Source organism: Caballeronia glathei, assembly GCF_000698595.1.
GTDB lineage: Bacteria > Pseudomonadota > Gammaproteobacteria > Burkholderiales > Burkholderiaceae > Caballeronia > Caballeronia glathei.
In genome coordinates this window covers 224,006-337,322 of the sequence record NZ_JFHC01000001.1, presented here as the reverse complement: position 1 = coordinate 337,322, position 113,317 = coordinate 224,006, and the positions used below count along the sequence as shown (strand labels likewise).

The window sequence follows — 113,317 nt, the reverse complement described above, 5'->3', positions numbered from 1 at the left end:
GCCCGGCTCCACGCGCTGCACGAAGGCGCGAAGATCGCCGCGCTGGGCCTCAAGATCCGCAACGGCTGCAGCTACCACGGCGTAAGTCTCAACGTGAAGATGGACCTGCAACCGTTTCTCGCGATCAATCCATGCGGCTACGCGGGACTCGAAACAGTCGACATGGCGACGCTCGGCGTCGCGGCCGGCTGGAACGAAGTGGCCGGGCGCCTTGCAGAACGTCTTACCCTCCACATCGACGGCATTTCCGCAGCCGCCGCTCAACCGCAGGACGGCCTGACCGTCTGAATGGATCGACCGAATGACTGACGCAACCGGAAATCTGGCTGGCGACCTCGCTGCCCCCGCTTCGGCGCCCAACGCCGCCGCCTACGACGCCACCGCCAAGCAGAAAGCGCAGGCCAAGACGGCGCGCATTCCGATCAAGATCGTCCCGATCGAGAAGCTGAAGAAACCCGACTGGATTCGCGTGAAAGCCGCAACCGGCAGCTCGCGCTTCTACGAGATCAAGCAGATTCTGCGCGAGCACAACCTGCATACGGTGTGTGAGGAAGCGAGCTGCCCGAACATCGGCGAATGTTTCGGCAAGGGCACCGCGACGTTCATGATCATGGGCGACAAGTGCACCCGCCGCTGCCCGTTCTGCGACGTGGGCCACGGCCGTCCCGATCCGCTGGACGCCGACGAGCCGCTGAATCTCGCGCGCACCATCGGCGCGCTCAAGCTGAAGTACGTGGTGATCACGAGCGTCGACCGCGACGACCTGCGCGACGGCGGCGCGGCGCACTTCGTCGAATGCATCCGGCAGGTGCGCGAGCATTCGCCGCAAACGCGCATCGAAATCCTGACGCCGGATTTCCGCGGGCGCCTCGATCGCGCGATCGGCATTCTCACCGCCGCGCCGCCCGACGTGATGAATCACAATCTCGAAACGGTGCCGCGTCTGTACAAGGAAGCGCGCCCCGGGTCGGATTATCACCACTCGCTCAAGCTGCTGAAGGACTTCAAGGCGCTGCATCCCGAAGTCGCGACGAAATCGGGCCTGATGGTCGGTCTCGGCGAGACCGAAGAGGAAATCCTTCAGGTGATGCGCGATCTGCGCGCGCACGACGTCGACATGCTGACGATCGGGCAGTATCTCCAGCCGTCGGAGCACCATCTGCCGGTGCGCGCCTACGTGCATCCCGATACGTTCAGGATGTACGAGGAAGAAGCGTACAAGATGGGTTTCACGCACGCGGCCGTCGGCGCGATGGTGCGCTCGAGCTACCACGCCGATCAGCAGGCGCACGACGCGGGCGTCGTCTGAGCGAATTCGTGATCATGCAATAAAAAAAACCACGGCGACGTGGGTTTTTTTTTGTTGCCCCTGCCGCCTGGCCGTTCAGCGGACGGCGGCCTGCAACTCGTCGAAGGCTCGCAGCACCCGCGACACCGGTAAAAAGCGCTGCCACAGCAGGTCCTTCGCGATTTTGCCGGGCAGGATCGGCAAGGGCAGCACGGCGCGGCTCGAAGTCCAGCCCGGCCGCCAGCGCCGGGCGATCTTGTTGCGCACCATCAGCGAGATCGCCGGCACGCCGACGTTCGACGCCAGGTGCGCGAGCCCCGAGTCGTTTCCGATGAACCACGCGGATTCGTGGATCCACGCCGCCACCTCGTTCAGCGAGCCGAACGTGCGCACCGGCAGGCCGTGCTGCTGCAGATGCGCCCAGTCCGCGCGCTCGGGCGGCGCGACGATCACCTCCGGCTCGAAGCCGCTCGCGCGCAGCTGCAGCGCCAGCGTGAGGAACCGCTCGGGCAGCCACATTTTCCGCTGCAGGCTCGCGGTCGGATGGATCACGACCCGCTTCGAGTGCGAGCGGTGCCGCAGATGAGCAGGCGCGGTCAGGCCGTTGTCGGGCACGACGTCAGTCAGGCCCAGATCCACGCGGCAGACCTCCACGTGAATGTCCACCATCGTCTTGACCTGCCGGAACGTCGGCCACTCGTCCATGACGAGTACATTGCGATGCCAGTCGCGCACGCCGTCGACGACATTGCGCGGATACGCGTGCAGAAGCACGTCGAAGCCGCCGAACAGGTCGCGGGCCTGTTCCGGCTTGACCGTCGGATGCACTTCGAACGCCGGAAACCAGTCCTTCAGCGCGTGGATGTAGTCGCCGAACACCACTACGCGGTGGCCGTTTCGAGCGAGATTGTTGACGACGATCATCGCGAGCAGCGAGTCGCCGAGACACTGCGACATCTGGAAAGCGACGGTCTGGCCAGGGATAAGGCGCATAGATGCTCCATAGGGAGGACGGTTTCGTCCGTTTGGTGAAGGCTCCCTATTTGTCCTTCGGCCCTCGATGAGGGCGGGCTCGATTATGTCAGTTGCGGGTCGCTCGTTCCACCGCCGCGATGCGGCGGGTCGTTGCAGGAACTCATGCGCACAACCGTTCGTTTTCCCGCAAAACCACGTCAGCAAAGGCTCTCAGGGAAAACCCGAGGCTCGTCCGGAACCTCGGACGGCACTTTTCGGGAATTCCGGAATCCCGGATCGCGGCCGGTCGAAGGGTCCCAAAAGGCCTTGTAAATCAAGGCTTCGGGCGTTTGTCGAGCTGGCATCGACCTTGCAATAAGAAAGCGTGGCCGAAAGGCCCTCATAAAAGTCAAGGAGACAAGCGATGCACACCATTCCCTCGCGGTGCTTTTGAATCCGTCGTCGTAGCGGCCTGGCTGCTGCTCGCGGCGCGTTCCTTCGTGCACCCGCACCGACGTCCTACGCGCCCCTCGCGCTTCTAGCGGCTCGCCACTGGCTTACCTTTCGCCAACAGCCTGAAATTTGCCTGGAACCATCGTGAAGAAACCATTCTATAAAGTCCTCTACGTGCAGGTGCTGATCGCCATTGCTGTCGGTATCGCGCTCGGACACTTCTATCCCGCCCTCGCCACCGACATGAAGCCCCTCGGCGACGGCTTCATCAAGCTCATCAAGATGGTGATCGGGCCGATCATCTTCTGTACTGTCGTGACCGGCATCGCCGGCATGGAAGACATGAAGAAGGTCGGGCGCGTCGGCGGCAAGGCGCTCCTCTATTTCGAGATCGTCTCGACGTTCGCGCTCGTGCTCGGCCTGGCGGCGACGCACATCCTGAAGCCGGGTGTCGGCTTCAACGTCGATCCCGCGACGCTCGACGGCAAGGCGGTCGCCTCCTACGCGGCGAAGGCGCACGGCCAGACGACGGTCGATTTCCTGATGCACATCATCCCGGACACGCTCGTGTCGGCGTTCGCGCAGGGTGAAATCCTGCAGATCCTGCTGATCGCGCTCCTGTTCGGCTCCGTGCTGGCGCACCTCGGCGACAAGGCACGCGTGGTGACGACGTTCATCGACGGCCTCTCGCACATCCTGTTCGGCATCGTGCGCATCATCACGAAGCTGGCGCCGATCGGCGCGTTCGGCGCGATGGCGTTCACCATCGGCAAGTACGGCATCGGCTCGCTCGTGCCGATGCTCAAGCTGATCGGCACGTTCTACCTCACGTCGATCGTGTTCGTGGTGGTGGTGCTCGGCCTGATCGCGCGCGCGGTCGGCTTCAACATCCTGCGCTTCATCGCTTACATCAAGGAAGAGATGCTGATCGTGCTCGGCACGAGCTCGTCGGAAGCGGCGCTCCCGCAACTGATGCAGAAGCTGGAAAAGCTCGGCTGCTCGCGCTCGGTGGTGGGTCTCGTGGTGCCGACCGGCTATTCGTTCAACCTCGACGGCACCAACATCTACATGACGATGGCGGTGCTCTTCATCGCGCAGGCGACCAACACCGACCTCACGTGGACGCAGCAGCTGACGCTGCTCGCGGTGACGATGCTGACCTCGAAGGGCGCAAGCGGCGTGACCGGCGCGGGCTTCATCACGCTCGCCGCGACGCTCGCCGTCGTGCCGACCATTCCGCTCTCGGGGATGGTGCTGATTCTCGGCATCGACCGCTTCATGAGCGAATGCCGCGCGCTGACGAACATCGTCGGTAACGGCGTGGCGACGGTGGTCGTGTCGGCGTGGGAGGGCGAACTCGATCGCGACAAGCTGCGCGAGGGGCTGCGTCACGGCGCGGTCGATACGGAAGCCGAGACGGTCAGCTAACCCGCTCACCGGACGATACGGCCATGAACGCGGCGAAGCATCGGGCAACGGATGCTTCGCCGCGGCCGTTCATGCGCGGCGCCTATGACACAATTGCGGATCCCAGCTCCCCGGAATCCGCCCACGTGACGCGACGCCTCCTCGTGATCCTTGCGCTCGCCGCCGCGCTTGCGGCCGCCTGCGCGCTCACGTGGAACATCGCGTGGCAGCGGGGTATCGACGACCTGCGGCGCAACGCCGCCGCGCGCGTCGACCGCACGACGAACACGCTGAAAAGCACGCTCGACCGCTACGAATACCTGCCGTACCTGCTTTCGCGCCATCCCTTCGTGCAGGAGGTGCTGGCCGATCCGAACAAGCGCAACGCCGACCGGGCGAACCGCTATCTGGACGACCTGAACCGCCACGCCCGCGCGACGGTCAGCTACATCATCCGCGCGAACGGCGTGTGCGTCGCCGCGAGCAACTGGCGCGCGACGGACAGCTTCGTCGGTTCGGAATACCGGTTCAGGCCATATTTCATCGATGCCGTGAAAGGCGGCACCGGACGTTTCTTCGGCCTCGGCACGGTCTCGCGCGAGCCGGGGTACTACATCTCGCAGCCGGTCTATCGCGAGGGCACGCGCGAGGTGATCGGCGTGGCGGTGGTGAAGCTCAACCTCGAATGGCTGCAGGCCGCGGACGCGGCCGAGCCGCTCATCGTCGCCGACGACCACGGCGTGATCTTCCTGTCGTCGGTGCCCGCCTGGAAATATCACACGGTGCGGCCGCTGCCACAGAACATCGAGGCGTCCGTTTTCGCGACGCGCCAGTACGCGCAGCAAACCATCACGCCGCTGCCGATGACCGTCGTCAAGACGCTCGAAGGCGACGCGCAGATCGTGCGCATCGGCGGCGGGCGCGATGCGCCGAGCTATCTGGCGACGCGCCGCTCGATCGGCGAGCCCGACTGGCAACTGATCACGATGGCGCCGCTCGATCCCGTGGAAAGCGCCGCGCGCACGGCGACAATCGTCACGGCGCTCGTGTTCGTGCTGCTGTGTCTCTTTGCGTTCTACTGGCGCATGCGCCGCTCGCGCGTGCGCGAGATGATCCGCGGCCGCGAGATGCTGCAAACCGCCTACGCCGAGCTGAACCAGCGGGTCGCCGAGCGCACGTCCGACCTGTCAGAGGCCAACGCGCAACTGACGAAGGAAGTCAGCGAGCGCACGCGCGCCGAGCAGGACCTGCGCGCCGCCCACGACGAACTCGTCCAGGCGAGCAAGCTCGCCGCGCTCGGCCAGATGGCGGCGGGCATCACACACGAGCTGAACCAGCCGCTCGCCGCGCTGCGCAGCTTCTCCGACAACACGCGCGTGCTGATCGAACGCGGCGATCAGACGGCCGCGCGGGAAAATCTCGAAGCGATCGCGTCGCTCACCGAGCGCATGGGCAAGATCACCAACCAGCTGAAACTGTTCGTCGCGAAGGCGCGCCCGCGCAACGCGCGCACCGACGTGTCGCGCGCGCTGCGCAACGTGCTCGCCATGCTGCGGCCGCGCATGCAGGACGTCGCGCTCGACGTGGCGCCCGAGCTCGCAAGCGAGACCTCGCCCGTGTACGTGCGCTGCGAGGACCTGCGGCTCGAACAGGTGCTGATCAACCTGATCGGCAATGCGCTCGACGCGGTTGTCGCGTGCGACGCGCCGCGCATCTCGATTCTGTTCGCCCCACGCGACGACCGCGTCGAGCTCGTCGTGCGCGACAACGGCCCGGGCATTCCCGCGGACGTCCTGCCGCGCCTCTTCGAGCCGTTTTTCACGACGAAGGAAATGGGGCACGGCCTGGGGCTCGGACTCGCGATCTCGTCGGCGATCGCGCGCGACTACGGCGGCACGCTCGTCGCGCGCAATCTGGCGGCGGCGCTCGAAGTCGACGGTCCCGAAGGCGGCACGCAGGCCGACGCGGATCGCTCGCACGGTGCAGAATTCGTGTTGACGCTGCCGCGCGCGTGAACGATTTGTGAGGAAGCACCGGAATGACTAATGGCCTGCAGGTCATCTTTATCGAAGACGACGAGCTCGTGCGGCGCGCGAGCGTCCAGAGCCTGCAACTCGCGGGTTTCGAGGTGGCCGGGCACGGCAGCGTCGAAACGGCGGCTCGCGCGATCGACGCGGGCTTTCCCGGCGTGATCGTGAGCGACATCCGGCTGCCGGGCGCGAGCGGCCTCGACCTGCTCGCCCAGTGCCGCGAACGGGCGCCCGAGGTGCCGGTCATCCTCGTCACCGGTCACGGCGACATTTCGATGGCCGTGCAGGCGATGCGCGACGGCGCCTACGATTTCATCGAAAAGCCGTTCGCCTCCGAGCGGCTGATCGAGGCGGTGCGCCGGGCGCTCGAGCGCCGCAAGCTCGTGCTCGAAAACCAGGCGCTGCGGCGCGAACTCGCGGGGCAGAGCAGCGTCGCGCCGCGCATCATCGGGCGCAGTCCGGCGATCGAGCAGGTGCGCCGGCTGATCGCGAACGTGGCGCCGACCGACGCGTCCGTGCTCATCAACGGCGACACCGGCGCCGGCAAGGAACTGATCGCGCGCAGTCTGCACGACCTGTCGCCGCGGCGGGACAAGCCGTTCATCGCGGTGAACTGCGGCGCGCTGCCGGAGCAGATGTTCGAATCCGAAATGTTCGGCTACGAGGCCGGCGCGTTCACCGGCGCGCAGAAGCGGCGGGTGGGCAAGCTCGAACACGCGTCGGGCGGAACGCTCTTTCTCGATGAAATCGAGAGCATGCCGCTTTCGCTGCAGGTGAAACTGCTGCGCGTGCTTCAGGACGGCGTTCTGGAGCGGCTCGGCTCGAACCAGCCGATTCGCGCGAATTGCCGCGTCGTCGCGGCGGCGAAGGGCGACATGGCGGAACACGTCGCGGACGGCACATTCCGGCGCGACCTGCTCTACCGGCTGAACGTCGTGACGATCACGCTGCCGCCTCTCGCCGAGCGCCGCGAGGACATCGTGCCCCTTTTCGAGCATTTCCTGCTCGATGCCGCCGTGCGCTACGAGCGCCCCGCGCCGATGCTGACCGACCGCCAGCGGGCCGAGCTCATGCAGCGTGACTGGCCCGGCAACGTGCGCGAATTGCGCAACGCGGCCGACCGGATGGTGCTCGGCGTGATCGACGACGCGGCCGTCCCGCTCGACGCCGCGACACTGTCGCTGAAGGAGCGCACCGAGCAGTTCGAGCGCGCGGTGATCGCGGAGGCGCTGGAGCAGTCGGGCGGCGTGGTGGCGGCGGCGGCCGACCGGCTGCAGCTCGGCAAGGCGACGCTCTACGAGAAGATCAAGCGGTACGGGATCGCCGTAAAAGGCGAGGGGGACAAATGAGGGCGGCTTGCCATGCGCCAAATGAAAAACCCGCCGGACGTCGTCGCGGCGGGTTTTTTTATCGGTACGCGGTGCGCTTTCAGGCCGCGTTCAGCGCCTTCTCGAGCAGCGCATCGAGTTCCGAGAAGCTCGGCTCGCCGACATAGCGCTTGAGAATCTTCCCGTTCCTGTCGATGACGAACGTGGTCGGCGTCAGCTGGACGTTGCCGAACTGCTTGGCGGCGCTGCCGTCGTCCATCGCGACCTTGAACGGCAGATTGCGCGTCTGCGCGTAGTTGGTGACGTACATCGGTGCGTCGTAGCTCATCGCCACCGCGACGAACTCGAGGCCGCGGCCCTTGAAGCGGTTGTACGTGTTGATCATCTCCGGCATTTCCTTCATGCAGGTTTCGCAGTTCGTCGCCCAGAAATTGACGAGGTACACCTTGCCTTTCAGGTCGCCGGACGTGGAAATCTTCTGCCCGGAGAGCAGCGTGAACGTGGCGTCGGGCGCGCGTTGCTGGCCGCCGAACGCAAAGTAGCCGGTGCAGGCGATCACGGCCGCAATGACCGCCATCACGATGTAACGCAACGGGCTCTTGCCTCGCGACGGCGAGTCTTGAGTGGCTTGGGACATGAGAAACCTCTTGGAACCGGGAGCGTGCGCGCGTGCCTGCACGGATGGCAACAGAATAGACTCGTATTCTAGCGCCAATCGGAAAACGCAGTCGTGCTGCGGGTTAAGCTCAGTATGCCCTGCGATAATGACGGTTTCAGCCGTCATTTCCGTCATGAATCGCGCTTTTTCCCGCTTCACCATCCGCACTCGGCGCACCGCCCGTCACACGAAACCCTTTCGAACGATGCTTTGCGCCCTCGCCGCGGGCGCGTCGCTTCTCGCGTGCACGCCGGCCTACGACTGGCGCACGATCATGAACAATGACGACGGCTACGAGGTCACGCTGCCCGCCAAGCCGCGCTCGGACGAACGCGAAATCCAGATCGCCGGCCAGCCGATGAAGATGAAAATGCAGATCGCCGAAGCCGGCGACGCCGTTTTCGCGGTGGGGACCGTCGTTTTGCCGAGCGCCGATCCGGCCCTGCAACGCGCCGCGCTCGACTTTCTGGAAGAGGGGCTCGCGCGGAACGTGAATGCGCCGCTTGCCCCGCGCGCGACCCAGATCGACCTCGCCGCCGGCGGGCGCGTGCCGGGCAGCGAAATCAACGTGAACGGCGCGAGCGGCGAAAAACACGAGACGCGCAGCATTCATGCGCGCTTCGTCGCGCAAGGCGTCCACGTCTATCAACTCGCGATCGTCGCGAGCAAGGCGCCCCCGCAAGAACAGGCCGACCAGTTCTTTACGTCCTTCAAACTTTATTAGAGCAACCCGTCGAATTTCTGAGGAACTTCGGCGGGAATGCGCTCAGACCGCCGCTCCAAACTGAAAGTTCCGCCGCAGCTTTCGGTGCTAATCCTCGGATTTAACGGGCTTTTTTTGTCTGTCCACAGAGCCTGTGGATAACTTTGTGGAAAAGAGTGTGCGCTACCGCGCAAATGACCGGCTGGTGCGGCCCCTCTTACTTTGCACGTAATCTCGGCAATTTAAATATTTCAATAAAATCAATGGCGTGGAGAAACGTGTGAAATTTGGTCTTTGATCGTACGAAAACGCGGCCAAAAGCGCCTGAATGTGCATAAGTCAAGTCTTGACAAGCGTATTTTGCACTTGTCTTACCATCAGGTGACCGCCAGGGCACGCCGGTACTGCACGGCCTCGGCAACGTGCGCGGCGCCCGGAATCTCGGCGCCGTCGAGGTCGGCGACCGTGCGCGTCACCTTGAGCACGCGATAGTACGCACGCGCGGACCAGCCGAACCGCTCGCCGGCCTCGCGCAGCAGTGTTTCGCCGGCGGCGTCCGGGCGGCAGACGGCGTCGGCTTCCCTGCCGTCCAGTTCGCGGTTGGTCTTGCCCTGTCGCTGCAACTGCCGCTCGCGTGCGTCGGCCACACGGCGCGCCACCGGCGCGCTCGCCTCGCCCCGCGTCGCGCTTCGCGCCGACAGTTCCGCAGGCGAGAGCGCGGGCAACTCGATCTGAATGTCGATGCGATCGACGAGCGGCCCGGAAAGCTTGCGCAGATAGCGCGCCGCGATCTCCGGCGTGCAGCGGCAGCGGCCGCCCGGATCGCCGCGCCATCCGCAGGGGCAGGGGTTCATCGCGGCGACCAGCTGGCACGCCGCAGGAAAATCCGCCTGCTGGGCGGCGCGCGAAATCGTGATGCGGCCCGCTTCGAGCGGCTCGCGCAGCGTTTCCAGCACCTTGCGGTCGAACTCAGGCAGTTCGTCCAGAAAGAGCACGCCCAGGTGGGCGAGCGTAATTTCGCCGGGCTGCGGCGGATTGCGTCCGCCCACGAGCGCAACCGAACTCGACGAATGATGCGGCGCCCGAAACGGCCGCTGGCGCCACTGTCCGGGCGAGAAACCGAGCGAACTCGCCGACAGGATCGCGGCCGACGTGAGCGCTTCGTCGTCGGTCATGGGCGGGAGGAGCCCCGGCAGGCGCGCGGCGAGCATCGACTTGCCCGCGCCCGGCGGCCCGACCATCAGGAGGTGATGCCCGCCCGCCGCCGCGACTTCGAGCGCGCGGCGCGCGCCCGGATGGCCGATAACATCGGCCAGGTCGGGAAGCGGCGCGAGCGCGGCGGCGTCCGGCAGCGCCGGCGCCCGCACCGGCGCGAGGTGGCCGTCAGCGGAGCCGGCGAGGTGAGCGCAGAGCGCTGGCAGATCGGCGGCGCCGAACACGTCGACGCCCGGGACCAGCGCCGCCTCGGCCGCGCTCGCGAGCGGAAGGTAGATCTCGGGCGGGCGGCGCCCGTGCGCCGGCGCCGACGCGAACTGCCGCGCGGCGCCGCATACCATCGCGAACGCGCCGCGCATCGGCCGCAGCGCGCCCGTGAGCGACAACTCGCCCGCGAATTCGCGGTCATTCAGCGAGTCGGCGGGAATCTGGCCGCTTGCCGCGAGGATGCCGAGTGCAATGGGCAGGTCGAAGCGGCCGGACTCCTTCGGGAGATCGGCGGGTGCGAGATTGACGGTAATTCTGCGAACGGGAAAGTCGAAACCGCAGTTCTGAAGCGCGGCGCGTACGCGCTCGCGGCTTTCGCGGACTTCGAGGTCGGGCAGGCCGACGATGGAAAAGGAGGGCAATCCATTGGCGAGGTGGACTTCCGCCACCACCTCGGGCGCGCGCCCAGGCGCGGGCGCGCGGCTGCGTACCACGGCAAGCGACATGATTTCCCCTCATTGCCGCGCCTTTCTGATCCGGCGCGGGCTTGTTCGACTAAGACTTCACGGCTCGCCTGGCCGAGGTTCGCTCCGGGCTCTACTCAATTCATGGCAATCAGTCCTGCGACGCTCCTCCAGCCGTGAGCCGCGCTTCGAGCTGCGCGACGCGCTGCTCGAGCTCTTCCAGGCGTGCGCGGGTGCGCACGAGAACCTGGGTCTGCGTGTCGAATTCCTCGCGCGTGACGAGATCGAGCTTGGAAAAACCCTGCGACAGCATCGCCTTCATGTTGCGCTCGACGTCTTTCGCCGGCGAGTTCTTGAGCAGTTCGCTCATCTTGTGCTGCAAATCGTTGAATACATCGTTCGGCTGTTTCATGATTTCTTCCTTGATGCACAAAAAAAGTGCATTCGTTGTTAGGTCAGTGCCCCGGTTCGATGAATGACCGAACTTGGTGCATGGACGAACCGCCTCGAATCAGCCGATCGCGACCGCGCGCCGCGCTCCCTCCGAGCCCCCTTTCGCCAGACCTTGCGAGCACTCTAGCAACGAACCACGCAGCGCGCCAGCACGTCACGGCCGCGTTGGCCATCCGGCCGATCCCTTTGCCCGCCGTTACCCGAAATCTCGCTTTGCCCTGTAAACACTCGCATGGCATACGAGTTGCATAAGTGGCGCGGGCCTTTCCTGCGCGCTTCTTTGGGCGGCTTGGCAGGGCGGGGCGACGCGGCGCGCGGACATCCAGAAAGACGCCGCCCGCGAAGGCATCGAGGGATCAGGGCACACCACAGCGAGGCACACATGAAGCTCATTACCGCAATCATCAAGCCGTTCAAGCTAGACGAGGCGCGCGAAGCGCTGTCGGCGATCGGCGTCTCGGGCATCACCGTGACCGAGGTGAAAGGTTTCGGCCGTCAGAAAGGACACACCGAGCTGTACCGCGGCGCGGAATACGTGGTCGATTTTCTGCCGAAGGTAAAGATCGAGGCGGCCGTCTCCGACGATATCGTCGACCAGGCGATCGAAGCGGTCGAACGCGCGGCCCGCACGGGCAAGATCGGTGACGGCAAGATTTTCGTCACTCCCATTGAACAGGTCGTCCGTATCCGCACCGGCGAGACCGGCGCAGACGCTCTCTAAGAAGAAACAGGCGATAAGAGGAAACACAAGAATGCGCAAATTATTCATGTCCTTGTTGATGGCGGGGTCGCTGATGGGCGTCAGTGTCGGCGCCGCTCTGGCCCAGGACGCGTCCGCACCGGCCGCTGCTTCGGCCCCCGCGTCCGATGCCACGGCAGCCGCAAGCGCACCCGACACCGCGTCTCCCGTCAGCGCGACCACGGCGGCCGACGCTGCGTCGGCCGCTCCGGCCGCGTCCGGCGCCGACGCCGCCTCCGATGCCGCGCCCGCCGCACCCACCGCGCCGTTCTCGATCGACTCGTCGAAGATCAGCTCCGGCGACACCGCCTGGATGCTCACCTCCACCGCACTCGTGCTGTTCATGACGATCCCGGGCCTCGCGCTCTTCTACGCGGGCATGGTGCGCAAGAAGAACGTGCTCGCCACCGCGATGCAGAGCTTCGCGATCTGCTGCCTCGTCACGATCATCTGGACGGTCGTCGGCTACAGCATCTCGTTCACGCCCGGCGGTTCGTTCATCGGCGGCTTCTCGCGCGTGTTCCTGCACGGCATGGACTACGTCAAGGGCGACAAGGCCACGACGCTGACCGTCAGCCACCTCGCGCAGACGATTCCGGAATCGGTCTACTTCGTCTACCAGATGACGTTCGCGATCATCACCCCGGCGCTCATTACCGGTGCATTCGCCGACCGGATGAAGTTTTCGGCGATGCTCGTGTTCATGACGCTGTGGTCGCTGATCGTCTACTCGCCGATCGCGCACATGGTCTGGGAACCGACCGGCTGGCTGGCGTCGGCAGGCGTGCTCGACTTCGCGGGCGGCACGGTGGTGCACATCAACGCCGGTATCGCGGGTCTCGTGTGCTGTCTGGTGCTCGGCAAGCGCGTCGGCTACGGCCGTGAAGTGATGGCGCCGCACAACCTCGTGCTCTCGCTGATCGGTGCCGCGATGCTGTGGGTGGGCTGGTTCGGCTTCAACGCGGGTTCCGCGCTGGCCGCCGACGGCCGTGCCGGCTTCGCGATGATGACTACGCAGATCGCCACCGCATTCGCCGCGTTCGGCTGGATGTTCGCGGAGTGGATTGCGAAGGGCAAGCCTTCGGTGCTCGGCATCATTTCGGGCGCGGTCGCGGGTCTCGTGGCGATCACGCCGGCGGCGGGCTTCGTCGGCGTGACGGGCGCGATCGTGATCGGCATCGTGGCGGGCGTGGTCTGCTTCTGGTCGGCGACCTGGCTCAAGCACAAGTTCAACTACGACGACTCGCTCGACGCGTTCGGCGTGCACGGCATCGGCGGGATCGTCGGTGCGCTCCTGACCGGCGTGTTCGCGGTGAAGGACATCGGCGGCTTCGACGGCAGCGTTCTGCTGCAGGCGAAGGGCGTGCTCGTCACGCTGGTCTACAGCGGCGTCGTGAGCTTCATCCTGCTCAAGGTCATCGACATGGTCATGGGTCTGCGTGTCTCTGAAGAAGACGAACGCGAAGGGCTCGACGTCACGCTGCATGGCGAACACGTCGAATAAGGTCTTGCCGGGAACCGGGGCGGCGCGGGAGGCCGTCCCTTTTCCGGGAAAGCGCAAGCAACCGGTAAGCATGGAAAGCAGCAGCGGCTCGACATGAGCGCAGCGACTTTGCCCGCCTGAGACCCAGGCGGGCATTTTTTTCACCTTTTTTCGATTTGACGAAGACCGGACTATCGCGGCCATAGCAAAATTTGAGGGCGCGAACCTGCGGCGACGGCCCGGGAAACCTTGGGAAACGGCGGTTGATCCCCAAGTAGGCAAAGCATTTGCTCTACAATCTTTCCTCTCAAGTCCGCGAGAAATCAATGGTTCCGCATTTAGTCACGGCGTTAAACGGCCCGCTGCTCGACCTGGAGCGGAAGATCCTCGACGCCACGCCGGCCATCGAACGCTGGTTCCGCCTGGAATGGCAGGAACACACGCCGCCCTTCTATTGCTCGGTGGATCTGCGCAATGCGGGGTTCAAACTCGCGCCCGTCGATACGAACCTGTTTCCCGGCGGCTTCAACAATCTGCCGCAGGAAGTGCTGCCGCTCGCCGTGCAGGCTGCGATGGCGTCGATCGAAAAGATCTGCCCGGACGCGAAAAACCTGCTCGTGATCCCGGAGCGCCACACCCGCAATGCGTTCTACCTCGAAAACGTCGCGCGGCTCGCCACGATCATGCGTCAGGCGGGCCTGCACGTGCGTTTCGGCACGCTCGACGAGAACATCCACGGCCCGGTGACGATTGCGCTCGCGGACGGCCAGAAAATCGTGCTGGAGCCGCTCGAGCGCACGCCGCGCCGTCTCGGACTGAAGAATTTCGATCCCTGCTCGATCCTGCTGAACAACGATCTGTCGGCGGGCATCCCGCCCGTGCTGGAGAACCTGCACGAGCAGTACGTGCTGCCGCCGCTGCACGCCGGCTGGGCCGTGCGCCGCAAGTCGACGCACTTTTCCTGCTACGACGACGTCGCGAAGAAGTTCTCGAAGCTCGTCGAAATCGATCCGTGGATGATCAATCCGTACTTCGCGCACGTGGAGGGCGTCGATTACGAGGCGCGCACCGGCGAGGAGGCGCTCACCGAGGCGATCGACGGCGTGCTGAAGAAAATTGCGAAGAAGTATCGCGAGTACGGCATCAGCGAGCGGCCGTACGTGGTCATCAAGGCCGACGCCGGCACCTACGGCAAGGGCGTGATGACGCTGCACGACGCGTCGGAACTCGCCACGCTCACGAAGCGCGAGCGCGCGAAGATGAACGACGCCAAGGACGGCCTGCAGGTTCACGACGTGATCGTGCAGGAAGGCGTGCATACGTTCGAGCGCATCGAAAACAGCGTGGCCGAGCCGGTCGTGTACATGATCGACCGGTATGTGGTCGGCGGCTTCTATCGCGTGCACGATTCGCGCGAGCGGGACCAGAACCTCAACGCGCCCGGCATGCATTTCGTGCCGCTCGGTTTCGAGCACACGGCGCTGCCCGATACCCACGCGAAGCCCGGGGCGGCGCCGCCGAACCGCTTCTATATGTACGGCGTGGTGGCGCGGCTCGGATTGCTCGCGGCGTCGGTGGAACTCGAACGGACCGATCCCGAAGCGATCCAGGTGTGAATTTGCGCGCCCGCGAGCGCCCCGCCCGTGCGGGTGCGCGCCGCCCCGGCACCGACCAACCAAGGCCGCACGGCCACTGTGAAACCCTATGGATATCCTTTTTATCGCCGATCCGCTCGATCGCTTCAAGATCTACAAGGACACGACCTACGCGATGATGGCCGAAGCCGCGCGCCGCGGCCACGTGCTCTACGCCTGCGAGCCGCAGCATCTCGCGTGGGCCGGCAGCGCGGTCGAGGCGAGCGTGCGGCGCATTACGATCGTCGGCGACGAGTCGAACAGCGACCGCTCGCCGTGGTACGCGGCCGAGCAGCCGGAACACCTGCCGCTCACGTTCTTCGGCGCCGTGCTGATGCGCAAGGACCCGCCGTTCGACCTGGAATACGTGAATTCGACGTGGCTTCTGGAAATGGCCGAGCGCGCGGGCGCGCGCGTCTTCAACAAGCCGCAGGCCATCCGCGATCACTCGGAGAAGCTGGCGATCGCCGAATGGCCGCAATACGTCGCGTCGACGCTCGTCACGCGGGACGCGGCGCGTCTGCGCGCGTTCCACGCGGAGCACGGCGACGTGATCCTGAAGCCGCTCGACGGCATGGGCGGCATGGGCGTGTTCCGCGTGAAGGCAGACGGCATGAACCTCGGTTCGATCGTCGAAATGCTGAGCGAGAACGGCGCGCGCTCGGTGATGGCGCAGAAGTTCATCCCGCAGATCACCGACGGCGACAAGCGCATTCTGCTGATCGGCGGCCAGCCGGTGCCGTATTCGCTCGCGCGGATTCCGCAGGGCAACGAAGTGCGCGGCAACCTGGCGGCGGGCGGTCTCGGCCGCGCGCAGCCGCTGTCGGCGCGCGATCGCGAGATCGCGGAAACGCTCGGGCCCGAACTGTTCTCGCGCGGGCTGCTGCTGGTCGGGCTGGACGCCATCGGCGACTATCTCACCGAGGTCAACGTGACGAGCCCGACGTGCTTCCGCGAGATCATGGATCAGACCGGTTTCGATGTCGCCGGCATGTTCATCGACGCGCTGGAGCGCGCGGCGTCGTGAGTGGCGCGCGCGCGACGGCCGCGCCGGACCGGACTGTTACAATCTGCCCGTCAACGGGATTACGTTTTGGGGCTCGATCACCGGCATCCCACCGGGAGCTTAAAGCCACGATTAAGGATCGTGGCGCAACCTGCCGTTAAGGACGCCGTAAGCGGCTTTCACGGAAGGCGACTAAGCTTGAGGGTATGCACCCGTGCGCCACCGAATCGATGTCCCGGTCGCCGTTTTTCAGGCGTATTTCGATGTTCTCCGACGGTTTTCGTCGTTTTGGGGCAGCAACTCTGACATGGCTGGCATTCTGATCATTGCGCACGCACCGTTCGCTTCGGCTCTACGCGAGTGCGTCGCTCACATTTACGGCGGCTTGCCCGCCAGGATCGGCGTCATCGACGTGATGCCGGATTGCGATCCCGTCGAAGTCCGCGCGTTCGCGCGCTCGGAAATCGACCGTCTGAAGGAAGACAACGGCGCGATCGTGCTCACCGACGTGTTCGGCGCCACGCCGGCGAACATCGCGGCAAGTCTCGCGGACGACCACGTGCGCGTGCTCGCGGGCGTCAACCTGCCGATGCTCGTGCGCGCCGTCTGCTACCGCGCGACGCCGCTCACCACGCTCACCGAAAAGATCCTGCAGGGCGGATCGAAAGGCATTCAGGAACTCGATTCGTCCACGCCGATGAACCCGTGCGCGCTGTCCACGTCCGCGCCGGGCACGGCGGACCCGGCCTCGGCCGCGAGTGCGGATCTCGTTTCGGCGAAGGCGGCGAGCCACTGACGGCGACCCATTTCATTCACATTGCGCTCGCGGAGCATCATGCTGCAACAGGAAACAACAATCGTGAACAAGCTGGGGCTGCATGCGCGCGCTTCGGCCAAGCTCACACAACTGGCGGGAAACTATCAGTGCGAGATCTGGATGAGCCGCAACGGCCGCCGGATCAACGCGAAAAGCATCATGGGGGTGATGATGCTCGCGGCGGGCATCGGCAGCACGGTGACGATCGAAACCGAAGGCTCCGACGAAGCCGAAGCCATGCAGGCCATTCTCGCGATGATTGCGGACAAATTTGGCGAAGGACAATGAGGGGATCGTCGTCCGAGCAGAAGCAATGAAAGCCGCGCACGACGCGGCTTTTTGTTTGCCTTGCGCCCGGCCTTGATATGGCCGTCACGGGGACGTGGTCTGATCGGGGGCAAGCGGGATCGTGCTTGCTGCGCCGCACCGGGCTTCGGCAGACAATCGAATTTATAATGATCGGCGCGGTACGAGCGCCGGCCGCGGGCTTGAGAGACCGCGGGACCATCACAACTAGAGGAGGTGCGCGTGTCCTTCACGCTGCATGGAATTCCCGTCTCACGCGGTATCGCCATCGGGCGTGCTTACCTGATCGCGCCCGCTGCACTCGACGTAGACCACTACCTGATCGAACCTGACCGGATCGACGCGGAAATCGATCGCTTTCACGCGGCGCAGGAGGCCGTGCACGCCGAGCTCGACGCCCTGCGCGACGACCTCGCCGCCGACGCCCCGAGCGAAATGGGCGCGTTCATCAACGTCCATTCCATGATCCTGAACGACGCGATGCTCGTGCAGGAGACCATCGACCTCGTCCGCACGCGCCGCTACAACGTGGAGTGGGCGCTCACGGAGCAGCTCGAAATCCTGAGCCGCCATTTCGACGACATCGAGGACGAATATCTGCGCGAGCGCAAGGCGGACATCGAGCAGGTCGTCGAGCGGGTGCTGAAGGCGCTGGCGGGGGCGCCGTCGACGGCGACGCTCGTCGTGCACAGCGCGGCCACCAACGGCCACAACGAGATGATCGTCGTCGCGCACGACATCGCGCCCGCCGACATGCTCCAGTTCAAGACGCAGGCGTTCAAGGGCTTCGTGACGGACCTCGGCGGGCGCACGTCGCATACGGCGATCGTCGCGCGCAGCCTCGGCATTCCGGCGTCGGTGGGCGTGCAGCAGGCGAGCGCGCTGATCCGGCAGAACGATCTGATCATTGTCGACGGCGATCACGGCATCGTGATCGTCGATCCGGCGCCGATCGTGCTGGAGGAATATTCGTACCGGCAGAGCGAAAAGGTCCTGGAGCAGCGCAAGCTCCAGCGCCTCAAGTTCTCTCCCACGCAGACGCTCGACGGCACGAAGATCGAGTTGTGCGCAAACATCGAGCTGCCGGATGACGCGCAGGTTGCGGTCGAGGCGGGCGCGATGGGCGTCGGGCTCTTTCGCACCGAATTTCTCTTCATGAACCACAAGCATCAGCTGCCCGAGGAGGAGGAGCAGTTCGAGGCCTACCGGCGCGCGATCGAGCTGATGAACGGCAAGCCGGTGACGATCCGCACGATCGACGTCGGCGCGGACAAGCCGCTCGAATCGATGAGCGGCGGCGACGGCTACGAGACCGCGCCGAATCCCGCGCTCGGCCTGCGCGCGATCCGCTGGAGCCTGTCCGAGCCGCAGATGTTCATGACGCAGCTGCGCGCGATTCTGCGGGCGTCGGCGTTCGGCCCGACCAAGATCCTGATTCCGATGCTCGCGCACGCGCAGGAGATCGACCAGACGCTCGACCTGATCCAGGAAGCGAAGCGCCAGCTCGACGACGCGGGCATCGCCTACGATCCGAACGTGCAGATCGGCGCGATGATCGAGATTCCGGCGGCGGCGATCGCCGTGCGCCTGTTCCTCAAGCGGCTCGACTTCCTGTCGATCGGAACGAACGACCTGATCCAGTACACGCTCGCCATCGATCGCGCGGATAACGCCGTCGCGCATCTGTACGATCCGCTGCATCCGGCGGTGCTGAACCTGATCGCCTTCACGCTGCGCGAGGCGAAGCGGGCGGGCGTGCCGGTGTCGGTGTGCGGGGAAATGGCCGGCGACCCGACCGTCACGCGGCTGCTGCTCGGGCTCGGCCTCACCGAGTTCTCGATGCACCCGAGCCAGTTGCTCGTCGTGAAGCAGGAAATTCTGCGCTCGAATCTGAAGGCGTTCGAGCGGCCCGTCGCGGACGTGCTTGCTGCCTACGAGCCCGCGGAGTTGTCGGCGGCGCTCGCGCTGCTGCAGAAGGCGTAGGGAGCCAGGCGGTTTCGGCGAGCCCAGCGCTCGTCGATCAGCCGGTGCACGTTCGCGATCACGTGCTCCGGCGAAATCGCCCACGTGCACTGGAAGCGCTGCGGCTGGTCGTGGCGGCGCGGGCACCACAGGAAATCGCGGGCGTCGAATTGCGTCGTGGTGTCGTTGAAACAGCTGTTGCACGCGTGAAAATTGATCACCCGGTAGGGCGTCCTGAATTCCGTCTGCGGATGCGAAAAGCCGCTGATCATCACGACCGGCGTTCCGACCGCCCAGGCGAGCCACGACAGGCCGCTCCCGAGACCGATGAAGAAATCCGCGTGCAGGAGCAGGCTCGCGCGCGCCTGAAGCGGATGGTCGCCGGTGAAGTCCTCGCAGCCTGGCGGCATCGTGTTGATGTGATCGCCCAGGCCGTATTCGCGGTGACGGTCGATGCAGAGCACGCGATAGCCCAGTTCCTTCAGATGCGCGATCAGCGTCGGCCAGCCGCGCGGATTGTTCCAGTATTTGCATTGCGCGGTCGCCTGCGTCGCGATGCAGACGTAGCGCTCGCGGATGCGGCGCTCCGTATCCGCGACGACGAGTTTCGGGCGCCGCTCCGCGCACGGCACGCCGAGCATGTACGACACGCTGTCCTGCATGCTGCTCACGCGCGGGTCGGTCGGCTGATGGTCGCGGTCGGTGTAGGGCGAAAACAGGCCGAGGTAGTAGGTGGCGTAGAACGGTTCTTCGAGTGGCTCGGCCGTTTCCTGCGTCACGAAGCGGATATGCGGGTAGCCGGCCGCGAAAAGCGGCTGCAGATGCTCCGCGAGGTACAGATACAGCTCGCAGCCGTGCTGCGCCCTGAACGCATCGACGACCGGCACCCACGCGAGCGAATCCCCGAGAGCCATCGTGGACGGGCGCACGAGGATGGGCTTGTTGCGGGCGTTGTAGGCGTGGGAGAACACGAGCCGGTCGCCGTCCAGGACATCCAGCTGGAAGCGAACGAAATACTTGCGGCGGCTCGTGACGACGACGCCCGCTTCCACCGGCTCGTCGAAGAGCAGGCTGTGCGTATCGAGATCGACCATCCGCACCCGCCAGCCGTCGACGGGAACGCGCACGCGGCAGCCGTAGTTGAAGTCGTAAAGAATGCCTTCGGGGCCGGTGAACACCGGCAGGCCCGGCCGCGCGAACGCGCTTTCGGTCAGGCCGCGCTGCGCTCTGGTGGGAGTGATGCCGCTCATTTGAATTCCGGTTCGATGGCGCCCGCGCTGAAACTGCAGGCCGCCGAGGTGGGGCGCAAACTGAAGCGCCCACCTTAATGCGACGCCCGGCTCATCGAAATGAGAGAACTCTTAAATTTGAGATGACTTCTTCGTGTTCAGGCAGCGTGCCGTGAACCGCATACCGGACACGCCGGCTGGCGCGCGATGCGCATCGTGTTCCACTCCATGCGCAGCGAATCGAGCATCATCAGCCGGCCTTCGAGCGTCTGCCCGAAGCCGCCGATCACGCGCAGCGCCTCGGCGGCCTGCATTGCGCCGATGATGCCGACGGTCGGCGCGAAAACGCCCATCGTCGAGCACGCGACTTCCTCGAACGGCTGATCCGGCGGGAACACGCACGCGTAGCAGGGCGATTGCGGCGAGCGGAAATCGAACGTGCTGATCTGCCCGTCGAAGCGCAGTGCGGCGCCGGACACGAGCGGCACGCCGTGCGCGACGCAGGCCGTGTTGATCATGTGGCGCGTGGCGAAATTGTCGGTGCAGTCGAGCACGACGGTCATGCGCGGCACGTTTTCGTCGAGCCATGCGCCGTCGACGCGCTGTTCCACCGCGTGGACCCTGACGCCCGGATTGAGGGCGCCGAGCGCATCACGTCCCGATTCGACCTTCGGCCTGCCGACCGACGCAGTCACGTGGAGGAGCTGGCGCTGAAGATTGGTGAGATCGACGGTATCGGCGTCGACCAGCGTGATTTCCCCGACGCCCGACGCCGCCAGATACATCGCCGCCGGCGAGCCGAGCCCGCCCGCGCCGACGACGAGCACATGCGCGTCGAGAAAGCGCTGCTGCGCCTCGATGCCGATTTCGTCGACGAGAATGTGGCGGGAATAGCGGAGGAGTTGTTCGTCGTTCATCGAGCGGTGCTTCAACGTGGCTTCGACGGGAACGCCGGCGTGCGGCGCGATTGAAAGGGTTATTTTAATCGCGCGCCGCTCGAGGGGGCGCAAAGAAGCGCACAGGGGCGCAAGGCGGGCTTCGCGGCGCGTGGCCGCGAAGCCGTTTCGGCGGAAGTTACTTCGTTTGCGCCGTCGGCGACGAAGCGGGCGCCGCACCGGAGGCCGGCGTGGAGCCCGGCAGCGCCGGCTTGACCGCGACCGGCGCCGACGCCGAACGCGGCGGCTTGTTCAGCGCCAGCTTGCGCTCGCTGATCGACTTCGATTCCACGACCGGCTTGCCTTCCAGCTGGTTCAGTGCCTGCTGGAGCATGAAGTCGTCGGAGCTGCCGAACTCCACCGGCTTGCGTTCGCGGTCCTTGCGGCGCTGCTCCGGCGTCTTCTTGTCGTTCTGCTCTTCGAGCAGGCGCAACTGTTCGAGACGGTCGGACTCACGCTGCTCCTGTTCCTTCTTCTCGTTCGGATCCTGCGTGTTCGCGAGGTGGTTCGAGTAGTCGACTTCACGCGTGACGAGCGCGTCGTCCGGATCGCCGTCCGCGTACTGGTCGACCGGCACGTCGGGGCGCACGCCCTGATTCTGGATCGACTTGCCGCTGGGCGTGTAGTAATAGGCCGTCGTCAGGCGCAGCGCGGTATCGGCCGTCATCGGACGGACGGTCTGCACCGAGCCCTTGCCGAACGTCGTCTTGCCGACGATCAGCGCGCGGTGATGATCCTGCAGCGCACCCGCCACGATCTCCGACGCCGACGCCGAGTAGGCGTTCGTCAGCACGACGATCGGCACCTTCTTGAAGATTTCCGGGACGTTCTTCAGCGGATCCTGGTCGAAGGACGGCAGGCGGTAGTTGTCGTAGGTGTCGCGGAAAGTCTGCTTCGCGTCCGCGATTTGCCCGTTCGTCGACACGACCACCGAATTTTCCGGCAGGAACGCGCCCGCGACGCCGACCGCGCTTTGCAGCAGGCCGCCGCCGTTATTGCGCAGATCGAGCACGAGGCCCTTCAGGTCGGGCTGCTGGCGCGCCAGATCCTGCAGTTTCGCGGCGAGATCGGGAACGGTGCGTTCCTGGAAGCTCGTAATGCGGACGTAGCCGTAGCCGGGCTCAGGCACCTTCATCTTCACCGACTGCACGCGGATCAGCGCGCGCGTGACGGTGATCGGGAACGTGCGGTCGTCGGTCTTGCGGAAAATGGTGAGCGTCACCTTCGTGCCCGGCTCGCCGCGCATTTGCTTGACGGCCTTGTCGAGCGTCATGCCGCGCACCGGCTTGTCGTTGATGCGCGTAATCAGGTCGCCCGGACGGATGCCGGCGCGAAACGCGGGCGTGTCCTCGATCGGGGAAATCACTTTGATCAGCCCGTCTTCCGACGAAATTTCGATACCCAGGCCCGCAAAACGGCCTTTGGTCTGCTCCTGGAGCTCGTCGTAATCGGTCTTGTCGAGGTAGGACGAGTGCGGGTCGAGGCTCGAAACCATGCCCTTGATGGCGGCGGTAAGGAGTTTCTTGTCGTCGACTGGTTCAACGTATTCGTGTTTGATTTGCCCGAAGACTTCTGCGAATAACCGCAATTGATCGAGCGGCAGAGGCGCGGTGGCGGCTTGCTGGGCGGACGCGGAGAGCTGCAGGGTTGCAAGTGCGCCGGTAGCAAGGCCCGCGGCGATCAGGCCGATGTTTTTCAGGTTCTTTCGCATAGAGTGTTGCGGTCGGAAGCCGATTAGGCTGGATCGTGGTTGACAAACCAGTATACCTGCTCGATCCCGGCCGCGACTTAAACACGACTTAAAGGGGTGAGGGATCGCGCACACGGGCGCGTTTTTCAGGCGGGGCGATTCGTGCGCGCCGCCGCGTCGCCGTGGATCACCGGGTGCGGATTCGCGCGGGTTCCCGCGGGGAAGCGGCTGATCGGGCCGGTCGGGGGCTGTCCGCGGTCAGTCGGGGCGGCGAGCGCGGGTCGTGCGCGTGCGGAACGCCTTAGCAGCGGGCTTGTGCGCGGTGCCGGACCCGCGTCGGGCGGGGCCTGTCGCCAGGCGCGTCAGCCGCAAGCGCGGGCCTTCGACGAGCGTTCCAGGCGGCCGGAAACACCGTGCGGAAATTCTTTCCGGCCGCCTGGCGCGGGCTTCAGCCCGCCTTGCCCTGGCTCGCCACGGCGGCCTGCGCAGCCGCGATCGCTTCCTGGTCGCCGAGGTAGTAGTGCTTGATCGGCTTCAGGTCCTGGTCGAGTTCATAGACGAGCGGCACGCCGTTCGGAATGTTCAGGCCGACGATGTCGCTGTCCGAAATATTGTCCAGATACTTGACGAGCGCGCGCATCGAGTTGCCGTGCGCCGAGATCAGCACGCGCTTGCCCGACTTGATGGCGGGCGCAATCGATTCGTTCCAGATCGGCATGACGCGCGCGACGGTGTCCTTCAGGCACTCGGTGAGCGGCAACTGCTCGCGCGGCACCCTCGCGTAGCGCGGATCGTCGAACGACGTGCGCTCGTCGTCCGGATCGAGGGCGGGCGGCGGCACGTCGTAGCTGCGGCGCCAGACGAGCACCTGCTCGTCGCCGTATTTCCTGGCCGTTTCGGCCTTGTTCAGCCCGGCGAGCGCGCCGTAGTGACGCTCGTTCAGCCGCCACGAATGCACGACGGGCAGATACATCTCGTCCATTTCGTCCTGCACGTGCCACAGCGTGCGGATTGCGCGCTTGAGCACGGACGTGTAGGCGATGTCGAAGGCGAAACCGGCTTCCTTCAGCAGCACGCCGGCCTGGCGCGCTTCGCGGTTGCCCTGTTCGGTCAGATCGACATCGACCCAGCCCGTGAACCGGTTTTCCTTGTTCCACGTCGATTCGCCGTGGCGGATGAGCACTAGCTTGTACATGATTGATAGGTCGGTTAGTTGGGAAGCGGGGAAAGCGGGAAAGCTCGATTCTGCTCGAAATGGGGTGGCGCGCGCCATCGTCCGAACAGCCGGGGCCATCGCGGCAAATGGTTATTTTATAATGGCCGGATTGTCCTGATTTTTCTTTCTTCCTTTCTCCACTTTCGGCGGCCCTCGACGTGAAGTTTTTCACCGATTACACGAACCTTGTACTCATCGCGACCGCCCTCATCTCCGGTGGGTTGCTCCTCTGGCCGGCGATCACCCGCCGTGGACGCGGCGGCGTGTCGGCCGCCGAGGCCACCACGCTGATCAACCGGCGCAACGCCGTGGTCATCGACCTGCGTCCCGCTGCGGACTATGCGAAAGGTCATCTTCCGTCGGCGCGAAATCTCGAAATGGCCGACCTTCAAGCAAAGATTGGCCAGATCGCGAAGAATAAGGGCAATCCGGTCATTCTCGTGTGCCAGACCGGACAGCAATCGCAGAAGGCGAGCCGCGCCGTGTCCGACGCCGGCTACACCGAAGTCCATGTTCTGCAAGGCGGCTTGGACGCCTGGCAGAAGGCCGGCATGCCGGTCGTGAAACAAGGAGCAGTCAAGTGAACAAGGTAGTCATGTACAGCACGCAAGTGTGCCCGTATTGCCAGATGGCCGAACGTCTTTTAAAGTCGCGCGGGGTCGAGCACATCGAAAAAGTGCTGATCGATCGCGATCCGGCGCGGCGTGAAGAAATGATGACACGCACCGGGCGCCGCACCGTGCCGCAGGTCTATATCGGCGACACGCACGTGGGTGGCTACGACGATCTTTCCGCGCTCGATCGCAAGGGCGGCCTCACGCCGCTCCTCGAAGCGGCGGCCTGAGCAAGTGCGTCCGGCAGCCGTGCCGGACGGGCGGCGCCACAGCCCAACCAACAAGATTGCGGCGCCGTATACCGAAAAATCCAAGGGAATCAACCATGTCTGACGACAACAACCAGCCGTTCTTCAACATCCAGCGCATTTACCTGAAGGACATGTCGCTCGAGCAGCCCAACTCGCCGGCGATCTTTCTCGAACAGGAAATGCCGTCGGTGGAAGTCGAAGTCGACGTGAAGGCCGAGCGCCTCGCGGAAACCGTCTTCGAAGTGCTGGTCACGGGCACGGTCACCGCGAAGGTCGCCGACAAGGTCGCGTTCCTGATCGAAGCCAAGCAGGCAGGCATCTTCGACATCCGCAACATTCCGGCCGAACAGATCGATCCGCTCGTCGGCATCGCCTGCCCGACGATCCTGTTCCCGTACCTGCGCTCGAACATCGCCGACGCGATCACCCGCGCCGGCTTCCCGCCGATCCATCTCGCGGAAATCAACTTCCAGGCGCTCTACGAGCAGCGCCTTTCGCAGCTCGCCGGCGCGCAGGAAGGCGCGGCGAACGGCGCGACGCACTGATTGCGTCGCGCAAAACCAGCCGGAGCCGAGCATGAACGTAGCCATCCTCGGCGCCGGTGCATGGGGCACCGCACTCGCCGGCCATCTGGCCGTGCGGCACGATGCGGTGCTCTGGGCGCGCGACGGCGCGCTCGTCGAATCCCTTTCCAGATCGCTTGAAAACGACCGCTATCTGCCCGGCGTGAAGTTGCCCGCGCAGCTTCGCTTCGACGCGGATCTCGCCGCGGCCTTGCGGCACGCGGCGGCGGACGACGCGCTCTGTGTCGTCGCGACGCCGGTCGCGGGCCTGCGTGCGCTGTGCCGGACCATGCGCGACATCGGTATCGTTCCCGCGAACGTCGTCTGGCTGTGCAAGGGCTTCGAAGCCGACACGCAATGCCTGCCGAACGAGGTGGTCGCGGCCGAACTGCCGCTGCACGCGAGCAACGGAACGCTGTCGGGCCCGAGCTTCGCGCGCGAGGTCGCGCTCGGCTTGCCGGTTGCGCTGACGGTGGCGAGCGGCTCGGCCGTGCTCCTCGAGCGCACGGTCGCGGCCTTTCACCACGGCGCGATGCGCATCTATACCGGCGACGACGTGATCGGCGTCGAAGTGGGCGGCGCGGTGAAGAACGTGCTCGCGATCGCCACCGGCATCTCCGATGGCCTCGGGCTCGGGCTGAACGCGCGTGCCGCGCTGATCACGCGCGGACTCGCGGAAATGTCGCGGCTCGGCGTGGCTTTGGGCGGCCGTGCCGAAACATTTACCGGGCTGACCGGCCTGGGCGACCTGATTCTGACCGCGACGGGCGACCTGTCGCGCAATCGCACGGTCGGCATGCAACTCGCGACTGGCCGTACGCTCAACGACATTCTTTCGGCGCTCGGCCACGTGGCCGAGGGCGTGCGGTGCGCGCGTGCCGTGCTGGCGCTCGCGCAGTCACGCAACATCGACATGCCCATCACGCACGCGGTCTGCCGGGTGCTGTTCGAAGACGTCACGCCGCGCGACGCGGTCCAGGCGCTCCTCAGCCGCGACGCCAAGGCGGAATAGCACGGAGCGCCGTTGCCCGATCAACGCCGGGCCGGGAGGTTTCGCCATGTTCGCCATCGGTCATTGCACGCTCGACGCACAGGTCGCCGATATCACGACGCTCGCCGTCGATGCCATCGTCAACGCGGCGAATACGTCGCTTTTGGGCGGCGGCGGCGTGGATGGCGCGATCCACCGGGCGGCGGGGCGCGGCCTGTTGCGCGAATGCGAGACGCTGCACGGCTGCGCGACCGGCGACGCGAAAATCACCGGCGGCCACGATCTCGCGGCGAGGCATGTGATCCACGCAGTCGGGCCGCGGTGGAGTGGCGGAACGCGCAACGAATCCGCGCTGCTCGCAAGCTGCTACCGGCGCTCGCTCGAACTGGCGCGGGAGGCGGGCTGCAAGTCGATTGCGTTCCCGGCGATCAGTTGCGGCGTCTATCGCTTTCCGCCCGAGGATGCGGTGCGGATCGCGGTCGGCACCGTCATCGGAACGCTTCCCTCGGTGCCCGCGCTCGAACGCGTGATCTTCGCGTGCTTCCAGCAGGACATGCTCGCGCTCTATCTGAAGGAGCTTGCCGCTCAGGTGCCGCCTTCGAAACCCGCCTGACGCCACGCCTCGAACGTCACCACCGCCACCGTATTCGACAGATTCAGGCTCCGGTTGCCCGGCCGCATCGGCAGGCGCACGCGCTGCTCGGCGGGAACGCGGGCGAGTACGTCATCCGGCAGGCCGCGCGTCTCGGCGCCGAAGACGAACCAGTCGCCGGGCCTGAACGCGTGCCCGAAGAACGGCGACGCGCCGCGGGTCGTGAACGCGAACATGCGCGTCGCGTCGGGCGCTTCCTTTGCGACGAACGCGTCCCAGCTGGCGTGCACGTGCATCTGCGCGTACTCGTGATAATCGAGCCCGGCGCGGCGCATTTTGGCGTCGTCGAGCGGGAAGCCGAGCGGCTCGATCAGATGCAGCCGTGCGCCGGTGTTGGCGCAGAGGCGGATCACGTTGCCGGTGTTCGGCGGAATTTCGGGCTCGACTAGAACGACGTTGAACATGGGCTTGAAGCGGAAAAGAGTGGGTTAGTCTTTCGGCGTGCGCAACGCGACGAAATTCGTCACGCGACGCGCGCCCGCGGCCTTGAGGGTGCGGGCGAGGGCGTCGAGCGTCGCGCCGGAGGTCATCACGTCGTCGACGATCGCCACGTGCCGGCCGCGCACGTCGCGTGTCACGGCGAACGCATTGGCGACATTGCGGCGGCGCGTGTCGAGGTCGAGCTTCGACTGCGGCAGCGTGTTCGTGGTGCGCACGGCGAGCATCGCGTCGGCTTCGACGCCGAGCCGCCGTGCGAGCGGCCTCGCGACCGCCCACGCCTGGTTGTAGCCGCGCCCGGTCAGGCGCTTCTTCGACAACGGCACCGGTGCCACGACATCGGGCAGCGGCAGATCGCTGTTCTCGAAGGCGGCGTGCAGAAGGCGGGCGAACGCGTGGGCCGTTGCGAGGCTCGCGCGGAACTTGAGGTCGAGCGCGAGCGTGTCGAGCGGCGCGCGATAGTCGGCAAGCGCGAGCGTCGCATCGAAATGCGGCGGATCGGCGATGCACGATGCGCATTGCCGATCCAACTCGCGTCTTCCCGCGCTTCGTGCGTTTCGAGGGGCGGCGCACGCAAGCCGAAGCGCTGGCAACGGCAGCGCACATCGCAGGCACCGCGCGCGCGGCTCGTTCCAGTAGGTTTCGTCGCATCCCCGACACAGTGTTCTCTGCGACAAATTGCCACATAACGCGCACTGATTCGGCAAGGCGAGCTCGAGAAGCCGCTCGAACATCTGCCGTGCGCGCCGACAAAACGGCGCACGGGCCAGGTTTCCGAACGGCAGGACGAGATTGCCGGCATTCATGCGCGCGACTCCGGGAAAAGCAGACAAATCCACGCGCTGCGTGGCGTGAGGGCGGCCTTTCGCAGGCCGATTCCGGGACGACCGAGTATACTTCGCACTCTTCGCGAGCAGACCGCCATGTCCCCAACTCCCGCCAAATCTGGCCGACCGGCCTATGATCCGCGCCGTCTGCGCGAGATTTTCGACCTTCGCGCCGCCGCCTTCGACGAGGTCGCGTTCCTTCCGCGCGAAATTGCGCAGCGCATGCGCGAGCGCCTTGAATACATCAAGGTCGCGCCGACGCGCGTGCTCGACGCCGCATGCGGCACGGGCGCCGATCTGCCGGGCCTGCGCGAGCGGTTCGCGGATGCGTCGGTGCTCGGCGTCGATATCTCGTCGGCGATGCTCGCGCGCGCAACGCTCGCCGAAACGGCCGACTCGGAAGCGGGCGCCGGCTGGCGGCGCTTCCTCCCCGCGACGCTCAGCAAGGCGTTCGGCGCGCGCGGCCCGCAACTCGCACAGGCCGACTTCGCGGCGCTGCCGTTCGCCGCAGGGGCGTTCGAGCTGCTCTGGTCCAATCTCGCGCTGCACTGGCACGCGCGCCCCGACCTCGTGTTTCCCGAGTGGCAGCGCGTGCTCAAGGTCAATGGCCTCCTGATGTTCAGCACATTCGGCCCCGACACGTTGCGCGAGCTGAGCGGCGCGTATCGCGACGCGGAAGCTTCGTTGGGCATCGCGCCGCGGCCTCACACAATCGACTTCGTCGACATGCATGATCTCGGTGACATGCTGGTCGAAAGCGGCTTCGAGATTCCGGTGATGGACCAGGAGGTCCTGACCATTACGTATCGATCGCCCGAGTCGCTGCTGAACGACGTGCGGCGCTGGGGCGCCTATCCGTTCGAGCGTGCCGGAGGAGCGGACATCGACGGCCGGGCCTTGCGCGACGCGCTTCACAAGGCGCTCGACGGGCGCCGGCGCGAGGACGGCACGATCCCGCTCACGTTCGAGGTGATCTATGGTCACGCGTGGAAGGCGGTACCCCGGATGACACCGGAAGGACATGGAATCGTGAGGCTCGAGGATATCGGGCGAGGGTCGAGGAAGGATCGGTGATGCGGTAAAGAGGGCATCCGTTATGTCTGAAATTTGCGTGCCCGGCAATGCGTAAAAACCTGCGTCAATTGGGCGCAGAGGCTTGTCGCGCTTGGCTTTGCGGTGTTCCGCCCCTTGCTTGTGGATGCACGGTAACGCGCCTATAATGCGTCAGTTTGTCGCCCGGCTGGCACGTTTCTGGGCGAAATCCGATTGGCACGAGCGGATTGACGGGAGGCGGCGATGGACCAGAGCGCATTGCTGACGGACACCGAGCCGGTTGTGAAGGACTGGCTGATGAAGCGCAACTGCTCCGTGTCGCCGCGCCAGTTCGTGGGCTTTTACGTGTCGCTCGCGCTGGTTTCGCTGGGTATCGCGATGATGCTTGTTCTGAACGGCGCCTGGCTGGTGTTGCCGTTCACCGGAATCGAGTTGCTGGCGGTGGGCATCGCGTTCGCAGTCTACGCGCGCCATGCCGTCGACTACGAGCGGATCCGGCTGTTTCAGAACCGGTTGTTGATCGAGCAGATGAACGCCGAAGAATTGACGCAGTTCGAGTTCAACCCGCGCTGGGTACGGGTCGAAGCGGGCGCGGCGCCGAGGGAGCCGCTCACGATCGTATCGCGCGGGCAGTCGGTGAAAATCGGGCTACACCTTGCACAGCATCGTCGCAAACAGTTTGCCGCCGAGTTGCAGACCTGGCTCAGGCGCTGCGCCTGACCGGGAACGGGCACTGTCGACGGGGGCGAGACGCGGTGCACACGGGGTCGAGGGTTTGAATGGAAATTTTGGGTAAGGAAGCTATGAAAACAATCAAGCGAGCCCTCTCGGGCGTGCTGGCGGCAGGCGGACTGCTCGCTGCCGGCGCAGCCCTGGCGGTCGACGACGCTCCTGGCGGTCCTCGTGTCAACGAGCTCAACTTCCAGCAGCCTGTGACGAAGATCGCCGAGGAGCTCTTCAGCCTCCACACGTTCATGCTGATCATCTGCTTCGTGATCTTCCTCGGCGTGTTCGGCGTGATGTTCTATTCGCTCTTCGCGCACCGCAAGTCGAGAGGCCACAAGGCGGCCAACTTCCACGAAAGCACCACCGTCGAAATCATCTGGACGATCGTGCCGTTCATCATCGTCGTGCTGATGGCGCTGCCGGCCACGAAGGCCGTCGTCGCGATGAAGGACACGAGCAACGCTGACCTCACCGTCAAGGTCACCGGCTATCAGTGGAAGTGGGGCTACGACTACGTGAAGGGTCCGGGCGAGGGCATCAGCTTCCTGTCCACGCTGAGCACGCCGCGCAGCGAAGTGAACGGCCAGAAGCCGATCTCCAATCTCTATCTGCAGGAAGTCGACAACCCGCTCGTGGTTCCGGTCGACAAGAAGATCCGCATCATCACCACCGCCAACGACGTCGTGCACTCGTGGTACGTCCCCGCGTTCGGCGTGAAGCAGGACGCGATTCCGGGCTTCGTGCGCGACACGTGGTTCAAGGCCGATAAGGTCGGCACGTTCCGCGGCTTCTGTACCGAGCTGTGCGGCAAGGAGCACGCGTACATGCCGGTGGTGGTCGAAGTGCTGTCCGCCGACGACTACGCGAAGTGGGTCGACAACCAGAAAAAGAAGCTCGCGGCCGCCGCGGACGATCCGAACAAGACGTATACGATGGACGAACTGAAGGCGCGCGGCGAGAAGGTCTATGCGTCGAACTGCGCGGTCTGCCACCAGCCGAACGGCAAGGGCGCGGGCGTGTTCCCGGCGCTCGACGGCAGCAAGATCGCGAACGGACCGATCGCCGAGCACGTGAACATCGTGCTGCACGGCAAGGGCGCGATGCCGCCGTGGAACACGGCGCTGAACGACGTCGAAATCGCGTCGGTCGTCACGTTCGAGCGCAATTCGTGGGGCAATCACACGGCCGACATCCTCCAGCCGATGCAGGTCGCGGATGCGCGCAACGGCAAGATGCCGGAAGGCGGCGATCATCTCGCGGCGGCAGGCGGCGATGCGGCATCGGCTCCGGCCGCAGCCGCTTCCGAGGCGGCGAGCGCCGCGCCGGCGGCCGCATCCGACGCGTCGGCCCCGCAGGCTGCCGGACTGCCGGCAAGCATCTACTTCGAAACCGGCAAGAGCACGCTGCCCTCCGATGCCGCCGCCGCCGTGCAGGCCGCGGCCGCTTATGCGAAGGCGCATCCGGACGCGAAGCTCGTGCTGTCTGGCTTCACCGACGCAACCGGTTCCGCCGAGAAGAACGCCGAACTCGCCAAGACGCGTGCTCAGGCCGTGCGCGACGCGCTGAAGGCCGCGGGCGTCGCCGAGGATCGCATCGTCTTGAAGAAGCCGGAATCCATCACGGGCGGCGCGGATGCGAAGGAAGCCCGTCGCGTAGAGATCAGTCCGGCTGCTTGACGTGTCGCGCGCGACTTCCTGCCGGAAAGCACGCGTGAAAAGCCAAGTGCCGCAGTATTCGCTTTAGGAGATTGTCATGTCTAGCATCGGACACGATGTTGCCGCGGGTCACGACCATGCGCACGAATTGCCGCATGGCTGGCGCCGGTGGCTCTTTGCCACCAACCACAAGGACATCGGTACGCTGTACCTGTTGTTCTCGTTCATCATGTTCCTCTCCGGGGGCGTGATGGCGCTGATGATCCGCGCCGAGCTCTTCGAGCCCGGCCTGCAGATCATGCGGCCCGAGTTCTTCAATCAGCTGACCACCATGCACGGCCTCATCATGGTGTTCGGCGCGATCATGCCGGCGTTCGTCGGCTTCGCGAACTGGATGATTCCGCTGCAGATCGGCGCATCGGACATGGCCTTCGCGCGGATGAACAACTTCAGCTTCTGGCTGCTGCCGGTCGCGGCCGTGCTGCTCGTGGGCTCGTTCTTTGCACCGGGCGGCGCCACCGCCGCCGGCTGGACGCTTTACGCTCCGCTGTCCACCCAGATGGGCCCGGGCATGGACTTCGCCATTTTCGCGGTCCACCTGATGGGTGCGTCGTCGATCATGGGCGGCATCAACATCGTCGTGACGATCCTGAACATGCGCGCGCCCGGCATGACGCTCATGAAGATGCCGATGTTCGCGTGGACCTGGCTCATCACCGCCTACCTGCTGATCGCGGTCATGCCGGTTCTGGCCGGCGCGATCACGATGGTGCTGTTCGACCGCCACTTCGGCACGTCGTTCTTCAACGCGGCAGGCGGCGGCGACCCGGTGATGTACCAGCACATCTTCTGGTTCTTCGGGCACCCCGAGGTGTACATCATGATCTTGCCGGCGTTCGGAATCGTGTCGCAGGTGATTCCGGCGTTCTCGCGCAAGCCGCTCTTCGGCTATAGCTCGATGGTGTATGCCACGGCGTCGATCGCGATTCTCTCGTTCATGGTCTGGGCGCACCACATGTTCGCCACCGGAATGCCGGTGACGGGCCAGCTGTTCTTCATGTACGCGACGATGCTGATCGCCGTGCCGACGGGCGTGAAGGTGTTCAACTGGGTCGCGACGATGTGGCGCGGTTCGCTCACGTTCGAAACGCCGATGATCTTTGCAATCGGCTTCCTGTTCGTGTTCACGATGGGCGGCTTCACCGGACTGATCCTGTCGATGGCGCCGCTCGACATCCAGATGCACGGTACCTACTACGTGGTGGCCCACTTCCACTACGTGCTGGTGGCGGGATCGCTCTTCGCGCTCTTTTCCGGCTGGTACTACTGGGCGCCGAAGTGGACGGGCTGGATGTACAACGAAACGCGCGGGAAGATCCACTTCTGGGCGTCGATGATCTTCTTCAACATCACGTTCTTCCCGATGCACTTCCTCGGCCTCGCGGGCATGCCGCGCCGCTATGCCGACTACCCGGCGCAGTTCACGGACTTCAACCAGGTCGCGACCATCGGCGCGTTCGGTTTCGGTCTCGCGCAGGTGTACTTCCTGTTCGCTGTCGCGCTGCCGGCCTACCGCGGCGGCGGCGAACTGGAAAAGGCGAGCGACAAGCCGTGGGACGGCGCGGAAGGCCTCGAATGGACCGTGCCGAGCCCGGCGCCGTTCCATACGTTCGAAAACCCGCCGACGGTCGAGTAAGACACGCACTGTCGACATGCTGCAAGGTTCCGTCCCGGAGCCTTGCAGCGAATAACGGAACAAGAAGTGCAACGCATGACCCGGAATCCACAAGAAAGGCGAACGCCCGAGCAAATCCGCGCGGGCAACAAGCGGATCGGTCTGGTATTGCTTGTCATCGCCGCCGCTTTTTTTGTGGCTGTCGTCGTCAATCAGTATCTGCTGTCCCGAGGGTGAGCAAGATCGTGTCCAGTCAGCAAGAGGCGCAAGCCGATCGCTCGTTTAACCGCTCGATGCTGGTGAAGCTGGTCGTCGTGGCGTTGCTGATGTTCGGATTCGGCTTCGCACTGGTGCCGATGTACCGGGCGATCTGCGCGATTACCGGCATCAACAATCTCGTGCAGCGCGACGTCGGCGCGCGCGAGGCGAAAAATACGCAGGTCGATGCGAGCCGCACGATTTCGATCGAATTCGATGCCAACGCGCGCGGCCCGCTGCAGTTCAAGCCAGAGCAGAGCAGTCTTGACGTGCATCCCGGCGAAGTAATGACGGTGATGTATCAGGTGACCAACGAGCAGGGGCGCACGGTTCAGGCGCAAGCCATTCCGAGCTATGCGCCGAAGCAGGCCACCGAGTATTTCAAGAAGATCGAATGCTTTTGCTTTACCCAGCAGACGCTCGCCGCCAACGAGACGAAGCGCATGCCGGTGGTGTTTGTGGTGGATCCGAAGCTGCCGAAGGACGTGAAGACGATCACGCTGTCCTACACGTTCTTCGAGCTGAGCGCCCCGAAGTCGGTGGCCAAGGGCGGTAACGGGGCGTAAGCCGCGAACCCAGGCAGGGGACGAACGATGGTCGAAGTGGAGAAACCGGGAAAGCCCGCGCAGAAGATGAGCTTCCTGCGCTTGCTCAAAGCGGTTTTCTGGTCGTTTTTCGGTGTTCGCCGCCGGGCCGACCTGGAAAGCGACGCGGCTCAGCTGAACCCGCTGCATGTGGTTGCGGCGGCTGTGCTCGGAGCGGTGCTGTTCATCATCGTGCTGCTCGTGGTCGTGCGGGCGGTGGTGGGCTGAAGAATCGAGTGGCCGGGCCGGCAGAGCGCGAGTGGATGAACGCGCGCGGCCGTGGCGGAAAGAAATCAAGAAACTGGATCGAAGTGGAGAATCAAAAATGAGCGGTCAAAACGATAGCCCGTACTATTTCGTGCCGCATCCGTCACGGCATCCGATCATGGCGGCCTCGGGCCTCCTGGTCGCGCTCGGCTCGCTGGCACAGTGGATCAACGGCCACTCGTGGGCGCCGTACACGACGTTCCTCGGCATCCTCTTCGTGCTGTTCGTGCTGTGGCACTGGTTCGGCGACGCGATCTCGGAATCCGAAAGCGGCATGTATGGCAAGCGGGTGGACGTGTCGTACCGCTGGAGCATGAGCTGGTTCATCTTCTCCGAAGTGATGTTCTTCGCGGCGTTCTTCGGCGCATTGTTCTACGCGCGCGCCATCGCGATGCACGAACTCGGCAGCCTCGATTACAAGCTGATCTGGCCGGACTTCAGCGCCGTGTGGCCGAACGTCGGGCCGGCTGCGCTCGCCGGACATTTCCGCGCAATGACCCCCTGGCCGCTGCCGACGATCAACACCGCGCTGCTCTTGAGCTCCGGGGCGACGCTGACCGTGGCTCACCACGCGTTGCGGGAGGATCACCGCAGAAAGGCGATCATCTGGCTCGCGGCGACCGTCCTGCTCGGTGTCATCTTCCTGTTCTGCCAGGGCTACGAGTATTTCCACGCGTATAACGAACTGAACCTGACGCTCGCGTCGGGCGTCTACGGCTCGACGTTCTTCCTGCTGACCGGTTTTCACGGCTTTCACGTGTTCCTCGGCGGCACGATGCTGACGGTGGTGATGGTGCGATTGATCCGCGGACACTTCACGGCGGAGCATCACTTCGCGTTCGAAGGCGCCGCATGGTACTGGCACTTCGTCGACGTCGTGTGGCTCGGGCTGTACGTCGTCGTGTACTGGCTGTAAGGATTTGCGTCGGACGGGCGATGCGTCGTGAAACGAGCCGTCCGGGAAGTTGAGTCAAGAAGAAGCCACGCTTTGAGCGCCGCCCTCGACATTCCCGGGGCGGCGTTTTGCTTTTCGGAACTGGGAACGATGCTGCGCGCTTATGTCGCAGCAAGCGCGTGGCGGATCGAAGCCGGCGACGCCCGAACGGAGCGAAACTGCACGATTCGGGGTGAACCGCTCAGCGCCGCACGAACCTTTGCGCTGCGTCAGCGTCCGAGCGGGATACCGGTCGACTGGATCCAGCCCATCCAGTGCGCGAACAGGATGAACAGGAAGAGCGTGATGGAAAGCCCGACGCGCGTTGCAAGCGACCACACCATGCGCTTGGTTCGGCCCTTGTCGGTCATCATGAAATACAGCGCCGACCCGAGGCTGCCGATGATGAGGATGAAAGCGATGGCTACGATGATATGCATGAAACCAGCCGGCAATTGGCGTAAGAAAGTGAACCCTTCAATTATCGCACCGCATGCAACGTGCCGCGTCGCGGCTGGCGGATGTCCGGCATGAAGATCCGATTCTGGCCGGCGCTCCTGATCCTGATCGTCGTGGCCGTCACCTTGCGGCTCGGCTTCTGGCAGCGTGACCGCGCCCATCAGAAGGAAGCGCTCAATGCGCAGATCGTCGCGTTCGAAAACGCGCCCGCCAGGCGCGTCGGCGCAGCGCCCGTACCGCTCAAGGACATCGAATTCCATCGCGTGCTCGCGCGGGGCGAATTTTTGCCGGATCGGGTGGTTTATCTCGATAATCGGCCTTATAACGATCAGCCGGGTTTTTACGTCGTGATGCCGTTTAAACTCGCCGATGGCGGCTACGTCCTCGTGAATCGCGGGTGGCTGCCGCGCAATCTTGCGGATCGCACGGGCATCGAGCCTTACGAGACGCCGAAGGGCGAGATCGAGATTGAAGGAATTGCCCGCGCCAATGCGTCGCAGGCGTTCGAACTGGGAAGCGGCGGCTCGGCGGCGCATCAGAAGATTCGGCAGAATCTCGACGTGAGTGCCTACGCCGCGGAAACCGGTTTGCCGTTGCAGCCATTCGTGATCCAGCAACTGAGCGCCACCGGCGACAAGCTGGTGCGCGACTGGCCGGCGCCGACGCTCGGCGTCGAGCGCAACTACGGCTACATGTTCCAGTGGTGGGGCATGGCGGCCGCGGCGCTCGCGTTCGGCCTGTATGCGGCGCGCCGGGCCGCGAAGAAGGACCCAGCGGCCGACGAACCGGACAACGACCCGCGCCACGCCTGAAGCCTGACGCATGAATACCGAGCAGCGCCCTTTTCCGAACGAACGCGCTGCGTTATCAAATAGAGGCCACGTTTTGTCGATGCAATCCCCACGCCCCTCGCCGTCCGCCATCAACAAGGCGCGCGCGCAGCACCAGCAGGCCACGAAGGGCTCGTGGAACAAGGGCCGCTGGATGCTGCTCCTGCTCGCGCTCGTCTGCGCGGCGCCGGTCATCGCGTCGTATCTGATGTATTACGTGTTCAAGCCGACAGGCGGCACGACGAGCTACGGCGCGCTCATCGAACCGCAGCGCCCGATCCCCGGAGAACTGATGGTCACCGACGAGAAGGGCCAGCCGATGCCGCTCACGTCGCTGCGCGGCAAATGGCTGATGATCACCGTGAACGGCAGCGACTGTAACGAGCAGTGCGCAACGCGCCTCTACTTCATGCGCCAGGTGCGCGTGCTGCAGTCGGCCGAGCGCGAGCGCGTGGTGAACGTCTGGCTGCGCACGGACGACAAGCCGGTGTCCGAGGTGATCAGAACCGCGTACCCGCAGCCCGACACGCGGATGCTGGTGGCCGACCAGCGCGCGGTCGCGCAATGGTTGCCGACGTCCGCTGACACCCGGCTCACCGATCACATCTTTCTCGTCGATCCGAACGGCAACCTGATGATGCGTTTCCCGAAAGATCCGGACCCGGCGAAGATCAAGGGCGACCTGGCGAAGCTGCTGAAGTGGTCGCGCATCGGTTGAGGATTGAGAAGAATGTTCGTTCTGCAACTGGGCCTGATCGGCCTGTGTATCGCGCTGCTGCCGCTTTCATACGTGTGGGTCAAAGCCGACGACAACAAGTTCAGGAAGCTTGTCTGGCTGACGACCTTTCTGACGCTCGATCTCATCATGTTCGGCGGCTTCACCCGGCTGACCGATTCCGGGCTGGGCTGTCCCGACTGGCCGGGCTGCTATGGCACGGCATCGCCGTTCACCGCGCATGCCGCGATCACGGCGGCGCACCAGGCGATGCCGACCGGCCCCGTCAGCCTGGCGAAGGCATGGATCGAGATGCTGCACCGCTATTTCGCGATGGCGATCGGCGTGCTGATCATCGCGCAGGTGGTGATCGCGTGGACGGCGCGCGTGAAGCGCCGCCCTCTGCACGTCTCGCCGTGGTGGCCCACCGGGATACTGCTGCTGATCTGCGTGCAGGGCGCGTTCGGCGCGTGGACGGTCACGATGAAGCTGCAGCCGGTGATCGTGACGCTCCATCTGCTGCTCGGCCTCGCGCTGCTGGGCGCGCTCGGCTGGCTCGCGGCGCGCCAGACGCCGATTCCCGTGCACGAACCCGAGGCCGCGCGCTGGCTTGCCGCCGCCCTGTTCGGGCTGGCGCTGCTCGTCGTGCAGATCGCGCTCGGCGGCTGGGTGAGCACGAATTACGCCGTGCTCGCGTGTACGGATTTTCCGCTCTGCAACGGCCAGTGGGTGCCGCCGATGAACTTCGAGCACGGTTTTCACCTCTGGCGCGCGCTCGGCATGACGGGTGACGGCGAAGTGATCTCGCAGGACGCGCTGGTCGCGATTCACTGGACGCACCGGACCTTCGCGGTCGTCGTCGTGCTTTACATGGCGTGGCTCGCCATGAAGCTGCGCCGCTTCGAGTCGCTGCGCAAGCCCGCGAACGGCGTTTTGCTGCTGATCGTCGTGCAGTTCCTGACGGGCCTGTCGAACGTCGTCCTGCAATGGCCGCTGCCGATCGCCGTGGCCCACAATGGCGGCGCGGCCGTCCTGATCCTGCTGCTCGTTATGCTAAACTTTCGAATCTCTTCCAGCCGTCCCGGCCGCGCCGTGCTTCCTGCGCGCGACGTCGTTTCAGCGTGAATCCAAATCCCCATGGACAGCACGACACTCACTTCCCCCTCCGGTAACCGCGTCTCGCAATACCTTGCGCTGACCAAGCCGCGCGTGACGCAACTCGCCGTGTTCTGCGCGGTGATCGGCATGTTCCTTTCCACGCCCGGCATGGTGCCGTGGTCGGTGCTGATCGGCGGCACCATCGGCATCTGGCTGCTGGCAGGCGCGGCGTTTGCGATCAACTGCCTCGTCGAGCAGAAGGTCGATGCGTTGATGCGGCGCACGTCGTGGCGCCCGTCGGCGCGCGGCGAGATCACGCCGGTGCAGATCCTGCTGTTCTCGGCGGTGCTCGGCGGCGCCGGCATGGCGACGCTGTACACGTTCACCAACCCGTTGACGATGTGGCTCACGCTCGCCACGTTCGTCGGCTACGCCGTCGTCTATACGCTGCTGCTCAAGCCGTACACGCCGCAGAACATCGTGATCGGCGGGGCGTCGGGCGCGATGCCGCCGGCGCTCGGATGGGCCGCCGTAACCGGCGCCGTCCCGGGCGACGCGTGGATTCTCGTCCTCATCATCTTCGTCTGGACGCCGCCGCATTTCTGGGCGCTCGCGCTCTACCGGCGCAAGGACTACGAAAACGCCGGCCTGCCGATGCTGCCGAACACTCACGGAGAGCAATACACGCGGCTGCACATCTTTCTCTACACGGTGATCCTCTTCGCCGTGACGATGATGCCGTTCATCTCCGGCATGAGCGGCGTGATCTATCTGGCGTCGGCGGTGGTGCTCGGCGGGGTGTTCCTCGGCTACGCGTGGAAGATCTATCGCGACTACTCCGACATGCTCGCCCGCAAGACGTTTCGCTATTCGATCGTGTATCTGTCGCTGCTGTTCGGGGCGCTGCTCGTCGATCATTACGTGCGCACGGTGATCGGCGCATGACCGCTCTGATTCGCAGGACATTCGCGCGATTCATCATCGTGCTGGCCGGCGCCGCGCTGCTCGCCGGTTGCGAGAAGGCGCCCGCCTTCAAGAATCTCGACATTACCGGCAACACGCAGTTCGGCAGCAATTTCTCACTGCCCGACACGACGGGTAAAGCCCGCACGCTCGGCGACTTCAAGGACAAGGCCGTCGTCCTGTTCTTCGGCTACACGCATTGTCCCGACGTCTGCCCGACTACGCTCGCGGAGCTGTCGCAGGCATTGCAGCAACTCGGCCCCGACGCAAAGCGCGTTCAGGTGCTGATGGTCACGGTCGATCCGGCGCGCGATACGCCGGACCTGCTCGGCCAGTATGTGTCGGCGTTCAATCCGTCGTATATCGGCTTGCGGCCTGCCGACGATGCGCAACTCGTGAAGGTCGCCAAGGACTTCCGGGTGTACTACGCGAAGGCGCAGGGCAAGACGCCCGGCGATTACACGATGGACCACACGGCTGCGAGCTACGTGTTCGATCCGCAAGGCAAGCTGAGGCTCTTTGCACGCGACGGGCAGGGCGTCGAAACGTGGGTTCACGATTTGAAGCTGTTGCTCGACTGAGCGCATCAGCCTCTCGCTTCGACAGAAACGGCACGCCAGTTTGGCGTGCCGTTTGCATTTGAGCAGTAGCACACCGCCTGTTCAGGCCCAGGCGCCTCGCCACGATCTTTGACGTGTGGCAATACTCTGTGACGCTTGCCTCGCGCAAGACCGGACTTTGCTCGGGGAGTTCGCATGCACCTGAATCCGCGGCTCGTTCCGTTGATCGCTGTCAACTTCTTCGCCTGCCCGCCTGAATAGAATCTTCCCCCGCATGGTTCCTTTTTAGCGCCCATGTTTGTTGCGAGCGCGACCATGCCCCATCCGGAAAGATTCAATGACGACCAGGCAAATCAAATGAACGGAATAACTCGAAAGGGGATGCGTCTCCTCCTCATGGCAGGTCTGATTGCGTGTCTATCCGGATGCAATTTCGACCTGCTCAATCCGAAGGGAAGCATCGGTGCCGCCGAAAAATCGCTGATCATCACCTCGACCATTGCGATGCTGATCGTAGTCGTTCCGGTCATCATCCTGACGCTGGTCTTCGCATGGCGCTACCGCGCGTCGAATCGCGATGCCTGCTACGAGCCGAAGTGGGCGCACTCCACGAAAATCGAAGTCGTCGTCTGGACCATTCCTACGCTGATCATCCTGTTCCTCGGCGTTCTGACGTGGAAAACCACCCACGAACTCGATCCGTATCGCCCGCTCGAATCGTCGGTCAGGCCGATCAACGTGCAGGTCGTCGCGCTCGACTGGAAGTGACTTTTCATCTACCCGGATCTCGGCATTGCCACGGTCAATCAACTGGCCTTTCCGGTCGGCACCCCGGTGAATTTCCGGATCACGTCCGACTCCGTGATGAACTCGTTCTTCATCCCGCAGCTCGGCAGCCAGATCTACGCGATGGCGGGCATGCAGACGCGCCTGCATCTCATCGCCGACGAAACCGGCGACTTCGCCGGGCTCTCTGCCAACTACAGCGGCCGGGGGTATTCGGACATGAAGTTCAGGGCGCTCGCGCAGACCCCCGCGGAGTTCGACGAATGGGTCGCGAAGGTCAGGGCGGCTCCCGAGCGGCTCGACATGAACGTCTACGGCGCGGTGACGCAGCCGGCCGAGAACCAGCCGGTCAGGTACTTCTCGACTGTCGACTCGAAGCTCTTTCGCAACATCATCGCAAAGTACAACAACGGTAACGTCCTCGATAAGGATGCTGCCTGCGCAACGCAGGGATAACGCATGTTCGGAAAACTCACCCTTTCGGCGATCCCGACGGATCAGCCGATCATCATGGCGGCAGCCGCCTTCATGGCAATCCTCGTGCTCGGCGTGGCGGCCGTTCTCACGCGGCTCGGAAAATGGAAATGGCTCTGGACCGAGTGGTTGACGAGCGTCGATCACAAGCGCATCGGTGTCATGTATATCGTGGTCGCGGTGCTGATGCTGGTGCGCGGCTTCATCGACGCTCTCCTGATGCGCGCGCAGCTCGCACTTTCGTACCTCTCACCCGGCTTCCTGCCGCCGCATCACTACGACCAGATCTTCACCGCACACGGCGTCATCATGATCTTCTTCATGGCAATGGCGCTGATGGTCGGCTTCTTCAACCTCGTCGTGCCGCTGCAGATCGGTGCACGCGACGTCGCGTTCCCGTTTCTCAACTCGCTGAGCTTCTGGATGACCGCCATCAGCGCGATCCTGATGAACGTGTCGCTCGTGGTCGGCGAGTTTGCACAGACCGGATGGCTCGCGTATCCGCCGCTGTCGGAGCTGGAGTTCAGTCCGGGCGTGGGCGTCGACTATTACATATGGAGCCTGCAGTTGTCCGGAGTCGGCACGCTCATTACGGCGATCAACTTCTTCGTGACGATCGTCAAGATGCGCGCGCCCGGCATGACGCTCATGAAGATGCCGGTGTTCACGTGGACCGCGCTGTGCTCGAACGTGCTCATCATGGCGACGTTCCCGATCCTGACGGTCGCCTTGGCGCTGCTCGGACTCGACCGCTATCTCGACATGCACTTCTTCACGAACGACCGGGGCGGCAACGCGATGGTCTATCTGAACCTGATCTGGGCATGGGGACACCCCGAGGTCTATATTCTGGTGCTGCCCGCGTTCGGCATCTATTCGGAGGTGGTCGCGACGTTCGCGAAGAAGACGCTGTTCGGTTACCGCATGATGGTGTACGCATCGTGCGTGATCATGGTGCTCGCGTTCCTGGTGTGGCTGCATCACTTCTTCACGATGGGCTCGGGCGCGAACGTCAATGCGTTCTTTGGCATCATGACCATGATCATCGCCATCCCGACGGGCGTGAAGATATTCAACTGGCTCTTCACGATCTATCGCGGTCGCCTCGAATTCACGACGCCCGTGCTGTGGACCATCGGCTTCATGATCACGTTCACGATAGGCGGAATGACGGGCGTCATGCTGGCGATCCCCGGCGCGGACTTCCTGCTTCACAACACGCTGTTCCTGGTGGCCCACTTTCACAACACGATCATCGGCGGCGTGGTGTTCGGGTATCTCGCCGGCGTTCACTACTGGTTCCCGAAGGCGTTCGGATTCAAGCTCAACGAGAAACTCGGCAAGCGCGCGTTCTGGTTCTGGTTCGTCGGCTTCTTCGTCGCATTCACGCCGCTTTATGTGCTCGGCTTCATGGGCATGATGCGGCGCATGAATCATTACGACAATCCCGCATGGCAGCCGTGGCTGATGGTCGCGGCCTTCGGCGCGGTGCTGATCGCGATCGGCGTGGCGCATCAGGTGGCGCAGGTGTGGGTGAGCGTGCGCGACCGCAATCTGCCGCAATATCGCGATACGACGGGCGACCCGTGGGGCGGCCGCACGCTCGAATGGGCGACGTCATCGCCGCCGCCCGTGTACAACTTCGCGACCCTTCCAGTGGTGCATGAACTCGACGCATTCGCCCACATGAAGGAGACGGGGCACGGCCTCGGCGCTCAGGCGTCTTATCGCGACATTCACATGCCGTCCAACACGAGCGCCGGATTGTTCGTGGGAATGTTCAGCCTCGTGCTGGGCTTCGCCGGGGTGTGGCATATCTGGTGGCTTGCCATCGCGGCGCTCGTTGCGATCGCGGTGACGGTGATCGGCTACAGCTTCCGCAACAACGACGGCCACTATATCGATGCATCGGCGGTCAGGAAGATCGAAGACAAACGCGCTCACGCGCTTGCGGCAGTGGAGGCCAGCTAATGTTGCAGAAAACCCTCGTCATGGAGCCGGACTATCCGGACGACGATCACGCTCCATCTCATTCGGTGTTCGGTTTCTGGCTGTACCTGATGACCGATTGCATCCTCTTCGCGTCGTTGTTCGCTGTGTTCGGCGTGTTGGGGCATCAGTACGCGGGGGGGCCGAGCGGCAAGGATCTGTTCGACATTCCGGGCGTCGCGCTGGAAACGGCCGTCCTGCTCCTCAGCGGCATCACGTTCGGCTTCGCGATGCTCGGCGCAGAGCGCCGCAGCGGCGGAACGATACTCGCATGGCTCGCCGTGACCTTTCTGCTCGGCCTTGGATTTCTCTGGCTCGAGCTTCGCGAGTTCGGGCATCTGATCGGGGAAGGCTTTGGCCCGAATCGCAGCGCGTTTCTGTCGTCGTTCTTTGCGCTCGTCGGTACGCACGGCCTGCACGTTGCGCTCGGACTCGTATGGATGGCCGTCCTCGCGGCCCAGATCATCTGCAACCCCGACCTTTCGGAGCGGGAAATCCGCAGGCTGACGTGCCTCAGCCTCTTCTGGCACTTTCTCGACATCGTGTGGATCTGTGTCTTTTCCTTTGTCTACCTGGCGGGCGTGATCTAAATGGCTCATTCGCATTCAACCCGGATGAAACACGGACATGGCAGCCTGGGCGGCTATGTCGTCGGATTCGTGCTTTCGGTGCTCCTGACCGGGGCGGCCTTCGCCCTTGTGATCGGGCGCGTGCTGCCTGCGCAGACGGCGATCATCGCGCTCGCTGTGCTGGCTTTCGTGCAGATCGTCGTGCATCTGGTGTACTTCCTGCACATGAACCTGTCGCGGGATCAGCGCTGGAATGTGGTCGCGTTCGGCTATACCGTGCTGACAGCGCTTCTTCTGATCATTGGCACGGTGTGGGTCATGCACAACGTATCGATGCACATGATGTCGCGCTAGGGCGTCGCGAAGGCGGGCGGCGATTCGCCCGAGCGCCTGCATGCCATCAAGCGGCCTCCCGGGCCGCTTTTTCGTTCACGCTTCGGATGGCATGGGCAGGTTCAGTCCCGGCGCGAGGCGTGTCGCCTTGAATTCGATCACGTCGTAGTGCGCGAGGTTTTGCTGCGCGAAAGGGTCTTCGGCGAGGATCGCATCGAGCCGGTCGCGATCGATTGCCGATGCCAGGATGATCCCCCCATCGCGCGGCACCTTGGGGCCGGCGGCAATGAAAATGCCCGCTGCGAACTGGCGTTCGAGGAAGACGCGATGCGCGTCGAGCGCATCGTCGATTTCGGCCAGCGCGCCGGTGTAGCGCAGATTGATCACATACATGGCGTGCCTCGCTCGATACGTGGATGAACCGCCGATTCTAAGCCACGCGGGCTCTGCGCGGATTCGGCGCCCGAATATCGAAATAAAAAATGAGTATTTCAGTTCGCACCATGCGTGTGCGAACATCCGGACCACTTTTTCAGCAGTGGCCATCCGAAGCCGGAGCGAGAACACCATGCAGCGCAGACATATCTTCAGGATCCTTTCCGCCGTGGCCGCGTCGGCCGCGCTTCTTTCGAGCATCGGCGCTCATGCCGACGACAAGGTCATCAAGGTCGGCACGATCAGCGGGCCAGACGCGCAAATCTGGCAGGTCGTCCAGAAAGTCGCGAAGCGCAACGGGCTTGAGGTGAAGGTGATCGAATTCAACGATTACGTGCAGCCGAACGCGGCCCTCGACGCCGGCGATCTCGACGCGAACAGCTTCCAGCATCAGCCGTATCTGGACGGCCAGATCAAGCAGCGCGGGTACAAGATCGTCAACGCGGGGCTCACCTATATCTCGCCGCTCGGCGTGTATTCGAAGAAGCTGAAATCGCTCAAGGCGCTGCCGCAGGGCGCGAAGGTCGCGGTGCCGAACGATCCGTCGAATGAGAACCGCGCGTTGCTGCTGTTGCAGGCGCAGGGCGTGATCAAGCTCAAGCCGGGCGCGGGCGCCGACGGCAACAACGCGACGCCGCTCGACATCGCGGACAATCCGAAGAAGATCAGGATTGTCGAACTCGACGCCGCGCAACTGCCGCGGACGCTGTCGGACGTCGATGCCGCGGCGATCAACACGAACTTCGCGCTGGCCGCGGGCCTGCAGCCGACCCGCGACGCGATCGCGCTCGAGGACGTGCACAGTCCCTACGCGAACCTGATCGCGGTGCGCGCGAAGGACAAGGACCAGCCGTGGGTGAAGAAACTGGTCGCGGCGTATCAGTCGGACGACGTGCGACAGTTCCTCAAGAGCGAGTTCAAGGGCTCGGTCGTGCCTTCATTCTGAAGCGCTATTCGCGAAGACCAACGGCGCCTGTCAGGGCGCCGTTTTTCTTGGTCACGCGTAAAGCGATTGCAGCGGGCGTTGCCAGACGACGCCCGGCGCCGCACCGCCGTACGGCCTGAACCCCGCCCGGGCGAAAAGCGCGCTGAGGTCGGTGTGCGATTCGTCGAAAGCGCAGGACACGCTCTCGTAGCCCGCTTCCGATGCGAACCCCGTGCACGCGGCGACCAGCTGCGCTCCGAGTCCGAGCCGGCGCGCGCCCGGCTCGACGAACAGCAGTTCGATGCGCGCCTCCGATTCCGACCCCGCCGAAAGCAACGCGGCCCCGATCCTCGCGCCGTCGTTGTGCTCCGCGATCCAGCACGCGATGCGTCGCGCATCCGACTCCATCGCCCCCAGATAGCGTGCGACGACGCCAGCCGCGCGCGCCTCGTTTCGCGGCGCGCCGGCGTCGTCGAACTGTGAATGGCGCTCCACCATCCAGCCGAAGTCGCCGCGCTGCGGCCTTCGCAGATGCAAAGGCTTGCGCTCTCCGCGAGACGAGAGCAGGCGCTCGATATCCGCCATCGACGTGACCAGTTGCGCCCGCTCGGGCGGCGCAAGCTCACCGAGCGCCGCCGACACTTCATGCAGGCCGCCGGAATCGATCGTCTCGATAATCGCGTGACCCATCGGCGTGAGCGAGAGCAGATGCTGACGCGCATCGCTTTGGTTCGGCCGGCGCGTCATGAAACCCCGCCGCTCGAAGCTGCTCAGCAGCCGGCTGAGATAGCCGGTATCCAGCCCGAGATTGCGCGCGACATCGGCCGCGGTGCGCGCTCGATCGTGGATGAGTTCGTGAAAGACACGCACTTCCGTGAGCGAAAAATCGCTCTTGTGGAGGCGTTCGTGAAGCGCGCCGCAATGGCGTGCATAGAAACGGTTGAAGCGGCGTACCGCCTCGGCCGTTCGAAGGAGATCTGGACCCATCATCATTCCCTCGTTCTCTCGTTTGTATAGGTTCGGCTGATATTTCCGAATCCGAAATAACCGGGCGTATTTTGCCAAAAATGTACGAGCGTGCGGGTTTTGTTTTGAAGAATAGGGTGGAACATATCGATGCCAGACCACTTGGCATGGAGTGGGCTGCCGATAGGGTAAATACCGACCCCATTCGACCTCCCATGATGCACGCTTTTAATAAAGTAAGTTATTGATTTATCAATAAAAATAAGAATATTTCGAGCAACGGACCAGAAAATTGACTGGTATTATTTTGGTTATATAATGGGCTCGCCAAACGGGATGGATTGCGAGCTTTCTTATGGACAAACGCTGGCGCGAGTTGGTATCTGACGCGCAAAACGACACGCCGCTGTATCTGCAGCTTGCAGCGAAACTCGCGACGGCCATTCACGCGGGCGCATGGTCTGCCGGTGAGGCGTTGCCGTCGGAGCGCACGTTGTCGGAGGGCGTCGGCGTTTCGCGGATCACCGCGCGCAACGCCATCGCGCTGCTCGTCGAGCAGGGGCTGATCCGGCGTGTGCGCGGCGCGGGCAGTTTCATCACGCCGCGCGTCGAAGATCCGCTTTCCCGGCTCACGGGATTCACGAAGAAGATGGAGCAGCGCGGGTTCAGGCCCGATTCGATCTGGCTTGCGCGCGAAATGCGCACCGCGAGCCGCGACGAAACCGTTCAGCTCAGTTTGTCGCCGGGTGCGGGCGTCGCGAGCCTGAGGCGCTTGCGGCGAGCCGACGGGATCGTGATGGCGGTCGAGCATTCCACGCTGCCCGCGTCGGTCGTGCCCGAGCCGCTCGCGATCGGCGCGTCGCTCTATCGGTACCTCGAGGACCGCGGCATGTCGGTGGTCCGCGCGCTGCAACACTTTCGCGCGGTGAACGCGGGCGCGGAGATTGCGCGCCTGATGGGCGTCGCGCCGCGCGCCGCGCTGCTCGTCATCACGCGCATCGGCTACGCGTCGGACCAGCGCGCGATCGAACTGACGGACACGTATTGCCGCGACGATTACTACGACTTCGTCGCGGAGCTGCACCGATAGCGCCGGCACAGGCGCGCTGAATCAGAAAAACGAGAGGACCCGAGACGCCGGACGCACGTTGAACCTGCTCGCAGCATGGAGCGGCCGGTTTTCCGCCTCACTACGCATTGCGTAACAACAGAGAACTTCATGCTGAAAGGAAACATACTCACGACCGACGGCTGGATCCACGGCTCGATTCGCTTCGAGAACGGGCGCGTGACGGCGCTCGAAGGCGAGCGCGTCGATCCGTCGACGAACGACGCGCCGTATATCCTGCCCGGCTTCATCGATCTGCACGTGCACGGCGGCGGCGGCGCGGACATCATGGAAGGCGGCGACGCCGCGCAGACCATCGCGCGCCTGCACGCGCAGCATGGCACGACAAGCCTGCTCGCCACCACGATGACCGCCCCGCGCAACGAGCTGATGCGCGTGGTCGCCGGTCTCGGCGAGCATGCGAAATACCGCGCCGCGGGCGGCGCACGCGTGCTCGGCGTGCATCTCGAAGGTCCGTACATCAATCCCGGCAAGCTCGGCGCGCAGCCCGACGCGGCGGCGGTCGCCGTGCGCGACGAAGTCCTGAAATACCTGGCGCTCGCGCCGATCCGCGTGGTCACGATCGCGCCCGAAATCTCCGGCCATCTCGACGTGATCGCCGAATTGGCGGCGCGCGGCGTGCGGGTGCAACTGGGCCATTCGCTCGGTACCTACGACGACGCCGTCAACGCGCTCAAGCACGGCGCGCGCGGCTTCACGCACCTCTTCAACGCAATGTCGCCGCTGCATCACCGCGATCCCGGCATGGTCGGCGCGGCCCTCGCGCACGCCGAATATGCCGAGCTGATTCCGGATCTGCTGCACGTTCATCCGGGCGCGATCCGCGCCGCGCTGCGCGCGATTCCGCGCCTCTACGTCGTCACCGACAGCACCTCGGCCTCGGGCATGCCCGACGGCGAGTACCGGCTCGGCAGCCAGCACGTCACGAAATGCATGGGCGGCGTGCGCCTTGCGGACGGCACGCTCGCCGGCAGCACGCTGACGATGGATCAGGCGCTGCGCAATCTGGTCTCGCTCGGACTGCCGATCGCGGACGTATCCAGCCGCATGTCGCGCTACGCCGCCGATTACCTGGGCCTCGAAGACCGCGGCCGCATCGCCCGCGGCGCGTGGGCGGACCTGGTCGTCTTCGACCGCGAACTCGCGCTGACGGCCACTTATGTCGAAGGAGAATCCATTGTCGAATATGCTTAAAGAGGCGCTGGCGTCCGCCGATGTGGTCGCCGCCCAGCTCGCCGACACCTCGGACATCGAGGCGCTCGCCGTCAAGCTCGCGGAAGCGCCGCGCCACGTGGCGCTCACGGTCGCGCGCGGCAGTTCTGATCACGCAGCAAGCTACTTCGCGAGCCTCACGATGAGCCGCGTCGGCGTACCGGTCGCGTCGCTGCCGATGTCGGTCGCCACGCTGCAGCAGGCGCCGTTGCGCGTCGCGGGACAGCTGGCGGTGGCGTTCTCGCAGTCGGGCAAGAGCCCGGACCTCGTCGGCACGATGCAGGCGCTGCGAGCAGCGGGCGCGTTCACCGTCGCCGCGGTCAACGCGCCGGATTCGCCGCTCGCCGACGCCTGCGAATGGCACCTGCCGCTGCGCGCCGGCGCCGAACTGAGCGTCGCCGCGACGAAGAGCTACATCGCGATGCTCTCGCTCTCCGCGATCGTCATCGCCCACGTTCAGCGCGACACCGAACTCCTGAACGCGCTGAACACGCTGCCGGACGCGCTGCGCGTGGCGGGCCAGCTCGACTGGACGAAAGCCGTGAACGAGCTGCGCGACGTCGACCGCATGATCGTGATCGGACGCGGGCTCGGACTGGCGATCGCGCAGGAAGCGGCGCTGAAACTCAAGGAGACGTCGGGCATCCAGGCGGAGGCGTTTTCCAGCGCCGAAGTGCGGCACGGCCCGATGGAACTGATCGACCGCGACTATCCGCTCCTCGTATTCGCGCCGCGCGGGCCGGAGCAGGCGGGCCTGATCCAGCTCGCGCGCGACATGCGTGCGCGCGGCGCACGCGTGCTGCTCGCGGCTCCGGACGACGTCGCGGAGGCCGATCTGCCGCTTGCCACGACCGGCCACCCGGCGCTCGACCCGATCGCCGCGATTCTTACTTTCTATGTGATGGCAGCGGGTCTCGCCGCCGCGCGCGGGCGTAATCCCGACGCGCCGCGCCACCTGAACAAAGTCACCGAAACTCATTGAGCGAGAAACCCGATGCGTCGTGCCGAGGAGTCCCTGTTGAACCATTCCACTGATAACCCGAGCGACTTCGTTCTGCTCGCGCCGCTGACCGGCCCCGTGGTGCCGCTCGCCCACGTTCCCGATCCGGTCTTCGCCGAAGGCATGTTCGGCGACGGCATCGGCATCGATCCACTCGAAGGCGTGCTCGTCGCGCCGTGCGAAGGCACGATCACGCATCTCGCGCGCACGCACCATGCGCTCACGATGCGCACGCCGCAGGGCGCGGAGATTCTCCTGCACATCGGCATCGATACGGTGGAGCTGGGCGGCAAGGGCTTCACGCCGAAGGTCGAGCAGGGCGCGACGGTGCGCGCCGGCCAGCCGCTGATCGAGTTCGACGCCGACTATGTCGCGCAGCACGCACCGAGCCTGGTCTCGGTGATCGCGGTCGCGAACAGCGATGCGTTCGACGTCGTCGAACGCGCGGGGCGCGGCGTGCTCAAGGCCGGCGTCGGGCGGCTCCTCGTGCTGCGCGTCAAGGACGGCGACAAAGCCGACGCCGCCCGCAGCGATGCCAACTTCACCGACGAAGCCCGCCGCAACGTGACGCTCGTGCACGCGGGCGGCCTGCACGCGCGGCCGGCGGCGCGCGCCCGGGAAGCGGCGCGCGGCTTCGACGCGAAAGTGGAAGTGCGCTTCGACGGCCGCAAGGCGCCGGTCGAAAGCGTCGTCGGATTGCTCGGGCTCGGCGCGGGCGAAGGCGCGACGATCGAGCTGCTCGGCATCGGGCGCGAGGCGTCGAAAGCCATCGAAGCAGTCGCTGCCGAGCTGTTGCGCGAGGCGCACGGCGAAGTCGAGGAGACGCCTGCGCGCGCCATGTCGCCCGCGCCGCACACGGCTTCTCGCGCGCCCGGCGAGCCGCTCGCCCCGAACACGCTCGCGGGCGTGTGCGCGGCGCCCGGCATCGCGGTCGGCAAGCTCGTGCGCTGGGACGACCAGGACATCGCGCCGCCCGAGCAGGCAAGCGGCACGTCGCCATCGGAAAGCCGCGCGCTCGACCGCGCGATCGCATCGGTGGATGCCGAACTCGACGAAACCGTGCGCACCGCGTCGCAGCGCGGCGCGGTCGGCGAGGCGGGGATCTTCGCGGTGCATCGCGTGCTGCTGGAAGACCCGACATTCGTCGATGCCGCGCGCGACCTGATCAGCCTCGGCAAGAGCGCTGGATTCGCGTGGCGCGAAGCGATTCGTGCGCAGATCGTGCTGCTCTCGAAGATCGACGACCCGCTGCTCGCCGAGCGCGCAGCCGATCTGCGCGACATCGAAAAGCGCGTGCTGCGCGCGCTCGGCTACACGAGCACGGCGGCCCGCGAATTGCCCGACGAAGCGGTGCTCGCCGCCGACGAATTCACGCCGTCCGACCTGGCGTCGCTCGACCGCGGGCGCGTGACGGCGCTCGTGATGGCGCGTGGCGGCGCAACGTCGCACGCGGCGATCATCGCGCGCCAGATCGGCATTCCGGCGCTCGTCGCCGTCGGCGACGCGCTGCACGCCGTGCCGGAAGGCACGCAGGTTGTCGTCGATGCATCGGCGGGACGCCTCGAACATGCGCCGACCGCGCTCGACGTCGAACGCGCGCGGCTCGAACGCCAGCGCCTCGCGGGCGTGCGCGAAGCGAACCGGCGCACGTCGCAGCAGGCGGCGACCACGAGCGACGGGCGCGCGATCGAAGTCGCCGCCAACATCGCGACGCTCGACGACGCGCAAACCGCCGTCGAGAACGGGGCCGATTCGGTGGGCCTCCTGCGCACCGAGCTGCTCTTCATCCACCGCGCGGCCGCGCCGTCGAAGGACGAGCACCGGGACAGCTACCAGGGCATCGTCGACGCCCTGAAGGGCCGCACCGCGATCATCCGCACGCTCGATGTCGGCGCGGACAAGGAAGTCGATTACCTGACGCTGCCGCCCGAAACGAACCCGGCGCTCGGGCTGCGCGGCATTCGCCTCGCGCAGGTGCGACCCGACCTGCTCGACGACCAGTTGCGCGGCCTGATCGCCGTGAAGCCGTTCGGCGCGGTGCGCATCCTTCTGCCGATGGTCACCGATTCCGGCGAAATCGTGCGTCTCAGAAAGCGCATCGACGAACTCGCGCGCGAGGCCGGCCGGACCGATCCTATCGAAGTGGGCGTGATGATCGAAGTGCCGTCGGCGGCGCTGCTCGCGGACCAGCTCGCGCAGCACGCGGACTTCCTCTCGATCGGCACCAACGACCTCACGCAGTACACGCTCGCGATGGACCGCTGCCAGCCCGATCTCGCCGCCCAGGCCGACGGCCTGCACCCGGCCGTGCTGCGCCTCATCAAGGCGGCGACGCAAGGCGCGGCGAAGCACGGCAAGTGGGTCGGCGTGTGCGGCGCGCTCGGCGGCGATCCGGTGGCGGTGCCGCTTCTGGTCGGCCTCGGCGTGACCGAGCTGTCCGTCGATCCGGTGTCCGTGCCCGGCATCAAGGCGCGCGTGCGCAAACTCGATTACCAGCTTTGCCGTCAGCGCGCCGAGGATGCCCTCGCGCTCGAATCGGCGCAGGCAGTAAGAGCAGCAAGCCGCGAAATCTGGCCGCTGGACTGACCGTCCGTCCCGCGGCCGGGCTTCGCGGCCCGACCTTCAACCCAGCAACGACAAGACCTATATATTTTTTGGAGAACCCGATGGACGCCAACCCGTTTGCAAGGATGCAGCGCCTAGGCCGCGCGCTGATGCTGCCGATTGCAGTATTGCCCGTGGCCGGGCTTTTGTTGAGACTCGGCCAGCCCGACGTTTTCAACATCAAGATGATCGCCGACGCAGGCGACGCGATCTTCTCGAATCTGCCGCTGCTCTTCGCCATCGGCGTGGCCGTGGGTTTCGCGAAGGACAACAACGGCACGGCGGGTCTCGCGGGCGCGATCGGCTATCTGATCGAAATCGCGGTGATGAAGGACATCGACCCGAAGCTCAACATGGGCGTGCTGTCGGGGATCGTCGCGGGCGCCGTCGCCGGGTATCTCTATAACCGGTACAAGGACATCAAGCTGCCCGAGTACCTCGCATTCTTCGGAGGGAAACGCTTCGTGCCGATTGTCACGGGCGTGGCCTGTCTGATACTCGGGATCGTGTTCGGCTACGTCTGGCAGCCGGTGCAGCATGCCATCGACGTGGCGGGCCTCTGGCTCACCACGGCCGGCGCACTCGGCACGTTCGTGTTCGGTCTGCTCAACCGCACCCTGCTCGTGACGGGCCTGCACCACATCATCAACTCGCTCGCGTGGTTCGTGTTCGGCACGTTCACGCCGCCGGGCGGCGGCGCGCCGGTGACGGGCGACCTGCATCGCTTCTTCGCGGGCGACCCCACCGCGGGCGGCTTCATGACGGGTTTCTTCCCGATCATGATGTTCGGCCTGCCGGCGGCCTGTCTCGCGATGTTCCACGAAGCGCCGAAGCACCGTCGCGCGATCGTCGGCGGTCTGCTGTTCTCGATGGCGCTCACCTCGTTCCTGACGGGCGTGACCGAGCCGATCGAATACAGCTTCATGTTCCTCGCACCGGTGCTCTACGCAATCCACGCCGTCCTGACGGGCCTGTCGCTCGCGATCTGCTCGGCGCTCGGCATCCATCTGGGCTTCACGTTCTCGGCGGGCGCGATCGACTACGCGCTGAACTACGGCCTCTCGACGCGCGGCTGGTGGGCGATTCCGATCGGCATCGCGTACGGCTTCGTGTACTACGGCCTGTTCCGCTTCTTCATCCGCAAGTTCAACATGGCGACGCCGGGCCGCGAACCCGAGACGGCCGACGCGCAAGCCGAATCGTCCGAGAGCGCCGGCGGCTTCACTCCGGTGCCGGGTGCGGCCGCGTCGCGGGCGAGCCGCTACATCGCGGCGCTGGGCGGCGCGTCGAACCTGACGCTCGTCGATGCATGCACGACGCGCCTGCGCCTGTCGGTGGCGGATTCGGAAAAAGTGTCGGAAGCGCAGTTGAAGACGATCGGCGCGCGGGGCGTGTTGAAGCGCGGCGCGACCAACGTGCAGGTGATCATCGGACCGGAAGCAGACCTGATCGCCGATGAAATCCGTTCGGAACTCCAGCATTCGACGACCGTCGGCGCCACGCCGGCCTCATCGGCGCCCGCGGCGGCAACTGTTGCGAACCCGGCACCGGCCCCGGTTTCCGAGCCGGGACCGCTCGATCCGGACCCGGTGCGCTGGCTCGCCGTGTTCGGCGGCGCGACGAACGTCGCTTCGCTCGACGCCGTCGCGGCGACGCGCCTGCGCGTGGTCGTGCGCGATCCGTCGGCGGTGGATCGCCAGCGGCTCTCGACGCTCGACGTCGCGTGGGTGTCGGCCGACACGTTCCACATCGTCGTGGGTTCGGCGGCGGAGCGCTATGCGCAACAAATGTCGATGCGCCTGTCGGCGAACGGCGGCGGCGCCGCGCCCATGCCGGCGTAAGCCTTCGCGCGGGACACGCATGGGAAACGGCGCCTTCGTGGCGCCGTTTTTTGGAGGGCGCGCCAGAACAAAAAAAAGCCCGCCGTCTTCCGACGGCGGGCTTCCAATTGCTGCTTACCTTAAACCTGGCGCGTTACGCGTACTCGTTCAACGCGGAGCGCATCTTCTTCATCGCGCTCGCTTCGATCTGGCGGATGCGTTCCGCCGACACGCCGAACTCGTCAGCCAGCTCGTGCAGCGTCTTGCCGCCCGAACCGTCGTCCTGCACTTCGAGCCAGCGCGCCTGGATGATGCGGCGGCTGCGCTCGTCGAGCGATTCGAGCGCGGTGGACAGACCGTCGCTTTGCAGCTTGTCGAACTGGCGCGCGGCGATCACGTTGGTCGGCTCGTTATGCGAGTCGGCGAGGTACGCGATCGGCGCGAAGCTTTCTTCGCCGTCGTCGATCTGGCCTTCGAGCGCGATATCTCCGCCCGACAGACGCGTTTCCATTTCCGCCACTTCCTCGCGCTTCACGTTCAGCTCTTTCGCGAGACCTTCGATCTCGTCCGGCGTGAACGCGGCGGCGCTGTTCTTGTGGCTGCGAAGATTGAAGAACAGCTTGCGCTGCGCCTTCGTGGTCGCAACCTTCACCGTGCGCCAGTTGCGCAGGATGTATTCGTGAATCTCGGCCTTGATCCAGTGCATCGCATAGGACACGAGGCGCACGTTCTGCGCCGGGTCGAAGCGCTTCACGGCCTTCATCAGGCCGATGTTGCCTTCCTGGATCAGGTCGGCGTGCGGCAGGCCGTAGCCGAGGTAATTGCGAGCAATCGACACGACGAGCCGCAGGTGCGACAGCACGAGCTGGCGCGCCGCATCCAGGTTGCCGTGGTCGCGGAATTCGGTGGCGTACTGGCGTTCCTCCGACGGCGACAGCATCGGAATCCGGTTCACAGCCGAAATGTAGGCGTCGATGTTGCCGATCTGGCCGGTCAGCATGGACGACTGTGCGTACGTCAGCGCGCCTGCCGAAGCGGCCTTGGCCGACGCCGAGCTCACAATATTCGGAAGGGTCATCGCATTGGTCACGCTCATAAGCTCCTTGTCAAAAAAAACCCGTTGCGAACGAATCGCAGCGAGTCAGCCACGATACTAGCACTCCAGTCCAGTGAGTGCTAAGGATTAGAGCATCCGCTTATGTGGGAGTTCCCACAAAACCTATCAAACCGTCTGTTTCAATAGTCCATATATTACATATAGTTAATTACGTCACATTTACCGCGCGAGCAAGCGAGGGTTCGCACGAATTACCTTGTCAACCGCATTGTGCGAAAGAAAATTCCGACAATTCCCGGAAATGGAACACAATCCGAGCAATTTTTCGAGACCATCTCTAAAATGACGCCGTGACCGCGCATGCGGCAAGACGATTTGGTCAACCAGAGTCGGGGTGTTCATGCAGAAGAAAAACAGCGCCTGCCGAAACCAAGTTCTCAAATGCGCACTGACCGGGGCGCTAGGCCTCGCGTCGGCGAGTGCGAGTGCCGACCAGTTCGGACTTCAGATAGCGGGCGGTGTCGCCAATCACGATATCAAGAAGGTCGACCTTGGGTTCGTCTGGGACCCCAAGTGGACCTGGTGGGAAATCGGCGGATTTCACTTCACCGTGGTCGGCGAAGCCCACGTCTCGTACTGGCACACGACCGAGGACAACGCGGTCCACCCGAACATCTTCGAATTCGGCGTAACGCCGATGTTCCGGTTCATCAGGAGTTCAGGCGACATCCGCCCGTTCATCGAGGCGGGCGTGGGCGTGCGCATGCTGTCCCACACGCGCATTACGGACAATTTCTCCGTGGGTTCGGCGTTCCAGTTCGCCGACGTCGTCGGTGTCGGCGCGACGTTCGGCGCACGTCAGAACTACCAGGCGGGATTCCGGTTTCAGCATTTGTCGAACGGCGGTATCAAAGAGCCGAATCCTGGTATAAATTTCAGCCAGCTATATCTGCAGTACAACTTCTGACGAGGGCCGCATGAACCGGTTCCTCATGCAAGAGGAACAGACAGATGCCGGCAAAAACTATTGAGGCGATCCGTGGCCTCGAGCGCGATCGTTTCCGGGCGATGGTCGAAGGCGACGGAATTCTGCTTGACGCGCTGCTGGCCGAAAACGTGAGCTACGTGCACACGAATGGCAAGCGCGAGACGAAGCGCCAGTTCATCGATGCGATCACGGCCGGCCGGCGCCGTTACCGGCAAATCGAGATCCAGTCGCAGGACGTGATTCCCGCGGGCCGCGATACGTGCGTGGTCTCGGGCCGGGCACTGGTCGAGATGGAGTCGAAGAACGGCGCGCTGCTCTTTCCGATCGCCTACACCGCGATCCACATCCAGCTCGACGGACAATGGCAACTGCTCGCGCTGCAGGCGACGCGCGTCGCGCTGGAGTAGGGCATTGGCACGCGCGCCGGTGCGGTGAAGCGCCGGCGCGCCGTTCCTCGAAAGCGATCACGCATCGTTCCTGAAAACCCGCGATTTGCGGACATGAACGCCCGCACCCGCACCCGCACCGCATCGGGCGTGGCCGCCGCCGCAAGTCTCTTCAGGCCGCCACCGCTTCCTTTTCGGCCTCGGCTTCGGCGCCTGCGGGCCACTGTGCGCGATTCACTGCGCTCACGACCGCATCCACGACCGCCTGCGCCGCGTTCTCGCTCACCGCGACGCCAAACCGCACGGCCTGCTCGCCGACGCGGCAGCCGACGAACACCGCCGTCTCGCCGCCTGCGGTATTCGTGCTTTCGAACCACGCCACTTCAGCCGATACGCCGAGTGCCTTCGCCACCGCTTCGGCATACGCGTCGCCCGGTGCTTCGGCCGACGCGGGCGGCACCTTCACGTCGCGGCCGGCCACGCGCAATGCCGCCGGCGCGACGCGCGCAACGGGCCCTTGCGCGTCGAAATACTCGCGCCGGAACAATGCGCAGATCGCGTCGCCCGAGACCTCCTCGCCCGACGCGTCCGCCACCGCCTGCACCGCGTGGCTGAACTCGATCTGCACGCGCCGCGGCGGCGTGAAGCCGAGGCCGCGCTCGAGCAGATACGTCGCGCCGCCCTTGCCCGACTGGCTGTTCACGCGGATCACGGCGTCGTAGCTGCGCCCGAGGTCGGCGGGGTCGATCGGCAGATACGGCACGTCCCACACCGTGCCCGGCTCGCGCTGCGCAAGCCCCTTCCTGATCGCGTCCTGATGCGAACCCGAAAACGCCGTGAACACGAGGTCGCCCGCATACGGATGGCGCGGATGGACCGGGATCTGGTTGCAGCGCTCCACCACGCGGCGCACGCCGTCGATATCGGAGAAATCGAGGCCCGGGTCGATGCCTTGCGTGTAGAGGTTCATCGCGAGCGTGACGAGGTCCACGTTGCCGGTGCGCTCGCCGTTGCCGAAGAGGCAGCCCTCGACGCGTTCCGCGCCCGCCAGCATCGCCAGTTCGGCGGCGGCGACCGCCGTGCCGCGATCGTTGTGCGGGTGCACCGACAGGATGATGCTGTCGCGATAGCCGAGATTGCGGTCCATCCACTCGATCTGGTCCGCGAACACGTTCGGCATTGCGGCTTCGACCGTCGCGGGCAGGTTCAGGATCATCTTGTGAGCGGGCGTCGGGTGCCAGGTCTGCGCGACCGCGTCGCAGACCTCGCGCGCGAACGACAGCTCCGTCATGCTGAATGTTTCCGGCGAGTACTGGTAGGTCCAGTGCGTGCCGGGACGAGCGGCAGCGCATGCCTTGATGATGCGCGTGCCTTCGACGGCCAGCGCCTTCACCTCTTCCTTCGACTGGTTGAAGACGATGCGCCGGAACGAGGGCGCGATCGCGTTGTAGAGGTGCACGATCACTCTCGGCGCGCCTTCGACCGCCTCGAACGTGCGCTCGATCAGCTCGCGGCGCGACTGCACGAGCACTTCGACGGTGACGTCCTCAGGAATACGGTTTTCGACAATCAGCTTGCGCACGAAGTCGAAATCCGTCTGCGATGCGGACGGAAAGCCCACCTCGATTTCCTTGAAACCCGTCCTCACCAGCATCTCGAAGAATTCGAGCTTCGCGTCGATGCTCATCGGCTCGATCAGCGCCTGGTTGCCGTCGCGCAGGTCGGTGCTCATCCAGATCGGCGCGCGTTCGATGGTGCGCGTCGGCCAGCGGCGGCCAGTCAGGCGGACTTGCGGAAACGGACGGTATTTCTCGGAAGGGGCGGGCATCATGGTCGTCGACCTCGTTTGTCGCTGGTTGCGTAGCGTCTGCGAGAGAGGTCGCGGCCGGCGGCTGGCCGGCTGCTGCCCGATGCGCGTCGCGTATGCCGGTGCGCGCGGCCACGTTGCGTCACGGCGATGGTGACGCCTCCGACCCACGTGAACGTGCGCGATGCAACGTGCATTTGACCCTCGCGTTTCCGTTTCGCGGGATGAGCGAACGAAAAGCTGACGACTACAGGTGGTGAAAAAGAGAGAACTACGAGAACTGCTGGCAGGACCGCGCGCAAAACGGACAGCGCGCGGCGCTACGCCTGGCGACTTACGCTAGACGTAGCGATAGGGGCCGCGCTAGGCGGCCCGAAATAATTCGGAGGGAGGAGAACTGGGTAAAGCGCATTGGGCTACTTTAGCCAGCGAAGGATGATGTGTCAACTAATGGCGCAATCGGCGGCAATCAAGGCAATCGGACGATTCCGGTTCAGACCGGCCGGCGCACCACGTCGGCGATCACTTCGACCTGTCGGGCGAGGGCGGGCGGCACGGCAATCTCGCCGCGCAGCACGCTCTCGATCCAGCGCGCGGTGGTGGCCGCATCGAGCGATTCGGGCAGATCGACGGGCGGCGCGTCGGCCGAGGAGCGTTCCGCCGACACGAGCGTCTCCGAATGCCCGTGATGGAACCAGTCGACCTGCACCTGCCGCCGCGTGTCCGCCACCGCCTCGCCTTCCGTGCCGCGCGCGAGCAGGGCGCCGCCCTGGGCCGCGTCGGGATGCTGCGTGAAAAGTCCCGTCAGGCTTTCGCGGTACTCCGGATGCGTGTAGTTCACGAGCCTCAAGCCCGGCTGCGCGAATGGCTGGAGAATCTTGACGAGCGTGTGCGTCGAGTTGCGCACGCCCATGATCCGCCGCAGCGACAGCAGGCGCGCGAGCTTCGGCGCGAGCGACGCGATCGGCGCGAACGCGAGTCGGCGCGACGCGAGACTGTCCTCGATTTCATCGTGCGACGCGGCCGCCTTGACGCCCAGTTCCGCGAAGATCTCGGCGCTCGTCACGCGGCCCGGATCGTCGATCACGCCATGCACCAGCACCGGCACGCCCTCGCGTGCGAGCAGCAGCGACAGCAGCGGGGTCAGGTTCGGCAGCCTGCGCGCGCCGTTGTAGCTCGGAATCGAGACGGGGCGTGCGTGCTCGCGGCCGTGCTGGATGTGCAGCGGCTCGAACGAGCGGTGCGCGGCGGCGAGCATCGCGGCCAGCTCGGCGGCGGTTTCGCCCTTCACGCGATACGCGAGCAGCACGGCGCCGAGTTCCAGATCGGAGACGCGGCCGTCCAGCATGGCTTCGTAGAGCGCGTAGGTGTCGTCGCGGCTGAGCGCGCGTGCGCCGTTCGGGCCGCGCCCGATCTCCTTGATGAAGCGGGCGCAGGCAAAGGCGGGAGCAGCGGATTCGGTCATCGATGGGGGGCGCGCGGCCGGCGTGTTCGCCGGGCTGGCGGAAATCACGATGGCACACGCATTTCTGGGATACGGGAACCACATTCAGTACCGCATTTGCGCGGCGCTGGCAAGGTGCGGCGGCGCCGCAATCGCCCGCCTGCCGGCGCCGCCGCAACGTGTCAGCGCCGACGGGCGGGCGGTTTCAGCCGCGCGGGGCTTGGGCGTGCGCGGCTTGCTTACGTTTCGCTTGCCCCGCGCGCGCACGTTACACTCTTCGTTTTGCCGGCTCCGACCTGAGCGCGAGCCGCATGATTCAAATCAACAAGGAGAGCGGGATGAGTTACGTGTTCACTCCGGCGCCGGTCGTGGCGGTGCCTGTCGTCGATTCGGGCGAGCAGTTCGCCGTGCGCCGCATCTATTGCGTCGGCCGCAATTACGAGGCGCACGCCCGGGAAATGGGCCACGATCCGGATCGCGAGCCGCCGTTCTTCTTCGGCAAGCCCGCCGATGCCGTGCTGTACGTCGCGCCCGGTTCCACCGGCGAGTTTCCGTATCCGTCGCAGACGAAGAACGTGCATTTCGAGATGGAACTCGTCGCCGCGATCGGCAAGCAGGGGCGTGACATTCCCGCCGAGCGCGCGCTCGATTACGTCTACGGCTACGCGCTCGGCCTCGACATGACGCGCCGCGATCTGCAGGCCGAGGCCAAGAAGCTCGGCCGTCCGTGGGATACCGCGAAGGGCTTCGACCATTCCGCGCCGCTCGGGCCGATTCATCCGGTGTCGAAGGTCGGGCATCTGGAGAAAAGCGCCATCTGGCTGACGGTCAACGGCGAAGAGAAGCAGCGCTCGGACATCTCGCAGCTGATCTGGTCGGTCGGCGAAACGATCGCGTATCTGTCCACGCTCTTCGAACTCTTCCCCGGCGACCTGATCTTCACCGGCACGCCGGAAGGCGTCGGCGCGGTGGTGAAGGGCGATCTGATGAAGGGCGGCGTCGACGGCATCGGGGAGTTCGCGGTGCGTGTGGTCTGAGCACGCGTATCCGGGCGTGGCTCAAGACGCTTCATGAGACGCGCCTGAAAAATAACAGGGAGGAGGCAACTTGAAGCTGTACAGCTACTTCCGCAGCTCGGCTGCGTATCGCGTGCGCATTGCGCTGAACCTGAAAGGTCTCGCCTACGAATACGTGCCGATTCACCTGGTGCGCGACGGCGGCCAGCAACTGAAGCCGGAATATCGCGCGGTGAATCCGGACGGCATCGTGCCGACGCTCGTCGACGGCGACAACGTGCTCCATCAGTCGCTCGCGATCATCGAGTATCTGGAGGAGACGCATCCGCAGCCGCCGCTCCTGCCCGCCGCGCCCGCCGACCGGGCGTTCGTGCGCTCGATCGCACTGCAGGTCGCGTGCGAGATTCATCCGCTCGACAACCTGCGCGTGCTCAAGTATCTGAAGCACGAAGTCAAGGCTCCCGACGCCGTGAAGGACGCGTGGTATGCCCACTGGGTCGAACGCGGCTTCGAGTCGCTGGAAAAGCGGCTCGCGGGTGACGGGCGCGTCGGCGCGCTGTGTTTCGGCGACACGCCGACCGTCGCGGATCTGAGCCTCGTGCCGCAGGTGTTCAACGCGCGGCGCTTCAAGATCGACATGAGCCGCTATCCGACGATCGAGCGCATCGCCGACTACGCCGGCCAGATCGACGCCTTCCAGCGCGCGGCACCCGCGGAGCAACCCGACGCCGAATGACGCTCCCGTATCTGGCCAGCTTTCTGTCGGGTGCCGGGCTCGGCGCGAGTCTCATCATCGCGATCGGCGCGCAGAACGCGTTCGTGCTGCGGCAGGGTTTGAAGCGCAGGCATGTGGGGCTGGTGGTCTCGATATGCGCGGCGATCGACGTGCTGCTGATCGGGTTCGGCATCGGCGGGATGGGCGCGCTGGTTTCGCGGGCGCCGTTTCTCCTCGATGTGATTCGCTGGGCGGGCGCGGCGTTCGTGTTCCTGTACGGCCTGCGCGCGTTCATCGCGGCCTGGCAGGGACCGGGTCATCTCGATGCATCCGACGGCGATTCGCAGACGGCGCTCGGCGCCGCCTCGGCGGTGCTGGCGCTGTCGCTGCTCAACCCGCACGTCTATCTCGATACGGTCGTGCTGCTCGGCGGCATCGGCGCGCGCTATGGGTGGCCACGCAACGCGTGGTTCGCGGCGGGCGCGATGTGTTCGTCGATCATGTGGTTTGCCGCGCTCGGGTACGGTGCGCGCCTGCTGAAGCCCTGGTTCGAGAAGGACGTAGCGTGGCGGGTGCTGGATGTGATCGTCGGATGCGTGATGTGGTGGATCGCGGCGGCGCTCGTGCTGTCGCAGTGACGCGCTGCAGGTCTTCAGCGGCGAACAAAATGGCGAACAAGAAGGGCGTCCCGCGGGACGCCCTTCTTGTTGCGGTGCCTGCCGCGAGCCTCAGCCGAGCAGTGCGTCCGCGAATTCCTCCGCACTGAACGGCTGCAAATCCTCCACCTTTTCGCCGACACCGATGAAATACACCGGAATCGGCCGCTGCCGCGCGATGGCGGCGAGGATGCCGCCCTTCGCGGTGCCGTCGAGCTTCGTCACGATCAGGCCGGTGAGGCCGAGCGCGTCGTCGAACGCCTTCACCTGCGCGAGCGCGTTCTGGCCGGTGTTCGCGTCGATCACGAGCAGCACTTCGTGCGGCGCGTCGGGCATTGCCTTCGCGATCACGCGGCGCACCTTGCGCAGTTCTTCCATCAGGTGCAATTGCGTCGGCAGGCGGCCGGCGGTGTCGGCCATCATTACGTCGATCTTGCGGGCGCGGGCGGCGCCGACGGCGTCGTAGATCACGGCGGCTGCGTCGCCGCTTTCCTGCGACACGACGGTCACGTTGTTGCGCTCGCCCCAGACCGTGAGCTGTTCCCGGGCGGCGGCGCGGAAGGTGTCGCCGGCAGCGAGCAGCACGGACTGGTGAAAGCGCTGCAGATGCTTCGCGAGCTTGCCGATGCTCGTCGTCTTGCCCGCGCCGTTCACGCCGGTGATCATCATCACGAGCGGCTGCGCGCGGCCGAGCATCAGCGATTTTTCCAGCGGTTTGAGCAGATCGACGAGCAGCGCGCGCAGCGCGATCTTCACCTGCATCGCGTCGGTGAGACGTTCGGCGCGCACCTTTTCACGCAGCGCTTCGAGCAGGAATTCGGTGGCATCGACGCCCGCATCGGATATCAGCAGCGCGGTTTCGAGTTCCTCGTACAAATCCTCGTCGATCTTCGCGCCGACGAAAATGCCGGTGAGGCTCGAACTCGTCTTCGACAAGCCGTGCTTGAGCCGCGACAGCCACGTTTTCTTCGCGCCCGGGTCGGGGGCGGGCGGCGGCACGATCTCGGCCGTATCCTCCACCACCGGCTCGCGCTTCCATTGCGACGCCGTGCGGCCTTGCCAGTAAGGCTGCGGCTCGGGGGCGGGCGGGGGTGGCGCATCGGCGGTGGGTTGTGCGGCTATCGAGGGCGTAGAGGGCATCGAGGGCGTCACGGGCGCGGGTTCCGGCGTGCCCGGTTCGACCGGCTGTGCCGGCGTTACCGGGGGCGTCGCGTGGCGCAGCGGCTCGGCCGGGGTGTGCAACGCCTCGGGCGCCTCGGGCTCGTGAAGCGCCTCGTCCTGCGCGACGGCATCGGCGGCTTCCTCGGCCGGCGTGCCGGCCGGCGCATCCGCCGGTTTCTTGAATCGTTTGAAGAAGCTGAACATGGTCCGCAGTGGTGGATGGTGCGCGCGCTTTCGGCGCTTCGCCCCGCCCCCGGGATCGGGGAAAGCACGGGCGGCCGCGAAAGCGCGGAAGGCGCGTATTTTATCAGGCGGCGCCTATGGACGGTCGCAAGCCTTTGGCGACAAGGCTCGCGCCTGTGGTAACGTTGGTTTTCATCGGCCGCGCGCCGGCGGATTCGCGCGCACGGCCGCCGGCCGCGTGTTCCGGCCTTCGGCGCCCACCGGAACGGCGCACATTGCGCCTGCCTGGCGCCTCCTCATTTCATTGCCTTACATGCCCCGCTCGTCCATTACACGCCAACCGACGTCAGCAACGCCCGGACGCGCCCCCGCCAGGGTGCGCGAGGCGGCGCCGTCGCGTGGCGGCAAACCGCATTCGATCCGCATCATCGGCGGCGACTGGAAGCGCACGCCGCTGCCGGTTCTCGATCTCGATGGCCTGCGCCCGACGCCCGATCGCGTGCGCGAGACGCTTTTCAACTGGCTCGGCCAGCAACTCTACGGCCAGCGCTGCCTGGATCTCTTCGCCGGCAGCGGCGCGCTCGGTTTCGAGGCCGCGTCGCGCGGCGCGGCGCGGGTGCTGATGGTCGAGCGCAGCGGCCGCGCGGTCGCGCAACTGAAGGCGAATCAGGCGCGGCTCGCGGCGAGCAACATCGAGATCCTCGAAGCCGACGCGCTGCGCCTCGCCGCGAGCCTCGCCCCGCATTCGTTCGATGTCGTCTTTCTCGATCCGCCGTTCGGCGACAAGCCGGTGCTCGAACGTGCGCTGGAACTCGCCGTCGCGTTGGTGGCGCCCGGCGGCGCGCTGTATGTGGAGTCGGGCGACGCGCTCGATCCGTCCGAAGCGCCCGCGCTCGCCGGATGGAAAATCGTGCGCGAAGGCAAGGCGGGCGCGGTTCGCTATCATTTGCTGCGCCGCGAAAATGAGGAATAATGCGCGTTCCCAAATAGCGCGCCGGGCAGAATGACCGGGCGACGCGCCGCGAGGCGCGGCCGGGGTATGGCGGGCGAGGCGCACCGGTGAGCCTGCAGTGCGGGCCGGTGCGGCGCAATGCCCAATCTATATAGAAGAGGAGAAGCCCCATGGTAGTCGCCGTGTACCCGGGAACGTTCGACCCGCTGACGCGCGGACATGAAGACCTCGTCAGGCGCGCGTCGAGTATTTTCGATACGCTCGTCGTAGGCGTCGCCGACAGTCGCGCCAAGAAGCCGTTTTTCACGTTGCAGGAGCGGCTCGACATCGCGCATGACGTGCTCGGCCACTACGCGAACGTGCAGGTGAGCAGCTTTACCGGCCTGCTGAAGGATTTCGTGCGGAAGAACAACGCCCGTGTGATCGTGCGCGGGCTGCGGGCCGTCTCCGACTTCGAGTACGAGTTCCAGATGGCGGGCATGAACCGCTATTTGCTGCCCGACGTCGAGACGATGTTCATGACGCCGTCCGACCAGTACCAGTTCATCTCGGGCACGATCGTGCGCGAGATCGCGCAACTGGGCGGGGATGTCAGCAAGTTCGTGTTCCCGTCCGTCGAAAAACGGCTGATCGACAAGGTCGGCCTGATCGCACAGGACCCCGCGGCGCCTTGAGCGCCGGGCCCGCGCGGCGCTACGCGGCGCGGGCTTGGTGCCGGCTTCGAGCCGGCTGAAGAGAGTCAAGCATGTCTTTGATCATTACCGACGAGTGCATCAACTGCGACGTCTGCGAGCCCGAGTGCCCGAACGACGCCATTTCGATGGGCACGGACATCTACGTGATCGACCCGAAGAAGTGCACCGAGTGTGTCGGTCATTTCGACGAGCCGCAATGCCAGCAGGTGTGCCCGGTCGAGTGCATTCCGCGCGACCCAGCGCACGTGGAAACCCCCGAGCAGCTGATGGCGAAGTATCACGCGCTGATGGCCGCCAAGGGGCAATGACACGCGGCGATGACGCGCAAGGGCGCGTCAGCTGCCGATCAGCGCCCGTAACGCATTGACGAGCGCATCGCATTCGGCATCGGTGCCGATCGAAATGCGCAGATGCTGGTCGATGCGCGGCAGTTTGAAGTGCCGCACGAAAATTTCCTTCTCCTTCAGCGACGCGGCGAGTGCCGCGGCATCGTGCCCCGGATGGCGCGCGAACACGAAATTCGCCGCCGACGGCACGACGTCGAAGCCGAGCGCCGCCAGTTCCCCGGTCATGCGCTCGCGGCTCGCAATCACCTTGCGGCAGCTTTCGCGGAACCATGCATCGTCTTCGTAGGCGGCGATCGCCGCCGCCTGCGCGAGACGATCGAGCGGATACGAGTTGAAGCTGTCCTTCACGCGCGTGAGCGCCTCGATCAGCGCGGCGCCGCCGAACGCAAAGCCCACGCGCATTCCCGCAAGCGAACGCGCCTTCGATACCGTCTGCACGACGAGCAGGTTCGGATACGTGTCGATCAGGTTCACGGCCGATTCCGCGCCGAAATCGACATACGCTTCGTCGATCACGACCGGTGAGTCGGGATTCGCCTGCAGCAATTGCTCGATCTCGGCGAGCGGGAGCGCGCGGCCCGTCGGCGCGTTCGGATTCGGCAGAAGCACGCCGCCGCCCGGCGCGCGGTAGTCGTCGATATCGATGCCGAACTGGTCGTCGAGGGGAATGGCATCGAACGAAACGCCGTACAACTGCGCGTAGACCGGATAGAAGCTGTACGTAATGTCGGGGAAGCGGATCGGCCGCTCGTGCTTCAGCAGTGCCTGGAACGCGTGGGCGAGCACTTCGTCGGAGCCGTTGCCGGCAAACACCTGCTCGACGCGCAGCCCGTGATGCGCGGCCACGGTCGCGCGCAATGCGCGGGCGGTCGGATCGGGGTACTTGCGAAGCGTCTCGCCGTCATCGCCCAGTTCGCGCCGGATCGCCTCGACCACCCGCGGCGACGGCGGATACGGATTTTCGTTCGTGTTCAGTTTGACGGGATGCGCCAGCGCGGGCTGCTCGCCCGGCACGTACGGCGTCAGTCGGTGAACGATATCGCTCCAGAAACGGCTCACATGCGGCTCCAAATTGGCTTCAAACGTGGCTCAAGTGGGCCTCGGACACGGCTCATGCATTGCGATGCAGGTTCATCACCGCGCGCTCGGTCTCGCCGCTGACGACGAACGGCATTACCGCGAGCGCGCGCTCGATCGAGCGGTCGATCGGCTCCTGCTCTTCGCGGCGCGGCGGCTTCAGCACGAAGTTGACGACATCCGGCTTCGTGCCGGCTCGCGCACCCTCGGGAATCAGGTCGCGCGGATGCCCGATGCCGATGCGCAGCCGCCAGTAGTGCTGCGACGACAGGTGCGCGGAAATGTCCTTCAAGCCGTTGTGTCCGCCGCTGCCGCCGCCGAGTTTCATCTTGACGGTTCCCGGCGGCAGATCGAGTTCGTCGTGCGCGACGAGAATCTCGTCGGGCAGGATCTTGAAGAATTGCGCGACGGCGACCACTGACTGCCCGGACCGGTTCATGAACGTCTGCGGTTCGAGCAGATGGACGTCGTGGCCGTTCAGACGGCCTTTGCCGTAGTGGCCGTGAAAGCGGCGTTCGTCGCGCAGGGTCGCGCCGGCGTCCCGTGCCAGCTGGTCGACGAACCAGAAGCCGGCGTTGTGCCGCGTCGCGGTGTACTCGGCGCCCGGATTGCCGAGGCCGACGATCAGCTTGATCATGTCGAATTGTCGCGAGCGAGCGCGCCCGCGTGCAGTTGAATGGAAGGTTAAGCGAAAAGTCGAGCGAAAAAAAACCCGCCGGAGCGTTCGCACCGGCGGGTCACGTCGACCGTCCTTGCGAACGGTTCGAGAGGATAGGCTTGTCTTAGCGAAGCACTTACGCTGCCGGCGTTTCGCCTTCGCCAGTTGCCGCAGCACCGCCAGTAGCCGCGTCCGACACGCCCGCAGCCGGAATGGTTGCCGATGCGATCACCGGGTTTTCCGCTTCGACGTGGGCCACGAGCGCGACGCCCTTCGGCAGAACGATGTCCTTCGCGTGCATCGTCTGGCCGGCTTCGATCTTGGCCAAGTCGATTTCGATGAATTCCGGCAGGTCGCCCGGCAGGCATTCCACTTCGAGTTCGTTGATCACGTGCGAGATCACGGCGCCCGCAAGCTTGACGGCCGGATTCGTTTCCTGATTCATGAAGTGCAGCGGCACCTTGGTGTGCAGCTTCTTCTTCGGATCGACGCGCTGGAAGTCCACGTGCAGAACCATCTGCTTGAACGGGTGGTATTGCACGTCGCGCAGGAGCACCGGCTGCGACTTGCCGCCCACTTCCAGGTCGAGAATCGACGAATGGAACACTTCCTTCTTCAGCGCGTGCCAAAGGGCGTTGTGGTCGAGTTCGACCATTTGTACGTCTTTGTCGGCGCCATATACGATGCCCGGGGTCTTGCCCGAGTTACGCAGGCGGCGGCTCGCACCCGTACCTTGCAGATTGCGCTCGAAAGCGACTACTTTCATGTTTTGACTCCAATAGCTGCCCGCGACCAGGCAGTGAAAACGGGGCTTTCTCGATTGAACCGCAGCCATCGGGCGGCGGCGTCCAGCCCCGGAACAACGGCACGAACCTTCGTTCGTTCGCGCCGATTACGCAAAAACGCGAAGCCTGAGCTTCGCGTCATTGCCAATACTGATCAACTTTCGGCGAAGAGCGACATCACCGAGTCGCCGCGCCGGATTCGCGAGAACGTCTCCGCGAGGAGACCCGCGCTCGAGAGCAGGCGAATCTTCGAGCATGCCAGCGATTCAGCCGACAGCGGGATGGTATCGGTGACGACGAGTTCGTCGAGTTCCGACGCCGCGATCCGCTCGCCCGCGCCGCCCGAAAGAACCGGGTGCGTCGCGTATGCGAAAACCTGCTTTGCGCCGCGTTGCTTCAAAACCTGTGCTGCCTTGCAGAGTGTGCCTGCGGTGTCGACCATGTCGTCCATGATCACGCACGTGCGGCCTTCCACTTCACCGATGATGTTCATCACTTCAGCGACATTCGCCTTCGGACGGCGCTTGTCGATGATCGCGAGGTCGGTGTTCAACTGCTTGGCAAGCGCGCGGGCGCGCACCACGCCGCCCACGTCCGGGGACACCACCAGCAGATCGTCGTGATTCTGCTTGCGCAGATCGCCGAGCAGCACGGGCGTTGCGTAGATGTTGTCGACGGGGATGTCGAAGAAGCCTTGAATCTGATCCGCGTGCAGGTCCATCGTGATCACGCGATCGACGCCCGCGATTTCCAGCATGTTCGCCACGACCTTCGCCGAAATCGCGACACGCGCCGAGCGCGGACGGCGATCCTGACGCGCGTAACCGAAGTAGGGGATGGCTGCGGTGATCCGGCCGGCTGACGCGCGCTTGAGCGCGTCGACCATGATCATCAGTTCCATCAGGTTATCGTTCGTCGGAGCGCAGGTGGACTGCAGAACGAATACGTCCTTGCCTCGAACGTTTTCCTGAATCTCGACCATGATTTCGCCGTCGGAGAAACGGCTGACCATCGCTTTGCCGAGAGGGATTCCAAGGATTTTGACGACTTCCTGTGCAAGCGCGGGATTTGCGTTGCCAGTAAAAACCATCAGGCCGTCACTGCTCATCGTGCACCTGTTTCGGGCTGGGGGCGAGAGGAAAAACGCGAGAATTTATGGCAGGGGAGGAAGGACTCGAACCCTCGCATGCCGGAATCAAAATCCGGTGCCTTGACCAACTTGGCGACTCCCCTACACTAACTTTGAGTCTTGCCGGGAAGTGTAGGACATACCCGTCAAAACAAAACCTTACGACGCGAAAGCAAAGAGAGGATGAGAATCCAGGCTGCCTGCCACGACGCTCTTCCAGCTTGCCGGGAGCTTGGCTTGCGCCAACTCGGCTCCGGCTTTACTGCGAAAAGCGGCGAACACGCTCGCTCCAGATCCGGTCATTCGCGCCGGTGCGAGATTGCGAAACCACTCGAGCACCTTTGCAACTTCCGCGTACTTTTCAGCGACAACCGCCTGCATGTCATTTCGGCCGAAACTGTCAGGCCAATCTGTGTCAGAACTATGTTGTGCAAGAAAGTCCGTCATTGTGAGGACTTTTGAGTCCCTTGTCAACGCTTTCTCAGAAAAAATCGCGGCGGTGGGGACATGGACCGCAGGAGTCACCACCAGGAAATAGCGATTCGGCAGATCGACTGCCTGAAGCACTTCCCCCACTCCTTCCGCAAATGCATTCTGCCCGAAAACAAAAAACGGCACGTCCGCGCCTAATTGCAGCGCGAGATTTTGCAGGGTTGCGCGCGGAAGGTCAACGCCCCAAAGACGATTCAACGCCAAAAGAGTCGTTGCGGCGTCGGAACTGCCACCGCCCAGGCCCGCGCCCATCGGAAGCCGCTTGTCGATTTCGATTTCGACGCCGAACGTGCTTCCCGCGTGTTCTTGCAGCAGACGGGCGGCGCGCACGACGAGATCGTCGGCTTCCGGCACGCCGGGCACGTCGGTTTTGCGCGTGACCACGCCGTCGTCGCGACGGGTGAAATGCAGCCGGTCGCCCCAGTCGAGCAGTTGGAACACCGTCTGGAGCGAGTGATAACCGTCCGGACGGCGCCCGGTGATATGCAGGAAAAGATTCAGCTTCGCAGGCGCGAGGCAGTCGCGCAGCGACTCGTTTGTTTGAGACATGCGTTGAGCGGGCGGGCCGCGGTTACTGGTCGATCACGAGCTTGATGTCGAGAGGCGGCTCGGCGCGCACGAGATTCACCCGCTTCACGCCGACCGCGGGCGCATCGGCGTAGGCGAGATAGTCGATCGTCCAGCCGTCCTGCTTGATCTCCTTGAGCCGCTCGTTGCCCGTGGAGGAGTCCATCGTCGTCCTGGCGCGCGAGGTGGGCGCCGCCGACGGCTGCAGCCAGTAGCGCAGACCTTCGACCGGCAGCGAGAATCCGAGCGTGCTCTGCATCAGTTCCGACACGTTCCCGGCGTTCAGCGGCTGGCGGTTCGGCAGTTCGAGCGTGGCCGACGAAGGCGACGACGTGACGATCGCGAGCGTCTGCCCGAGCGGGTTGCGCAACTGGAGCGTGACGGTGTCGCCGTTTTCCTGCCAGTCAAAGTTGCCGTAGGCGTTGCGCGTCTGGCCGTTCTGATCGTTGTATTGCACGGCGAAGCGGCCGTGATACGCGCGGCTCGTCTGCGCGGTGATCGAGGTTGCCGCGACCGACGTACCCGGCCCCTTCGGCTGGACCGCGCAGCCCGCGAGCATCACGGCGGCGGCGGCCGTCAGGCCAAGCGCGCCGCGGCGAAGCGGCGCGCCCGCGAAAGAATTGAATGCCATCAAAGATCGTTTACCTGAAGTCGTTTGAGCGTTTTGACGAGCGTGTCGTTGTCCGGTTCAAGCTTCAGCGCCTGTCTCCACGTGTCGCGCGCCTGATCCTGCTGGCCCGACTTCCACTGCACTTCACCCAGATGCGCGCCGATTTCCGCGTTCGGCTGCAAGTCATAGGCCTGCTTCAGGATTTTCGCGGCCTCGGCGGAATTGCCCTGCCGGAATTTCGCCCAGCCGAGGCTGTCCATGATGAACGCGTCGTTCGGCGCCAGCGAGACGGCCTTCTCGATCAGTTTCACGGCCTCGTCGATGCGCAGGTTGCGATCGACGAGCGAATAGCCGAGCGCGTTATACGCCTGCGGATTGTCCGGCTGCGTGCGCATCAGGTTGCGCAACTGCGTTTCCATCGTCTCGTAATGGCCGTTCTTTTCGGCGGCCATTGCGTAGTCGTAGGTGAGATCGGGGTCGTCGGGGAACGCGGCCACCGCCTTCGCGAGATTGGCCTCCGCCTCCGGATAGCGCTTCGCTTCGAAGAGCAGCGCGGCGTCCGTGCGGGCGATCAGGGCGAGGTCGCGCGGATCCGAGCTTTGCAGGTTCGCGAGCAACTGGCGCGCCTGATCCACCTTGCCTTGCTTCGCCATCAGTTGAGCGCGCGTGATCTGCGCGGGCAGGTACTGCTGGCTCGTGCGGGGAATCTTGTCGAGCCACTGGCTCGCGGCGGCATCGTTCTTCTGTTCCAGCGACAACTGCGCGAGATAGATGTAGGCCTGTCCCGGATCGGCGCCGGGCGTGCTTTCGGCTGCCTTGACGTACTGGTCGAGGTAATCCTGGGCCTTGTCGAACTGCTTCTTCTGGATGCTGATCAGCGCGAGCGCCATCAGCGGCGTCAGGTCCTTCGAATCATTCTTGCGCATGATCTCGAACTGCTTCTGCGCATCGTCCAGACGATCGGCGGACAAATACAGCTGCGCGAGCGCGAGCCGCGCGTCATGCGACTTCGGATTCTTGTCGACATATCTTTCGAACGACGCGATGCCTTCCTTGCGCTCTTCAGGCCCCATGCGGGCGAGGGTCAGGGCGGCCGGAAGATAGTCGGGGCGCAGTTCGAGCGCCTTTTCGAGCGAAGCGCGCGCGCCGGGCGCGTCGTCGGCGAGCAGTTGCTGGCGGGCGATGGCGAGCTGCGTCTCGGGCCGCTGCAAGTCGTTCCTGGTCAGATCCTTCAGAACATTGAGCGCGCCGACGCGGTTCGGCCCGCGTGAAAGTAGTGTCTGCAGCGAGAGGATCGCGTCGCCGCGCTGCGCGTCCGGCACCTTGGCGAGTTCACGCGCGAGCACGGGCTTCGCGTCGTCGGGCCGGCCCGACACGATCAGCAGCGATGCGCTGAGTTGCGCCGCGCGGTCGGAGTTCGGCGCGAACTGCTGCCACAGCTGGACCGCGGTGAGCGCATCGTTCGGGCTCTGAGCGGCGATTGCGATTTCGGTCGCGCGCTGTGCGAAACGCGGGTCGTGCGTGTCGCGGGCAAGCGCCAGATACGTCTGGTATGCAGGCGCCGGCTGGCCCCGCTGGAGCGCGACTTCGGCCGCCAGCACCTGGAACAGGATCTGGCTGGACAGCGCGATGTTCGGCAGGTCCTGCGATTCTTTGCCGGTCGGCGGCGCGGTCAGCACGTCGGCGGCGCTGATCGCCGCGGCCTGGTCGTCGGCCGTTGGAGCGGGAAGCCGCGCCGGATTCTGCGCATGGGCAGGCGCGAATGCGAGCGCGGCGATTGCCAGCGCCACCGCGCCCGCGATCCGCGAAACCGGTGTGCCGCAATTCTTCACAGGCTCGGCGGACCGCTTGGAGAGCAGCTTCATGACGAACAAGTTCATGGAAATCCGATCAATGTTTCGGTCGATTGTAACGCGGTCGCTACAATACGGGCACATCGCCCAGCAAGTTGCAGACCAACAAACCATGCCAGAGTTGCCGGAAGTCGAAGTCACCCGCCGCGGAATCGAGCCTTACGTTGCGGGGCGGCGCGTCGAGCGCGTCGATGTGCGAACGCCGGCGCTTCGCTGGCCGGTTCCCGCCCATCTCGCCAAAACGCTCGGCCACCTGAAGATCGACAAGGTGGCGCGGCGCGGCAAGTACCTGCTGTTCGAAACCGTCGACGGCTGGCTCATCGTCCATCTCGGCATGACGGGCACGCTGCGCGTGCTGCGCAACGTCCCGCGCCCGCCCGACGCGGCGAAGCACGATCACATCGATCTTATCTTCGATGACTTCATCCTGCGTTTTCGAGACCCGCGCCGTTTTGGTGCGGTGCTCTGGCACCCGCGCGAGGACGGCGACGTCCTCGATCACCCGCTTCTCGCGACACTCGGCGTCGAGCCGTTCACGGCCGAGTTCTCAGGCGCGCTGCTCTTTCGCCGCACGCGCGGGCGCAAGGTGTCGGTGAAGCAGGCGCTGCTCGCGGGCGACATCGTGGTGGGCGTCGGGAATATCTATGCATCCGAAAGCCTCTTTCGCGCGGGCATCCGGCCGACCACCGCCGCCGGCCGCGTCTCGCTCGTGCGCTACGACCTGCTCGCAGACGCCGTGCGCACCACGCTCGCCGCCGCGATCGAGAAGGGCGGCAGCACGTTGCGCGATTTCGTCGGCAGCAACGGTGAATCGGGCTACTTCCAGCTCGACTATTTCGTCTATGATCGCGCGGGCCTGCCGTGTCACGTGTGCGGCACGGCGATCAGACAAATCGTCCAGGGGCAGCGCTCGACATACTTTTGCCCACGCTGCCAGCGCTAATTCCCCAATGCCCGCTCTCACCGATTTCTCCGCGCGCCTGATCGCGTGGCAACGCGTCCACGGCCGGCACGGCCTGCCGTGGCAGAACACGCGCGATCCTTACCGGATCTGGCTGTCGGAGATCATGCTCCAGCAGACGCAGGTCTCCACGGTGATTCCCTATTACGCGCGCTTTCTCGCGCGCTTTCCCGACGTGACGGCGCTCGCCGCAGCGCCGCTCGACGACGTGATGGCGCTGTGGGCGGGCCTCGGCTACTACTCGCGCGCGCGCAATCTGCACCGCTGCGCCGGGGTCGTGTCGAGCGAATACGGTGGACACTTTCCCCAGACGGTCGACGAACTCGAGCAGTTGCCGGGCATCGGCCGCTCGACGGCGGCGGCGATCGCGTCGTTTGCATTCGGCGCGCGGGCGACGATTCTCGACGGCAACGTGAAGCGCGTGCTTGCGCGGGTGTTCGGCGTCGACGGCTTTCCGGGCGAAAAGCGCGTGGAGAACGCGATGTGGACGCTGGCGGAGTCGCTTTTGCCCGACGCCGCGCACAAGGACGACGTCACCGCCTACACGCAGGGCCTGATGGATCTCGGCGCGACGCTGTGCGTGCGCGGCAAGCCGGATTGCATGCGCTGCCCGTTCGCAGCGGATTGCGTCGCGAACGTGACCCGGCGGCAGCGCGAACTGCCGGCCGCGCGCCCGAAAAAAACAGTGCCGACGCGCAAGACCTGGATGCTCGTGCTGAAGGACGGCGATGCGGTGCTGCTCGAAAAACGGCCGCCTGCCGGCGTCTGGGGCGGCCTCTGGAGCCTGCCGGAAGCCGCCGACGAAAACGCGCTCGCGGCCATCGCGCACAGGTTCGGTGCGGCGGAGGATCTGAAGCGCCTCGCGCCGCTCACGCACACGTTCACGCATTTCAAGCTGGATATCGAGCCGCGCCTTGGCAAGGCGCTCGGCCAGCGTTCGCAAGCCGCCGATGCCGAAACGGTCTGGGCTCCGCTCGCCGGGATCGACGCTTTCGGCCTGCCCGCGCCCGTGCGCAAGCTGCTCGACGCGCTCCAGGGCTCGCTGGTCTGACGCAGCGGCTCAGAGCAGCTGATGATGCTGCATATAGTGATGCACCACATCGATGCGCGCGGCGGCGTCCTGCAATTCCATCAGCTTCTGGCGCGCGCGCATCGGAATCGGCAGGATCTCCGAGAGCCGGTTCGACACCCAGGTCGGATCGTCGAAGAGGTACGGCTCGGCGAACGGAAGATTCTGCGGATCGCGCGTCTTGATCGTATCGATGATGCGCTCCAGCACCTCCGCGCACGCGCCGAACTTGGCGAGCGCCTCGGCGCCCTGCAGCGGCTGGTCCTCGCCGATCGTCTCCGCCATCCCGACGATCAGGTTGCTCGCCTCCACGCGATGCGACAGCAGCCGGAAGCGCTCCGTCCCGCGGGCCTGCACGAGCAGGAGGCCGAACGTGTCGACGTCGCATTCGGTGATTTCCGCGAGACAGCCGATCGGCTCCGGCACAGACGGATCGCCCGGCGACGCGATTTCATTTCCGCTTTTCAGCAGACAGACGCCGAACGGCGTCTTTTCGCGCAGGCACGAGCGCGCCATGTCGAGATAGCGCGCCTCGAAAATCTTGAGCGGCAGCAGGCCGCCGGGAAACAGCACGGTGTGCAGCGGGAACAGCGGCAAGTCGGCGAGAACGGGATTGGAAGACATCGCGCGCCTCCAGGTGAGACCGCCGGCGCGGCGATCAGGTTGGCGTGTGCGCCGCGCCGCCATCGACCGGGATGGGCGCGTCGCGATGCCGCACGATCACATTCGCCTTGTCGCCGAAGCGCGCGGCCAGCGCCTGGGCGATGAACACCGAGCGGTGCTGCCCGCCCGTGCAACCGATCGCGACGGTGAGATAGCTGCGGTTGTCGTCGCGAAACTGGGGCAGCCATTTGGCGATGAAAGTGCCGATGTCGTCGATCATCTGGTGCGCCATCGGCTGCGCCGACAGATATTCGATGACTGGCTGGTCGAGGCCCGTCAGCGGCCGCAACTCGCGATCGTAGTACGGATTCGGCAGCGTGCGGACGTCGAACACGAAATCGGCGTCGAGCGGCACGCCGCGCTTGAATCCGAACGACTCGAACATCAGCGTGAGCCCGACCGATTCCTGCTCGATGAAGCTCTTCACCCACGCCCGCAGCACGTTCGCGCGCAGGTTGCTCGTGTCGATCTGATGGCCGAATTCAGCGAGGCCCGCCACCAGTTCGCGCTCGCGCTCGATCGCTTCGGCGAGCGACGTCAGCAGGCCGACGTCGGCGTCGTGCCCCGGCGAGCCCGAGAGCGGGTGGCGGCGGCGTGTTTCGGAGAAGCGCTGGATCAGCGACTGCGTGCTCGCGTTCAGAAACAGCACGCGCAGGTCGTAGGCGTCCGATAGGTCGTTGATGATCGCGGGGACTTCGTCGAGCGAGACGCTCGAGCGCGCGTCGATCGCGACGGCGAGCCGCGTCTGGCCCTCGCCCGCGAGGTACGAGGCGAGTTCGCGCAGAAAGCGCGGCGGAAGATTGTCGACGCAGTAGTAGCCGCCGTCTTCGAGGGCGTTGAGTGCGACGGACTTGCCGGAACCGGAAATGCCGGTGATCAAAATGATGCGCATGGATTTCGACTCGTTCGCTTTATCTTAGCACCTGCATTGTGCGCGGATTGGTCGCAGAGGCCCGCGCGACGGTCAGATCAGCTTGCCGGGAAACTGGCTGTCGGGGTCCTGCATCGCCAGCCGCTGGCGGTCCATGAAGTCGCGCAGCGTATCGATGCCGCGCAGTTGCAGGATCGTGTTGCGCACCGCCGCTTCGACCAGTACCGCGAGGTTTCGGCCGGCCGCCACCTGAATCGTGACCTTGCTGATCGGCAGGCCGAGCACGTCGACGCTCTGGCTTTCCAGCGGCAGCCGCTGGAATTCGCCGTCCGGACGGCGCACGAGCTGAACGATCAGCTTGAGCTTCATTTTCCGCCGCACGGCGGTTTCACCGAAGATCGTCTTGATGTCGAGCAGGCCCAGGCCGCGCACTTCCAACAGGTTTTGCAGGAGCGGCGGACAGCGCCCTTCGACGAAATCGGGGCCGAGCCGCACGAAATCGACGGCGTCGTCGGCCACCAGACCGTGGCCGCGGCTGATCAGCTCCAGGCCGAGTTCGCTCTTGCCGAGGCCGGAGTCGCCGGTGAGCAGCACGCCCATGCCGAGGATGTCGAGAAACACGCCGTGCAGCGTGGCGCGCGGCGCCAGGATGCGCGACATGTAGAGCCGCAGGCTGTCGATGACCGCCGCCGCCGACATGCGCGTCGTGAAAAGCGGCGTGGACGAGCGCGTGCAGCGCAGGACGAGCTCGGGCGGCGCGCCGACTTCCCCCGCGACCACGAGAAACGGCGGCTCCAGCGCGATCAGCTCGGCCATGTTGCGCGAGCGGTCTTCGTCCGACTGACGCTGGTAGTAGTTGATCTCGGCGTCCCCGAGCACCTGGATACGGTTCGGATGGATGAGGTTCAGGTGGCCGACGAGGTCGGCGCTCGATGTCGCGTTCGCGACCGTCTCGGTCGAAAATCCGCGTTCCCAGCCTTCGTGACCCGTCAGCCAGCTGAGCTTCAGCGCGGCCGCGTTGTCGTCGAAAATGCTCTGGGCGTTGATGCTGGACGTATCCATGAGACCGGAACTCCGTTGGAAGCCGTGGGCGGACGTGGAATGCGAGGCTCGGCGTTCAGGCTCATCGTGTCCGCTCCATTCGACCGATTGTGCCCCAGAAGCACCGCCCGCGCGAGCGGGCCGGGAGCCGCGCTTTCCGCGCTATGCGTGCTTCAGGATCTTTTTACGGCTGCCACTGCGTGAGCACCTGATACAGCGCTTCACGATTCTCTTCCTTGTTCAGGCGCTCGCGCGCCTGGGCGTCGGAGAGCAGTTGTGCGATCTCCGACAGAATTTCGAGATGTTGCTGGGTGGCTTGCTCGGGCACCAGCAGGAAAATGAGGAGCGAAACGGGCTGGCCGTCCGGCGATTCGAACGCGATCGGTTCGGCGAGGCGCACGAACGCGGCGAGCGGCTGCTTCAGGCCCTTGATGCGTCCGTGAGGAATGGCGACGCCTTCGCCGAGACCGGTCGAGCCGAGGCGCTCGCGCGCGAAAAGATTGTCGGTGACGGTGCTGCGGGCGATGCCGTTCTGATTCTCGAAGATCAAACCCGCTTGCTCGAATACGCGTTTCTTGCTGGTGACGGACAGTCCGAGGACGACGTTTTCGAGGGGAAGAAATTTGGCTAAACGATTCATGTTGGCAGGCTGATGCGTGGCCTGGATTCTCCTCATCGTGGCGATTGGTCGACTAGCGCTCACGGCGATGTTGGACGGGTACGCGCACGTTCGGGCGGACTCTGCGGGCGGACTCTGATTAACTACCCCGATAATAACCAACCCATTATAGATCAGCAGGACGGGGATGGTGCAGCGCGCAAACGAACTTTCCGGCACATTTCGAGACGCGTAAAGTCACCTAAATCAACGACTTGTGGCCTGTACCCAACAAAAAAGCCGCCTGGGTCCAGGCGGCTCCTGCCGGGTTTGCGCCCCGCTGAGTCAGGGTTGCGCGAATTGAATGATTCCTCGAATCGTCGTCAGCGCAAGGCGCTGGTTGAACCATCCGGCCGCCGGGCCCGTGCCGATCACGGCGACGGCGCTTCCAGCTCCTGCACCACCTCGGTGTGGTACTTCATTGCCTCGCGGGCATGTCCCTGAATCTTGTCCTTGTGCCTGATGACCTGCCGATCCAGCTTGTCCACCATCAGATCGATCGCCGCGTACATATCCACGTCACAACTCTCGATAAAAATGTCCTTGCCCTTCAGATGCAAGTTGATTTCGACCTTTTGCCGCTTGTCCTTTTCCCTATGATTGTCGACCGAGAGGACCACATTGCCGTCGATCACTTGATCGAAATGACGGAGCACTCTGTCAAGTTTGGTGATCACGTACTCGCGCAACGCAGGCGTCAATTCGAGGTGGTGTCCACTGATCTTCAGATTCATAGTTGCTCTCCAAGCTAGTGGCCGCCTGTTCGCGGCAACGCGGCTGATACCGGTCGGCTGAGCGTCCCGTTACTGCGCCATCCGGGCGTACGTAAAAAACGGGTCGCATCGGCCGGCTCGTCCGCGCTTCTCGCGATGCGGCCGGTAAAGGCCCGCTGCGAAATGCAACGGGCTACAGAGACGGGTCATAGAGACTTGCGCAGATTCACTGCGGGGATTTTCAGAGCTTCGCGATACTTCGCGACAGTGCGCCGCGCGACCACGAATCCTTGTTCCGCCAGCAGTTCGGCGATGCGGCTGTCTGAAAGAGGAGATTTGGGGTCTTCCGCTCCTATCAGTTGCTTGATGAGGGCCCGGATCGCCGTTGACGATGCCGCGCCTCCTGTGTCAGTCGACACATGTGATCCGAAGAAGTACTTAAATTCAAGCGTCCCGAACGGGGTGAGCATGTACTTGCCGGTCGTCACACGTGAAACCGTCGACTCGTGTAAACCCAGCGTATCAGCAATCTCCCGCAAAACCAAGGGCCGCATGGCAATTTCACCATGCGCAAAAAAGTTCTTCTGACGCTCCACGATTGCCTGCGCGACGCGCAGGATCGTCTCAAACCTCTGCTGAATGTTCTTGATGAGCCAGCGCGCTTCCTGAAGCTGCTGGCGCAGTGAGCCGCTGCCCGGATCGCCCCGGTTGTTGCGCAGGATATTCGCGTACAGATGGTTGATCCGAAGCTTCGGCACGATTTCCGGATTCAGTTCCGCCGTCCAGCCGCCTGCGCTCTTGTGCACGAGAATATCCGGCACGACGTAGTCGGCCTCGCTCTTGCCATAGGCCGCGCCGGGGAACGGTTCGAGCGACTTGATGAGCGCGTGGGCGTCGCGCAGGGCGTCATCGCTCGCTTTGAGCTGCTTGCGCAGGCGCGTGAAGTCGCGTGCGGCGAGCAGTTCCAGGTGATGCGTGACGATGTCGAGCGCGAGCGTGCGCGTGGCCGACGGCTCGAAGCGCAGCAGTTGCAGCTTCAGGCACTCGGACGCCGAACGCCCGCCGACGCCCGGCGGATCGAAGCTGTGCAGCAGCGCGAGCGCCGCGCTCAGTTCGTCGATGTCGACCTCGAGTTCCTCGGGCAGATCGGCGAGTACCTCGTCCAGCGACGACGTGAGATAGCCGTCCTCGTCGAGCGACTCGATCAGGAACGTCACGAGCGCGCGGTCGCGCTGGTTCGCCTGCGTCATGCGCAACTGGGCGGTCAGGTGATCGCGCAGCGTGGTGGTCGATTCGTGGATTTGCAGCGGCGGGAGGTCGTCGTCGTCGGAACCGGTGTTCGAGCGGCCGTAGTCTTCCAGATTCCACGAGTTGGAATCCGCGCCGCTGTCGGCGCCGAGGCCGTTGTATTCGTCGACACCCTGCGGCTCGCCGTTTTCCGAACGTTCGGCCGTAGGCGAACTGCTTGCCGAGCCATTGTTCATCAACGGCTCGGGCGGCGCGCTCGACGTATTGGCGGACGTGATCAGCGAACCGTCGGCGGCGACGCGCAACGGGCTCGCGATCCAGTCGTCCTCGTTTTCAAGGAGCGGGTTCTGGGCGACCGCCATCGCGACCTCTTGTTGCAGTTCAAGCGTCGACAACTGCAGCAGCCGGATGGACTGCTGCAGTTGCGGGGTCAGCGCAAGATGCTGCGATAGGCGGAGTTGGAGGCTGGCTTTCATGGCAGAGTTTTATTCATTGTAGAGAGTTTGCCACGCGCGCGAAACCTCGCGGGGATTCACAAAAACAAGCGTGCCGCCTCGGGGGCGGCACGTAAGAATTGCTGGTCCGGATGCCGCAGCGCGGAAAAACGCTGTGCGGCGCGCCGGGCGGTCACATGCGGAAGTGCTCGCCCAGATAGACCCGCCGCACGCTCTCGTTTTCGATGATTTCGCCCGGCGCTCCCGCTGCCAGCACGCTTCCGTCGCTGATGATGTACGCGTGGTCGCAGATGCCGAGCGTCTCCCGGACGTTGTGGTCCGTGATCAGCACGCCAATGTTGCGCTGCTTCAGGAATTTCACGATCTTCTGGATTTCCAGCACGGCGATCGGGTCGACGCCCGCAAACGGCTCGTCGAGCAGAATGAAGGCCGGGTTGGTGGCGAGCGCCCGGGCGATTTCCACCCGCCGCCGCTCGCCGCCCGACAGCGATAGCGCCGGGTTCTCGCGCAGGTGGGCGATCTGGAGTTCGTCGAGGAGCGCTTCCGTGCGCTCCGTGATGGCGTCTTTCGACAGCCGCTTGCCGGATTCGTCGGTTTGCAGCTCGAGCACGGCGCGAATGTTCTGTTCGACCGACAGCTTACGGAACACCGACGCTTCCTGCGGCAGGTACGAAAGCCCCATGTGCGCGCGCTGATGGATGGGCAACAGGCTGATCGAGGTGCCGTCGAGGGCGATTTCGCCCGCATCGAGCGGCACGAGGCCGACGATCATATAAAACGACGTGGTCTTGCCCGCGCCGTTCGGGCCGAGCAGACCGACGACTTCGCCGCTTTTCACGTCGAGCGACACGTCCTTCACGACCGTGCGCGATCCGTAGCGCTTTTTCAGGTTGCGGACGGCGAGCGAGCTGCTCTCGCCGGCCGGCTTGCGGTGGGGCATGGCGGGCGCGTTCACTGCTGCGGCGTTCCTTGAATGGTGTTGGACGGGGCGAGCGTCGCCGATGCGCCGGTGAGCGGCGCGGCGCCGCCGTTGCGCGGCGCGAGCATCGCGCGCACGCGGCCGGTCGGGTTGCCCGGTCCGGCGACGTCCTTGCCGGCCGTCGCGGTGTAGAAATCCTTCTGGCCGTCGTACGTGATGACGCTGCCGCGCACTTCGTCCTGAATCTTGGTCAGGCCCTGCAGGCGGCGCACGACCGCGCGGTTCGTGAGCGTGGTGAGGTCCTGCTTGCCGTCGTAGTCGATGCGAACGGCGTTGCCTTCGATGTATTCATCGAGCCCGTCGCGCTTCTGGCGGAAGTACGACAGGTCCTTGCCCGTGGACGTGCCTGTCGCGTACTGATAACCCTGCGGGTCCTGCGTCACTTCCACACGGTCGGCCTTGATCACGATCGTGCCTTTCGTTGCGACGACGTGGCCGATGAAGATGTTCTTCTGCTTCAGGTCGTCGTAGGTCATGTTGTCCGCTTCGATGTTGAGCGGCTTGTCGCGGTCGGCGCGTTCCGCGTGGGCTGCCGGGGCGAAGCCCGCGAGCGGCAGCGCGACGAGTGCGGCCGCGAACCCGATCTGCGCGACGCGGCGCAAAAGCGCTGCGCGCAGACAGCCGGAATCGGGACGAGGGAACGTTTCGTTCATGCAGTCACACTTGGGATGGGATTTGCCGGGATTATTTGGAAGAGCCGCCGTTGATATCGGACGCGGCGATCGCGCCGCGCACGTTACCGAAGAGCTTCATTTCCCGGGTTACGTTGTTGTAGTTCATGCCGCTGGCCGTCATCACGGACGGGCCGCGCTGAAGTTTAACCGGCTTTTCCGTTTCGATGACGTCGTCATTCACGAAGATACGGAAATGCTCGGAATCGGCCTGCATCTGCGGATCGCCGAAACCGGCGACGCGCAGGATCCGCGCGTTCTCGTATAAATCGACGATCGAGACGTCTCCGTTCACCGTGCCGCGCTCGGCGGTCGCGGTGACCGTTGGCTTCTGCGGCTGGAACATGCGCATCGCGGGAAGCGTGAGGTCGCTGTTATCGTCGTCCTCGTAATGGACCATCGACTTTGCCGTCAGGCGGTACTGTGTCGTGCCGGTCGAGTCGAGCTCGGTGACGGAGAAGTTGTCCGCGAAATAGTCGGGCGTGTGGCGCTTGGGCTGCTCCGGCGCCTCGGCTTCCGGCGGCAGCGTGGCCTGCAGCAGCCAGTACGTGATGCCGGCGAGCACCGCCACCGCGACGAGCGGCAGGAGCGAGGTGAGGCGGGCTGGGCGCTGCATGCTCAGGCTCCCGCCGCCGCGGCGAGCAGCTCGTCGTAGCGATGCTGCGCGCGCAGGATCGCATCGCACACCTCGCGGACGGCGCCGTGGCCGCCGCGCGCTTGCGCGACCCAGTGCACGCGCTGGATCACTTCCGGGTGCGCATTGGCTGGCGCGGCCGCGAAGCCGGCGAGGCGCATGACGGCCAGATCGGGCCAGTCGTCCCCCATGTAGCCGCACTCCGACGCCGCGATGCCCGTCTTGCCCAGCAACTCGGCGAGCGCGACGGTCTTGTCTTCGACGCCCTGGTAGAGATGCGTGATCGCCAGTTCGCGAGCGCGCGCGGCGACGATGCCCGACTCGCGCCCGGTGATGATCGCCGTCTGCACGCCGATCGATGCAAGCAGCTTCACGCCGTAACCGTCGAGCGAGTTGAACGACTTCATCGCGTCGCCGTCGGCGGTGAAGTAGAGGCTGCCGTCGGTGAAAACGCCGTCGACGTCGAAAATCATCAGCCTGATGCGGCTCGCGCGCTCCGCGGCGGTGCCCGGGGCGGGCATCTGCGCGGGCGCGGCGGAAGGCTTCTGCGCCATCAAATTACCTTCTTGGAGAAGAGGTCGTGCATGTTCAGGGCGCCGATCAGCGTCGCGTTTTCGTCGACGACCAGCATCTGATTGATGCGATGGCGCTCCATCAGTTCCACGGCTTCGACCGCGAGGTGGTCCGGACCGATCGTGCGCGGGTTGCGCGTCATGACGTCGGTGAGCGGCAGCGCGCGGAAATCGCCGTCGCGCTGGAGCACGCGGCGCAGGTCGCCGTCGGTGAAAATGCCTTCGACGTGGCGGTTCGCGTTCACCACCGCCGTCATGCCCATGCGCTTGTCGGTGATCTGGAAAAGCGCGTCGGAGAGTGTCGCGTCGAGCGGCACGACGGGCACCTCGTCGCCCACGCGCATCACGTCGCGCACATACGTGAGCAGGCGCCGCCCGAGCGCGCCGCCCGGATGCGAGCGCGCGAAATCGTCGGGGCCGAAGCCGCGGGCGTCGAGCACGGCCACCGCGAGCGCGTCGCCGAGCGCCATCGCCGCCGTCGTGCTGGCGGTCGGCGCGAGGTTCAGCGGGCAGGCTTCCTTTTCGACACGTGCGTTCAGGTGGATGTCGGCGAGCTGCGCGAGGCTGGACTCGGGGCGCCCCGTGATCGCGATCAGCTTTGCGCCGAGGCGCTTGACGAGGGGCAGGATCGCCACGAGTTCGTCGGTTTCGCCTGAATTCGAGAGCGCGACGAAGATGTCGTCGGCGGTGACCATGCCGAGGTCGCCGTGGCTCGCTTCGGCGGGATGCACGAAGAACGCCGGCGTGCCGGTGCTGGCGAGCGTGGCCGCGAACTTGCGCGCGACGTGGCCCGACTTGCCGATGCCCGACACCACGACCCGGCCGCGGCAGCCGAGCAGCAGTTCGACCGCGCCGGAGAAGTTTTCGTCGAGGAGATCGGCAAGCCCGCGCACGGCGTCGGCTTCGATGTCGAGTACGTTGCGAGCCAGCGCGAGTGCCCGGTCGCCATTGATTTTCGCTATCATGCGCGGAGTATAGCAAAGGCGTTCCTTCGCCGCGCCGGACTACCCGCGGCCTTCAGCCGCCCATCCGCCCCCCGAAAGGCCTGCCTGAAAGGCCATCCACGAGACCGGCGCGCGCCTGGCCGCGCGAGCCGTTCCGACGACGAACGAGGACGCTAGACGGATGATTTCTCCGCTCGAAACGACCCTGCTGCTGCTGCTGTGCTCGGTGGGCGGGGTCGTGATATTCCGGTATTTCAATCTGCCGCCGATGCTCGGCTATCTGGCGGTCGGCATCATTGTCGGGCCGAACGCGGCGGGCATGGTGAAGGATAGCGGCGGCGCGCAGCATCTCGCCGAGTTCGGCGTGGTGTTCCTGATGTTCTCCATCGGGCTCGAATTCTCGCTCTCCAAGCTGCGCTCGATGCGCCGCATCGTGCTCGGCCTCGGCGCCAGCCAGGTCGCGGGGACGATCGCGTTCGCGCTCGTCTGCGGATGGATTGCGAGCTTCTGGACAAAGATGCCGTGGCAGGCGAGCTTCGCGCTCGGCGGCGCGCTTTCCATGTCGTCCACGGCGATCGTGAGCAAGCTGCTCGCCGAGCGGCTCGAACTCGAAGCCGAGCACGGCCGCAACATCTTCGGCGTGCTGCTGTTCCAGGACCTGGCCGTCGTGCCGCTGCTCATCATCACCGCGGCGTTCGCGACCGGCGACGAAGACTCCTCGCAACTCGCGATGTGGCTCGGCATCGCGGCGGTCAAGATCGTGGTCGCGCTGACGGTGCTGCTCTTCATCGGCCAGAAGTTCATGACGCGCTGGTTCGACCTCGTCGCGCGCCGCCGCTCGCAAGAGCTGTTCATGCTGAACCTGCTGCTCGTCACGCTCGGCGCTGCGTTTCTCACCGACCGCTTCGGCCTATCGCTCGCGCTCGGCGCGTTCATCGCCGGGATGCTGATCGCGGAAACGCCGTACCGTCACCAGGTCGAGGAAGACATCAAGCCGTTTCGCGACGTGCTGCTCGGCCTCTTCTTCGTGACGACCGGCATGCTGCTCAATCCGCGCGTGATCTGGGAGCATCCGCTCCTCGTGCTCGGCTTCCTGATCGTGCCGATCCTGCTGAAAGCCGTGATGATCACGGGCCTCGCGCGGCTCTTCGGGGCGCCGCCGGGCGTCGCGATGCGCACCGGCCTCGGGCTCGCGCAGGCCGGCGAGTTCGGCTTCGTGCTGCTCAACCTGATTCTCGGCTCGCGGCTCGTCGATCACGTCGTGCTGCAGGCGATCCTGTCCGCGATGCTGCTTTCGATGCTCGCCGCGCCGTTCATCATCCAGAACGCCGACCGGATCGTGCTCAGGCTGTCGTCGACGGAGTGGATGCTGCAATCGCTGCAGATGACCAAGATCGCGACGCAAAGCCTGAAGCAGAGCGGCCATGTGATCATCTGCGGCTACGGACGCGCCGGCCAGAATCTCGCGCGGATGCTCGAGCACGAAGGCCTGAACTACGTCGCGCTCGACCTCGACCCGGACCGCGTCGCCGCGGCGGCGGCGGCGGGCGAGTCGGTGGTGTTCGGCGACGCGGGGCGGCGCGAGTCGCTGCTCGCGGCGGGCCTGCACCGGGCGGCGACGGTCGCGATCACCTACGCCAACACGCCCTCGGCGATGCGCGTGCTGCACAACATCCACGAGCTTCAGCCTACCCTGCCCGTGATCGTGCGCACCGTCGACGACGCCGATCTCGAGAAGCTTATCGCGGCGGGTGCGACGGAGGTGATTCCGGAGATCGTCGAGGGCAGCCTGATGCTCGCGTCGCATACGCTCGTGCTGATGGGCGTGCCGATGCGGCGCGTCGTGCGGCGGGTCGAGGAAATGCGCGACGAGCGCTACAGCCTGCTGCGCGGCTATTTCCACGGCGCGGACGACCCCGATGACGACGATGGCCACGAGCAGGTCCGGCTACAATCTGTGCCGATCGACGAGAACGCGGAAGCGGTCGGAAAAACGCTCGAGGAACTCGGGCTCGCGGGCGGCGGCGTCGAAGTGACGGCGATCCGGCGGCACGGCATCCGCGGCGTCGAGCCGGCTCCCGATACGAAGCTGCGCGCGAGCGATATCGTCGTGTTACGCGGTATGCCCGAAATGCTCGCGAATGCCGAAGAGCGGCTCTCGCGCAGGCGTTAGCGCGTGCGGGCCAATTTTGTGAGGCGCGTCGTCGGCGCGCCGGTTTCCCCCGGAGATGTCATGTCCAGCCTTTCATCGAACGCAACGCCGGATCCCGCGCGCTTCATCAAGGAGCGCGTGCGCACGATCGACGGCTGGCCGCAGCCCGGCGTGCAATTTCGCGACATCACGCCGGTGCTTCAGGACCGCCGCGCGCTGCGCGTGCTGATCGACCTGTTCGTGCAGCGCTATATCGACGCGGAAATCGACACGATCGCCGGACTCGACGCGCGCGGCTTCATCATCGGGCCGATTCTCGCGTATGAACTCTCCATCGGCTTCGTGCCGATCCGCAAGAAGGGCAAGCTGCCGTACCGGACGCTCTCGCAGTCGTACGAGCTGGAGTACGCGAGCGCGACCGTCGAAATCCACGAGGACGCGTGCAAGCCGGGCGAGCGCGTGGTGATCGTCGACGACCTGATCGCGACGGGCGGCACGATGATGGCGGGCAAGCAGTTGCTGGAGCGGCTCGGCGCGGTGGTCGTGGAGGGCGCGGCGATCATCGATCTGCCGGACCTGAACGGCTCGAAGCGCCTGCGCGAGAGCGGCCTCTCGCTCTATACCGTGTGCGAATTTGGCGGCCACTGAGCGGTTCCCACTGAGCAGAGACCACTGAGACCATGCCGAACTTCCTGCTTTTTCTCGCCACGTCCATCGCGATTACGGTCGCGCCCGGCCCGGACAACCTGCAGGTCCTCGCGCGCGGCATCTCGCAGGGCCGCGCGGCGGGCCTCGTCGCGGCGCTCGGCTTCGCCGCGGGCGTGAGCTTTCACACGACGCTCGCCGCGCTCGGCGTCGCGGCGCTGCTGCGCTCGTCGCCGCTCGCGTTCGAAGGCGTGAAGCTGGCCGGCGCGGCGTATCTCGTCTGGATCGGCATCAAGGCGCTGGGAAGCCGCGGCCTCGCGACCGCCCACGCGCGCCCGAGCCAGCCGCTTTCGACCGTGTTCCGCCAGAGCGTGATCGGCAACCTGCTGAATCCGAAGGTCACGCTGTTCTTCATCGTGTTCCTGCCGCAGTTCGTCGATCCGCATGGCGGCCAGAGCGTGATGCTGCAGATGTTCGAACTCGGCGCGGTGTTCATGCTGCAGACGGTCGTGGTGTTTTCGCTCTTCGGCATCGGCGCGGGCATGATCGGCGCGTGGCTGAAGCGCCGGCCGCGCGTGGGCGTGTGGCTCGATCGCGTGGCGGGCGCGACGTTCATCGCGCTCGGCATCCGGGTGGCGTTGCGCGACTGAGCGGCGCGCAACGCTCGGCTGCCTGAAAGGATGACTGGAGCGCTTTGCCGCGCCGTCACGCAGGACGACGCGTCAAGCGTTGATTCAAGCGCCGCGCGCCTTTCCCGGCGCCTCGCGCGTTACACATAGCGCCTGGCGTCCCCCAAAGCGCCTTGCGCGTTAGCTGGAGCGCCTTGCGCGTTACCAAAGCGCCTCGCGCGTTACAATTCCCGGCTTTGTCCAACCGCCATCGCGTGCCGCCGGAGCCCCCATGTCCTTGCCGTCGATCGCCGCCGCCCGCCGTTTCGATCCCGCCGCGCATCTGCCGTTCTTCATCGGCGCCGAGCGCGTCGGCTGGGTTCGCCGCGGCGATGCCCTGCTGCTGCAACGCTGGCCGGACGTGTTCGACATCGACGCGTCCTCGATCCGGCTGTCGGACGCGTACGATCACGTCGACACCCGCAGCGCCGCGCTCGGCGCGGTCATCGGCATGCTCGCCGCCGATGGCCGCATTCCCGGCTGGCGCGACGAAACCTACGCCGTGCGCAACGATTTCGACGCGCCGCCGCTCGCGTTCATCGAGCGCGCGGCGTCGCGCTTCTTCGGCACGATGACCTACGCGGCGCATCTGAACGGCATCGTAGAATATGAAGATCGCGCGCCGCAGGTGTGGATCGCGCGCCGCAGCCATACGAAGGCAACCGATCCCGGCATGCTCGACAACATCGTGGCGGGCGGCATCGGCTGGGGGATGGGGATCGAGGCGACGCTCGCGAAGGAGTGCTGGGAAGAGGCGGGCATGAGCGCCGATCTGGCCGCGCGAGCCACGCGCGGCGGCACCTTTCACGTGTTGCAATCGCTGCCGGAGGGCACGCAGGCGGAGCAGATCTTCGTCTTCGACGTCACGCTCCCCGCCGATTTCTCGCCGCGCAACCAGGACGGCGAGGTGGGCGAGCACCGGCTCGCGCGCATCGACGAAGTCGCGCGCTGGATAGAAGAGGGCGCGCTCACCGTCGACGCGAGCCTCGCGACGCTGGATTGCCTCTTGCGGCGCCGCTGGATCGACGAGGAAGCCTGCCAGGGCATCGCCGCGATCTACACGCCGCCCGCGCTCTGACATCACGCATCAACTGAGCATCAAGGAAGGAGTTACCGGTTCATGTCGACCGAACATAGTTTCATTCTGAAGTTGTCCTGCCCCGACCGGCCGGGCATCGTGCACGCGGTGTCCGGGTTTCTGTTCAATCTGGGCGGCAATATCCTCGATTCGGCGCAGTTCGGCGACAGCCACACCGGCGAGTTCTTCATGCGCGTGCATTTCCAGCAGGTCGGCGGCGACCCGGGGCTGGAGGCGCTGCGCACCGCGTTCTCCGAGCTCGCCGAGGAGTTCGGCATGCGTTGGGAACTGCATGACGCGTCGGTGAAGCCGCGCGTCGTGATCATGGTGTCGAAGATCGGGCACTGCCTGAACGACCTGCTGTTCCGCTACCGCACCGGCCAGTTGCAGATCGAGATTCCCGCGATCATCTCGAATCACAAGGATTTCTATCAGCTCGCCGCGAGCTACGACATTCCGTTCCACCATCTGCCGCTCACGTCCTCGACGCCGCAGGCAAAGGCCGCGCAGGAAGCGCGCGTGATGGAGATCGTCGATCAGCACGACGTCGACCTCGTCGTGCTCGCGCGCTACATGCAGATCCTGTCGCCGCAGATGTGCGAGAAGCTCGCCGGCCGCGCGATCAACATTCACCATTCGTTCCTGCCGAGCTTCAAGGGCGCGAAGCCGTATTACCAGGCATTCGACCGCGGCGTGAAGCTGATCGGCGCGACCGCGCACTACGTGACCACCGACCTCGACGAAGGCCCGATCATCGAGCAGGAAGTGGAGCGCGTCGATCACAGCATGGCGCCGGACCAGTTGACCGCAATCGGCCGCGACGTGGAGTGCGTGACGCTCGCGCGGGCGGTGAAATGGCACGTCGAACATCGCATCGTGCTGAACGGCAGCAAGACCGTGGTGTTCCGCTGATGTTCCGCTGATCGTTGCTCCCGCCGCAAGGTAAAAGGGCCGCTCCGGTATTCGGGCGGCCCTTTTTTCATCGCACGGCGGCGCTCAGACGAGCCGCAGATAGATCAGCTCGCGCTTGATATATGCGTAGAAGATCGGCGCGGCGATCACGCCGGGCAAGCCGAACGCGGCTTCCATTGCCAGCATGGCAAGCAGCAGTTCCCAGGCGCGCGCCTCGATCTGCCCGCCGATGATCCGCGCGTTCAGGAAATACTCGAGCTTGTGGATGATGATCAAAAACGCGAGCGACGCGACCGCCGTGCCGAAGGAAATCGACAGCGAGATCGCGACGATGATCGTGTTCGAAATCAGGTTCCCGATCACCGGCAACAGGCCGACGATGAACGTGATCAGCACGAGCGTCTTGGAAAGCGGCAGCCGTTCGTGGAAGATCGGCAGCGCGATCAGCAGGTACATCGCGGTGAAGACGGCGTTGATCGCGGAAATCTTGATCTGCGCGAAGACGATGCGGCGGAAGGCGTCGGAAAAGCGCGTCACGCGGGTGACGAGCGCCGTGGACAGCGGCAGGCGATGCGCATGCTTCGGCACGCCGACCGCGATGATCGCCCCGATGATCATGCCGATCAGCACGTGGCCGAACCCGCGCGCCATGTCCTTGCCGCCCTGCTGGAGCTGCGCCGCGTGCTTGTGCATCAGTTCGGTGGCCTTGTCCTTCATCTGCTCGGAATCGACCGGCAGATAGTTCGCCACCCAGTCCGGCACGCGCAGCCGCGCGTGGGACGTGATCGTCATCAACTGGTCGAGGAGCTTTTGCAGGCTCGGCACGTCGCGCTCGAAATGCTCGATCGTGGCGATCGTCGCGCCCGTCAGCCCGCCGATGATGATCACCGACAGCAGGACGGCCGCCACCAGCCGCGCCCGGCCGCTCGCCATCCGCTTTTCGATCAGCGGCGCGATCATGTGCACGAGCTGGTAGACGAGCATGCCGGCCAGGAGCCCGCCGAGGAGCTTCAGGTGCATCACGAGGAACATGCCGGCAAACGCCACGAAATAGCTGCCGATTTCCACCGCCGACAGCTTCGGCAAGCTCATGTCGCTCGTCAGCCTGACCGGCCGGGCGGGCAGGTCCCGGACCCGTCTTTCTTCGGCCGCTTCGTTGCGCTTTGCCATGACTGCTTCCCGTCTCCAACCGCAAACAGCGTTTATCACCCCGCGCTTCGCACCGCGCGGCTCATCTTTTCGGTTCGACCAGCCGCGCAGCCCGCCCGCAGGCGGCCTGTGCGCTTTCCGGTGGAGGGCCCCGAAACCCCTCACGCAGCGGAGCGGGGCCGTTGCAGCAGCGGCGCCAGATACCTGCCGGTAAAGCTGGCCTTCGATTTTGCGACCTGCTCCGGCGTCCCCTGGGCGATGATCTGCCCGCCGCCGGCTCCGCCTTCCGGACCGAGGTCGATCACCCAGTCGGCGGTTTTGATCACGTCGAGATTATGCTCGATGATTACGACAGTATTACCTTGATCGCGCAGCCGGTGAATCACTTCGAGCAAAAGCGCGATGTCGTGGAAATGCAGGCCGGTGGTCGGTTCGTCGAGAATATAGAGCGTCCGACCGGTGTCGCGCTTGCTCAGTTCCAGCGAAAGCTTGACTCGCTGCGCTTCGCCGCCCGACAGCGTGGTCGCCGACTGGCCGAGCCGGATATACCCGAGACCGACGTCGAGCAGCGTTTTCAGCTTGCGCGCGACCACCGGCACCGGCCGGAAGAACTCGTACGCCGCCTCGACCGTCAGGTCGAGCACCTCGCTGATGTTCTTGCCCTTGTACTGGATGTCGAGTGTTTCGCGGTTGTAGCGCTTGCCGTGGCAGACGTCGCAGGGCACGTAGACGTCGGGCAGGAAGTGCATTTCCACCTTCAGCACGCCGTCGCCCTGGCACGCCTCGCAGCGTCCGCCCTTGACGTTGAACGAAAAGCGGCCCGGATCGTAGCCGCGCTCCTTCGCCGCGGGCACGCCCGCGAAAAGCTCGCGGATCGGCGTGAAAAGGCCGGTGTAGGTGGCCGGATTGGAGCGCGGCGTGCGGCCGATCGGCGACTGGTCTACCGCGATCACCTTGTCGAAGTGCTCGAGCCCTTCGATCGACTCGTAGGGTGCCGGCTCGGTGGCCGAGCCGTACAGATGCTGGGCGACCGCGTGGTAGAGCGTGTCGTTGATGAGGGTCGACTTGCCCGAGCCGGACACGCCCGTCACGCAGGTCAGCAGGCCGACCGGCAGGTCGAGCGTGACGTTCTTCAGGTTGTTTCCGTATGCCTCGACGATGCGCAGCTGCCGCTCGTCGGGCGCGGTGCGCTCGGCGGGGTAGCTGATGGTGCGCTTGCCCGCCAGGTACTGGCCGGTGACGGAATTGGGGTCGTTCTGCACCTGCATCGGCGTGCCCTGCGCGACGATCACGCCGCCGTGCTCGCCCGCGCCCGGTCCCATGTCGACGACGTAATCCGCCATGCGGATCATGTCCTCGTCGTGCTCGACGACGATCACCGAATTGCCGATGTCGCGCAGGTGCTTGAGCGTGCCGATCAGGCGATCGTTGTCGCGCTGGTGCAGGCCGATGGACGGTTCGTCGAGCACGTACATCACGCCCGTGAGCCCCGAGCCGATCTGCGACGCGAGCCGGATGCGCTGCGCCTCGCCGCCCGAGAGTGTCTCGGCGCTGCGTTCCAGCGACAGGTAATCCAGCCCGACGTTGTTCAGGAACGACAGCCGCGCGACGATTTCCTTCACCACCTTGTCGGCGATCTCGCGCTTCGCGCCCTCCAGGCGCAGCGTCTGGAAATAGCCGAGCGTGTCGCGCAGCGGCCAGCCGCTCACCTCGAAGATGCCGCGGGCGTCGTCGCCCGAGCCGACCTTCACGTGCCGCGCCTCGCGCCGCAGCCGCGTGCCCTCGCAGGCGGGGCACGGCTGGTTGTTCTGATACTTGGCGAGTTCCTCGCGCACCGCGGTCGAATCCGTTTCGCGGTAGCGGCGCTCCAGATTCGGGATGATCCCTTCGAACGCGTGCTCGCGCACGGAGGTGCGGCCGCGCTCGTTGATGTACGAAAACGGAATCAGCTGCTTGCCGGAGCCGGATAACAAGATCTTGCGGACCTTTTCCGGAAGATCCTCGAATGCCTGGTCGATGTCGAATTCATAGAACGACGCGAGGCTCTGCAGCATCTGGAAGTAGAACTGGTTGCGCCGGTCCCAGCCCTTGACCGCGCCCGCCGCGAGCGACAGCGACGGATGCGCGACCACCCGCTTCGGGTCGAAGAACGTGATCTGCCCGAGGCCGTCGCATTCGGGGCACGCGCCCATCGGGTTGTTGAATGAGAAAAGGCGCGGCTCCAGTTCCTGCAGCGAATAGGAGCAGATCGGGCACGCGAACTTCGAGCTGAAGAGCTTCTCGCGGCCGGTGTCCATTTCGAGCGCGATCGCTCGGCCGTCGGCGAGGCGCAGCGCGGTTTCGAACGACTCCGCGAGCCGCTGCTTCATGTCGGGACGCACTTTCAGACGGTCGATGACGACGTCGATCGTGTGCTTGTCGTTCTTCTTCAGCTTCGGCAGCGAGTCGACTTCGTAGATCTGCGCGACGCCCTCGTTCGCCGTGCCGCCGCCCGAGCGCACCCTGAAGCGGATGAAGCCCTGGGCCTGCATCTCCTCGAACAATTCGACGTGCTCGCCCTTGCGGTCCGCGACGACGGGCGCGAGGATCATCAGCTTGGTTTCCTCGGGCAGCGCGAGCGCGGCGTCGACCATCTGCGAGACGCTTTGCGCCTCGAGCGGAATATGGTGATCGGGGCAATACGGCGTCCCGACGCGGGCGTACAGCAGGCGCAGGTAATCGTGAATCTCGGTGACGGTGCCGACCGTCGAGCGCGGATTGTGCGACGTCGCTTTCTGTTCGATCGAAATGGCGGGCGAGAGGCCCTCGATCAGGTCGACGTCCGGTTTCTCCATGAGCTGCAGGAACTGCCGGGCATACGCCGACAGACTTTCGACGTAACGGCGCTGGCCTTCCGCATAGAGCGTATCGAACGCGAGCGACGACTTGCCCGACCCGGACAGGCCCGTAATCACGATCAGCTTGTGACGCGGCAGGTCGAGACTGACGTTCTTGAGATTGTGGGTGCGAGCCCCACGAATACGGATTTCTTCCATGAACCGGGCGGAAAGTGAGGAGGCTAAACCTGCTACTATAACGACTTTTGTGCGACACGCACCGTTCGCTCACGACACGAGCATCGACGATCCACATCCCCATAACTGGGGGTTGGGGGGATATTCTCCAAACATTGTGAATGCATTTGTCAGGTCACCCTGCCGATGCCATGTATCGAGTTGGTTACCGCCAACTCCCGCCTCTGTCAGCGGCTTCATTTCCCGCTGACAAAGCGGAATGTCGTTTACTACTCCCGTCCCTGCGACCGGGATTCACATTGATGCGAGCGAAAGCTCGACCTGCCATTGTTCCACGTCACTGGCTGGAGCCCCTTCACATGGGTATCTGGGTAGTGGCATAGGGAACCCACTATGCGACTAGCGGTAGCCTAGGAAGACATGCGTCACTGGTAACGGTGGGGTGTGAAGCTCTTCCGACAATGTAGCCCCCGGAAGTTCGGGCAGACTCAAGCCGTGAGGCATGCGTCTGGATACTCCTAGCAGCAATGGGGTTGAGGAGCTAGGCTGGCTGACACGGTTAACACACGTGAACTGCTGATAAACCTCGTGATTATAAAAATGCCTAAGCTGCTGCTGGCATTGACCAAACGGTACGCGGTCGGATATCTCGCTGGAAGTTCGAGATACGTCGTCAACAGACCGCCGGGGGAGAGGTAGAACCTAACTCAGCCTTGTGGCAGGTCGGGAACGTGGTAAGCCCGTACGTTCGCCAGGGTAGGTGACTGGCAGGCGGACCGTAAGGGACGCTGTTGAACGTGCGGGTATGGGAGGACGGAAAAAGCGAACGTCGAGCTGTAATGGTTCGGATAGGAGTTGCGACATCACTCCACGCGAAAGCGGGCAGACTTCCGTCTGGTCTACCGTCGCAAGATGGCTGACTGACCCTTAGTCACTTGGATAGATATGGGCGCATGCGTCCATATTGAGTATCAATGTTGTTCCCCAGCGGGGTGCGTCTCCCCGCTGGGGGAGTCGCGCCTTCTGCTTGGGGACTTTTCCGAGTAGGAGAGCAGCATGAAAGTATTTGGTCGAAAGACCGGATCTGCGCTCTCCCATGCGCCCAACGACTGGTACGCCGTAGATTGGCGTCGGGTTGAACGGAACGTGAGGGGAATGCAGATTCGAATTGCGAAGGCGACGCGGGATGGCCGCTGGCGCAGGGTGAAAGCCTTGCAACGGATGCTGACCCGCACGTTGTCCGCGAAGCTGTATGCGGTACGGCGTGTTACGCAGAACCAGGGTGCGCGAACGGCGGGAGTCGATCGCGAGCTATGGGATTCGCCTGAAAGTCGACGGCTAGCCGTCGATCGGTTGAAGCGGCGTGGGTATAAGCCTCTGCCTTTACGGAGGGTCTTTATCCCCAAAGCCAATGGAAAGGAACGCCCTCTGGGTATTCCGACCATGCATGACAGGGCGATGCAAGCTCTGTATTTGCTGGCTTTGGAGCCAGTAGCAGAGTCAACGAGCGATCCGAACTCCTATGGGTTTCGGCAAAATCGCTCGACGGCCGATGCTATGGGTCAACTACGCGTTTGCTTGTCCCGGAAGGATTCGTCTCAATGGGTCTTGGAAGCGGATATCAAAGGCTGCTTTGACTACATCAATCACGACTGGCTGGAGCGCAATGTCCCGATGGACACGACGATTCTCCGGAAGTGGTTGAAGGCTGGCCTGATCTACAAGGGTCAGCTACAGGCGACCGAGGCCGGTACGCCACAGGGAGGCATCATCTCCCCGACGTTAGCCAATGTCACACTGAACGGGCTGGAGCGAGGACTGGACGCGCACCTCCGTGCGAAGTTTAGCGTCGCAAAGGCCAAGAAGCTGAAGATCAATCTGGTGCGCTACGCGGACGACTTTGTCATCACTGGCGTCTCGAAAGAGATACTGGCGAACGAAGTCCGACCCTGGGTAGAAGCTTTCCTTGTGGTTCGAGGGTTGCAGCTTTCCGAGGAGAAAACGCGGATCACCCACATTGACCAAGGCTTCGATTTCCTTGGCTGGAATTTCCGGAAGTACTCGGGCAAGTTCCTGATCAAACCGAGCAAGAAAAACGCGCAAGCGTTCTATCGCAAGGTGGCGGAAACGATCAGTGGCAACAAGACGGTAAAGCAGGAAAGTCTGATCCGCCTGCTCAACCCGATGTTGCGCGGATGGGCGCAGTATCACTGTCCGGTTTCAGCGAAGCGGGCGTACAGCCGCATGGAGCATCTGGTCTTTCAGCGGCTCTGGCGGTGGTCAAGGCGGCGACACCCACAAAAGAACACTGGCTGGGTGCGAAAGAAGTATTTTCACTCCGTCGGTGATCGACAGTGGGTTTTCGCCGTTCCAGTGGTTCGCACGGATGGCAGTAACGGGCTGCTCGACCTGGATCGAATCAGCGGTATGGTCATCAAGTGGCACACGAAGATCAAAGGGGAATTCAATCCCTTTGATCCTCGTTGGGAGCAGTACGGCGAGAAGCTGGGGCAGGGTCGCATGTGGGAATCGATGCGGTACCGAAAGCAGTGGGCGGGGTTGTACATGTCACAGGGCGGCCGTTGTGCGCACTGTGGTACGGCTTTGACAGACGAGACAGGCTGGCACGACCATCATCTGGAATATCGGATGCATGGCGGGTCGGACGCTCTCGCAAATCGTGTATTGCTCCACCTGCACTGCCACCAGCACGTGCACGCTGGTAGAATAGCTGTAACTAAACCGGCCCTGCCGTAGGCAGGGCTTTGTATGTAGGCTTGAGCTGTATGCGGGGAAACTCGCACGTACAGTTCTTAGGGGGCCCCTCTTTCCGCAAGGAGGAGGGGCTACCCTACCAAGGGCGCGGTACCCGCGTCCGGCAGCGCCGGCCAAGCACCAGGAACACGGTTGCGGGGGGCGGATCGTCCGAGTGGCGCGCCAGTGCAGTGCGTCTCACATAGTGCCGTTTCGAGCAGCGACAAGGCGGCCGCGCCGGGGCTTCACCACGCGCCCGAGCCAACGCGTATCTCATACATTTCCCGTTTCTGATGTCCAATCCGTCTGCCACGTCTTCACGTCTTAGCGCGCCCGAACTGCGTGCGACCGTGTCGCTCGCCGCAATCTTCGCGCTGCGCATGCTCGGCCTGTTCATGATCATGCCGGTGTTCTCGATCTACGCGAAGACGATCCCCGGCGGCGACAACGTCTTTCTCGTCGGCCTCGCGCTCGGCGCCTACGGCGTCACGCAGTCGATGCTCTATATCTTCTACGGCTGGGTCTCCGACAAGCTCGGCCGCAAGCCGGTGATCGCGTTCGGCCTCATCGTGTTCGCGATCGGCAGCTTCGTCGCGGCGGCCGGGCACTCGATGACCTGGATCATCGTCGGGCGCGTGATTCAGGGAATGGGCGCGGTGTCGTCGGCGGTGATCGCGTTCATCGCGGACCTCACGACGGAAGACAACCGCACCAAGGCGATGGCGATGGTGGGCGGCAGCATCGGCGTGTCGTTCGCGGTGGCGATCGTGGGCGCGCCGATCGTGTTCCACTGGGTGGGCATGAGCGGGCTTTTCACCGTGATCGGCATTCTGTCGATTCTGGCGGTCGGCGTCGTGTTCTGGGTCGTGCCCGATGCGCCGCGGCCGCCGGTGCACGTGAAGGCGCCGTTCGCGGAAGTGCTGCACAACGTCGAACTGCTTCGTCTGAATTTTGGCGTGCTGGTGCTGCACGCCACGCAGACGGCGCTCTTTCTCGTCGTGCCGCGCATCCTGGAAGCGGGCGGGCTGCCCGTCGCGTCGCACTGGAAGATTTACCTGCCGGTGATGGGGCTCGCCTTCGTCATGATGGTGCCCGCCATCATCGCGGCCGAGAAACGTGGAAAAATGAAGGCCGTGATGCTGAGTGCGATCGGACTTATCCTGACCGGCCAGTTGTTATTGGGCGTCGCTCCCCATACCCTATGGTCAGTGGCCGCGATCCTCTTCATCTATTTCCTCGGCTTCAACGTGCTCGAGGCTTCGCAGCCGTCGCTCGTGTCAAAGCTCGCGCCCGGCACCCGCAAGGGCGCGGCGGCGGGCGTCTACAACACGACGCAGTCGATCGGACTCGCGATGGGCGGGGTCATCGGCGGCTGGCTGCTGAAGGTGGACGGGCAAAGCTCGGTGTTTTATGCGTGTTCGGCGCTGGTGCTCGCATGGCTCGTGGTGGCAGCGGCCATGAAGGCGCCGCCGCGCAAGGTTCAGCGTACCGTCTAGCGGAAAAACGCAGTCGAATGGATCAAATGGATTGAGCCGGCAGGGCGCGGCGGGCGGGCTTCGGGCGGCATCGAGTCCGGCGGGAGCCGCGCTGCGCATCCGGCAGCAAGTATCGAATCAACAGGAGAAATCATGGCATCCGTCAACAAGGTCATTCTCGTCGGGAATCTGGGCGCCGATCCGGAAACCCGCTATCTGCCGAGCGGCGACGCCGTGGCGAACATTCGTCTCGCGACGACCGACCGCTACAAGGACAAGTCGTCCGGCGAGATGAAGGAGCTCACCGAGTGGCACCGCGTATCGTTCTTCGGGCGGCTCGCGGAGATCGTGAACGAGTATTTGAAGAAGGGCTCGTCGGTGTATATCGAGGGCCGTATCCGCACGCGCAAGTGGACCGATCAGGCGGGGCAGGAGCGCTATTCGACCGAGATCGTCGCGGACCAGATGCAGATGCTGGGCGGCCGCGCCGGCGCGGGCGGCGGTGGCGACGAGGGCGGCTACAGCCGCAGCGCGCCTGCCGAGCGCAGTGGTGGTAGCGGCGGACGCGCGCCGGCGGCCGGCGGCCGTGGCGCGGGCGGTGGCGGTGGCGGAGCGAGCGGTGGTTCGAGCCGGTCCAACGCGCCGGCCGGCGGCGGGTTCGACGAGATGGACGACGATATTCCATTCTGAGGCCGACCCGAACGCGGAAGAATGTGTTCCGCCAGCTTCCCGAAAGGGAAGCGCGGCACGATCCAAAGGCGCCTCCGGGCGCCTTTTGTCCAACCGCGAGCCGCGGCTCGCCATCCGACGGCGTCAAACCTCACATGACCGGCAACGCGCTCTTCACCGCAAACGTCCTCTTCGCTTACTCGGCGTATTTCGTCGGAACTGCGAGCCCCGGCCCGAGCAATCTTGCGATCATGTCGATCGCAACGACTTCGGGCAGAAAAGCTGCGTTCATGTTTGCGGCGGGAGTCATGTCGGGATCGTTTTTCTGGGCAACGCTGGCTGCACTCGGGCTGTCCGCGGTGCTGACCGCGTATTCCGGCTTCATCGTCGCGGTCAAGGTCTTTGGTGGGCTTTACCTGCTCTGGCTTGCGTTCAAGTCCGGCCGCTCCGCGCTTGCCGCGAAGCCGGTCGCGCCCGCGTCAGCCGAGAAGCCGCAGTCCTGGCGCCGGCTTTATGCGCGCGGCGCGCTTCTGCATCTGACGAATCCGAAGGCGATTCTCGTGTGGATCTCGGTCGTGGCGCTCGCCTCTCCGGCCGACGCAGGCCACTTCGGCATGATTGCCGTCGTCGCCGGGTGCCTGTGCATCGGCCTCATCGTTTTCGGCGGCTATGCGATGCTGTTCTCGACGTCATCCGCCCGCCGCATCTATGTCGCGATCCGCCGCTGGATGGACGGGTGCCTCTGCGTCGTGTTCGGCATCGCGGGCGTCAGGCTCCTGAGCTCGCGCACGTAGGCGGCGCGACGCGAGCGTCAGACGGTGAAAACCTGTACCGACTGCCGGAGCTGATGCGCCTCTTTCTCCAGCGCCGCCGCGGCGAACGCGGCGTCCTGCACCAGCGCGGCATTCTTTTGCGTCATGCGGTCCATTTGCGACACCGCGTCGTTGATCTGGTCGATCCCCGCGCTTTGCTCGCGCGATGCAGTGGCGATCGCATCGACGAGTTCGGCGACGCCCGTCACCGAGCCCAGCAGTTCCACGATCGTTTCGCCCGCGGCTTTCACCGTTTTCCCGCTCGACTGGACTTCCGTGGTCACATCGTCGAGCAGCGCTGAAATTTCCCTCGCCGACTGCGAACTGCGCTGGGCAAGCGCCCTGACTTCCTGCGCCACCACGGCGAAGCCGCGGCCCGTCGTCCCGGCGCGCGCCGCCTCGACGGCCGCGTTCAGCGCGAGCAGGTTGGTCTGGAAGGCGATGCCCTCGATGACCGACGTAATCTCGCCGATCTGCGCCGAGCGCGCCGACAGGCCGGTCATCCGCCTGACCGCGTCGGCGACGGCGCGGTCGCCTTCGCGCGCCTTGTCCGAGGCAGAGGTCGCGAGCGTGCGTGCCTGCTGTGCGTGGTCCGCGTTCGCTTTGACCGTCGACGCCAGTTGTTCCATGCTCGCCGACGTCTGCTGGATGCTGGCCGCATGCTCCTCGGTGCGCGCGGACAGGTCGCTGTTGCCTGAGTTGATCCCGGCGGTTGCCGTCGCGATCGTCTCGGTGGACGACTTGATATCGCCGATGACGGACGCGAGCCGCGCGCGCATGACGCTCGTCGCGTACATGACGCTTCGCGTGTCGCCCGGCGCAACGGGAACGTTGAATTGCAGGTCGCCCTTTGCAACGCGATGCACGGCCTCGGCCGCAAGCGCGGGTTCGCCGCCGAGCTGCCTGAACAGCGCTCGCGCCATCGACGCGCACAGCACGCCGACCAGCGCGATGCCGCCCAGAATGAACGCGCACACGAGCCACTGCACCTTCCGGCCCAGTTCGCGCGCCCGGTCGTATTCCTGCTGGGCGGCTGTCAGTTGCAGCGCCCTCAGTTCCGTGCTCTCCGACTTTACCGCCTTGACCGTCGGCTCGATCTGCTGCGTGACGACCCACTGCGCTTCGGACAGATTGTTCGCGGCGAGATAGCTGGCGGTCGGCGCAAAGCCCTTGTCGCGCAGCGTTCGCCAGTCGGCGGCGAAGCGCGTCGCGAGTTTTCGTTCCTTGTCGTCAGACAGGTCGCGCGCGTAGGCGCTCAGCAGTTCGTCGATCCTGCCGACACGCCGCCGCGTCGCCTCGAGGACGCTTTGCGTCTTCTGCGCCGACGGATCGAGCACGGCGTCGCTGATCGCGTAGTGGCTCTGGGTGATCAGTTCGTCGATGGTGGAGATGTTCTGCAGCGCCTTCGCGCGTCCGACATACATGTCCCGCAGCGCCTCGTTGCTTCGGGCGACGCCGAAGAGTCCTGCGCCTCCGGCGGCGGCGAGGATGGCCGCGACGGCGCCGGTCAGGATCAGCAGCCGGCTTCTAACGGTAAGGTGAGGCATGACGCGCACGGTGGAATTCGTTGGTGACCGTAGTCGCGTTCGCCCTTGCTCACGTGCGTGAGCCGGATTACGGCGGCGCGGACTACCTGGAACCGGTGCGCCCCCGGCGAAACGGGGCGCATGAGGGATAACCCGGAGTTCCGTTTAACGGCATCCGTGCCGATGAATTCAGTGAATATTTAATGACGCCGTGCACTGTATTGATGCAAGCATGCGCGGCAGTGTTGAGCGTCGGCGCAGGAGGACGAGAGATGCCTGGAAGCGGATTGACCGCAGCGGCGCTGCGCTCGCCACCGCAGGAGATCGCGAGCCTGGATAAGCGGAATCGGCCGGGATTCAGGCCGCTGTCAAAAAACAGCCGTCACAGTCATGAATAGTCCGGTCCGCCTGACTCGCGTTCGCCAGTCGCGGGGCGGCGCTTTCGCGTGACGACCACCGTCGCATTCTCCCTTGCGCCTGGCGCCGGTTTCGGAGCGCTGCGCGCACTCGGCGCACGTCTGCCGGTATCGGGCTGGATGGCCGTAATGGCGTGCTTGTACACGGCCTGAATGCCGGTATGGGTACGCAGCATGACCAGATACTGGTCGAACGATTCGATATGGCCCACGAGCCGCACGCCATTTACGACATATATTTCGACGCGCTTGCGTTCTTTACGCGCCGCGTTGAGCATTTCGTTCTGGGACTGCTGAATCTCGTTCGATATTGACATGGCTGTGGAGATTAGATGCACAAGACGCGCGGCATTTGATACGCAGGGCGTTTGCGTCATCGTTGAATGTTATTCGCTGAATCCGCGCGACGCATGAATGCCGATGCACCGATCGGCATTCCCGATAATCGATAGACGATCGGCATGCAACGAAATTAACCGGCGCCGCGTAAATGCATTGCGACAGAGCGAAAGAGTCTACGCGGAATATATTTAAACCGCTTGTTCCGGCGGACCGATGGCCCGCTCGTTGTTTCCGCGTCACGCGATGAAACAGCCGCCGGCGCACCATGCGGTCGCGGCCTGCGGTTGCGCCGGTACCGTCGAGTCTCGGGGCGCGCTACTTTGACTTGAACATGTCGTCCGAGCGCAGCATGCCGGGCAGCGCCTCGACGAAGAAGTCCGCCTGCAGCGCGGCTCCCGCCTGCACGTCGTACTGCGAGAAATCGCGGACACCGGCGGCGAGCAGCACTTCATCGTCGAGAAAGAAATTCCCCGAGCATTCCCTGGCCGGGCGCGTGAGGATGTAATGCGCGGCGTCGGCGACGATCTCCGGCTTGCGGCACGCCGCGATCATCCGGGCTCCGCCGATCTCGTTCCTTATCGCGGCCGTCGCGATGGCCGTGCGAGGCCACAGCGAATTGACCGCGACGCCGCGCTCCCTGAACTCTTCCGCGAGCGCCAGCGTGAAAAGGCTCATCGTGTATTTCGCGATCGTGTAGGGCGGGAAGTCCTTGAACCACCTGGCGTCGGTGACGAGCGGCGGCGACAGCGTGAGGATGTGCGGATTGGGCGCTTCGAGAAGATGCGGCAGGCACGCCTGCGCGCACACGAACGTTCCTCTGCCGTTGACGCCGTGCATCAGGTCATATCGTTTCACGGGCGTATCGAGCGTGCCCGTCAGCCGGATGGCGCTCGCGTTGTTCACGAGGATATCGATACCGCCGAACATGCCGACGGTCTCGGCAACCGCGGCCTTGACGCGCTCTTCGTCCCGAATATCCACGACGAGCGGAAGTGCCCTGCCGCCGGCCGCTTCAATTGCCGCAGCCGCGGTGTGAATCGTGCCTTCGAGACGCGGGTCCGGATCCGCCGTCTTCGCCGCGATCGCGATGTTCGCGCCGTCGCGCGCCGCTCTCAGGGCGATCGCGAGTCCGATGCCGCGACTGCCGCCGGACATGAACAGGGTCTTGCCTGCAAGGCTCATGGTCGTCTCCCGGGTGTCCGCTCAAGCATACGCTCAGATCGAAAGTCGGACCGAGGCGCGCGATATCGCCGGCAATCTCGTGCCTGCGTCTGTTTTCACCCTCGATGATCGCCGGGCGGGCGCTTCGCAAGTAACTCGTCCTGTGCCTATGTGCCGCATTGCATCGCTCCGCTAACTTTGTCGGCCGCTCCGGATGGTGCGGCGGCAATGGCTGCGATGGTTCCGTGACGGGCCTGCCGGACCGCCATGGAGCTAATCGGACGAATCGTATGGAGCGCGCAAGGTGGCAGTTTTACTCTCACGAAAACTTGGTCGGCAGGCTTTCGGGTGCGCCAAAGAAAGAACTTTGAGAGATCGTCTGACAGCGCCTTGTCGGGATGTGCGGCTTGAAGAGTACGGGTTTGCGCAGCGCATCGGGTGTCACGAATACTCAATGACTGTGAACGTCGGGGTGTGCGGTCATGCTGTTGGACCGCCGCTATGGCAACGGTGCACGGTCAATCACATGCGCATGTGGACTGGAAGCACAAACAATAAGAACAGAGGGCCGAAATGAAGCTTCGAGTCGTATTGGCTGACGATCATCCGTTTGTCCTGCTGGGCATTCGCGCAACGTTTCATGCGGACGAAAGCATGGAAGTGGTGGGTGAGGCAGTGAGCGCGAGCGCGCTGCTCGCATTGCTCGAGACGACACCTTGTGACGTTCTCGTCACGGATTTCGCGATGCCGGAAGGCGGTTCTCAAGCCGAGGATGGCTTGCGCCTCATTCGGCGCGTGCGCCGCGACTGGCCGCATATCAGGATTGTCGTGCTCACGAGCATGAGCAATGTCGCGATTCTCCGTTCCATTCTGACGGCGGGCGCGATGAGCCTGCTCAACAAGGTCGAGTCGATGGACGAAGTCGCGGCCGCCGTCAGATTTGCAGGCGTGGGCCGACGCTACCTGAGCACGTCGATTGTCGCTGCGCTCGCCGTCGCGGGTGCGGAGACCGACGCGCTCGCGGAAGGGCCTCGCCTGTCGCCGCGGGAAATCGAGGTCGTGCGCATGTTCGCGAGCGGCCTGTCGATCACCGAGATCGCGCGTTCGCTCGATCGCGACGTGCGCACGATCAGCCGTCAGAAGCGTGACGCAATGAGCAAACTCGGCGTGCGCAACGACCCGGGCCTGTTCGCCTTTGCCCGCGCGCACGGGCTGACATGATTGCCCGGCGCTGAAAACCGGCTATTGAGATGCATCCGATGTCCGGCGATGCATCGATGGCCGATGCTTAAATTCGTTCTTTCCAGCGGCAAACCAATCCTGCGCCGCGCTGGATGGACGCAACATCCGGACATGAACCCGGAACAGGAGCGGGTAAATGCTTGCGTTCACGCAAAGAATACGACTGGCGATCGCCGATGATCACCCGTTGGTGATACTCGCAATCGAGAGATTGATCGCCAACATTCCGAATATCGAGATCGTTTGCCGGGCGCCTGATTCGGCAGGCCTGGCCGAAGCGCTCGCAAGCGTCGAATGCGACGTCGTCGTGATGGATTTCTTCATGCCCGACGGAAAGCAGGGCGACGGCATCGATCTGATCCGGCACATTGCCAGTACCTATCCGAAGGCGGCAATCGTCGTGCTATCGATGATGACGGATCCCGATCTCATCGCTCGCGCCCTCGAAGCGGGCGCCAACGCGGTCGTGAGCAAGCAGGACCGGCTCGAGCTGATCTATGTGGCGATCGTCACGGTATTGGCGCACGAGGACTATCTCGGTCCTTCGGTCCGGGCGCTTCTCGCCGATGCGAACGCCATGAACCGGGCGGATCTGATTCGCCAGAAGCTGACACGCCGTGAACTGGATGTCATTGCGCGATACGCGAAAGGCGGCAACGTGACCGAAATCGCGAAAGAGCTCGGGCGCAGCGTCAAGACCATCAGCGCGCAGAAATGCGCGGCGATGCGCAAGCTCGATCTGTCGACGGACGCGGAGTTGTATCGGTTCGCCTTCGACAGCGGTCTCGTGAAGACGCGTCCCTCACGCATCTGATGAAGGTGCGAACGGCGTTTGCGTTCGCGCCGCAAGGCGGGCATCCGCCAGCTGTTTTGAGGACGTGAGGTCGCACCGGTCCCGAGGGCGAATGGCAATCACCATGGACAAGACAATCAAGATCATCGTGGCCGACGATCATCCCGTCGCGGTCGAGGGAATCCGCGTCTGGCTCACACGGGATCCGCGGGTCGAAGTGATCGCGACAGCGCACGATTCGCAGTCGCTCGCCGACCTGGTCTCGCGTGCCCCCTGCGATTTTGTCGTGTCCGATATCGGCATGCGCGGGATCAACGGCGAGAGCAACTCGATCGCGTTCCTGAAACTGTTGCTGAAGCAAATGCCGAGGCCGCACATCATCGTCATCACGATGATCGCGCATCGACAGATGCTGGCGGGATTGCTGCAGCTCGGGGTGTCAGGCATCGTAGACAAGCGCGATGGACTCGGTTCGCTCACCGACTGCATCGCCGCCATCCTGAACGGGGAGCGGTTCGTGTCGACTCGCGCAGCCGAGCTCCTGCGCGAGGCACCCTCGGACATGCTGGCGCGCGCCGGCGTGCTGAGCGCCCGCGAGTGGCAAATTTTCCAGCTTTATGCGAGCGGAATCCCGGTTAAGGACATTGCGCACCGTCTCGGGCGAAGCAGCAAGACGATCGGCACGCAGAAGCGCAGCGGAATGCGAAAACTCGGACTCGATTCGGAATGGGATCTGATCGCGTACCTGCAGCAGATCGGGCTCACCTGATATTGCAATGCTGGATCAGAGCTATTGGGATTGTTCTGATATTCGTCATTCTCCTCGCACGTCAGACTTTGGCTCGCCGATTGAGCGGTACGCGCTTGAGTGTCTGACGCCTCCCAACCGGCATCGACTGCCTCCAATGAACCGGGAACCAACGTGATCAGAAGATTGACTGCCGAATGCGCGGGAACCTTCTGGCTCGTTTTCATCGGATGCGGCGTCAGCGTCCTGGGCACGGTCGAATTCGCTCCCGACGCGAGGGTGCTCGAGCAAGCGCTGGCATTCGGACTGTCGGTCACGACCGCTTCGTATGTTTTTCGGTCGATTTCTGGCGGGCATTTCAATCCGGCGGTAACAGTCGGTCTTGCGATCGCCAACCGCTTTCCAATCCGCGATCTCCTTCCGTACATTCTCGCGCAGGTGACCGGCGCCATCGCTGGCGCGATGCTGCTGGGTTTGATCGCGAGCGGGAGACCGGGGTTCGGGACGGCCGTGTCCTCCTTTGGCGCAAACGGATATTTCCTTCATTCTCCGGGCGACTATCAGTTGTGTGCGGCATTTGCGATCGAACTGGTCATGACCTTCGCGTTCGTCACGCTGAATCTTGCTGCGACCAGAAGCAAATCCGCCCGCCTCGACGATCCACTCGTCATCGGCCTCACCACCACGCTGATCTACATCGTGACGATACCGGTGACCGGCGGCTCGGTGAATCCCGCTCGCTCCACCGGCCCCGCAATCGTCGTCGGCGGATGGGCGCTCGACGACTTGTGGCTCTTCTGGGCGGCACCGCTCGCCGGAGCGCTTCTCGCCGGCTTGTCCTACCCCGCGATCTTCGGCGCCTGCAATGGTGAAGACGGAGCAGACCCGAAGATCAGCGACACGCTGTTGCAATAGCGCCAGGATGGAAACCGCAGCCGCCATGCCACGCCCTACACCCTTCTTCTCACGCATGGTGCGTCTTCTTGCGTCCTGCTTCGCGTCATTTGCGTTCCTGTCGGTTGCCGTCAATGCTTATGCCGACCCGCTTCGTGCGATCAGCGCCGAGCGTTCGCTCGAGCAATATCAGGTGCGTACAATCGGCGTCCTGGCGGACGCGGCCGACCCCTCCGCGATGCTGTCACACGGCGAGCCTGCAGGAACGAGCGTCGACGTGCTTCGCGAACTTGCTGGACCGCGTGTCCGGCTCGATGCCCGCGCGTATCACACGATGACCGATTTGATCGCCGCCGCCTGTGCGGGCGATGTCGATATCGTGGCGAGCGTTTCGCGCACCGCCGACCGAGACAGCTGCCTGACGTTTACCGTTCCCTATTCGTTCGACCGCGCGGTGGTGATTGCGCGCGCCAACGAGGACTTTGCGTCGATCTCGCGAGAGGGAACGGGCCGGGTCCTCGTGGCCGTCGAGGACGGTTTCGCACTGGAGCACGTCATCCGCGAGCAGTTCCCGCAAGCACAGATCCGCGTATATCGGGACGGCGCACATGCGCTTCGTGCCGTGGCGCAACATGAGGCCGACGTCTACTTCGGCGTAGCTCCCGGCGCGAGCAGGCTGCTGGATGCGCCCGAGTTCACTGGACTGGCCGTCGTGCAGACGCAAAGCGGTGAATTGAACGAATCGCGGTTTGCCGTGTCCGTCGCCCGCGTTCCATTGCGCAATGACCTCAACGAACGGTTGCTGAAGCTTGGCTCGGAGCGGCTTGCTGCGATCCGCAGCGGATCGCAAGCACGAAACGGTCTGGCGGCCGGCTCGCACAAGCCGCTCCTGCTGAGCGACGAGGAGCGAGCCTATTTGCGCTCGTTGCCGCCGATCCGCGTCGGGTTCGACACCAACTGGCCGCCGTTCATCTATCTGGATTCAAAGGGACGCGTGAGCGGAGTTGCCGCCGCGTATGTGGACTATCTTGCAAGGTCGCTCGGGGTGCGGTTCGAACGCCATCCTTACGCGGATTGGACCGCCGTCTCGAACGCGTTTGCTCGTGGCGACATCGACGCGATGGTCACCTCGGAGCAGGGCACGTCCAGGCTGGGCGGTGCCGCATTGAGCGAGTTCCACGACACTTATCCGCTCGTCATGGTCGGGCGCCATGGACAAGCCGTCGCGAAAAGCCTGGACGATCTTCCGGTGCAGCGGCTTGCGGTGAGCCAGCGCCTCGCTGCGGACAGCAGTCTTGCCAATCTCGCGCCGCGCATGAGGCTCGTCGTCGTACAGGATCTCGCGACGGCGCTCGAGCGCGTCGCGAATGGCGACATCGATGTGGCGATCGGGGACCTCGCCACCGTCGATGCCGCGTTGTCGTCCCGCTACGGCGACCAGTTGAAGATCCTTGGTCCCGTCGGCAAGTTCGAGCGCGTCGGCCTCGCGCTTCGGCCCGACTTGAGCGGCCTCGCGCCGCTCATCGACCGGGCCATCGCCGCGATGCCCGACGCGGAAACGCAAAAGATCAAGCTCGCCCGGCAAACCGCGTTGGCGAAACAGCAAGGAGGCTGGAGCGTGAATGCGCTTCGCCTGCTGCCCGCGCTGATTGCCATCGGCGTGGTGCTGGCTGTGACGCTGCGCGCGTTCGTGCTGCTGCAGCGCGAGATGAGCCGTCGCGTGGAGACTGAAAAGCGCCTCGCCACACAGCTGAGCTTTCAGCGCACGATGATGGAAGTCGTGCCGTATCCGCTCGTCGTCAAGGATCTGGACAATCGCTATGTCGCTGTCAATCGCGCGTTCGAGCAAACGCTCGGCGTGCGGCGCGAGGATATCATCGGGCGCTCGACGCTCGACGTCCTGCCATGGGGGCCGGAATGCAGCCCGAAGATGCACGATCTGACTGCGTTGAGCATCCAGAGCGCGCATCGCCAGGAGGTCGAGACGGCGTTTTGTAACGCGCGAGGCCAGACGCGTCACGGACTTTTCTGGACGAGCACCTTCAGCGCCGCCGACGGATCGATGGCGGGCATCGTCGGCACGATGATCGATATCACGGATATCCGCGACGCCGAAATGCGCGCACGCGAAAACGAGCGGCGCCTGCACGATGTCACGCATTCGCTGCCCGCGGTGGTCTTTCAGTTGCGGCGCGGGCCCGACGGAGAGTACAGCTTCCCGTATATCGGCGGTGACACGCGGCAACTGTTCGGCGCGGACCTCGCGACGCTCGACAGTGACCGCCTTTCCAGGCTTTCGCACATCCATCGCGGGGACAAGCGGGCGGTGCGCGACGTGATCGAACGATCGGCGTCCACGCTCGAACCCGTGCATATCGAATTCCGCTCGACTGTGGATGGCGGCAAGCGCTGGATACGCTGCGATCTGGTCGCACACGAAGAGGACGACGGATCTGTCGTGTGGAGCGGCTACTGGGCCGACGCGAGCATCGAGCATGCGCGGGCCGACGAGCTGGCACGGGCACGCGACACCGCGGAAGCCGCGTCGCGGGCGAAGGACGATTTCCTGGCGATGATGAGCCACGAAATCCGTACGCCGATGAACGGTGTGCTCGGTCTCGTCGAAGTATTCGAGAACACGCCGCTCAGCGCGGATCAGGCGCAGATGCTCGGCATGATTCAGGACTCGGCGAGCGCGCCGCTCCAGATCCTCGATGACCTGCTCGACTATTCCAAGATCGAGGCGGGCCGGCTCTCGATCGAATCGACAGCGATAGACCTGCGCGAACTCGTCGACAACGCTGTCGGCTTGCTCGCCGGCCAGGCACACGAAAAGGGTCTGCGGGTTCGCGTCGACGTCGCACCCGAAGTGGCGGCGAGCGTGCGGGGTGACAGCGTCCGGCTGCGTCAGGTGATGTTCAATCTGATGAGCAACGCGATCAAGTTCACGATCAGAGGTGAAGTATCGCTGGGCATGCGAGTGATCGAGGATCGCGGGACGGAGCAGGTCCTCGAACTCTGCGTGGAAGACACGGGCATCGGCATCGCACCGGACGCGCAGGCGAAGCTTTTCGAGCCGTTCGTGCAGGCGGAGACGTCGACGACCCGCCGCTTTGGTGGAACCGGCCTCGGCCTGACGATTTGTTCGAAACTCGTAGCGTTGATGGGCGGCAGGCTCGAACTGCAGAGCGAACGTGGCGTCGGTACGCGCATGATCGTGCAGTTGACCATGTCGGTCGAAGCCGCGCACTACCAGATCGACGGCTTGCGCGGCAAGAAGGCGATTGTCGCGATCGACGATGCGCGCGTGGCTCGCGCGCTCGTCGGCTATGGCCGTGCATTGGGACTCGTTTTGCGCGTGTTGCCAAGCGATGACTCGGCCCTGCACGTCCGGGACACGTTCGACGGCGTCGATCTGGTTTTTCTCAGTGACGCACGCAAGGAACGCTTGCCGGTCGACTTGCGCGTCATCCATGTGACCGAAAAGCCGAAGCCGACCGGCTATCGGATTCTCGAAGACGATATCCGCGTAAGCGTGAATCCGATCTCGTGGCGCGGTCTTGGCGCCGCGTGCGTCGGTGCGCTGACGGGCATGCCGCAAATCGTGTCGCGCGCAACGCATGGCATCGAACCCCGGATGGAAGCGCCGGATCGCGACAGGGCGTTGCGAGCCGGCCGCCTCGTGCTCGTCGCGGAGGATCATCCGGTGAATCAGGAACTGATCCGGCATCAGCTTTCGTTGCTGGGTTTCGCATGTGACGTCGTGCAGGATGGCGTGGAGGCGCTCGCAGCGCTGAGGAACACGCGCTACGGCTTTCTGATCACCGACTGTCACATGCCCAACATGACTGGCTACGAGCTTGCGCGGCGCGTGAGATCGGGGGAGCAGGGGGCGTCCGGGCGGCTGCCGATTCTCGGTATCACCGCGAGCACGGCACCGGAAGAGCTTTCGATGTGCCGGGAGGCCGGCATGGACGACTGTCTTATCAAGCCGACCCGGCTCGCAACCCTGCGCGAACATCTGAACCGTTGGCGGGCGGGCGACGCGGCGCCCGCGATCGATATGGAGGCGACGAGGGCTCCGGTGACGCGGCCCGCTGCCGCGATCACGCCGCATTCCGACGACGAGCTCGACTTCACCTACATGACGCAGCTCTGGGGCAGCGAGGCGACGGTCAAGGCTCTGATGGATTCGTTCGTGTCGTCGTTCCGAGATGATCTCGCGGCGCTCAGGCCATTGCTCGAAGACGGCACTGTCGATCAGTTGAGGCAATGGCACCATCGCGTGTTCGGAGCGGCGAGCGTACTGCAATATAAGCCGCTGCTCGATGCACTCGATGCGTTCCGCCGCGATCTCTGCGATAAGTCCGCCGCGCGCAGACGGCGGGACGGCGTCGCGTTGATCGCGCGGTGCGAGATTCTGCTCGAGCGGATAGAAGGGCAGTGCGCGGCGATGGCCTAGGTCGGACGGATGGACGACAGCGCGGCTACGGCCGCGCTTTTCTTCGCGGCGGCAATCACGCGTGTGGCGCGGCCTGTATCTGTGCCGCCGCCGGCGGGACGTGACGAAAATAGGCAAGCGCGAAATCAACGAACGAACGTGTCTTAGCGGACACATGCCTGCGCCCGGGATACACCAGCGAAACTTCCTTGTCCGCGTCCCTTATCGCAAACCCCGGCAAGAGACGTATGAGCGCACCCGTCTCGATGTCGTCCGCAACGTGACTTTCCGGCAGCACGGTAATGCCCATCCCGGATAGCGCCGCCTGACGCAGCATCTGCGAGTTGTTGACGGCGTAGCACGGATCGAGCGCCACATCTTCGCTGACGCCCGACGCGCTCGTGAAGGACCAGGTCGGCCCGTGAATATCGGACGATGGCGCGAGAAATGCGTGCCGGGCGAGCGCGGCCGGACGGGCCGGCGTTCCGTGTTCCGCCAGGTAGCCGGGAGACGCGACCACGACCGGCGTCAACGTGAACAGCGGACGATTGATCAGCGTCCCGCTGTTCACCAGCCTGGGCACGACGATGCCGACATCAAACCCCTCTTCGACGAGATCCACCGGCCGGTGAAGCAGCGTCAGCCGCAGCTTCACGTTGGGAAAACTCTTGCGATATGCGCGCAGAAGCGGCGTGAGTCCGAGCAGAGAGAACGATGCTGATGCTGCCACTCTGAGCGTGCCGGAGGGATCGATCGAACTGTTCGAGATGGCCGATTCGATCGCCTCGATTTGCTCGAGCACCGCCTTGCATCCCTGCGCATAGGTTTGGCCGGCTTCGGTGAGCGAAACGCTGCGGGTAGTCCGGTTCAGCAGGCGGGTGTTGAGATGGGTTTCGAGAAGGGCGACATAGCGGGTGACCACCGCATTGGACAGATCGAGCCCCGCTGCTGCACGGCCGAACGACCCCGCCTCGGCGACCTTCAGGAAAACGCGCATGGCTTGCAGATGATTCATTGTCCGGTGGTCGTGTGGCGCGCTGACGGGTGAGCGCGCATGACAGGAATCGCGAGCCGCACAACTGCCAAGCCCGCAACGCGTGCGCGATCCTAATCGAGAAAAATGCGCGCATGAATAGGATCTGTCCGAATGCGCTTACTTATTTGTATCGAGTCACTATCGTATGGATGCAACTCTGAAAACTAATTCGGAGTTCGTATAAATTTTCGAGATAGATGTAAGCCCATGGCATTAAAGCGCTTATCCGTATCGAAATTGCATTTTTTGAATTAATCGAAATGCTTTTTGTGCTTCCTTTGCTGACTGCTCCAAAACCGCACGCCATAAACTTCGGTCTGCCGAATAGGGGTGTCAGGCTAAACCGGAGACGCGGTGCTCTGAAAGAGAAACGGCGCCGCGCTTAGCAACCAAATCGGGTCGCGAGACTCGTTCAAAGGATCACACATGAAAAAGACTCTGATTGTGGCGGCCGTATCCGCTTCTTTTGCGACTGCCGCGAGTGCGCAGAGCAGCGTCACGCTATACGGTATTGTCGATGCCGGCCTCACGTACGTGAACCATGAAGTTGCCAATAACGAGAAGGGCTACGGCCCGGCGTATCGTTTGTCGAGCGGCAACCTCCAGGGCAGCCGCTGGGGCCTGCGCGGCGCTGAAGATCTCGGCGGCGGCATGAAAGCGATCTTCACGGTCGAGAGCGGATTCAATATCAACGACGGCACGTCCGCGCAGGGCGGACGACTGTTCGGCCGTCAGGCTTACGTCGGTATGTCGAGCAACTTCGGTACCGTGACGCTCGGTCGTCAGTACGACTCGGTCGTC

The 113,317-nt window shown here is 64.6% G+C and carries 106 protein-coding genes, 1 tRNA gene and 1 pseudogene (2 of these 108 cut by a window edge); 66 read left to right on the top strand and 42 right to left on the bottom strand.

Going from position 1 to position 113,317, the window contains the following annotated elements; genetic code table 11:
• A protein-coding gene (lipB, locus tag BG61_RS01575) for a lipoyl(octanoyl) transferase LipB (RefSeq protein ID WP_035941423.1) crosses the window boundary here: on the top strand, nt 1–288 show its end. Its footprint begins 486 nt before the window's first position; the window shows 288 of its 774 coding nt (coding positions 487–774); its start codon lies off the left edge, out of view; the stop codon is at nt 286–288.
• A 13-nt stretch (nt 289–301) separates the two neighbouring features.
• Nucleotides 302–1,309, top strand: coding sequence for a lipoyl synthase (gene lipA / locus BG61_RS01570; protein ID WP_035941421.1), 1,008 nt, complete (start codon nt 302–304; stop codon nt 1,307–1,309).
• A gap of 75 nt (nt 1,310–1,384) precedes the next feature.
• Here the strand turns inward: lipA and BG61_RS01565 are convergent, their stop codons facing one another.
• A complete protein-coding gene (locus tag BG61_RS01565) occupies nt 1,385–2,281 on the bottom strand; it encodes a glycosyltransferase family 9 protein (protein WP_035941420.1) in 897 nt (298 codons plus the stop codon).
• Between the two features lie 555 nt (nt 2,282–2,836).
• On the opposite strand from BG61_RS01565, the gene BG61_RS01560 reads away from it, so the two are divergent.
• Genes BG61_RS01560 through BG61_RS01550 form a run of 3 tightly spaced genes read left to right on the top strand, consistent with a single transcriptional unit; the run spans nt 2,837 to nt 7,481 of the window.
• Nucleotides 2,837–4,123 carry a dicarboxylate/amino acid:cation symporter gene (locus BG61_RS01560; protein ID WP_174479698.1) on the top strand — a complete coding sequence of 429 codons (1,287 nt, stop codon included), beginning with the start codon at nt 2,837–2,839 and terminating at the stop codon, nt 4,121–4,123.
• A gap of 23 nt (nt 4,124–4,146) precedes the next feature.
• A complete protein-coding gene (locus BG61_RS01555) occupies nt 4,147–6,117 on the top strand; it encodes a sensor histidine kinase (RefSeq protein ID WP_035941418.1) in 1,971 nt (656 codons plus the stop codon).
• A gap of 23 nt (nt 6,118–6,140) precedes the next feature.
• Complete coding sequence (locus BG61_RS01550; protein WP_035941417.1) at nt 6,141–7,481, top strand: sigma-54-dependent transcriptional regulator; 1,341 nt, start codon at nt 6,141–6,143, stop codon at nt 7,479–7,481.
• A 79-nt stretch (nt 7,482–7,560) separates the two neighbouring features.
• Here the strand turns inward: BG61_RS01550 and BG61_RS01545 are convergent, their stop codons facing one another.
• Complete coding sequence (locus BG61_RS01545; protein ID WP_035941416.1) at nt 7,561–8,097, bottom strand: peroxiredoxin family protein; 537 nt, start codon at nt 8,095–8,097, stop codon at nt 7,561–7,563.
• A gap of 226 nt (nt 8,098–8,323) precedes the next feature.
• Here BG61_RS01545 and BG61_RS01540 point away from each other — a divergent pair, with 226 nt between their 5' ends.
• Nucleotides 8,324–8,842, top strand: coding sequence for a hypothetical protein (locus BG61_RS01540; RefSeq protein WP_035941415.1), 519 nt, complete (start codon nt 8,324–8,326; stop codon nt 8,840–8,842).
• 356 nt (nt 8,843–9,198) lie between these two features.
• On the opposite strand, the gene BG61_RS01535 is transcribed toward BG61_RS01540, so the two are convergent.
• Both BG61_RS01535 and BG61_RS01530 read right to left on the bottom strand, forming a co-directional pair.
• Nucleotides 9,199–10,749: a YifB family Mg chelatase-like AAA ATPase gene (locus BG61_RS01535; RefSeq protein WP_035941414.1), complete on the bottom strand. Its 1,551-nt coding sequence runs from the start codon at nt 10,747–10,749 to the stop codon at nt 9,199–9,201.
• Between the two features lie 109 nt (nt 10,750–10,858).
• Nucleotides 10,859–11,119, bottom strand: coding sequence for an accessory factor UbiK family protein (locus BG61_RS01530; RefSeq protein WP_035941540.1), 261 nt, complete (start codon nt 11,117–11,119; stop codon nt 10,859–10,861).
• A gap of 423 nt (nt 11,120–11,542) precedes the next feature.
• Between BG61_RS01530 and BG61_RS01525 the strand changes: the two genes are divergently transcribed.
• From BG61_RS01525 to ptsP (BG61_RS01495), 7 genes are all read left to right on the top strand, one after another.
• Entirely contained in the window at nt 11,543–11,881 is a 339-nt protein-coding gene (locus BG61_RS01525) for a P-II family nitrogen regulator (RefSeq protein WP_035941413.1), read from the top strand.
• A 31-nt stretch (nt 11,882–11,912) separates the two neighbouring features.
• Nucleotides 11,913–13,403 (top strand): ammonium transporter, encoded by a 1,491-nt coding sequence (locus BG61_RS01520; protein WP_035941411.1) that lies wholly within the window; start codon nt 11,913–11,915, stop codon nt 13,401–13,403.
• A 305-nt stretch (nt 13,404–13,708) separates the two neighbouring features.
• The gene (gene gshA / locus BG61_RS01515; protein WP_035941409.1) at nt 13,709–14,998 is read left to right on the top strand and encodes a glutamate--cysteine ligase; all 1,290 of its coding nucleotides are present in this window, start codon (nt 13,709–13,711) and stop codon (nt 14,996–14,998) included.
• 88 nt (nt 14,999–15,086) lie between these two features.
• Nucleotides 15,087–16,043: a glutathione synthase gene (gene gshB, locus BG61_RS01510; RefSeq protein WP_035941407.1), complete on the top strand. Its 957-nt coding sequence runs from the start codon at nt 15,087–15,089 to the stop codon at nt 16,041–16,043.
• Nucleotides 16,044–16,329: 286 nt separating this feature from the next.
• On the top strand, nt 16,330–16,818 hold the full coding sequence (locus BG61_RS01505; protein ID WP_035941539.1) for a PTS sugar transporter subunit IIA: 489 nt from the start codon (nt 16,330–16,332) through the stop codon (nt 16,816–16,818).
• 39 nt (nt 16,819–16,857) lie between these two features.
• Entirely contained in the window at nt 16,858–17,127 is a 270-nt protein-coding gene (locus BG61_RS01500; RefSeq protein WP_035941406.1) for an HPr family phosphocarrier protein, read from the top strand.
• 240 nt (nt 17,128–17,367) lie between these two features.
• Nucleotides 17,368–19,128 carry a phosphoenolpyruvate--protein phosphotransferase gene (gene ptsP / locus BG61_RS01495; protein WP_174479697.1) on the top strand — a complete coding sequence of 587 codons (1,761 nt, stop codon included), beginning with the start codon at nt 17,368–17,370 and terminating at the stop codon, nt 19,126–19,128.
• Here ptsP (BG61_RS01495) and BG61_RS01490 read toward each other — a convergent pair.
• From BG61_RS01490 to gpmA, 4 genes are all read right to left on the bottom strand, one after another.
• Nucleotides 19,077–20,357 (bottom strand): autotransporter strand-loop-strand O-heptosyltransferase, encoded by a 1,281-nt coding sequence (locus BG61_RS01490; protein WP_051672203.1) that lies wholly within the window; start codon nt 20,355–20,357, stop codon nt 19,077–19,079. The two genes, ptsP (BG61_RS01495) and BG61_RS01490, sit on opposite strands and share 52 nt — an antisense overlap.
• A 137-nt stretch (nt 20,358–20,494) precedes the next feature.
• Complete coding sequence (locus BG61_RS01485; protein ID WP_035941536.1) at nt 20,495–21,253, bottom strand: HesA/MoeB/ThiF family protein; 759 nt, start codon at nt 21,251–21,253, stop codon at nt 20,495–20,497.
• 157 nt (nt 21,254–21,410) lie between these two features.
• Complete coding sequence (locus tag BG61_RS01480; RefSeq protein WP_035941403.1) at nt 21,411–22,982, bottom strand: S41 family peptidase; 1,572 nt, start codon at nt 22,980–22,982, stop codon at nt 21,411–21,413.
• Between the two features lie 427 nt (nt 22,983–23,409).
• Complete coding sequence (gene gpmA / locus BG61_RS01475) at nt 23,410–24,156, bottom strand: 2,3-diphosphoglycerate-dependent phosphoglycerate mutase (protein ID WP_035941401.1); 747 nt, start codon at nt 24,154–24,156, stop codon at nt 23,410–23,412.
• Nucleotides 24,157–24,335: 179 nt separating this feature from the next.
• On the opposite strand from gpmA, the gene BG61_RS01470 reads away from it, so the two are divergent.
• From BG61_RS01470 to BG61_RS01450, 5 genes are all read left to right on the top strand, one after another.
• Nucleotides 24,336–24,761, top strand: a complete 426-nt coding sequence (locus tag BG61_RS01470; RefSeq protein ID WP_035941399.1) for a rhodanese-like domain-containing protein — start codon at nt 24,336–24,338, stop codon at nt 24,759–24,761.
• Nucleotides 24,758–25,021, top strand: a complete 264-nt coding sequence (gene grxC, locus BG61_RS01465; protein ID WP_035941397.1) for a glutaredoxin 3 — start codon at nt 24,758–24,760, stop codon at nt 25,019–25,021. Before BG61_RS01470 ends, grxC begins: the two co-directional genes overlap by 4 nt.
• 95 nt (nt 25,022–25,116) lie before the next feature.
• Nucleotides 25,117–25,587 carry a protein-export chaperone SecB gene (secB, locus tag BG61_RS01460; protein ID WP_035941394.1) on the top strand — a complete coding sequence of 157 codons (471 nt, stop codon included), beginning with the start codon at nt 25,117–25,119 and terminating at the stop codon, nt 25,585–25,587.
• Nucleotides 25,588–25,618: 31 nt separating this feature from the next.
• The gene (locus BG61_RS01455) at nt 25,619–26,617 is read left to right on the top strand and encodes an NAD(P)H-dependent glycerol-3-phosphate dehydrogenase (protein ID WP_035941393.1); all 999 of its coding nucleotides are present in this window, start codon (nt 25,619–25,621) and stop codon (nt 26,615–26,617) included.
• Between the two features lie 46 nt (nt 26,618–26,663).
• The gene (locus BG61_RS01450) at nt 26,664–27,209 is read left to right on the top strand and encodes an O-acetyl-ADP-ribose deacetylase (RefSeq protein ID WP_035941392.1); all 546 of its coding nucleotides are present in this window, start codon (nt 26,664–26,666) and stop codon (nt 27,207–27,209) included.
• On the opposite strand, the gene trmL is transcribed toward BG61_RS01450, so the two are convergent.
• Nucleotides 27,182–27,652 carry a tRNA (uridine(34)/cytosine(34)/5-carboxymethylaminomethyluridine(34)-2'-O)-methyltransferase TrmL gene (gene trmL / locus BG61_RS01445; RefSeq protein ID WP_035941389.1) on the bottom strand — a complete coding sequence of 157 codons (471 nt, stop codon included), beginning with the start codon at nt 27,650–27,652 and terminating at the stop codon, nt 27,182–27,184. The genes BG61_RS01450 and trmL overlap by 28 nt on opposite strands.
• A gap of 24 nt (nt 27,653–27,676) precedes the next feature.
• Nucleotides 27,677–28,492 (bottom strand): ComF family protein, encoded by an 816-nt coding sequence (locus tag BG61_RS01440; protein ID WP_081867957.1) that lies wholly within the window; start codon nt 28,490–28,492, stop codon nt 27,677–27,679.
• A gap of 117 nt (nt 28,493–28,609) precedes the next feature.
• On the opposite strand from BG61_RS01440, the gene BG61_RS01435 reads away from it, so the two are divergent.
• The 8 genes from BG61_RS01435 (at nt 28,610) to BG61_RS01400 (ending at nt 35,647) form a co-directional block, all read left to right on the top strand.
• On the top strand, nt 28,610–29,587 hold the full coding sequence (locus BG61_RS01435; RefSeq protein ID WP_035941388.1) for a methyltransferase domain-containing protein: 978 nt from the start codon (nt 28,610–28,612) through the stop codon (nt 29,585–29,587).
• A 222-nt stretch (nt 29,588–29,809) separates the two neighbouring features.
• A complete protein-coding gene (locus BG61_RS01430) occupies nt 29,810–30,286 on the top strand; it encodes a DUF2244 domain-containing protein (protein WP_035941386.1) in 477 nt (158 codons plus the stop codon).
• Between the two features lie 59 nt (nt 30,287–30,345).
• On the top strand, nt 30,346–31,968 hold the full coding sequence (gene coxB, locus BG61_RS01425; RefSeq protein WP_035941384.1) for a cytochrome c oxidase subunit II: 1,623 nt from the start codon (nt 30,346–30,348) through the stop codon (nt 31,966–31,968).
• A gap of 76 nt (nt 31,969–32,044) precedes the next feature.
• Nucleotides 32,045–33,643, top strand: coding sequence for a cytochrome c oxidase subunit I (ctaD, locus tag BG61_RS01420; protein WP_035941383.1), 1,599 nt, complete (start codon nt 32,045–32,047; stop codon nt 33,641–33,643).
• Nucleotides 33,644–33,718: 75 nt separating this feature from the next.
• Nucleotides 33,719–33,859, top strand: coding sequence for a cytochrome oxidase small assembly protein (locus BG61_RS43160; protein ID WP_035941381.1), 141 nt, complete (start codon nt 33,719–33,721; stop codon nt 33,857–33,859).
• Between the two features lie 8 nt (nt 33,860–33,867).
• A complete protein-coding gene (locus tag BG61_RS01410) occupies nt 33,868–34,446 on the top strand; it encodes a cytochrome c oxidase assembly protein (RefSeq protein WP_035941534.1) in 579 nt (192 codons plus the stop codon).
• 27 nt (nt 34,447–34,473) lie between these two features.
• Nucleotides 34,474–34,692, top strand: a complete 219-nt coding sequence (locus BG61_RS01405; protein ID WP_035941379.1) for a DUF2970 domain-containing protein — start codon at nt 34,474–34,476, stop codon at nt 34,690–34,692.
• A gap of 97 nt (nt 34,693–34,789) precedes the next feature.
• A complete protein-coding gene (locus tag BG61_RS01400) occupies nt 34,790–35,647 on the top strand; it encodes a cytochrome c oxidase subunit 3 (RefSeq protein ID WP_035941378.1) in 858 nt (285 codons plus the stop codon).
• Nucleotides 35,648–35,895: 248 nt separating this feature from the next.
• Here BG61_RS01400 and BG61_RS01395 read toward each other — a convergent pair whose 3' ends face one another.
• Nucleotides 35,896–36,105 carry a twin transmembrane helix small protein gene (locus BG61_RS01395; protein ID WP_035941377.1) on the bottom strand — a complete coding sequence of 70 codons (210 nt, stop codon included), beginning with the start codon at nt 36,103–36,105 and terminating at the stop codon, nt 35,896–35,898.
• A gap of 90 nt (nt 36,106–36,195) precedes the next feature.
• On the opposite strand from BG61_RS01395, the gene BG61_RS01390 reads away from it, so the two are divergent.
• The 9 genes and pseudogenes from BG61_RS01390 to cyoD all read left to right on the top strand — a co-directional run bounded on the left by BG61_RS01390 (nt 36,196) and on the right by cyoD (nt 44,462).
• Complete coding sequence (locus tag BG61_RS01390) at nt 36,196–36,936, top strand: SURF1 family protein (RefSeq protein ID WP_035941533.1); 741 nt, start codon at nt 36,196–36,198, stop codon at nt 36,934–36,936.
• 79 nt (nt 36,937–37,015) lie between these two features.
• Complete coding sequence (locus tag BG61_RS01385) at nt 37,016–37,672, top strand: SCO family protein (RefSeq protein ID WP_081867960.1); 657 nt, start codon at nt 37,016–37,018, stop codon at nt 37,670–37,672.
• A 12-nt stretch (nt 37,673–37,684) separates the two neighbouring features.
• A complete protein-coding gene (locus tag BG61_RS01380; RefSeq protein ID WP_035941375.1) occupies nt 37,685–38,794 on the top strand; it encodes a COX15/CtaA family protein in 1,110 nt (369 codons plus the stop codon).
• Nucleotides 38,795–38,806: 12 nt separating this feature from the next.
• Nucleotides 38,807–39,712 carry a heme o synthase gene (gene cyoE / locus BG61_RS01375; RefSeq protein ID WP_035941374.1) on the top strand — a complete coding sequence of 302 codons (906 nt, stop codon included), beginning with the start codon at nt 38,807–38,809 and terminating at the stop codon, nt 39,710–39,712.
• On the top strand, nt 39,709–40,311 hold the full coding sequence (locus tag BG61_RS01370; protein ID WP_051672202.1) for an SCO family protein: 603 nt from the start codon (nt 39,709–39,711) through the stop codon (nt 40,309–40,311). The genes cyoE and BG61_RS01370 overlap by 4 nt, the downstream gene beginning before the upstream one ends.
• 336 nt (nt 40,312–40,647) lie before the next feature.
• A pseudogene (gene cyoA / locus BG61_RS01365) lies at nt 40,648–41,532 on the top strand (ubiquinol oxidase subunit II).
• A 3-nt stretch (nt 41,533–41,535) separates the two neighbouring features.
• Entirely contained in the window at nt 41,536–43,521 is a 1,986-nt protein-coding gene (gene cyoB, locus BG61_RS01360) for a cytochrome o ubiquinol oxidase subunit I (RefSeq protein ID WP_035941373.1), read from the top strand.
• Nucleotides 43,521–44,129: a cytochrome o ubiquinol oxidase subunit III gene (cyoC, locus tag BG61_RS01355; protein ID WP_035941370.1), complete on the top strand. Its 609-nt coding sequence runs from the start codon at nt 43,521–43,523 to the stop codon at nt 44,127–44,129. The genes cyoB and cyoC overlap by 1 nt, the downstream gene beginning before the upstream one ends.
• Complete coding sequence (gene cyoD / locus BG61_RS01350) at nt 44,130–44,462, top strand: cytochrome o ubiquinol oxidase subunit IV (protein ID WP_035941369.1); 333 nt, start codon at nt 44,130–44,132, stop codon at nt 44,460–44,462.
• A 75-nt stretch (nt 44,463–44,537) separates the two neighbouring features.
• Here cyoD and BG61_RS01345 read toward each other — a convergent pair whose 3' ends face one another.
• Nucleotides 44,538–44,834, bottom strand: a complete 297-nt coding sequence (locus BG61_RS01345; protein ID WP_035941366.1) for a YciI family protein — start codon at nt 44,832–44,834, stop codon at nt 44,538–44,540.
• A gap of 175 nt (nt 44,835–45,009) precedes the next feature.
• Between BG61_RS01345 and BG61_RS01340 the strand changes: the two genes are divergently transcribed.
• Entirely contained in the window at nt 45,010–45,822 is an 813-nt protein-coding gene (locus BG61_RS01340) for a MetQ/NlpA family ABC transporter substrate-binding protein (protein WP_035941363.1), read from the top strand.
• Between the two features lie 51 nt (nt 45,823–45,873).
• Here BG61_RS01340 and BG61_RS01335 read toward each other — a convergent pair whose 3' ends face one another.
• The gene (locus BG61_RS01335; RefSeq protein ID WP_232256454.1) at nt 45,874–46,794 is read right to left on the bottom strand and encodes a bifunctional helix-turn-helix transcriptional regulator/GNAT family N-acetyltransferase; all 921 of its coding nucleotides are present in this window, start codon (nt 46,792–46,794) and stop codon (nt 45,874–45,876) included.
• Between the two features lie 328 nt (nt 46,795–47,122).
• On the opposite strand from BG61_RS01335, the gene BG61_RS01330 reads away from it, so the two are divergent.
• From BG61_RS01330 to nagE, 5 genes are all read left to right on the top strand, one after another.
• Entirely contained in the window at nt 47,123–47,857 is a 735-nt protein-coding gene (locus tag BG61_RS01330) for a GntR family transcriptional regulator (protein WP_035941361.1), read from the top strand.
• 129 nt (nt 47,858–47,986) lie between these two features.
• Nucleotides 47,987–49,090, top strand: a complete 1,104-nt coding sequence (gene nagA / locus BG61_RS01325) for an N-acetylglucosamine-6-phosphate deacetylase (RefSeq protein WP_035941359.1) — start codon at nt 47,987–47,989, stop codon at nt 49,088–49,090.
• Nucleotides 49,083–50,090 carry an SIS domain-containing protein gene (locus BG61_RS01320; RefSeq protein ID WP_035941357.1) on the top strand — a complete coding sequence of 336 codons (1,008 nt, stop codon included), beginning with the start codon at nt 49,083–49,085 and terminating at the stop codon, nt 50,088–50,090. The genes nagA and BG61_RS01320 overlap by 8 nt, the downstream gene beginning before the upstream one ends.
• 12 nt (nt 50,091–50,102) lie before the next feature.
• The gene (gene ptsP / locus BG61_RS01315) at nt 50,103–52,694 is read left to right on the top strand and encodes a phosphoenolpyruvate--protein phosphotransferase (RefSeq protein WP_035941355.1); all 2,592 of its coding nucleotides are present in this window, start codon (nt 50,103–50,105) and stop codon (nt 52,692–52,694) included.
• Between the two features lie 80 nt (nt 52,695–52,774).
• Nucleotides 52,775–54,553 carry an N-acetylglucosamine-specific PTS transporter subunit IIBC gene (nagE, locus tag BG61_RS01310; RefSeq protein ID WP_035941353.1) on the top strand — a complete coding sequence of 593 codons (1,779 nt, stop codon included), beginning with the start codon at nt 52,775–52,777 and terminating at the stop codon, nt 54,551–54,553.
• A gap of 133 nt (nt 54,554–54,686) precedes the next feature.
• Here nagE and rpoH read toward each other — a convergent pair whose 3' ends face one another.
• The gene (gene rpoH, locus BG61_RS01305) at nt 54,687–55,622 is read right to left on the bottom strand and encodes an RNA polymerase sigma factor RpoH (protein WP_035941530.1); all 936 of its coding nucleotides are present in this window, start codon (nt 55,620–55,622) and stop codon (nt 54,687–54,689) included.
• A 367-nt stretch (nt 55,623–55,989) separates the two neighbouring features.
• Between rpoH and BG61_RS01300 the strand changes: the two genes are divergently transcribed.
• A complete protein-coding gene (locus BG61_RS01300) occupies nt 55,990–56,556 on the top strand; it encodes an acyloxyacyl hydrolase (protein ID WP_035941351.1) in 567 nt (188 codons plus the stop codon).
• 44 nt (nt 56,557–56,600) lie between these two features.
• Nucleotides 56,601–56,984 carry a nuclear transport factor 2 family protein gene (locus tag BG61_RS01295; RefSeq protein ID WP_035941349.1) on the top strand — a complete coding sequence of 128 codons (384 nt, stop codon included), beginning with the start codon at nt 56,601–56,603 and terminating at the stop codon, nt 56,982–56,984.
• A 151-nt stretch (nt 56,985–57,135) separates the two neighbouring features.
• Here the strand turns inward: BG61_RS01295 and leuA are convergent, their stop codons facing one another.
• Together leuA and ybiB are read right to left on the bottom strand one after the other, a co-directional pair.
• Nucleotides 57,136–58,794: a 2-isopropylmalate synthase gene (leuA, locus tag BG61_RS01290; RefSeq protein ID WP_035941346.1), complete on the bottom strand. Its 1,659-nt coding sequence runs from the start codon at nt 58,792–58,794 to the stop codon at nt 57,136–57,138.
• A gap of 469 nt (nt 58,795–59,263) precedes the next feature.
• Nucleotides 59,264–60,235 (bottom strand): DNA-binding protein YbiB, encoded by a 972-nt coding sequence (gene ybiB / locus BG61_RS01285; protein ID WP_035941527.1) that lies wholly within the window; start codon nt 60,233–60,235, stop codon nt 59,264–59,266.
• 317 nt (nt 60,236–60,552) lie between these two features.
• On the opposite strand from ybiB, the gene BG61_RS01280 reads away from it, so the two are divergent.
• The 3 genes from BG61_RS01280 (at nt 60,553) to BG61_RS01270 (ending at nt 62,583) form a co-directional block, all read left to right on the top strand.
• Nucleotides 60,553–61,251 (top strand): fumarylacetoacetate hydrolase family protein, encoded by a 699-nt coding sequence (locus tag BG61_RS01280; RefSeq protein ID WP_035941344.1) that lies wholly within the window; start codon nt 60,553–60,555, stop codon nt 61,249–61,251.
• Nucleotides 61,252–61,321: 70 nt separating this feature from the next.
• A complete protein-coding gene (gene maiA / locus BG61_RS01275; RefSeq protein WP_035941343.1) occupies nt 61,322–61,966 on the top strand; it encodes a maleylacetoacetate isomerase in 645 nt (214 codons plus the stop codon).
• Nucleotides 61,963–62,583 carry a LysE/ArgO family amino acid transporter gene (locus BG61_RS01270; RefSeq protein WP_035941342.1) on the top strand — a complete coding sequence of 207 codons (621 nt, stop codon included), beginning with the start codon at nt 61,963–61,965 and terminating at the stop codon, nt 62,581–62,583. Before maiA ends, BG61_RS01270 begins: the two co-directional genes overlap by 4 nt.
• A 90-nt stretch (nt 62,584–62,673) precedes the next feature.
• Here the strand turns inward: BG61_RS01270 and ftsY are convergent, their stop codons facing one another.
• A complete protein-coding gene (gene ftsY, locus BG61_RS01265; protein ID WP_035941340.1) occupies nt 62,674–63,966 on the bottom strand; it encodes a signal recognition particle-docking protein FtsY in 1,293 nt (430 codons plus the stop codon).
• Nucleotides 63,967–64,258: 292 nt separating this feature from the next.
• On the opposite strand from ftsY, the gene rsmD reads away from it, so the two are divergent.
• The 3 genes from rsmD to BG61_RS01250 all read left to right on the top strand — a co-directional run bounded on the left by rsmD (nt 64,259) and on the right by BG61_RS01250 (nt 65,900).
• Nucleotides 64,259–64,918 carry a 16S rRNA (guanine(966)-N(2))-methyltransferase RsmD gene (gene rsmD / locus BG61_RS01260; RefSeq protein WP_051672201.1) on the top strand — a complete coding sequence of 220 codons (660 nt, stop codon included), beginning with the start codon at nt 64,259–64,261 and terminating at the stop codon, nt 64,916–64,918.
• A 149-nt stretch (nt 64,919–65,067) separates the two neighbouring features.
• Nucleotides 65,068–65,571 (top strand): pantetheine-phosphate adenylyltransferase, encoded by a 504-nt coding sequence (coaD, locus tag BG61_RS01255; protein WP_035941338.1) that lies wholly within the window; start codon nt 65,068–65,070, stop codon nt 65,569–65,571.
• Between the two features lie 71 nt (nt 65,572–65,642).
• Nucleotides 65,643–65,900, top strand: coding sequence for a YfhL family 4Fe-4S dicluster ferredoxin (locus tag BG61_RS01250; protein WP_035941335.1), 258 nt, complete (start codon nt 65,643–65,645; stop codon nt 65,898–65,900).
• A gap of 27 nt (nt 65,901–65,927) precedes the next feature.
• Here the strand turns inward: BG61_RS01250 and hisC are convergent, their stop codons facing one another.
• From hisC to BG61_RS01210, 8 genes are all read right to left on the bottom strand, one after another.
• On the bottom strand, nt 65,928–66,998 hold the full coding sequence (gene hisC, locus BG61_RS01245; protein WP_035941334.1) for a histidinol-phosphate transaminase: 1,071 nt from the start codon (nt 66,996–66,998) through the stop codon (nt 65,928–65,930).
• A 52-nt stretch (nt 66,999–67,050) separates the two neighbouring features.
• Nucleotides 67,051–67,653 carry an aminoacyl-tRNA hydrolase gene (gene pth, locus BG61_RS01240; RefSeq protein WP_035941332.1) on the bottom strand — a complete coding sequence of 201 codons (603 nt, stop codon included), beginning with the start codon at nt 67,651–67,653 and terminating at the stop codon, nt 67,051–67,053.
• A gap of 157 nt (nt 67,654–67,810) precedes the next feature.
• Nucleotides 67,811–68,440, bottom strand: a complete 630-nt coding sequence (locus BG61_RS01235) for a 50S ribosomal protein L25/general stress protein Ctc (RefSeq protein WP_035941331.1) — start codon at nt 68,438–68,440, stop codon at nt 67,811–67,813.
• Between the two features lie 173 nt (nt 68,441–68,613).
• The gene (locus BG61_RS01230) at nt 68,614–69,567 is read right to left on the bottom strand and encodes a ribose-phosphate pyrophosphokinase (RefSeq protein WP_035941328.1); all 954 of its coding nucleotides are present in this window, start codon (nt 69,565–69,567) and stop codon (nt 68,614–68,616) included.
• A gap of 48 nt (nt 69,568–69,615) precedes the next feature.
• Nucleotides 69,616–69,692 (bottom strand) — tRNA-Gln (locus BG61_RS01225).
• Between the two features lie 55 nt (nt 69,693–69,747).
• Nucleotides 69,748–70,629: a 4-(cytidine 5'-diphospho)-2-C-methyl-D-erythritol kinase gene (gene ispE, locus BG61_RS01220; RefSeq protein ID WP_035941326.1), complete on the bottom strand. Its 882-nt coding sequence runs from the start codon at nt 70,627–70,629 to the stop codon at nt 69,748–69,750.
• Between the two features lie 22 nt (nt 70,630–70,651).
• Entirely contained in the window at nt 70,652–71,278 is a 627-nt protein-coding gene (gene lolB, locus BG61_RS01215) for a lipoprotein insertase outer membrane protein LolB (protein ID WP_035941324.1), read from the bottom strand.
• Nucleotides 71,278–73,137, bottom strand: a complete 1,860-nt coding sequence (locus BG61_RS01210) for a tetratricopeptide repeat protein (protein ID WP_035941323.1) — start codon at nt 73,135–73,137, stop codon at nt 71,278–71,280. Before BG61_RS01210 ends, lolB begins: the two co-directional genes overlap by 1 nt.
• Before the next feature lie 85 nt (nt 73,138–73,222).
• Between BG61_RS01210 and mutM the strand changes: the two genes are divergently transcribed.
• Nucleotides 73,223–74,053: a bifunctional DNA-formamidopyrimidine glycosylase/DNA-(apurinic or apyrimidinic site) lyase gene (gene mutM, locus BG61_RS01205; RefSeq protein ID WP_035941320.1), complete on the top strand. Its 831-nt coding sequence runs from the start codon at nt 73,223–73,225 to the stop codon at nt 74,051–74,053.
• Between the two features lie 7 nt (nt 74,054–74,060).
• Nucleotides 74,061–75,122 (top strand): A/G-specific adenine glycosylase, encoded by a 1,062-nt coding sequence (gene mutY, locus BG61_RS01200; RefSeq protein WP_035941318.1) that lies wholly within the window; start codon nt 74,061–74,063, stop codon nt 75,120–75,122.
• 9 nt (nt 75,123–75,131) lie between these two features.
• On the opposite strand, the gene BG61_RS01195 is transcribed toward mutY, so the two are convergent.
• The 11 genes from BG61_RS01195 to kdsD all read right to left on the bottom strand — a co-directional run bounded on the left by BG61_RS01195 (nt 75,132) and on the right by kdsD (nt 84,610).
• A complete protein-coding gene (locus BG61_RS01195; protein ID WP_035941316.1) occupies nt 75,132–75,764 on the bottom strand; it encodes an LON peptidase substrate-binding domain-containing protein in 633 nt (210 codons plus the stop codon).
• Nucleotides 75,765–75,798: 34 nt separating this feature from the next.
• Nucleotides 75,799–76,695 (bottom strand): RNase adapter RapZ, encoded by an 897-nt coding sequence (gene rapZ / locus BG61_RS01190; protein WP_035941314.1) that lies wholly within the window; start codon nt 76,693–76,695, stop codon nt 75,799–75,801.
• A gap of 72 nt (nt 76,696–76,767) precedes the next feature.
• Nucleotides 76,768–77,736, bottom strand: a complete 969-nt coding sequence (gene hprK / locus BG61_RS01185) for an HPr(Ser) kinase/phosphatase (RefSeq protein WP_035941311.1) — start codon at nt 77,734–77,736, stop codon at nt 76,768–76,770.
• A gap of 163 nt (nt 77,737–77,899) precedes the next feature.
• Complete coding sequence (ptsN, locus tag BG61_RS01180; RefSeq protein WP_306434280.1) at nt 77,900–78,391, bottom strand: PTS IIA-like nitrogen regulatory protein PtsN; 492 nt, start codon at nt 78,389–78,391, stop codon at nt 77,900–77,902.
• Between the two features lie 353 nt (nt 78,392–78,744).
• On the bottom strand, nt 78,745–79,107 hold the full coding sequence (hpf, locus tag BG61_RS01175) for a ribosome hibernation-promoting factor, HPF/YfiA family (protein WP_035941307.1): 363 nt from the start codon (nt 79,105–79,107) through the stop codon (nt 78,745–78,747).
• Between the two features lie 185 nt (nt 79,108–79,292).
• Nucleotides 79,293–80,810 (bottom strand): RNA polymerase factor sigma-54, encoded by a 1,518-nt coding sequence (locus tag BG61_RS01170; protein ID WP_035941305.1) that lies wholly within the window; start codon nt 80,808–80,810, stop codon nt 79,293–79,295.
• Nucleotides 80,811–80,961: 151 nt separating this feature from the next.
• The gene (gene lptB, locus BG61_RS01165) at nt 80,962–81,729 is read right to left on the bottom strand and encodes an LPS export ABC transporter ATP-binding protein (protein ID WP_051672210.1); all 768 of its coding nucleotides are present in this window, start codon (nt 81,727–81,729) and stop codon (nt 80,962–80,964) included.
• An 11-nt stretch (nt 81,730–81,740) separates the two neighbouring features.
• On the bottom strand, nt 81,741–82,421 hold the full coding sequence (lptA, locus tag BG61_RS01160; RefSeq protein ID WP_035941303.1) for a lipopolysaccharide transport periplasmic protein LptA: 681 nt from the start codon (nt 82,419–82,421) through the stop codon (nt 81,741–81,743).
• A 31-nt stretch (nt 82,422–82,452) separates the two neighbouring features.
• The gene (lptC, locus tag BG61_RS01155) at nt 82,453–83,055 is read right to left on the bottom strand and encodes an LPS export ABC transporter periplasmic protein LptC (protein ID WP_035941300.1); all 603 of its coding nucleotides are present in this window, start codon (nt 83,053–83,055) and stop codon (nt 82,453–82,455) included.
• A 2-nt stretch (nt 83,056–83,057) separates the two neighbouring features.
• Entirely contained in the window at nt 83,058–83,594 is a 537-nt protein-coding gene (locus BG61_RS01150; RefSeq protein ID WP_035941526.1) for a KdsC family phosphatase, read from the bottom strand.
• Between the two features lie 32 nt (nt 83,595–83,626).
• Entirely contained in the window at nt 83,627–84,610 is a 984-nt protein-coding gene (gene kdsD, locus BG61_RS01145) for an arabinose 5-phosphate isomerase KdsD (protein WP_035941299.1), read from the bottom strand.
• 160 nt (nt 84,611–84,770) lie between these two features.
• Between kdsD and BG61_RS01140 the strand changes: the two genes are divergently transcribed.
• The 5 genes from BG61_RS01140 (at nt 84,771) to purU (ending at nt 90,044) form a co-directional block, all read left to right on the top strand.
• Nucleotides 84,771–86,762 (top strand): monovalent cation:proton antiporter family protein, encoded by a 1,992-nt coding sequence (locus BG61_RS01140; protein WP_035941298.1) that lies wholly within the window; start codon nt 84,771–84,773, stop codon nt 86,760–86,762.
• A 60-nt stretch (nt 86,763–86,822) separates the two neighbouring features.
• Nucleotides 86,823–87,389 carry an adenine phosphoribosyltransferase gene (locus BG61_RS01135; RefSeq protein WP_035941296.1) on the top strand — a complete coding sequence of 189 codons (567 nt, stop codon included), beginning with the start codon at nt 86,823–86,825 and terminating at the stop codon, nt 87,387–87,389.
• 32 nt (nt 87,390–87,421) lie between these two features.
• A complete protein-coding gene (locus tag BG61_RS01130; RefSeq protein ID WP_035941295.1) occupies nt 87,422–88,036 on the top strand; it encodes a LysE family translocator in 615 nt (204 codons plus the stop codon).
• Between the two features lie 250 nt (nt 88,037–88,286).
• On the top strand, nt 88,287–89,132 hold the full coding sequence (locus BG61_RS01125) for an NUDIX hydrolase (protein ID WP_035941292.1): 846 nt from the start codon (nt 88,287–88,289) through the stop codon (nt 89,130–89,132).
• 42 nt (nt 89,133–89,174) lie between these two features.
• The gene (gene purU, locus BG61_RS01120; protein ID WP_035941291.1) at nt 89,175–90,044 is read left to right on the top strand and encodes a formyltetrahydrofolate deformylase; all 870 of its coding nucleotides are present in this window, start codon (nt 89,175–89,177) and stop codon (nt 90,042–90,044) included.
• Nucleotides 90,045–90,128: 84 nt separating this feature from the next.
• On the opposite strand, the gene BG61_RS01115 is transcribed toward purU, so the two are convergent.
• Both BG61_RS01115 and uvrA read right to left on the bottom strand, forming a co-directional pair.
• Nucleotides 90,129–91,214, bottom strand: coding sequence for an AI-2E family transporter (locus BG61_RS01115; RefSeq protein ID WP_035941289.1), 1,086 nt, complete (start codon nt 91,212–91,214; stop codon nt 90,129–90,131).
• 140 nt (nt 91,215–91,354) lie between these two features.
• Complete coding sequence (uvrA, locus tag BG61_RS01110) at nt 91,355–94,228, bottom strand: excinuclease ABC subunit UvrA (RefSeq protein ID WP_035941287.1); 2,874 nt, start codon at nt 94,226–94,228, stop codon at nt 91,355–91,357.
• Between the two features lie 1,035 nt (nt 94,229–95,263).
• On the opposite strand from uvrA, the gene ltrA reads away from it, so the two are divergent.
• The 4 genes from ltrA (at nt 95,264) to BG61_RS01090 (ending at nt 99,899) form a co-directional block, all read left to right on the top strand.
• On the top strand, nt 95,264–96,964 hold the full coding sequence (ltrA, locus tag BG61_RS01105; RefSeq protein WP_035941285.1) for a group II intron reverse transcriptase/maturase: 1,701 nt from the start codon (nt 95,264–95,266) through the stop codon (nt 96,962–96,964).
• A 290-nt stretch (nt 96,965–97,254) separates the two neighbouring features.
• The gene (locus BG61_RS01100; RefSeq protein ID WP_035941284.1) at nt 97,255–98,457 is read left to right on the top strand and encodes an MFS transporter; all 1,203 of its coding nucleotides are present in this window, start codon (nt 97,255–97,257) and stop codon (nt 98,455–98,457) included.
• Nucleotides 98,458–98,589: 132 nt separating this feature from the next.
• On the top strand, nt 98,590–99,126 hold the full coding sequence (locus BG61_RS01095; RefSeq protein ID WP_035941283.1) for a single-stranded DNA-binding protein: 537 nt from the start codon (nt 98,590–98,592) through the stop codon (nt 99,124–99,126).
• A 134-nt stretch (nt 99,127–99,260) separates the two neighbouring features.
• Complete coding sequence (locus BG61_RS01090) at nt 99,261–99,899, top strand: LysE family translocator (protein WP_035941281.1); 639 nt, start codon at nt 99,261–99,263, stop codon at nt 99,897–99,899.
• Between the two features lie 17 nt (nt 99,900–99,916).
• Here BG61_RS01090 and BG61_RS01085 read toward each other — a convergent pair whose 3' ends face one another.
• From BG61_RS01085 to BG61_RS01075, 3 genes are all read right to left on the bottom strand, one after another.
• Nucleotides 99,917–101,464 carry a methyl-accepting chemotaxis protein gene (locus BG61_RS01085; protein WP_035941524.1) on the bottom strand — a complete coding sequence of 516 codons (1,548 nt, stop codon included), beginning with the start codon at nt 101,462–101,464 and terminating at the stop codon, nt 99,917–99,919.
• 367 nt (nt 101,465–101,831) lie between these two features.
• Nucleotides 101,832–102,176, bottom strand: coding sequence for an RNA chaperone Hfq (hfq, locus tag BG61_RS39120; RefSeq protein WP_035941280.1), 345 nt, complete (start codon nt 102,174–102,176; stop codon nt 101,832–101,834).
• A gap of 340 nt (nt 102,177–102,516) precedes the next feature.
• The gene (locus tag BG61_RS01075; protein ID WP_035941278.1) at nt 102,517–103,383 is read right to left on the bottom strand and encodes an SDR family oxidoreductase; all 867 of its coding nucleotides are present in this window, start codon (nt 103,381–103,383) and stop codon (nt 102,517–102,519) included.
• Between the two features lie 552 nt (nt 103,384–103,935).
• Here BG61_RS01075 and BG61_RS01070 point away from each other — a divergent pair.
• From BG61_RS01070 to BG61_RS01050, 5 genes are all read left to right on the top strand, one after another.
• Nucleotides 103,936–104,583: a response regulator gene (locus tag BG61_RS01070; protein WP_035941275.1), complete on the top strand. Its 648-nt coding sequence runs from the start codon at nt 103,936–103,938 to the stop codon at nt 104,581–104,583.
• A 157-nt stretch (nt 104,584–104,740) separates the two neighbouring features.
• Nucleotides 104,741–105,418, top strand: coding sequence for a response regulator (locus tag BG61_RS01065; protein ID WP_035941274.1), 678 nt, complete (start codon nt 104,741–104,743; stop codon nt 105,416–105,418).
• Nucleotides 105,419–105,521: 103 nt separating this feature from the next.
• Complete coding sequence (locus BG61_RS01060) at nt 105,522–106,166, top strand: response regulator (RefSeq protein ID WP_035941272.1); 645 nt, start codon at nt 105,522–105,524, stop codon at nt 106,164–106,166.
• Between the two features lie 153 nt (nt 106,167–106,319).
• The gene (gene aqpZ, locus BG61_RS01055; RefSeq protein ID WP_051672199.1) at nt 106,320–107,060 is read left to right on the top strand and encodes an aquaporin Z; all 741 of its coding nucleotides are present in this window, start codon (nt 106,320–106,322) and stop codon (nt 107,058–107,060) included.
• Between the two features lie 25 nt (nt 107,061–107,085).
• Entirely contained in the window at nt 107,086–111,501 is a 4,416-nt protein-coding gene (locus tag BG61_RS01050; protein WP_035941521.1) for an ATP-binding protein, read from the top strand.
• Nucleotides 111,502–111,556: 55 nt separating this feature from the next.
• On the opposite strand, the gene BG61_RS01045 is transcribed toward BG61_RS01050, so the two are convergent.
• On the bottom strand, nt 111,557–112,495 hold the full coding sequence (locus BG61_RS01045) for a LysR family transcriptional regulator (protein ID WP_035941270.1): 939 nt from the start codon (nt 112,493–112,495) through the stop codon (nt 111,557–111,559).
• Between the two features lie 447 nt (nt 112,496–112,942).
• Between BG61_RS01045 and BG61_RS01040 the strand changes: the two genes are divergently transcribed.
• Nucleotides 112,943–113,317, top strand: the start of a protein-coding gene (locus BG61_RS01040; protein WP_035941268.1) for a porin. Its footprint extends 747 nt past the window's final position; 375 of the gene's 1,122 nt are visible here — the first part of the coding sequence; it begins with the start codon at nt 112,943–112,945; the stop codon falls past the right edge of the window.

Bases quoted from the DNA above. Each gene is read 5' to 3' on its own strand.
- uvrA (WP_035941287.1), bottom strand. From the start codon at position 94,228: ATGGAAGAAATCCGTATTCGTGGGGCTCGCACCCACAATCTCAAGAAC.
- ftsY (WP_035941340.1), bottom strand. From the start codon at position 63,966: ATGTTCAGCTTCTTCAAACGATTCAAGAAACCGGCGGATGCGCCGGCC.
- BG61_RS01340 (WP_035941363.1), top strand. From the start codon at position 45,010: ATGCAGCGCAGACATATCTTCAGGATCCTTTCCGCCGTGGCCGCGTCG.
- mutY (WP_035941318.1), top strand. From the start codon at position 74,061: ATGCCCGCTCTCACCGATTTCTCCGCGCGCCTGATCGCGTGGCAACGC.
- BG61_RS01100 (WP_035941284.1), top strand. From the start codon at position 97,255: ATGTCCAATCCGTCTGCCACGTCTTCACGTCTTAGCGCGCCCGAACTG.
- BG61_RS01405 (WP_035941379.1), top strand. From the start codon at position 34,474: ATGGTCGAAGTGGAGAAACCGGGAAAGCCCGCGCAGAAGATGAGCTTC.
- BG61_RS01295 (WP_035941349.1), top strand. From the start codon at position 56,601: ATGCCGGCAAAAACTATTGAGGCGATCCGTGGCCTCGAGCGCGATCGT.
- BG61_RS01150 (WP_035941526.1), bottom strand. From the start codon at position 83,594: ATGCCCGCCCCGGGCACCGCCGCGGAGCGCGCGAGCCGCATCAGGCTG.
- ybiB (WP_035941527.1), bottom strand. From the start codon at position 60,235: ATGACCGAATCCGCTGCTCCCGCCTTTGCCTGCGCCCGCTTCATCAAG.
- BG61_RS01270 (WP_035941342.1), top strand. From the start codon at position 61,963: ATGACGCTCCCGTATCTGGCCAGCTTTCTGTCGGGTGCCGGGCTCGGC.
- leuA (WP_035941346.1), bottom strand. From the start codon at position 58,794: ATGATGCCCGCCCCTTCCGAGAAATACCGTCCGTTTCCGCAAGTCCGC.
- ptsP (WP_035941355.1), top strand. From the start codon at position 50,103: ATGCGTCGTGCCGAGGAGTCCCTGTTGAACCATTCCACTGATAACCCG.
- BG61_RS01070 (WP_035941275.1), top strand. From the start codon at position 103,936: ATGAAGCTTCGAGTCGTATTGGCTGACGATCATCCGTTTGTCCTGCTG.
- BG61_RS01320 (WP_035941357.1), top strand. From the start codon at position 49,083: ATGCTTAAAGAGGCGCTGGCGTCCGCCGATGTGGTCGCCGCCCAGCTC.
- gshA (WP_035941409.1), top strand. From the start codon at position 13,709: ATGGTTCCGCATTTAGTCACGGCGTTAAACGGCCCGCTGCTCGACCTG.
- secB (WP_035941394.1), top strand. From the start codon at position 25,117: ATGTCTGACGACAACAACCAGCCGTTCTTCAACATCCAGCGCATTTAC.
- BG61_RS01090 (WP_035941281.1), top strand. From the start codon at position 99,261: ATGACCGGCAACGCGCTCTTCACCGCAAACGTCCTCTTCGCTTACTCG.
- lptC (WP_035941300.1), bottom strand. From the start codon at position 83,055: ATGCAGCGCCCAGCCCGCCTCACCTCGCTCCTGCCGCTCGTCGCGGTG.
- BG61_RS01135 (WP_035941296.1), top strand. From the start codon at position 86,823: ATGTCCAGCCTTTCATCGAACGCAACGCCGGATCCCGCGCGCTTCATC.
- BG61_RS01330 (WP_035941361.1), top strand. From the start codon at position 47,123: ATGGACAAACGCTGGCGCGAGTTGGTATCTGACGCGCAAAACGACACG.
- BG61_RS01545 (WP_035941416.1), bottom strand. From the start codon at position 8,097: ATGTCCCAAGCCACTCAAGACTCGCCGTCGCGAGGCAAGAGCCCGTTG.
- coxB (WP_035941384.1), top strand. From the start codon at position 30,346: ATGGAAATTTTGGGTAAGGAAGCTATGAAAACAATCAAGCGAGCCCTC.
- BG61_RS01045 (WP_035941270.1), bottom strand. From the start codon at position 112,495: ATGAATCATCTGCAAGCCATGCGCGTTTTCCTGAAGGTCGCCGAGGCG.
- cyoB (WP_035941373.1), top strand. From the start codon at position 41,536: ATGTTCGGAAAACTCACCCTTTCGGCGATCCCGACGGATCAGCCGATC.
- rsmD (WP_051672201.1), top strand. From the start codon at position 64,259: ATGCCCCGCTCGTCCATTACACGCCAACCGACGTCAGCAACGCCCGGA.
- BG61_RS43160 (WP_035941381.1), top strand. From the start codon at position 33,719: ATGACCCGGAATCCACAAGAAAGGCGAACGCCCGAGCAAATCCGCGCG.
- purU (WP_035941291.1), top strand. From the start codon at position 89,175: ATGTCGACCGAACATAGTTTCATTCTGAAGTTGTCCTGCCCCGACCGG.
- BG61_RS01335 (WP_232256454.1), bottom strand. From the start codon at position 46,794: ATGATGATGGGTCCAGATCTCCTTCGAACGGCCGAGGCGGTACGCCGC.
- BG61_RS01065 (WP_035941274.1), top strand. From the start codon at position 104,741: ATGCTTGCGTTCACGCAAAGAATACGACTGGCGATCGCCGATGATCAC.
- BG61_RS01480 (WP_035941403.1), bottom strand. From the start codon at position 22,982: ATGCGAAAGAACCTGAAAAACATCGGCCTGATCGCCGCGGGCCTTGCT.
- BG61_RS01400 (WP_035941378.1), top strand. From the start codon at position 34,790: ATGAGCGGTCAAAACGATAGCCCGTACTATTTCGTGCCGCATCCGTCA.
- BG61_RS01390 (WP_035941533.1), top strand. From the start codon at position 36,196: ATGAAGATCCGATTCTGGCCGGCGCTCCTGATCCTGATCGTCGTGGCC.
- hprK (WP_035941311.1), bottom strand. From the start codon at position 77,736: ATGGATACGTCCAGCATCAACGCCCAGAGCATTTTCGACGACAACGCG.
- BG61_RS01525 (WP_035941413.1), top strand. From the start codon at position 11,543: ATGAAGCTCATTACCGCAATCATCAAGCCGTTCAAGCTAGACGAGGCG.
- BG61_RS01300 (WP_035941351.1), top strand. From the start codon at position 55,990: ATGCAGAAGAAAAACAGCGCCTGCCGAAACCAAGTTCTCAAATGCGCA.
- BG61_RS01235 (WP_035941331.1), bottom strand. From the start codon at position 68,440: ATGAAAGTAGTCGCTTTCGAGCGCAATCTGCAAGGTACGGGTGCGAGC.
- BG61_RS01435 (WP_035941388.1), top strand. From the start codon at position 28,610: ATGTCCCCAACTCCCGCCAAATCTGGCCGACCGGCCTATGATCCGCGC.
- lptB (WP_051672210.1), bottom strand. From the start codon at position 81,729: ATGCCCCACCGCAAGCCGGCCGGCGAGAGCAGCTCGCTCGCCGTCCGC.
- BG61_RS01250 (WP_035941335.1), top strand. From the start codon at position 65,643: ATGTCTTTGATCATTACCGACGAGTGCATCAACTGCGACGTCTGCGAG.
- ispE (WP_035941326.1), bottom strand. From the start codon at position 70,629: ATGTCTCAAACAAACGAGTCGCTGCGCGACTGCCTCGCGCCTGCGAAG.
- cyoC (WP_035941370.1), top strand. From the start codon at position 43,521: ATGTTGCAGAAAACCCTCGTCATGGAGCCGGACTATCCGGACGACGAT.
- BG61_RS01370 (WP_051672202.1), top strand. From the start codon at position 39,709: ATGACCGCTCTGATTCGCAGGACATTCGCGCGATTCATCATCGTGCTG.
- BG61_RS01095 (WP_035941283.1), top strand. From the start codon at position 98,590: ATGGCATCCGTCAACAAGGTCATTCTCGTCGGGAATCTGGGCGCCGAT.
- cyoE (WP_035941374.1), top strand. From the start codon at position 38,807: ATGGACAGCACGACACTCACTTCCCCCTCCGGTAACCGCGTCTCGCAA.
- BG61_RS01455 (WP_035941393.1), top strand. From the start codon at position 25,619: ATGAACGTAGCCATCCTCGGCGCCGGTGCATGGGGCACCGCACTCGCC.
- BG61_RS01440 (WP_081867957.1), bottom strand. From the start codon at position 28,492: ATGAATGCCGGCAATCTCGTCCTGCCGTTCGGAAACCTGGCCCGTGCG.
- BG61_RS01050 (WP_035941521.1), top strand. From the start codon at position 107,086: ATGCCACGCCCTACACCCTTCTTCTCACGCATGGTGCGTCTTCTTGCG.
- BG61_RS01555 (WP_035941418.1), top strand. From the start codon at position 4,147: ATGAACGCGGCGAAGCATCGGGCAACGGATGCTTCGCCGCGGCCGTTC.
- BG61_RS01450 (WP_035941392.1), top strand. From the start codon at position 26,664: ATGTTCGCCATCGGTCATTGCACGCTCGACGCACAGGTCGCCGATATC.
- BG61_RS01550 (WP_035941417.1), top strand. From the start codon at position 6,141: ATGACTAATGGCCTGCAGGTCATCTTTATCGAAGACGACGAGCTCGTG.
- nagA (WP_035941359.1), top strand. From the start codon at position 47,987: ATGCTGAAAGGAAACATACTCACGACCGACGGCTGGATCCACGGCTCG.
- BG61_RS01085 (WP_035941524.1), bottom strand. From the start codon at position 101,464: ATGCCTCACCTTACCGTTAGAAGCCGGCTGCTGATCCTGACCGGCGCC.
- lptA (WP_035941303.1), bottom strand. From the start codon at position 82,421: ATGAACGAAACGTTCCCTCGTCCCGATTCCGGCTGTCTGCGCGCAGCG.
- ctaD (WP_035941383.1), top strand. From the start codon at position 32,045: ATGTCTAGCATCGGACACGATGTTGCCGCGGGTCACGACCATGCGCAC.
- BG61_RS01280 (WP_035941344.1), top strand. From the start codon at position 60,553: ATGAGTTACGTGTTCACTCCGGCGCCGGTCGTGGCGGTGCCTGTCGTC.
- BG61_RS01490 (WP_051672203.1), bottom strand. From the start codon at position 20,357: ATGAGCGGCATCACTCCCACCAGAGCGCAGCGCGGCCTGACCGAAAGC.
- coaD (WP_035941338.1), top strand. From the start codon at position 65,068: ATGGTAGTCGCCGTGTACCCGGGAACGTTCGACCCGCTGACGCGCGGA.
- BG61_RS01430 (WP_035941386.1), top strand. From the start codon at position 29,810: ATGGACCAGAGCGCATTGCTGACGGACACCGAGCCGGTTGTGAAGGAC.
- BG61_RS01130 (WP_035941295.1), top strand. From the start codon at position 87,422: ATGCCGAACTTCCTGCTTTTTCTCGCCACGTCCATCGCGATTACGGTC.
- BG61_RS01505 (WP_035941539.1), top strand. From the start codon at position 16,330: ATGGCTGGCATTCTGATCATTGCGCACGCACCGTTCGCTTCGGCTCTA.
- BG61_RS01170 (WP_035941305.1), bottom strand. From the start codon at position 80,810: ATGAAAGCCAGCCTCCAACTCCGCCTATCGCAGCATCTTGCGCTGACC.
- BG61_RS01520 (WP_035941411.1), top strand. From the start codon at position 11,913: ATGCGCAAATTATTCATGTCCTTGTTGATGGCGGGGTCGCTGATGGGC.
- ltrA (WP_035941285.1), top strand. From the start codon at position 95,264: ATGAAAGTATTTGGTCGAAAGACCGGATCTGCGCTCTCCCATGCGCCC.
- BG61_RS01530 (WP_035941540.1), bottom strand. From the start codon at position 11,119: ATGAAACAGCCGAACGATGTATTCAACGATTTGCAGCACAAGATGAGC.
- trmL (WP_035941389.1), bottom strand. From the start codon at position 27,652: ATGTTCAACGTCGTTCTAGTCGAGCCCGAAATTCCGCCGAACACCGGC.
- gpmA (WP_035941401.1), bottom strand. From the start codon at position 24,156: ATGTACAAGCTAGTGCTCATCCGCCACGGCGAATCGACGTGGAACAAG.
- BG61_RS01385 (WP_081867960.1), top strand. From the start codon at position 37,016: ATGCAATCCCCACGCCCCTCGCCGTCCGCCATCAACAAGGCGCGCGCG.
- ptsN (WP_306434280.1), bottom strand. From the start codon at position 78,391: ATGAGGAGAATCCAGGCCACGCATCAGCCTGCCAACATGAATCGTTTA.
- BG61_RS01565 (WP_035941420.1), bottom strand. From the start codon at position 2,281: ATGCGCCTTATCCCTGGCCAGACCGTCGCTTTCCAGATGTCGCAGTGT.
- BG61_RS01060 (WP_035941272.1), top strand. From the start codon at position 105,522: ATGGACAAGACAATCAAGATCATCGTGGCCGACGATCATCCCGTCGCG.
- hfq (WP_035941280.1), bottom strand. From the start codon at position 102,176: ATGTCAATATCGAACGAGATTCAGCAGTCCCAGAACGAAATGCTCAAC.
- BG61_RS01395 (WP_035941377.1), bottom strand. From the start codon at position 36,105: ATGCATATCATCGTAGCCATCGCTTTCATCCTCATCATCGGCAGCCTC.
- lipA (WP_035941421.1), top strand. From the start codon at position 302: ATGACTGACGCAACCGGAAATCTGGCTGGCGACCTCGCTGCCCCCGCT.
- BG61_RS01140 (WP_035941298.1), top strand. From the start codon at position 84,771: ATGATTTCTCCGCTCGAAACGACCCTGCTGCTGCTGCTGTGCTCGGTG.
- BG61_RS01125 (WP_035941292.1), top strand. From the start codon at position 88,287: ATGTCCTTGCCGTCGATCGCCGCCGCCCGCCGTTTCGATCCCGCCGCG.
- hpf (WP_035941307.1), bottom strand. From the start codon at position 79,107: ATGAATCTGAAGATCAGTGGACACCACCTCGAATTGACGCCTGCGTTG.
- nagE (WP_035941353.1), top strand. From the start codon at position 52,775: ATGGACGCCAACCCGTTTGCAAGGATGCAGCGCCTAGGCCGCGCGCTG.
- BG61_RS01380 (WP_035941375.1), top strand. From the start codon at position 37,685: ATGTTCGTTCTGCAACTGGGCCTGATCGGCCTGTGTATCGCGCTGCTG.
- BG61_RS01535 (WP_035941414.1), bottom strand. From the start codon at position 10,749: ATGTCGCTTGCCGTGGTACGCAGCCGCGCGCCCGCGCCTGGGCGCGCG.
- cyoD (WP_035941369.1), top strand. From the start codon at position 44,130: ATGGCTCATTCGCATTCAACCCGGATGAAACACGGACATGGCAGCCTG.
- BG61_RS01075 (WP_035941278.1), bottom strand. From the start codon at position 103,383: ATGAGCCTTGCAGGCAAGACCCTGTTCATGTCCGGCGGCAGTCGCGGC.
- pth (WP_035941332.1), bottom strand. From the start codon at position 67,653: ATGATCAAGCTGATCGTCGGCCTCGGCAATCCGGGCGCCGAGTACACC.
- rapZ (WP_035941314.1), bottom strand. From the start codon at position 76,695: ATGCGCATCATTTTGATCACCGGCATTTCCGGTTCCGGCAAGTCCGTC.
- mutM (WP_035941320.1), top strand. From the start codon at position 73,223: ATGCCAGAGTTGCCGGAAGTCGAAGTCACCCGCCGCGGAATCGAGCCT.
- BG61_RS01345 (WP_035941366.1), bottom strand. From the start codon at position 44,834: ATGTATGTGATCAATCTGCGCTACACCGGCGCGCTGGCCGAAATCGAC.
- BG61_RS01500 (WP_035941406.1), top strand. From the start codon at position 16,858: ATGCTGCAACAGGAAACAACAATCGTGAACAAGCTGGGGCTGCATGCG.
- kdsD (WP_035941299.1), bottom strand. From the start codon at position 84,610: ATGATAGCGAAAATCAATGGCGACCGGGCACTCGCGCTGGCTCGCAAC.
- BG61_RS01540 (WP_035941415.1), top strand. From the start codon at position 8,324: ATGCTTTGCGCCCTCGCCGCGGGCGCGTCGCTTCTCGCGTGCACGCCG.
- BG61_RS01230 (WP_035941328.1), bottom strand. From the start codon at position 69,567: ATGAGCAGTGACGGCCTGATGGTTTTTACTGGCAACGCAAATCCCGCG.
- BG61_RS01485 (WP_035941536.1), bottom strand. From the start codon at position 21,253: ATGAACGACGAACAACTCCTCCGCTATTCCCGCCACATTCTCGTCGAC.
- BG61_RS01210 (WP_035941323.1), bottom strand. From the start codon at position 73,137: ATGAACTTGTTCGTCATGAAGCTGCTCTCCAAGCGGTCCGCCGAGCCT.
- lolB (WP_035941324.1), bottom strand. From the start codon at position 71,278: ATGGCATTCAATTCTTTCGCGGGCGCGCCGCTTCGCCGCGGCGCGCTT.
- gshB (WP_035941407.1), top strand. From the start codon at position 15,087: ATGGATATCCTTTTTATCGCCGATCCGCTCGATCGCTTCAAGATCTAC.
- BG61_RS01115 (WP_035941289.1), bottom strand. From the start codon at position 91,214: ATGGCAAAGCGCAACGAAGCGGCCGAAGAAAGACGGGTCCGGGACCTG.
- BG61_RS01195 (WP_035941316.1), bottom strand. From the start codon at position 75,764: ATGTCTTCCAATCCCGTTCTCGCCGACTTGCCGCTGTTCCCGCTGCAC.